General features: G+C 74.1%; 91 protein-coding genes, 1 tRNA gene, 5 pseudogenes and 3 riboswitches. Of the genes and pseudogenes, 52 read left to right on the forward strand and 45 right to left on the reverse strand.

What is annotated here, in order from left to right:
* Positions 1–257 (reverse strand): annotated as a pseudogene (locus ABT014_RS26820) (tetratricopeptide repeat protein); the annotation flags it as partial.
* Between the two features lie 150 nt (positions 258–407).
* Entirely contained in the window at positions 408–1,856 is a 1,449-nt protein-coding gene (locus ABT014_RS26825) for a DUF4331 domain-containing protein (RefSeq protein ID WP_502895104.1), read from the reverse strand.
* Positions 1,857–2,347: 491 nt separating this feature from the next.
* Here ABT014_RS26825 and ABT014_RS26830 point away from each other — a divergent pair, with 491 nt between their 5' ends.
* On the forward strand, positions 2,348–4,144 hold the full coding sequence (locus ABT014_RS26830) for an IPT/TIG domain-containing protein (RefSeq protein ID WP_350641766.1): 1,797 nt from the start codon (positions 2,348–2,350) through the stop codon (positions 4,142–4,144).
* Positions 4,145–4,213: 69 nt separating this feature from the next.
* On the opposite strand, the gene ABT014_RS26835 is transcribed toward ABT014_RS26830, so the two are convergent.
* Positions 4,214–5,200 carry an SDR family NAD(P)-dependent oxidoreductase gene (locus tag ABT014_RS26835; RefSeq protein WP_350641767.1) on the reverse strand — a complete coding sequence of 329 codons (987 nt, stop codon included), beginning with the start codon at positions 5,198–5,200 and terminating at the stop codon, positions 4,214–4,216.
* 207 nt (positions 5,201–5,407) lie between these two features.
* Between ABT014_RS26835 and ABT014_RS26840 the strand changes: the two genes are divergently transcribed.
* Entirely contained in the window at positions 5,408–5,812 is a 405-nt protein-coding gene (locus ABT014_RS26840; protein WP_350641768.1) for a hypothetical protein, read from the forward strand.
* A gap of 32 nt (positions 5,813–5,844) precedes the next feature.
* Here the strand turns inward: ABT014_RS26840 and ABT014_RS26845 are convergent, their stop codons facing one another.
* Positions 5,845–6,126, reverse strand: a complete 282-nt coding sequence (locus ABT014_RS26845; protein ID WP_350641769.1) for a hypothetical protein — start codon at positions 6,124–6,126, stop codon at positions 5,845–5,847.
* A gap of 108 nt (positions 6,127–6,234) precedes the next feature.
* Between ABT014_RS26845 and ABT014_RS26850 the strand changes: the two genes are divergently transcribed.
* Positions 6,235–7,473: a cytochrome P450 gene (locus ABT014_RS26850; RefSeq protein ID WP_350641770.1), complete on the forward strand. Its 1,239-nt coding sequence runs from the start codon at positions 6,235–6,237 to the stop codon at positions 7,471–7,473.
* Between the two features lie 84 nt (positions 7,474–7,557).
* Here ABT014_RS26850 and ABT014_RS26855 read toward each other — a convergent pair whose 3' ends face one another.
* Positions 7,558–7,941: a winged helix-turn-helix transcriptional regulator gene (locus ABT014_RS26855; protein WP_350641771.1), complete on the reverse strand. Its 384-nt coding sequence runs from the start codon at positions 7,939–7,941 to the stop codon at positions 7,558–7,560.
* A gap of 123 nt (positions 7,942–8,064) precedes the next feature.
* Between ABT014_RS26855 and ABT014_RS26860 the strand changes: the two genes are divergently transcribed.
* The 5 genes from ABT014_RS26860 (at position 8,065) to ABT014_RS26880 (ending at position 11,291) form a co-directional block, all read left to right on the forward strand.
* The gene (locus tag ABT014_RS26860) at positions 8,065–8,472 is read left to right on the forward strand and encodes a RidA family protein (protein ID WP_350641772.1); all 408 of its coding nucleotides are present in this window, start codon (positions 8,065–8,067) and stop codon (positions 8,470–8,472) included.
* Positions 8,473–8,628: 156 nt separating this feature from the next.
* The gene (locus ABT014_RS26865; protein ID WP_350641773.1) at positions 8,629–9,468 is read left to right on the forward strand and encodes an alpha/beta fold hydrolase; all 840 of its coding nucleotides are present in this window, start codon (positions 8,629–8,631) and stop codon (positions 9,466–9,468) included.
* 60 nt (positions 9,469–9,528) lie between these two features.
* Positions 9,529–9,969 carry a VOC family protein gene (locus tag ABT014_RS26870; protein WP_350641774.1) on the forward strand — a complete coding sequence of 147 codons (441 nt, stop codon included), beginning with the start codon at positions 9,529–9,531 and terminating at the stop codon, positions 9,967–9,969.
* A gap of 118 nt (positions 9,970–10,087) precedes the next feature.
* A complete protein-coding gene (locus ABT014_RS26875; protein ID WP_350641775.1) occupies positions 10,088–10,414 on the forward strand; it encodes a hypothetical protein in 327 nt (108 codons plus the stop codon).
* Between the two features lie 184 nt (positions 10,415–10,598).
* A complete protein-coding gene (locus ABT014_RS26880) occupies positions 10,599–11,291 on the forward strand; it encodes a scabin-related ADP-ribosyltransferase (protein ID WP_350641776.1) in 693 nt (230 codons plus the stop codon).
* 67 nt (positions 11,292–11,358) lie between these two features.
* On the opposite strand, the gene ABT014_RS26885 is transcribed toward ABT014_RS26880, so the two are convergent.
* Positions 11,359–13,086 carry an amidase gene (locus ABT014_RS26885; RefSeq protein WP_350641777.1) on the reverse strand — a complete coding sequence of 576 codons (1,728 nt, stop codon included), beginning with the start codon at positions 13,084–13,086 and terminating at the stop codon, positions 11,359–11,361.
* A 125-nt stretch (positions 13,087–13,211) separates the two neighbouring features.
* Between ABT014_RS26885 and ABT014_RS26890 the strand changes: the two genes are divergently transcribed.
* Together ABT014_RS26890 and ABT014_RS26895 are read left to right on the forward strand one after the other, a co-directional pair.
* Positions 13,212–13,874, forward strand: coding sequence for a TetR/AcrR family transcriptional regulator (locus ABT014_RS26890; protein WP_350641778.1), 663 nt, complete (start codon positions 13,212–13,214; stop codon positions 13,872–13,874).
* A 161-nt stretch (positions 13,875–14,035) separates the two neighbouring features.
* Positions 14,036–14,109, forward strand: a tRNA-Trp gene (locus ABT014_RS26895).
* A gap of 51 nt (positions 14,110–14,160) precedes the next feature.
* Here ABT014_RS26895 and tsaD read toward each other — a convergent pair.
* Positions 14,161–15,234 (reverse strand): tRNA (adenosine(37)-N6)-threonylcarbamoyltransferase complex transferase subunit TsaD, encoded by a 1,074-nt coding sequence (tsaD, locus tag ABT014_RS26900; protein ID WP_350641779.1) that lies wholly within the window; start codon positions 15,232–15,234, stop codon positions 14,161–14,163.
* Between the two features lie 223 nt (positions 15,235–15,457).
* Between tsaD and ABT014_RS26905 the strand changes: the two genes are divergently transcribed.
* Positions 15,458–15,850: a BlaI/MecI/CopY family transcriptional regulator gene (locus ABT014_RS26905; RefSeq protein ID WP_350641780.1), complete on the forward strand. Its 393-nt coding sequence runs from the start codon at positions 15,458–15,460 to the stop codon at positions 15,848–15,850.
* 3 nt (positions 15,851–15,853) lie between these two features.
* Here the strand turns inward: ABT014_RS26905 and ABT014_RS26910 are convergent, their stop codons facing one another.
* Genes ABT014_RS26910 through ABT014_RS26925 form a run of 4 tightly spaced genes read right to left on the reverse strand, consistent with a single transcriptional unit; the run spans position 15,854 to position 20,776 of the window.
* On the reverse strand, positions 15,854–17,323 hold the full coding sequence (locus tag ABT014_RS26910) for an ABC transporter ATP-binding protein (RefSeq protein WP_350641781.1): 1,470 nt from the start codon (positions 17,321–17,323) through the stop codon (positions 15,854–15,856).
* Positions 17,320–18,216 carry an ABC transporter permease gene (locus ABT014_RS26915; protein ID WP_350641782.1) on the reverse strand — a complete coding sequence of 299 codons (897 nt, stop codon included), beginning with the start codon at positions 18,214–18,216 and terminating at the stop codon, positions 17,320–17,322. Before ABT014_RS26915 ends, ABT014_RS26910 begins: the two co-directional genes overlap by 4 nt.
* Positions 18,213–19,235 carry an ABC transporter permease gene (locus ABT014_RS26920; RefSeq protein WP_502895108.1) on the reverse strand — a complete coding sequence of 341 codons (1,023 nt, stop codon included), beginning with the start codon at positions 19,233–19,235 and terminating at the stop codon, positions 18,213–18,215. Before ABT014_RS26920 ends, ABT014_RS26915 begins: the two co-directional genes overlap by 4 nt.
* Positions 19,220–20,776, reverse strand: a complete 1,557-nt coding sequence (locus ABT014_RS26925) for an ABC transporter substrate-binding protein (protein ID WP_350641783.1) — start codon at positions 20,774–20,776, stop codon at positions 19,220–19,222. Before ABT014_RS26925 ends, ABT014_RS26920 begins: the two co-directional genes overlap by 16 nt.
* A 380-nt stretch (positions 20,777–21,156) precedes the next feature.
* Here ABT014_RS26925 and ABT014_RS26930 point away from each other — a divergent pair, with 380 nt between their 5' ends.
* From ABT014_RS26930 to ABT014_RS26950, 5 genes are all read left to right on the forward strand, one after another.
* Positions 21,157–22,146: a TauD/TfdA family dioxygenase gene (locus tag ABT014_RS26930; protein ID WP_350641784.1), complete on the forward strand. Its 990-nt coding sequence runs from the start codon at positions 21,157–21,159 to the stop codon at positions 22,144–22,146.
* 80 nt (positions 22,147–22,226) lie between these two features.
* The gene (locus tag ABT014_RS26935) at positions 22,227–23,216 is read left to right on the forward strand and encodes an ornithine cyclodeaminase family protein (RefSeq protein ID WP_350641785.1); all 990 of its coding nucleotides are present in this window, start codon (positions 22,227–22,229) and stop codon (positions 23,214–23,216) included.
* Complete coding sequence (locus tag ABT014_RS26940; protein ID WP_350641786.1) at positions 23,207–24,574, forward strand: type III PLP-dependent enzyme domain-containing protein; 1,368 nt, start codon at positions 23,207–23,209, stop codon at positions 24,572–24,574. The genes ABT014_RS26935 and ABT014_RS26940 overlap by 10 nt, the downstream gene beginning before the upstream one ends.
* A gap of 61 nt (positions 24,575–24,635) precedes the next feature.
* On the forward strand, positions 24,636–25,667 hold the full coding sequence (locus tag ABT014_RS26945) for a cysteine synthase family protein (RefSeq protein ID WP_350641787.1): 1,032 nt from the start codon (positions 24,636–24,638) through the stop codon (positions 25,665–25,667).
* A gap of 49 nt (positions 25,668–25,716) precedes the next feature.
* Positions 25,717–27,189: an MATE family efflux transporter gene (locus tag ABT014_RS26950; RefSeq protein WP_350641788.1), complete on the forward strand. Its 1,473-nt coding sequence runs from the start codon at positions 25,717–25,719 to the stop codon at positions 27,187–27,189.
* Between the two features lie 105 nt (positions 27,190–27,294).
* Here ABT014_RS26950 and efeU read toward each other — a convergent pair.
* Positions 27,295–28,130, reverse strand: a pseudogene (efeU, locus tag ABT014_RS26955) (iron uptake transporter permease EfeU).
* Positions 28,131–28,385: 255 nt separating this feature from the next.
* Here efeU and ABT014_RS26960 point away from each other — a divergent pair.
* From ABT014_RS26960 to ABT014_RS26975, 4 genes are all read left to right on the forward strand, one after another.
* Entirely contained in the window at positions 28,386–29,324 is a 939-nt protein-coding gene (locus ABT014_RS26960; protein WP_350641789.1) for an ABC transporter ATP-binding protein, read from the forward strand.
* A complete protein-coding gene (locus ABT014_RS26965; RefSeq protein WP_350641790.1) occupies positions 29,321–30,169 on the forward strand; it encodes an ABC-2 transporter permease in 849 nt (282 codons plus the stop codon). Before ABT014_RS26960 ends, ABT014_RS26965 begins: the two co-directional genes overlap by 4 nt.
* A 180-nt stretch (positions 30,170–30,349) precedes the next feature.
* On the forward strand, positions 30,350–31,645 hold the full coding sequence (locus tag ABT014_RS26970) for a sensor histidine kinase (protein ID WP_502895109.1): 1,296 nt from the start codon (positions 30,350–30,352) through the stop codon (positions 31,643–31,645).
* Positions 31,642–32,319, forward strand: coding sequence for a response regulator (locus tag ABT014_RS26975; protein WP_350641791.1), 678 nt, complete (start codon positions 31,642–31,644; stop codon positions 32,317–32,319). The genes ABT014_RS26970 and ABT014_RS26975 overlap by 4 nt, the downstream gene beginning before the upstream one ends.
* A 54-nt stretch (positions 32,320–32,373) precedes the next feature.
* On the opposite strand, the gene ABT014_RS26980 is transcribed toward ABT014_RS26975, so the two are convergent.
* The 5 genes from ABT014_RS26980 to ABT014_RS27000 all read right to left on the reverse strand — a co-directional run bounded on the left by ABT014_RS26980 (position 32,374) and on the right by ABT014_RS27000 (position 35,885).
* Positions 32,374–32,994, reverse strand: a complete 621-nt coding sequence (locus ABT014_RS26980; RefSeq protein ID WP_350641792.1) for an SMI1/KNR4 family protein — start codon at positions 32,992–32,994, stop codon at positions 32,374–32,376.
* 221 nt (positions 32,995–33,215) lie between these two features.
* Complete coding sequence (locus tag ABT014_RS26985; RefSeq protein ID WP_350641793.1) at positions 33,216–33,839, reverse strand: phosphatase PAP2 family protein; 624 nt, start codon at positions 33,837–33,839, stop codon at positions 33,216–33,218.
* Complete coding sequence (locus ABT014_RS26990) at positions 33,836–34,483, reverse strand: DedA family protein (protein ID WP_350641794.1); 648 nt, start codon at positions 34,481–34,483, stop codon at positions 33,836–33,838. The genes ABT014_RS26985 and ABT014_RS26990 overlap by 4 nt, the downstream gene beginning before the upstream one ends.
* 50 nt (positions 34,484–34,533) lie before the next feature.
* A complete protein-coding gene (locus ABT014_RS26995) occupies positions 34,534–35,253 on the reverse strand; it encodes a COG4705 family protein (RefSeq protein ID WP_350641795.1) in 720 nt (239 codons plus the stop codon).
* A 128-nt stretch (positions 35,254–35,381) separates the two neighbouring features.
* Positions 35,382–35,885 carry a hypothetical protein gene (locus tag ABT014_RS27000; RefSeq protein WP_350641796.1) on the reverse strand — a complete coding sequence of 168 codons (504 nt, stop codon included), beginning with the start codon at positions 35,883–35,885 and terminating at the stop codon, positions 35,382–35,384.
* Between the two features lie 141 nt (positions 35,886–36,026).
* On the opposite strand from ABT014_RS27000, the gene ABT014_RS27005 reads away from it, so the two are divergent.
* Positions 36,027–36,704, forward strand: a complete 678-nt coding sequence (locus ABT014_RS27005; protein WP_350641797.1) for a response regulator transcription factor — start codon at positions 36,027–36,029, stop codon at positions 36,702–36,704.
* Positions 36,697–38,166 (forward strand): sensor histidine kinase, encoded by a 1,470-nt coding sequence (locus tag ABT014_RS27010; RefSeq protein ID WP_350641798.1) that lies wholly within the window; start codon positions 36,697–36,699, stop codon positions 38,164–38,166. The genes ABT014_RS27005 and ABT014_RS27010 overlap by 8 nt, the downstream gene beginning before the upstream one ends.
* A 389-nt stretch (positions 38,167–38,555) precedes the next feature.
* Here the strand turns inward: ABT014_RS27010 and ABT014_RS27015 are convergent, their stop codons facing one another.
* The 6 genes and pseudogenes from ABT014_RS27015 to ABT014_RS27040 all read right to left on the reverse strand — a co-directional run bounded on the left by ABT014_RS27015 (position 38,556) and on the right by ABT014_RS27040 (position 44,354).
* Positions 38,556–39,053, reverse strand: coding sequence for a hypothetical protein (locus tag ABT014_RS27015; protein ID WP_350641852.1), 498 nt, complete (start codon positions 39,051–39,053; stop codon positions 38,556–38,558).
* A gap of 321 nt (positions 39,054–39,374) precedes the next feature.
* Positions 39,375–39,545 (reverse strand): annotated as a pseudogene (locus tag ABT014_RS27020) (RHS repeat-associated core domain-containing protein); the annotation flags it as partial.
* 135 nt (positions 39,546–39,680) lie between these two features.
* The gene (locus ABT014_RS27025) at positions 39,681–41,138 is read right to left on the reverse strand and encodes a carboxylesterase/lipase family protein (protein WP_350641799.1); all 1,458 of its coding nucleotides are present in this window, start codon (positions 41,136–41,138) and stop codon (positions 39,681–39,683) included.
* Positions 41,139–41,237: 99 nt separating this feature from the next.
* A complete protein-coding gene (locus ABT014_RS27030) occupies positions 41,238–42,143 on the reverse strand; it encodes an MBL fold metallo-hydrolase (RefSeq protein ID WP_350641800.1) in 906 nt (301 codons plus the stop codon).
* A 53-nt stretch (positions 42,144–42,196) separates the two neighbouring features.
* The gene (locus tag ABT014_RS27035) at positions 42,197–43,165 is read right to left on the reverse strand and encodes an SMP-30/gluconolactonase/LRE family protein (protein ID WP_350641801.1); all 969 of its coding nucleotides are present in this window, start codon (positions 43,163–43,165) and stop codon (positions 42,197–42,199) included.
* 193 nt (positions 43,166–43,358) lie between these two features.
* The gene (locus ABT014_RS27040) at positions 43,359–44,354 is read right to left on the reverse strand and encodes a helix-turn-helix domain-containing protein (RefSeq protein ID WP_350641802.1); all 996 of its coding nucleotides are present in this window, start codon (positions 44,352–44,354) and stop codon (positions 43,359–43,361) included.
* A 138-nt stretch (positions 44,355–44,492) separates the two neighbouring features.
* Between ABT014_RS27040 and ABT014_RS27045 the strand changes: the two genes are divergently transcribed.
* Complete coding sequence (locus tag ABT014_RS27045) at positions 44,493–45,038, forward strand: SRPBCC family protein (RefSeq protein WP_350641803.1); 546 nt, start codon at positions 44,493–44,495, stop codon at positions 45,036–45,038.
* A gap of 177 nt (positions 45,039–45,215) precedes the next feature.
* Here the strand turns inward: ABT014_RS27045 and ABT014_RS27050 are convergent, their stop codons facing one another.
* Both ABT014_RS27050 and ABT014_RS27055 read right to left on the reverse strand, forming a co-directional pair.
* Positions 45,216–46,049: an SAM-dependent methyltransferase gene (locus tag ABT014_RS27050; protein ID WP_350641804.1), complete on the reverse strand. Its 834-nt coding sequence runs from the start codon at positions 46,047–46,049 to the stop codon at positions 45,216–45,218.
* Positions 46,050–46,702: 653 nt separating this feature from the next.
* Entirely contained in the window at positions 46,703–47,239 is a 537-nt protein-coding gene (locus ABT014_RS27055) for a winged helix-turn-helix transcriptional regulator (protein ID WP_350641805.1), read from the reverse strand.
* Between the two features lie 168 nt (positions 47,240–47,407).
* On the opposite strand from ABT014_RS27055, the gene ABT014_RS27060 reads away from it, so the two are divergent.
* Both ABT014_RS27060 and ABT014_RS27065 read left to right on the forward strand, forming a co-directional pair.
* A complete protein-coding gene (locus tag ABT014_RS27060; RefSeq protein ID WP_350641806.1) occupies positions 47,408–47,767 on the forward strand; it encodes a nuclear transport factor 2-like protein in 360 nt (119 codons plus the stop codon).
* 59 nt (positions 47,768–47,826) lie between these two features.
* Positions 47,827–48,669: an SDR family NAD(P)-dependent oxidoreductase gene (locus ABT014_RS27065; protein ID WP_350641807.1), complete on the forward strand. Its 843-nt coding sequence runs from the start codon at positions 47,827–47,829 to the stop codon at positions 48,667–48,669.
* Between the two features lie 857 nt (positions 48,670–49,526).
* On the opposite strand, the gene ABT014_RS27070 is transcribed toward ABT014_RS27065, so the two are convergent.
* From ABT014_RS27070 to ABT014_RS27080, 3 genes are read right to left on the reverse strand one after another with little or no spacing between them, the layout of a single operon-like run.
* Positions 49,527–49,820, reverse strand: coding sequence for a DUF1330 domain-containing protein (locus tag ABT014_RS27070; RefSeq protein ID WP_350641808.1), 294 nt, complete (start codon positions 49,818–49,820; stop codon positions 49,527–49,529).
* 31 nt (positions 49,821–49,851) lie between these two features.
* Positions 49,852–51,285 carry an MFS transporter gene (locus ABT014_RS27075; RefSeq protein ID WP_350641809.1) on the reverse strand — a complete coding sequence of 478 codons (1,434 nt, stop codon included), beginning with the start codon at positions 51,283–51,285 and terminating at the stop codon, positions 49,852–49,854.
* Positions 51,282–51,740, reverse strand: coding sequence for a MarR family winged helix-turn-helix transcriptional regulator (locus ABT014_RS27080; RefSeq protein ID WP_502895105.1), 459 nt, complete (start codon positions 51,738–51,740; stop codon positions 51,282–51,284). The genes ABT014_RS27075 and ABT014_RS27080 overlap by 4 nt, the downstream gene beginning before the upstream one ends.
* 250 nt (positions 51,741–51,990) lie before the next feature.
* Between ABT014_RS27080 and ABT014_RS27085 the strand changes: the two genes are divergently transcribed.
* On the forward strand, positions 51,991–52,596 hold the full coding sequence (locus ABT014_RS27085) for a hypothetical protein (RefSeq protein WP_350641810.1): 606 nt from the start codon (positions 51,991–51,993) through the stop codon (positions 52,594–52,596).
* A 121-nt stretch (positions 52,597–52,717) separates the two neighbouring features.
* Here the strand turns inward: ABT014_RS27085 and ABT014_RS27090 are convergent, their stop codons facing one another.
* On the reverse strand, positions 52,718–53,641 hold the full coding sequence (locus tag ABT014_RS27090; protein WP_350641811.1) for an NADP-dependent oxidoreductase: 924 nt from the start codon (positions 53,639–53,641) through the stop codon (positions 52,718–52,720).
* 107 nt (positions 53,642–53,748) lie between these two features.
* Entirely contained in the window at positions 53,749–54,144 is a 396-nt protein-coding gene (locus tag ABT014_RS27095) for a MerR family transcriptional regulator (RefSeq protein ID WP_350641812.1), read from the reverse strand.
* A 148-nt stretch (positions 54,145–54,292) separates the two neighbouring features.
* Here ABT014_RS27095 and ABT014_RS27100 point away from each other — a divergent pair.
* Positions 54,293–54,387: pseudogene (locus ABT014_RS27100) on the forward strand.
* Between the two features lie 92 nt (positions 54,388–54,479).
* Here ABT014_RS27100 and ABT014_RS27105 read toward each other — a convergent pair.
* From ABT014_RS27105 to hemA, 4 genes are all read right to left on the reverse strand, one after another.
* Entirely contained in the window at positions 54,480–54,851 is a 372-nt protein-coding gene (locus ABT014_RS27105) for a hypothetical protein (RefSeq protein WP_350641813.1), read from the reverse strand.
* A 246-nt stretch (positions 54,852–55,097) separates the two neighbouring features.
* Positions 55,098–55,592, reverse strand: a complete 495-nt coding sequence (locus ABT014_RS27110; protein ID WP_350641814.1) for a GNAT family N-acetyltransferase — start codon at positions 55,590–55,592, stop codon at positions 55,098–55,100.
* A gap of 414 nt (positions 55,593–56,006) precedes the next feature.
* Entirely contained in the window at positions 56,007–56,711 is a 705-nt protein-coding gene (locus ABT014_RS27115) for an alpha/beta fold hydrolase (RefSeq protein WP_350641815.1), read from the reverse strand.
* 129 nt (positions 56,712–56,840) lie between these two features.
* A complete protein-coding gene (gene hemA / locus ABT014_RS27120; RefSeq protein WP_350641816.1) occupies positions 56,841–58,076 on the reverse strand; it encodes a 5-aminolevulinate synthase in 1,236 nt (411 codons plus the stop codon).
* Positions 58,077–58,401: 325 nt separating this feature from the next.
* Between hemA and ABT014_RS27125 the strand changes: the two genes are divergently transcribed.
* Complete coding sequence (locus tag ABT014_RS27125) at positions 58,402–59,937, forward strand: AMP-binding protein (RefSeq protein WP_350641817.1); 1,536 nt, start codon at positions 58,402–58,404, stop codon at positions 59,935–59,937.
* A 6-nt stretch (positions 59,938–59,943) separates the two neighbouring features.
* Positions 59,944–61,479, forward strand: a complete 1,536-nt coding sequence (locus tag ABT014_RS27130) for a long-chain-fatty-acid--CoA ligase (RefSeq protein WP_350641818.1) — start codon at positions 59,944–59,946, stop codon at positions 61,477–61,479.
* 78 nt (positions 61,480–61,557) lie between these two features.
* On the opposite strand, the gene ABT014_RS27135 is transcribed toward ABT014_RS27130, so the two are convergent.
* The 3 genes from ABT014_RS27135 to aceA all read right to left on the reverse strand — a co-directional run bounded on the left by ABT014_RS27135 (position 61,558) and on the right by aceA (position 65,502).
* Entirely contained in the window at positions 61,558–62,424 is an 867-nt protein-coding gene (locus ABT014_RS27135) for a 3-hydroxybutyryl-CoA dehydrogenase (protein ID WP_350641819.1), read from the reverse strand.
* A gap of 27 nt (positions 62,425–62,451) precedes the next feature.
* Positions 62,452–64,062, reverse strand: a complete 1,611-nt coding sequence (aceB, locus tag ABT014_RS27140; protein ID WP_350641820.1) for a malate synthase A — start codon at positions 64,060–64,062, stop codon at positions 62,452–62,454.
* Positions 64,063–64,209: 147 nt separating this feature from the next.
* A complete protein-coding gene (aceA, locus tag ABT014_RS27145; protein ID WP_350641821.1) occupies positions 64,210–65,502 on the reverse strand; it encodes an isocitrate lyase in 1,293 nt (430 codons plus the stop codon).
* Between the two features lie 374 nt (positions 65,503–65,876).
* On the opposite strand from aceA, the gene ABT014_RS27150 reads away from it, so the two are divergent.
* Positions 65,877–67,292, forward strand: coding sequence for a short-chain fatty acyl-CoA regulator family protein (locus tag ABT014_RS27150; protein WP_350641822.1), 1,416 nt, complete (start codon positions 65,877–65,879; stop codon positions 67,290–67,292).
* Positions 67,293–67,416: 124 nt separating this feature from the next.
* Positions 67,417–68,622, forward strand: coding sequence for a COG4705 family protein (locus ABT014_RS27155; RefSeq protein WP_350641823.1), 1,206 nt, complete (start codon positions 67,417–67,419; stop codon positions 68,620–68,622).
* A gap of 534 nt (positions 68,623–69,156) precedes the next feature.
* On the opposite strand, the gene ABT014_RS27160 is transcribed toward ABT014_RS27155, so the two are convergent.
* From ABT014_RS27160 to ABT014_RS27170, 3 genes are all read right to left on the reverse strand, one after another.
* On the reverse strand, positions 69,157–70,146 hold the full coding sequence (locus ABT014_RS27160) for a rod shape-determining protein (RefSeq protein WP_350641824.1): 990 nt from the start codon (positions 70,144–70,146) through the stop codon (positions 69,157–69,159).
* Positions 70,147–70,224: 78 nt separating this feature from the next.
* Positions 70,225–71,052: a hypothetical protein gene (locus ABT014_RS27165; protein ID WP_350641825.1), complete on the reverse strand. Its 828-nt coding sequence runs from the start codon at positions 71,050–71,052 to the stop codon at positions 70,225–70,227.
* 113 nt (positions 71,053–71,165) lie between these two features.
* Positions 71,166–71,585, reverse strand: coding sequence for a VOC family protein (locus tag ABT014_RS27170; RefSeq protein ID WP_350641826.1), 420 nt, complete (start codon positions 71,583–71,585; stop codon positions 71,166–71,168).
* 155 nt (positions 71,586–71,740) lie between these two features.
* Here ABT014_RS27170 and ABT014_RS27175 point away from each other — a divergent pair, with 155 nt between their 5' ends.
* Together ABT014_RS27175 and ABT014_RS27180 are read left to right on the forward strand one after the other, a co-directional pair.
* The gene (locus tag ABT014_RS27175) at positions 71,741–72,130 is read left to right on the forward strand and encodes a hypothetical protein (RefSeq protein WP_350641827.1); all 390 of its coding nucleotides are present in this window, start codon (positions 71,741–71,743) and stop codon (positions 72,128–72,130) included.
* Between the two features lie 147 nt (positions 72,131–72,277).
* Complete coding sequence (locus tag ABT014_RS27180) at positions 72,278–73,999, forward strand: stealth family protein (protein WP_350641828.1); 1,722 nt, start codon at positions 72,278–72,280, stop codon at positions 73,997–73,999.
* A gap of 18 nt (positions 74,000–74,017) precedes the next feature.
* On the opposite strand, the gene ABT014_RS27185 is transcribed toward ABT014_RS27180, so the two are convergent.
* Genes ABT014_RS27185 through ABT014_RS27195 form a run of 3 tightly spaced genes read right to left on the reverse strand, consistent with a single transcriptional unit; the run spans position 74,018 to position 77,579 of the window.
* A complete protein-coding gene (locus ABT014_RS27185; protein ID WP_350641829.1) occupies positions 74,018–75,142 on the reverse strand; it encodes a bifunctional 2-methylcitrate synthase/citrate synthase in 1,125 nt (374 codons plus the stop codon).
* Between the two features lie 20 nt (positions 75,143–75,162).
* Positions 75,163–76,068 carry a methylisocitrate lyase gene (gene prpB / locus ABT014_RS27190; protein WP_350641830.1) on the reverse strand — a complete coding sequence of 302 codons (906 nt, stop codon included), beginning with the start codon at positions 76,066–76,068 and terminating at the stop codon, positions 75,163–75,165.
* A complete protein-coding gene (locus ABT014_RS27195) occupies positions 76,068–77,579 on the reverse strand; it encodes an MmgE/PrpD family protein (RefSeq protein WP_350641831.1) in 1,512 nt (503 codons plus the stop codon). Before ABT014_RS27195 ends, prpB begins: the two co-directional genes overlap by 1 nt.
* Before the next feature lie 212 nt (positions 77,580–77,791).
* On the opposite strand from ABT014_RS27195, the gene ABT014_RS27200 reads away from it, so the two are divergent.
* The 4 genes from ABT014_RS27200 (at position 77,792) to ABT014_RS27215 (ending at position 82,485) form a co-directional block, all read left to right on the forward strand.
* Positions 77,792–79,225 carry a short-chain fatty acyl-CoA regulator family protein gene (locus ABT014_RS27200; protein ID WP_502895106.1) on the forward strand — a complete coding sequence of 478 codons (1,434 nt, stop codon included), beginning with the start codon at positions 77,792–77,794 and terminating at the stop codon, positions 79,223–79,225.
* 108 nt (positions 79,226–79,333) lie between these two features.
* Positions 79,334–79,454: riboswitch (cobalamin riboswitch) on the forward strand.
* Between the two features lie 98 nt (positions 79,455–79,552).
* Positions 79,553–80,617: a peptidase gene (locus tag ABT014_RS27205; protein WP_350641833.1), complete on the forward strand. Its 1,065-nt coding sequence runs from the start codon at positions 79,553–79,555 to the stop codon at positions 80,615–80,617.
* Positions 80,618–80,645: 28 nt separating this feature from the next.
* Positions 80,646–81,125: an SCO2322-related protein gene (locus ABT014_RS27210; RefSeq protein ID WP_350641834.1), complete on the forward strand. Its 480-nt coding sequence runs from the start codon at positions 80,646–80,648 to the stop codon at positions 81,123–81,125.
* Positions 81,126–81,729: 604 nt separating this feature from the next.
* Positions 81,730–82,485 (forward strand): adenosylcobinamide amidohydrolase, encoded by a 756-nt coding sequence (locus tag ABT014_RS27215; protein ID WP_350641835.1) that lies wholly within the window; start codon positions 81,730–81,732, stop codon positions 82,483–82,485.
* Here ABT014_RS27215 and ABT014_RS27220 read toward each other — a convergent pair.
* Positions 82,473–83,879 (reverse strand): prenyltransferase/squalene oxidase repeat-containing protein, encoded by a 1,407-nt coding sequence (locus tag ABT014_RS27220; protein WP_350641836.1) that lies wholly within the window; start codon positions 83,877–83,879, stop codon positions 82,473–82,475. The two genes, ABT014_RS27215 and ABT014_RS27220, sit on opposite strands and share 13 nt — an antisense overlap.
* Positions 83,880–83,985: 106 nt before the next feature.
* Positions 83,986–84,108, reverse strand: a riboswitch (cobalamin riboswitch).
* Between the two features lie 45 nt (positions 84,109–84,153).
* A riboswitch (cobalamin riboswitch) is annotated at positions 84,154–84,300 on the forward strand.
* A gap of 165 nt (positions 84,301–84,465) precedes the next feature.
* Here ABT014_RS27220 and ABT014_RS27225 point away from each other — a divergent pair.
* From ABT014_RS27225 to ABT014_RS27295, 15 genes are all read left to right on the forward strand, one after another.
* A complete protein-coding gene (locus ABT014_RS27225) occupies positions 84,466–87,324 on the forward strand; it encodes a prenyltransferase/squalene oxidase repeat-containing protein (protein ID WP_350641837.1) in 2,859 nt (952 codons plus the stop codon).
* Positions 87,321–88,364, forward strand: a complete 1,044-nt coding sequence (locus ABT014_RS27230; protein WP_350641838.1) for a hypothetical protein — start codon at positions 87,321–87,323, stop codon at positions 88,362–88,364. Before ABT014_RS27225 ends, ABT014_RS27230 begins: the two co-directional genes overlap by 4 nt.
* A gap of 4 nt (positions 88,365–88,368) precedes the next feature.
* Entirely contained in the window at positions 88,369–89,598 is a 1,230-nt protein-coding gene (locus ABT014_RS27235; RefSeq protein WP_350641839.1) for a CbiQ family ECF transporter T component, read from the forward strand.
* Entirely contained in the window at positions 89,595–91,250 is a 1,656-nt protein-coding gene (locus ABT014_RS27240; RefSeq protein ID WP_350641840.1) for an ABC transporter ATP-binding protein, read from the forward strand. The genes ABT014_RS27235 and ABT014_RS27240 overlap by 4 nt, the downstream gene beginning before the upstream one ends.
* 44 nt (positions 91,251–91,294) lie before the next feature.
* Positions 91,295–92,131, forward strand: coding sequence for an ECF transporter S component (locus ABT014_RS27245; RefSeq protein ID WP_350641854.1), 837 nt, complete (start codon positions 91,295–91,297; stop codon positions 92,129–92,131).
* A gap of 940 nt (positions 92,132–93,071) precedes the next feature.
* The gene (locus tag ABT014_RS27250; protein WP_350641841.1) at positions 93,072–94,127 is read left to right on the forward strand and encodes an ATP-grasp domain-containing protein; all 1,056 of its coding nucleotides are present in this window, start codon (positions 93,072–93,074) and stop codon (positions 94,125–94,127) included.
* The gene (locus ABT014_RS27255) at positions 94,124–95,347 is read left to right on the forward strand and encodes an AMP-binding protein (protein WP_350641842.1); all 1,224 of its coding nucleotides are present in this window, start codon (positions 94,124–94,126) and stop codon (positions 95,345–95,347) included. The genes ABT014_RS27250 and ABT014_RS27255 overlap by 4 nt, the downstream gene beginning before the upstream one ends.
* Positions 95,344–96,666 (forward strand): MFS transporter, encoded by a 1,323-nt coding sequence (locus ABT014_RS27260; RefSeq protein ID WP_350641843.1) that lies wholly within the window; start codon positions 95,344–95,346, stop codon positions 96,664–96,666. The genes ABT014_RS27255 and ABT014_RS27260 overlap by 4 nt, the downstream gene beginning before the upstream one ends.
* Positions 96,663–97,538, forward strand: a complete 876-nt coding sequence (locus tag ABT014_RS27265; protein ID WP_350641844.1) for an SDR family NAD(P)-dependent oxidoreductase — start codon at positions 96,663–96,665, stop codon at positions 97,536–97,538. Before ABT014_RS27260 ends, ABT014_RS27265 begins: the two co-directional genes overlap by 4 nt.
* A gap of 9 nt (positions 97,539–97,547) precedes the next feature.
* Entirely contained in the window at positions 97,548–98,804 is a 1,257-nt protein-coding gene (locus ABT014_RS27270; protein WP_350641845.1) for a phenylacetate--CoA ligase family protein, read from the forward strand.
* Positions 98,805–99,314: 510 nt separating this feature from the next.
* On the forward strand, positions 99,315–101,963 hold the full coding sequence (locus ABT014_RS27275; RefSeq protein WP_350641846.1) for a sensor histidine kinase: 2,649 nt from the start codon (positions 99,315–99,317) through the stop codon (positions 101,961–101,963).
* Positions 101,960–102,397, forward strand: coding sequence for a roadblock/LC7 domain-containing protein (locus ABT014_RS27280; protein WP_350641847.1), 438 nt, complete (start codon positions 101,960–101,962; stop codon positions 102,395–102,397). The genes ABT014_RS27275 and ABT014_RS27280 overlap by 4 nt, the downstream gene beginning before the upstream one ends.
* Positions 102,394–102,813 carry a DUF742 domain-containing protein gene (locus ABT014_RS27285; protein ID WP_502895107.1) on the forward strand — a complete coding sequence of 140 codons (420 nt, stop codon included), beginning with the start codon at positions 102,394–102,396 and terminating at the stop codon, positions 102,811–102,813. Before ABT014_RS27280 ends, ABT014_RS27285 begins: the two co-directional genes overlap by 4 nt.
* Positions 102,814–102,903: 90 nt before the next feature.
* Positions 102,904–103,479: a GTP-binding protein gene (locus ABT014_RS27290; protein WP_350641856.1), complete on the forward strand. Its 576-nt coding sequence runs from the start codon at positions 102,904–102,906 to the stop codon at positions 103,477–103,479.
* Between the two features lie 48 nt (positions 103,480–103,527).
* Positions 103,528–104,661, forward strand: coding sequence for an FAD-dependent monooxygenase (locus tag ABT014_RS27295; RefSeq protein ID WP_350641848.1), 1,134 nt, complete (start codon positions 103,528–103,530; stop codon positions 104,659–104,661).
* A 94-nt stretch (positions 104,662–104,755) separates the two neighbouring features.
* Here ABT014_RS27295 and ABT014_RS27300 read toward each other — a convergent pair.
* Positions 104,756–104,872 (reverse strand): annotated as a pseudogene (locus ABT014_RS27300) (electron transfer flavoprotein subunit alpha/FixB family protein); the annotation flags it as partial.

A 104,872-nucleotide genomic window follows, 5' to 3' on the forward strand; every position in this document is an offset into this window, starting at 1 on the left:
GGGTCGGCGGTGAGCCGCGCCTGCTCGACGTACTCGGCCCCCAGGCGGGACCAGCCGGCGGCGTCCGCCGGGGAGGTGCGCAGTCGCTGCTGGTCGGCGGCGATGGCCCGGCCGAGCGGGCTGCCGTCCGCCCCCGGGCCGGGGGCGGGGTGGGCGGCCTGCGGGACAGGTGCCGGTCCTTCCCGGCCGAGGGCGCCGAACGCGGCCAGGCAGCCGCACAGGGCGGCGGTGGTGAGCAGCAGGGGTAGACGGCGCATGCCGGTCCTTCGGTCGTCCGGGACGGGGCGGGTCGGAGCGGGATGGAGCAGGTCGGAGCGGGATGGAGCAGGTCGGAGCAGGGTCGAGTGGGGCGGGGCCGCGTGGGGCGGCGGGCGGACCCCGGGGGAGCGCGCCCGCCGCCCCGACGGTCAGTTGGCCTGGTTGACGGCCTTGGCGTACGGCAGCGCGACGTACGGGAAGGTGCCGGAGAACGGCCGGTCGGCCTGGTTGACGCCGTCACCGGCGGCCAGGGCGCCGATCAGGTGGCCGGGGGTGGCGCCCTCCATCACCTGGAGCGCGATGTCGACCACGTCGTCGGTCAGCCGGCGGCCGTTGGGGAAGCCCTGGAAGTCGCCGTTCAGGACGCCGAGCCGGTCCGGGTTCGCGGTGACCGGGGTGGACATGTTGAGCCGCAGCTCCTCGGCGGGGACGAAGCAGTTCGGGTCGATGTCCTGGTTCATCAGCTGGGAGTTGAGGTCGACCTGGAAGGGGCCGCCGGTGGCCTTGGCGATACCGGTCAGGAAGATCTCCTGGAGGTCGGTGCGCGGGGTGGCGGGCGCAGGCAGGCCGTAGATCGCCTGGATGAGCTGCGGCACCTCGGGGTTGAGCACCTTGTTGACCACGGCGGGCTGGTTGTGGTCCTCGGACGGCGGAAGGGCGTTGAACGCGTCCTTGAGGCCGGCGGGCACCACCACCTCGTTGACCAGCGGGTTGCCCAGCCGCGAGACCTGCACGTACTTTCCGACCGGCTCCTCCTTGCCGGGGCTGAGCTTCATGGTCTGCTTCTCGGTGCTCGACCAGACGCCGATGACCGGGTTGCGGCCCGCGTCGCCCTTGAACGCCAGCTCGCTCTTGGGGATCTGGATGGAGAGGGTGTTCACGTTGTACCCGGCCAGGGTGTTCTGGCCGGTCTCCGAGAGGTTGCCGCCGTAGAGCAGGTCGAAGACCCGCAGGTCGAGGAAGAACGGGTCGGCGGCCTGGGTCGCCACGGTCCGCCCGCCGTTCGGCAGCTGGACGGTGGCCTGGTTGCGCAGCTGCCCGTAGTTGGGCATGGAGGCCTTGCCGGTGTCGGACGGCGCGGCGGTGCCGTGCTCGACCAGCGTCCTGGGCTTACAGCCCGGGCGCAGCTCCTGGAGCGTGTAGTACTGGCGGAACAGCAGGGTGGGGTCGGTGAGGTTGTTCACCACGCCGTTGTTGTAGAGGAAGGTGTTGGTGCCGCGCAGGTCCTCGGTGTGGAAGGTCCAGCGGTAGGTGATGTCGGGCTTGCCGGTGCCCTGGGAGTCGATGTTGATGTCGTAGTGGGCGCCGTCGGCCCAGGGGTAGAAGTTCGGTCCGCCGTTGGGCTCCTGGAACGGGAGCCAGTTGGCGACCAGGGTGACGGTGTCCTGGGCGTCGGGGCTGGTGAACGCGTACACGTCGGTGTTGTCGACCTGCGGGTCCGCGGCGATCAGCGGGGCCTCGCGGTGGCTGGACGCCGAGCCGACACCCGCGCCGGGGCCGGCCAGCATGCTGCTCGCCAGGGCCAGGCCCAGCACGCCGAGGGTGGCGGCGGTGCGGAGGGTGGACGTCGGTCGGGGGCGTCCGGGCAAACGGTTCATCGTTCTCGCTTCCGGTGGGGCGGCAGAGCGCCCGGGGAGACGTGACCGGCCCTTGACCGGGCCGGTCACGCGAGGGCGACGGACGCCCTCCTCCGCCGTTCGGCACCGCGGACGGGGTGGACTGCGCGGGTCACCCGCGCGGCCCAGCACCGTCACCCGGTCGGCGGGTCGGCGGGTCGGCGGGGTCGGCGGGGTCGGCGGGGTCGGCGGGGTCGGCGGGGTCGGCGGGGTCGGCCAGGGGTCGGGCGTCCGGATCGCGGGCCGCTCACGGCGATCTCGGATGATCGGATTCCGGTTGCGGGTGGCCAGATGCGGTCATCATCTTTCATCTGATGAGCAGTCAAGAATGGCGCGGATACCGTGAATTGACGGCACTCGGACGAGTGGCGGCTGGCTGTGCATCCGGTTGAGGGGTGGCGTACATGGCACTGATTCCCGACGGCAGGGCAGTTCGGCGAGGTCCCCGGCGAAGGCTGAGACGCGGAACGGCGGTGGCGCTGGCCGGCGTGCTGCTGGGGACGGCGGGGGCGGTGCTGCCGGCCGCCGAGGCGCACGCGGAGTCGGCGGCGGGGCTGGTCTACATCGCCAACCTGCGCGGCAATTCGGTCACCGCCTACGATCCGGCGACCGGGACGGTGGCCGCCACCATCCCGGTCGGCGCCTTCCCGGAGGGCGTCGCGGTCTCGCCCGACGGCACGCAGGCGTACGTCGGCAACAACGGCTCCGACTCCGTCTCGGTGATCGACACCGCGACCGACACCGTCACCGCCACCATCGCGGTCGGCCGGCTCCCGGGGCCGGTGACCTTCGCGCCGGACGGGGCGCACGCCTACGTGGGCCGCTTCATCAGCCCCGGCGTCGGTGGCGTGGACGTGATCGACACCGCCTCCCGCACGGTCACCGCCACCGTGCAGGTCGGCAACCAGCCGACCGGGATCGCGCTGACCCCGGACGGCCGGCGCGCCTACGTCGCCAACTTCGTCGGCAGCTCGGTCTCGGTGATCGACACCGCCACCGACACCGTGACCGCCACCATCGCCCGGGCCGACGCCAGGACCCCGAACGGGATCGCGGTCGCCCCCGACGGCGCGCACGTCTACACCGCGAACTTCAACAGCAACAACGTCTCGGTGATCGACACCGCCACCGACACGATCACCGCCGTCGTCCCGGTCGGCGCCGGCCCGGCGAGCGTCGCGCTGTCGCCGGACGGGCACTTCGCTTACGTCGCCGCCGAGAACGGCAACACGGTGACGATCCTGGACACCGGGACCACCACCGTCGTCGCCACCGTGCCGGTCGGGTCCATCCCGACCGCCGTGCTGGCCGACCCGGACGGCGGCGCCGTGTACGTCGCCAACGGCGGCGCCAACACCCTGTCGGTGCTGGACACCGCCACCAACACCGTGACCGCCACCGTGCCCACCGGCAACGTGCCGTTCGGGCTGGCGATGGCCCCCGCGGCCCCCGCCGTCACCGCGCTCGTCCCCGACCACGGACCCACCGCGGGCGGCACCACCATCACCCTGACCGGCCGTCACCTGGCCGCCACCCGGGCCGTCACCATCGGCGGCACGCCGGCGACGAACGTGACCGTGGTCGACAGCACCACCGTCACCGCGACCGTCCCGCCGCACGCCGCCGGCACCGTGGGCGTGACCGTGACCACCGCGGGCCGTACCGTCGAAGCCGGCAGCTACACCTACCAGGACCCGGCTCCCGCCGTCACCGGCGTCGCCCCCGACCACGGCCCGGCCGCCGGCGGCACCACCGTCACCATCACCGGCACCCACCTGACCGGCGCCACCGCCGTCGCCTTCGGCACCACCCCCGCCACGTCCTTCACCGTCCGCAGCGACACGCAGATCACCGCGACCGCCCCCGCCACCAGCACCGCAGGACCGGTCGACGTCACCGTCACCACCCCGGCCGGCACCAGCGCCGCAGGCGCCGTCGACCGCTACGCCTACACCCGGGACACCACCCGGATCACGGCCGACCCGCTGCTGCTCGCCATCGCCCCCGGCCAGCTGACCGTCAACCTCAGACTGTCGGCGACGCTCACCGACACCACCACCGGCCGACCGGTGCCCGGCGCCACCGTCACCTTCGCCGTCGGCGCCACCCCCGTGTGCACCGCCGTCACCGGCGCGGACGGCACCGCCACCTGCACCGGGGCCTGCCCGGTCCTCACCGTCCTGTTGAACCTGGGCTACACCGCCGGCTACGGCGGCGCCCCGAACCTCGACCCCGCCACCGCCCGGGCGGGCCTGATCCGGATCGGCTGACCCCGGCCGCCACCACGAAGGCCGCCACGCCCCGTGGCGGCCTTCCCGGTCAGCGCCGGGCTCCGGGGCCTATCCGACGGTCGCGCCGGGGTCGACCCGGGTCAGCTCGCGGCTCGCCTCCCACAGCCGCGCCGCGGCGGCGGTGTCGGTCAGGTGCGGCCACACCGGCTCGCGCCGCGGTTCGCCGCGCAGGCCGAGGACGCGCGGTCCCCACAGCTGGCCCCCGCGGACGGTCGGATCGAGCACGGCGCGCACCGCGGGCCACGCGCCGGCGTGCTTGCCCTGGAGCAGCAGGGCCGCAGGTGCAGCGCCCAGCCGCGCGCCGGCCCTCCGCACGTGGACCGGCGCTCGCGAGGGCGTGAGCGAGTCCAGCGCGCCGCCGGGATGCACCACCACGCTGCTCACCGTGCTGCCGACGGCCCGCAACCGGCGGTCGAGCTCGATGCCGAAGGTCATCTGCGCCAGCTTGGAACGCCCGTAGCTGCGCTTGGGCCGGTAGTCGTGGCGGCTCTGCAGATCGGCCAGGTCGAGGCGCTCGGACTTCGCCGCGAAGCTGCCCATGGTCACCACCCGGCCCGCCGGGGCGGCCGACAGCAGCGGCATCAGCCACCGGGTCAACGCGAAGTGCCCGAGGTGGTTGGTGGCGAACATGAGCTCGTGGCCGTCCGCCGTCTCCTGCCGCGGCGGGTCGTCCAGCGCCACCCCGGCGTTGTGGACCACCGCGTCGAGGTGGTCCACCCCCAGCGCCCCCACCGCCGCGTCGAGCGACGGGAGGTCGGCGAGATCCAGCCGGACGCTCCGGACCCGCGCTCCGGCGACCCGGGAGCGGATCGACGCGAGGGCGCCGGCGGCCTTCGCGGGGCTCCGGCAGCCCAGGACCACGGTCGCCCCGGTGGCCGCCAGCTGCTCCGCGACGAAGTACCCGATGCCGGCGTTGCCGCCGGTCACCAGGTAGACGCCGGCGTGGGCACGCGGCAGCCGGTGGACGTTCCAGGGCGGCTGAGCGGGAACGGGCGGCGGAGTGGGAACGGGTGGCTGAGCGGGAACGGGCGGCATCGACGGGGCTCCCTCGCTGGTGCGGACGACCGCCGGCCGGCCGCCTCGCCGTCCACGGTGCCGGTGGCCACCCACACCCCGCCCACAGACCACCGGCAGCGCTGCCGGACCGCTGACATCCGACCGACAGCGGCGGCGCCGCCCGCCCGACCCCGCTCCGGATTCCCCGCAGTCGCGGGCGGCGGCGGTCGGGCGTAGACCGGAGGGATGACGGGGTTCGGTGGTGCGGACGGGCCCGGCGCGGGTGGCGAGCCGGAGCTCTGCGACCGGTGCGGCGCGCTCGTACCCGGCCCGGAGCTGGTGGTCCTGCGGGTGCCGGACTCCTCGGCGGTGGCCGGTGACGTCAGCTTCGACGGCGAACGCCTGCTGCGCGCCTGCGGCGAGGCCCACCTGATCGAGCTGGCCGCCGCCTACCAGCGCCGCCCGTTCGTCACAGAGGAACTGTGGTCCGGGCAGATCACCCGGGCGGTGCGGCGACTGGGTCCGCTGGACGACGAGGAGGAGCTGTACGACCGGGTGGTCGCGACGACCGGTCTGAGCGAGGAGCAGCTGATGCGGGCCGCCGCCTGGCAGGAGAGCCACGGCCGTCCGCTCGGGCCGGGGCTGGTCTGAGCCGCCCGGCCCGGACCGGCCCACCGGGTGGATCAGCGGGCGCTCCAGACGGGGCACCGCGGTTCGTGGCGGCGCACGATGGCGAAGCCGCCGCCGGCCAGGGACCGGCGGGTGCGGGTGACCGCGCAGCAGCCGACCCGCGGGGCGGGGAGCGCCTGCTCCGGTCCGGGCGCGACGGACGTGCGCGGCGGCGGTCCGGGCTTGGGCGGCCCGGCGCAGGGGCGCGGCGCGACCCGGACGGGCGAGCCGACGGTCGTGGTGGGCAGGCTGAGGGCGCGGGCCTGGCTGCGGCGGCGGTTGCGGCGATGCGACATGCGGCTCATCTGCCCCCGTTCCGGCGATTCATGAACACCCCGTCCGCGCGGCGGTCACGCCGGAGCGATGTCCGGTTTCCCGGAGCGCGGCGGGGGCAGCCGACAGCCATGCATCGACCCTGTGCCCCGTGGACCGACAGTTCCCTCCCGCTGCTGGCGCAGGGCTACGCCTGGCTGCCGGACCTGCGCCGCCGCAGGCTCGGGCCGGTGGCGCGAGCCCGGTTGGTGGGACGGCCGGTGGCGGCGCTGCACGGACCGGACGCGGTGCGTTTCTTCTACGACGAGCGGCACGTCCGCCGGGCCGGCGCGCTGCCCGAGCCGGCCCGGAGCACGCTCTTCGGCCACGGCGGCGTGCACTCCCTCGACGGGCAGGTCCACCGCTTGCGCAAGGCGATGTTCCTGGGGATCCTCGCCGACCCGGCTGCCGTCCGCTCGCTGGTCGACCACGTCGAGGCGGCCTGGGACGCGGCCGTGCCCGCCTGGGCCGAGCAGCCCCGGGTCGTCCTGCTGGACGCCGCCGCCGAGGTGATCACCGCGGGCGTCTGCCGCTGGGCCGGTGTCGGCCTCGTGCCGGAGGAGGTCGGCCCGGTCGCCCGCGACCTGACGGCCATGGTGGACGGGTTCGCCACCGCGGGCCCGCGTCACTGGCGCGGCCGGCTGGCCCGCCGCCGGCGGGAGGCCTGGCTCGTCGATTTCGTGGAGCGGGCGCGCGCCGGGCAGCAGGTGTTCGCGTCCGGTTCCGCCGCGGAGACGGTGGCCCTGCACCGCGACGCGGACGGCGACCTGCTGGAGCCGCGGGTGGCGGCGGTCGAGCTGCTGAACATCCTGCGCCCCACCGTCGCCGCCTGCTGGTACCTCACCTTCGCCGCCCATGCCCTGCACCGTCGGCCCGAGCTCGGTGCCCGGCTGGCCGAGGGCGGCGCAGCGTTCGCCACCGCGTTCGCCCAGGAGGTCCGCCGCTTCTACCCGTTCGCGCCGTTCGTCGGTGGCCGGGCGGTCCGTGACCTGACCTACCGGGGCGTTCCGATCGCCGAGGGCACGCTCGTCCTGCTCGACCTCTACGGGCAGAACCACGACCCGGCGCTGTGGGGGGACCCGTACGCCTTTCGGCCGGAACGGTTCCTCGACCGCCCGGCCGATCCCGAGGTGCTGATCCCGCAGGGCGGCGGCTCGGCCACCGGCCACCGCTGCCCCGGCGAAGGGGTCGTCCTCGGGATCCTGGAATCGCTCGCGCAACGCCTGGCCCGCCTCGAGTACACCGTCCCGGACCAGGACCTGACCATCCCGCTCGGCCGGATGATCGCCCGGCCCCGCAGCGGCTTCGTCCTGGAGGGCGTCCGCGCCTGACATTGCCTGGCCCCGTCGAGCGCCGACCGCCGGTGAACGGGGTCGCGGCAATGAGCGCCTGACGAGTCGTCAAGTCTGTTGCTGCTACTGGCTGTTGAACCGGTTGCGGGAGGTCTCGATGTGGCCGAGGTACCGGTGGGTCCAGTCGCACAGTCCGTCGATCGTCACCCGTAGGGCCTGGCCCGGCTCGGTGAGGGTGTACTCCACCCGCGGCGGCACGACCGGGTGCACCGTCCGCTCCACCAAGCCGTTGCGCTCCAGCATGCGCAGGTTCTGGGTGAGCATCTTGTGGCTGATGCCCTCGATCCGGTCCCGCAGCTCACCGAAGCGCACAGTCTGCTCCCCGAGGGCCTCGATGATCAGGAGGGCCCACTTGTTGGCGACGTCCGAGAAGATCTCCCGGGCCAGGGAGTCGGCGCGCCGCACGTCCGCCTCGTCGAGCGGGCCGTCGAGCTGCTTGGTCACCATCTGGTACCCCAGTCACCGAAAAGTGCGTTCTTCCATGTCAGCGACCACTCTCCTACGGTTCCTGAGTAACCACAAGAGAGCGACCGCCTCGCGGGACGCCCTCGATGAACAAGGAGCCGCAGCATGCCCATCACCCTGATGAACCCCGACGGCCTGCCGAAGATCGACGCCTACCGGCAGGTGTCCGTCGCGACCGGATCGAAGCTGGTCTTCGTCGCGGGCCAGGTCGCCTGGGACGAGGACGGCGTCACGGTCGGCGAGGGTGACCTCGCCGCCCAGGTCGAACAGTGCTATCTCAACGTCGGCACCGCCCTGGCCGCGGTCGGGGCCACCTTCGAAGACGTGGCGAAGCTGAACCTCCACGTCGTCGGCTGGACCCCCGACATGATGCCGCTGCTCATGGAGGGGATCACCCGGGCCGCCACCAAGCTGGGCGTGACCGCGACCCCTCCGGCCACCATGCTGGGGGTTGCGGCCCTCGACGTACCCGAGCACCTGGTCGAGCTCGAGGCCGTCGCGGTCCTCGCCTGACCTGACCGGCTCGGCCCCCGACGGCGTGGCGCGGTGCGCCCAGGGCCGTCGGGGGCCGAGCCGGTCGCCGGCAGGGTCCCCGCGGCTGTCGGTGGCCCGGCGTAGTGTCGTGCTCGACCGTGAGACAGCCGACCTACGACGCTTCCGGGTGATCCGATGACCACTGTCCGTGCCGGGGGGATCGCCCTGGGCATCGAGTCGTTCGGCGCGGAGGGCGCGCCGCTGATGCTGCTCGTGGGCGGGACGACGATGCTGTCCTGGCCCGACGCGCTGTGCGAGCGGCTCGCCGCCGGCGGGCGCCGGGTGGTGCGCTACGACCTGCGCGACAGCGGGGAGTCGACGACCGAGGATCCGCTGGCGCCCGCCTACACCCTGCGCGACCTCGCCGCCGACGCGGCGGCCCTCGTCGAGGAGCTCGGCGGAGGGCCGGCGCATCTCGCGGGGATCGGCGTGGGCGGGATGGTCGCCCAGGTGGCCGCGCTCGACCGTCCGGAAGCGTTCTCGGCGCTGACCCTGGTCGGCACCCGCGCGGTGGCCCCCGGCCCGGTCGACGACGACCTCCCCGACCACGACGGGGAGACGATGGGCCGGCTGTTCTCGCGTTCCCTGCCCGACTGGGGCGACCGCGAGGCGGTCGCGGACTTCGCCGCGTCCGGTGCGGAGATCCGCGGCGACGACCCGGTCGCCGCCCGCGCGACCGCCGCGCGGATCTGGGACCGCACGCCCGGCACCGGGCCGGCGGTCCAGATGGCCAATCAGATGGGCCTGGTGTTCTCCCGGCTCGACTGCGCACCCCGCTGGCGCGAGCGCCTGTCCGGGATCGGGATCCCCACCCTGGTCGTGCACGGCCGCCGCGACCGGTTCTTCCCCGTCGGCAACGGCGAGGCGCTCGCGCGCGGGATCCCCGGGGCCCGGTTGCTCGTCCTCGACGAGGCCGCGACCTCGCTCCCCGACGCGGCGGCCGGCGCGGTCGCCGAGGCGATGCTCGCGCTGTGACAGCTGGTTCACGGCCTCATCGGCGCCATGGCCGAGGGCCCGGAGACGAAGGAGATCAGGATGGCGATCCAGCGGATGGACAACGTCGGCATCGTCGTGGACGACATGGACGCCGCCGTCGCGTTCTTCGAGGAACTCGGCCTGGAGCTGGAGGGCCGGGCCGAGGTCGAGGGCCGGTTCGCGGACCAGTGCACCGGCCTTGACGGCGTCCACTGCGAGATCGCGATGATGCGGACCCCGGACGGTCACAGCCGGCTGGAGCTGGCCAAGTACCGCAGCCCCGAGGCGATCGACCCCGGAGCACGCAGGCGCCCGCACAACATCCTGGGCACGCACCGGGTGATGTACGCCGTCGACGACCTCGAGGACACGGTGGCCCGGCTGCGCCCGCACGGCGCCGAACTCGTCGGCGAGATCGCCCGGTTCGAGGACAGCTACCTGCTCTGCTACCTCTACGGCCCGGCCGGGATCATCATCGGACTGGCGGAGGAATTGCACTGAACGCCACCGGACGGGTGGTGTACGTACCTCTTTCGAGTGGCTCGGCGATGACGAGGGCCACGGTGGGGAATCGACGCTGCGCCGGATGTACCGGCCTCCGTTCACCGAAGGAATCGTCATGCGTCTTCGTCACACCCTGGCCGCCGCGGCCGGTGCTCTGCTGATCACTGTGTCGGTGCCGAGCTCCGCCTATGCGGCCGACGGCGAGTTCGACTACACGGGGGGCCTCGGCCGGGCCCGTTCGCTCCTCCACCCGCCGAGCGGCGACTGCATCAACGTGCCGGGGGCCACCGACCTCCTCCCGGCCCACGCGCCGAAGAACTTCACCGACGCCACGGCCACGGTCTTCGTCGACTTCGACTGCGACGGCGACGTCTACTACGTGATGAACCCGGGCAAGGTGCTCGGCAATCAGCTCAAGTTCCGTTCGGTCATCTTCTCCTGACCTGGCCGTCGGCCCCGTCCCTCCTGGGGCGGGGCCTTCCCTGTGCTCGACCTCCGGGCCGGTGCCGGGTGGCGGTACGACTTGTTCACCCGTGCGGGTGCAGTCCGCGTATCGGTCATGACACGAACCATCCCGGCCGCCTATAAAGATGCCCGTCCTGTTGATCAACCGATGGGCTGTCGCCATGTTGCGCACCGTTCTGCGAGTCGCCGCCGCCGTCTCGCTCGCCTCCGCCGTCACCGCCGTCGCCGTGCCCCCGGCCACCGCCGCGCCGGTGGTCCCCGCCACCAGGGCGGCCGACGACGACCTCACCTCACCCTGCGGCCCCGTCCGCGACTACCGGGCCTCGGACTGGTGGCGCACCACGACGTTGCCGCAGATCGCCCAGCCGGTCGCGGCCAAGGCGACGCAGGAGAGCTGGCAGTGGCGCAACGACGTCAACACGCTCTGGCGCGGCGACACCCGGGAGAACGTGGAGGACATCTTCCGTGCGGGCTTCGTCCCGCGCGGCGACCAGGTGACCCCGCTCGCCGAGTACATCGTCCAGGGCGGTGGGCAGAACAGCGCGCACCTGAGCACGAGTTGTGAGATGTGGGTGGCGCAGAAGTTCGCCACCTACGGCACCACCAAGACGGGCTGGGTCTACGAGATCTACGCGCCCGGCGGCATCGACGTCAACGCCACCGCCCGGCTCAACAGCTACCAGTCGCCGTACCTGTGGAACAAGGAGATCGACTTCCCCGGCGGGCTGGAGGGCCGCTACCTCAAGGGCGCCTGCAAGTGGCACCTGACCGGTACCGACCCGGACACGAAGGTCAGCAGCTTCGAGAACCTCGGCTGCAAGTCCAACCCCGGCTTCGCGCCCTACGCGGGCTGAGGCGCAGCGCGCCGAGCGCTCGATCGGCCGGCGACGGGGGAGTAGCCCCCGCCGCCGGCCGTCGCACTCAGAGCCGCGGCGTGCGCGACGGCTCCGTGCGCCGGGTGCCGGTCGCCTCGAAGGCCGCGGCGAGGCCCAGCAGCGCGTTGTCCTCGTACGCGCGGCCCGCGAAGGTCAGGCCGACCGGCATGCCGGTGTCGGTCATGGTGCCCATCGGCACGGTCACCGTCGGGATGCCGAGGTGCCGGGGCACCAGGTTGCCGTTCGCGACCCAGACGCCGTTGCGCCAGCCGAGCTCGGCGGACGCCTCGGAGACGTCCATGTCCGCCGGCCCCACGTCGGCGACGGCCGGGAACACCACCGCGTCCAGGCGCAGTTCGTCCATCCACAGCTCCAGGTCGACCCGGCGGGTCTCCTCCAGGCCGCGCAGCCCCTGCTCCAGGTGCGGCATGTCGGTGAAGGAGGCGTACGGGCGCTCGCGCACGAACCGCGGGTACTCGCCGATGGTGTCGTCGAAACCGGCGTAGCGGTCAGGGAGTTCACCCTGCTGCTTGGGCCAGATCCGGTCGCCGTCGACCTCGGCCAGGGTGCCGAGCGCCGGGTCGCCGTTGGCGCGCAGGAAGTCGTCCCACGCCCAGGCGGACAGGTCCTCGATCTCGACCTTCAGGAAGTCCGGGCCGACCAGGCCGCGGGTGAGCAGCGAGGGTGCGCCGGGGCGGTCGGCTTCGTAGTTCGAGACGACGGGGAAGTCGACCTCGACCACCTCGGCGCCGGCCGCCTCCAGGTCGCGCCGCGCGGCCTCCCACAGCGCGAGCACCGAGGGGCGGGTGTCGATCCGGTGGCCGGTCTGACCGCCGATGCCGCCGTCCGGGTTGGTCCCGGCCCCGGGGTCGGCGTTGATGTACATCCGGGGCACGCCGACGCGCTTGCCGGCGAGCGCGGCGCGGGCCGCGGCGGCGTCGGTGGGGGCGAGCGCCGGGTACGAGGCGGGGCGTACCTGCGAGGCTGCGGGCAGCGCTATCCACGGCTGGGCGCGCCACAGGTCGCCGCGGGTGTGCGGGTCGTCGGCCACCACGACGTCGAGCAGTTCGAGCAGGTCGGCCATGGTGCGGGTGTGCGGGACCACGACGTCCATGGTCGGCACCAGCGGCCAGTTGCCGCGCACCGAGATGACGCCGCGGCTGGGGGTGTAGGCGCACAGCGCGTTGTTGGACGCGGGCGCGCGGCCCGAGGACCAGGTCTCTTCGCCGAGGCCGAACGCGCCGAACGAGGCCGCCGTCGCGGTGCCCGAGCCGTTGGACGAGCCGGAGCCGTACGCGCTGGTCAGCCAGTCGGCGCTGTACGGGCTCTCCGCGCGGCCGTACACGCCGCGCTGCATCCCGCCGTTGGCCATCGGCGGCATGTTGGTCAGGCCGATCAGCACCGCTCCGGCCGCGCGCAGCCGCTCGACGGCGAAGGCGTCCTGCTGGGCGACCAGGTGCTCGAAGGCCGGCGAACCGGCCGCGGCCGTCAGCCCCTTCGCGAGGTAGCTGTCCTTCGCGGTGTACGGGATGCCGTCCAGCGGGCCGAGCGTCTCGCCGCGTGCGCGGCGGGCGTCGGAGGCCTCGGCCTCGGCCCGGGCGTCCGGGTTCATCACGACCATCGCGTTGAGCGCGGTGGCGGTGCCTGGCCGGTCGTACGCCTCGATCCGCGCGAGGTAGGCGTCGAGCAGCTGGACCGCGGTGGCCTCGCCCTTCTCCAGCGCCGCGCGCAGGTCGGCGATACAGGTCTCCACAACGTCGAATCCGCGCGTCATGCGGGTACCTCCAGGATGGTCGGGTCGGACGGGCCGCGGCGCGGGGGTCGACCGGGCCTTGCGTCGCACTGACTAGATTTTCAGTCTAGACTACCGATCTAGCACCCTAGAATCGAGATGAGGCCATGCCGACGCCGGAGTCCGATCCCGAGCCGCCCGCCGCCGTCCTGCCCGCCCCGGCCCCGGCCGACCGCAGGCGCCGGCCCAGCGGCGACGAAGCACGGGGGCGGGCGATGCGCGCCGCCATCGGCGCGATCGCCGAGAAGGGCGCCGCCGCCGTCCGGATGTCGGACATCGCCGCACGGGCCGGCATGAGCACCGGCCACATCCTGTACCACTTCGGCAAGAAGGACCGGCTGCTGCTCGAGGTCCTGGTCTGGAGCGAGACGGACCTCGGCCACCGCTACCAGCAGGCCGCGGACCAGGCGGCCTCCCCGAGCGAGAAGCTGGCACTCTTCGTCCGGTACTACCTGCCCCGCCACCAGGGCGACGAGCGCTACGCCCTGTGGACGCAGGTCCTCGCCCAGCGCCACGACGACGCCGGCCGGCACCTCCTCACCACGCTGTCCGACACCTGGGAGGAGCGGTTGGCGGCCGTCGTGCGCGAGGGCCGGGCGGCGGGGGAGTTCGCCGAGGTGGACACCACCGAGTTCGTCATCAGGTCGGTGGCCATGCTCAACGGGCTGTCCGGGGACATCATGTTCGGCCGCTCGCGCTGGCAGCACGACTCCGCCGACGCCTTCGCCCTGACCGCCCTCGAACGCGAACTCCACCCACCCGCCCGGTGACCGCCGGTGCGCCGAGCACCGGGCCTGCCGAAATCCGTTGGCGCCGCTGCGGGGTCGGTTCCTACGATCGTGGCATCAACAAGCGTTGAGCGCTGGGACGCAAGCGGGGCTGTAACCCCTGCTCCTTCGGGATGGCGAGGTTCGATTCCTCGGCGACGCACTGGTCCGTAGCTCAGTTGGCCGGAGCAGCCGTCTCCAAAGCGGCGTGTCGCAGGTTCGAATCCTGCCGGACCAGCAGAATCCGTGGGGATCCGTACGCCGGTCGCCCACGTCGGTACGCGCCCGCTCAGGCGGCCCGGGTCGACGGTCGTGCCACGGGGGTGAGGGCCGCGTACTCCAGGGGGGCGGAGGGGTCGACGGACAGGTCGGCGGGTGCGGGGCGGGCTCCGGCGCGGGCGAGCAGGTCGCCGATGGCGGCGATCATCGCGCCGTTGTCGGTGCACAGGCGCAGCGCCGGGACGCGCAGCGTGATGCCGGCGGCGGCGCAGCGCTGTTCGGTGAGGGCGCGGATGCGGGAGTTGGCGGCGACGCCGCCGACCACGACGAGGGTGTCGATGCCGTGGTCGGTGCAGGCCCGGACCGCCTTGCGGGTCAGGGTGTCCGCGATCGCCTCCTGGAGGGCGGCGGCCGCGTCCGGGACGTGGGGTTCGGTGCCGGCGGCCCGTTGTGCCTCGACCCAGCGGGCGGCGGCGGTCTTGAGGCCGGAGAAGGAGAACGCGTACGGCGGGTCGTTCGGCCCGCTCAGCGGGCGCGGGAGGCGCACCGCGCGCGGGTCGCCGTCGCGCGCGGCGCGGTCGATCGCGGGTCCGCCGGGGTAGGGCAGGTAGAGGATCCGGGCGACCTTGTCGAAGCACTCGCCGGCGGCGTCGTCCAGGGTGTCGCCGAGGTGGACGATCGGGTCGCGGGCGAGGTCGCGGACCAGCAGCAGCGAGGTGTGGCCGCCGGAGACGATCAGCACCACGCAGGGGTCGGGCAGCGGCCCGCCGTCGAGGGTGGCGGCGGCCACGTGGCCGGCGAGGTGGTGCACCCCGTACAGCGGGACGCCCAGGGCGAACGCGTAGCTCTTGGCTGCGGCGACGCCGACCTGCAGCGCGCCGGACAGGCCGGGTCCGGTCGTCACGGCGAGGGCCCCGACGTCGGCGAGGGTGAGTCCGGCCCGCTCCAGCGCCTCGGAGACCACCGGGGCCACGGCGTGCACGTGCGCGCGGGCCGCGATCTCCGGTACCACGCCGCCGTACCGCGCGTGCTCGTCCATGCTCGACGCCACCGCGTGCCCCAGCAGCACGCCGTCCCGTACCAGGCCGGCGCCCGTCTCGTCGCAGGACGATTCGATCCCCAGCACCACCGGTGATTCCGGCATCCGTAGCCCCTAGTCCGCTCATGATGTGCAACTGCGACCATTGTGCAACAAGCTGGGGGTGGGTGTGGTCGCCCCAGGCGGTCACCGCTCAACGGTGCTTTTCGGTACGGCAGTTGCTCCCGGCTGCCGGAGGCGGGCGCGGTGGTGGGGCGTGCCCCGGGGTGGGAGTGCGTGGGCGCCGTAAAATCGGACCCGGATCGGGAGCGGCGGGACGGGGAGACGGATGGCGCGGGACGGTCGGGATGCCAGGCGCCCGCACGGGGAGCTGGTGGCGGACGTGCTGGCGGTGCTGTGGGCGTCCGGCGAGCCGATGACGGCGCAGCAGGTGAAGAGCGCGCTGCACCAGGACCTGGCCCGGACCACCGTGGCGACGATCCTCACCCGCCTGCACGAGAAGGGGACGGTGGAACGTACCCGGCCGGGCCGGTCGTTCGCCTACGCGCCGGTGGCCGACGCCGCCGGTCTGGCGGCCGGCCGGATGCGCCGCGAGCTGGAGCGGGAGCCGCAGCGGGACCTCGTGCTGAAGCGGTTCGTCTCCTCGCTGTCGGCCGACGACGAGGACGTGCTGCGGCGCCTGCTGCTGGAGGCGGAGGACGGGCCGGCGGCCGACCTCTGACGGTCACCGGCCCGCGCCCGGCGCCGTGAGCACGGCCCCGGTGGGGCCCGCCAGGGCGAGGACGGTGTCGGCGTGGGCCGAGACCAGCGGCAGGTCGTGGCTGACCAGCACGACCGCCAGGCCCCGCTCGTCGCGCAGGCGGCGCAGGAGTTCCATGATGCCGTCGGCGGTGGCCGGGTCGAGGGCGGAGGTGACCTCGTCGCAGAGCAGGACGTCCGGTTCGGCGGCCAGGGCGCGGGCGATGGAGACCCGTTGGCGCTGCCCGCCGGAGAGTTGGTGCGGGTGCCGGTCGGCGTGGTCGGCGGTCAGGCCGACGGCGGTGAGCAGTTCGGCGACGCGCTCGGCGCACCGCTCGGCGGGCAGGGCGAAGTGCAGCTTCAGCGGCCGGGTGAGGGTGGCGCCGACGGTGTGGGCGGGGTTGAGCGCGCCGAGCGGGTCCTGGGGGACGAGCTGGATGCGGCGCCGCTGGTCCGTGCTGCGGCGCCGGTAACCGGTGGCCAGCTGTTCGCCGCCGAGGGCGATGGTGCCGGCGTCGGGCCGGTGGAGGCCGGCGAGGGCGCGCAGCAGGGTGGTCTTGCCGCATCCGGACGGGCCGGTGATCCCGGTCAGTGTGCCGGGCCGCACGGTGAGGCCGAGGCCGGTGAACACCGGCCGGCGGGCCCGGCCGGTGCCGACCCGGGCTTCCAGCGCCGTCACTTCGACGAAGGGCGCTGTGCCGACCGCGGCGCCGACCGGTGGGCGGTACGGGGCCGGTGCGGGCGCGCTCGGTCCGGTGGTGGTGGTGCGGTGGGGCCGCAGGGCGAGGGTGTCGTCGGCGCACCGGGCCACGAAGTCGCCGTCGTGGCTGGTGAGGGCGACGGCGATGGAGTCGCGCTCGGCGAGTTCGCGCAGCAGCGCGGCGATGTCGTCGCGCAGCGCGGGGTCGAGACCGGCGGTGGGTTCGTCGAGCAGCAGGACGGCGGGCCGCCGGGCGAGCGCGCGGGCGAGCGCGACGCGGCGCTGCTGCCCGCCGGAGAGGGCTGCGGCGCGCCGCCGTTCGAGGTGCTCGCCGGTCGGCAGGTGGACGGCGCGCAGCAGGTCCGGTACGGAGGTGCGGCGGCGCTGCGGGGCGGTCTCGGTGATGAGTCGCTCCACGCGCATCCGCGGGTTGAGCCCCGAGCCCGGGTCCTGGCCGACGAAGGCCAGTCGGTGGCGGCGCAGCAGGCGCAGCTGGTCGGTGGGTAGGGCGAGGATGTCGTGGCCGAGGACGGTGAGGCTGCCCGCCGCGACCCGGGCGCCGGGGGGCAGGGCGCCGGCGAGGGCGCGCAGCAGGGTGGTCTTGCCGGCGCCGGAGGGCCCGGTGACGGCGGTGATCCGGCCGGGGGTGAGGGTGAGTTCGGCGTCCGTGAGCAGCGGGGTGCCGTGGAGGGTGACGGACAGTCCGGCGGCGTGGGCGGCGGGAGCGGTGGGAGTGGCGGGGGCGGTGGTGCTCACAGCGGGGTCTCCGGGGTGGGCCGGGCGGGGGCGAGGGCTTCGGCGGCGAGGTTGACACTGATCGCGAGCAGGCCGATGGCCAGGCAGGGGGCGCCGACGGCCCAGGGGTTGAGGGTGATCCCGGCGGCGTTCTCGCGGATCATCAACGCCCAGTCGGCTTCCGGTGGTTGGGGGCCCAGTTGGAGGAAGGCGGCGACCGAGACCAGGTAGACGCCCTCGACGAAGCGCAGGCCGAACAGCGCGAGGACGGTCGAGCGCAGGTTGGGCAGGACCTCGCGCACGGTCAGGTGCCAGAGCCCTTCGCCGCCCGCCGCCGCAGCCTCGACGTAGCCGGTGGCGGCGATCGGGGCGGCTGCGGCGGCGACGATCCGGACCGCGTACGGGATGCCGAGCAGGGTGGCGGCGGTGGCGACGGCGAGGCGTCCGCCGCCGGGCCAGGCCAGCGCGATCAGCATGATGGCGAGGACGGACGGCAGCAGGATGGTCAGGTCGGCGGCGCGTTCGATCCAGCGTCCGAGGGCGGGCCGCAGCACGGCGAGGATGCCGGTGGCGGTGGCGACCGCGGTGACGACCAGGGCGATGGCCAGGGCGGTGGCGATCAGCGGCGCGCCGCCGTTCAGCAGGCGGCTGAGCACGTCCCGGCCGAGCTGGTCGCCGCCGAGCGGCGCGTCGCCGCCCGCCCCGGCGTACGGGAAGGTGACCGGGGTGTCGATCGGGTGCGGTGCGAGCAGTGGTCCGGCCAGCGTGAGCGCGACCAGGACGAGGGCGGGGGCGACCAGGAGGGCGGCCGCGGGTGCCCTCCGACGCCGGGCGGCGGGTGCGGTCGGGGCGGGCACGGTCGGGGCGTCGGGCACGGTCGGGTCGGCGGGTGCGGTCGGGGCGTCGGCGGTCATCGGCGCTCGTCTCCGAGGGTGGTGGCGCGGATCAGGTCGGCGGTGAGCAGCAGCAGGCTGATGGCGGCGCCGGCCGCCGCCACCACCCCGGCGATCAGCGGGGTGTCGCGGTCGGTGATGGCGCCGGCCAGGATCGCCCCGATGCCGGGGTAGTTGAAGAGGGTCTCCACCACGACGGTGCCGCCGAGCAGCATGCCCGCCGAGGTGGCGATGCCGACGGCGACGGCGGGCAGCGCGCCGGGCAGCATGTGGTGGCCGAGCACGCGGCGCCGCGGCAGGCCGTCCAGGATCGCGGCCTGGACGTGCGGCAGGCCGGCCTGGTCGGCGAGCGCGCCGCGCACGATCCGGGTGTTCCAGCCGATCTGGGGGATCGCCAGGGAGAGCAGCGGCAGCACGAGCATGGTCCAGGATTCGGGCCGGCCGTCGGCCCCGGTGAGGGTGACGGCGGGCAGCCAGCCGGTCCACCGGGACAGCAGCAGGAGCAGCGCGACGGAGACCACGAACTCCGGGAGCGCGAACGCGGCGGTGGACAAGGCGTCGACGGCGCGGTCGGTGCGCCCGCCCGGGTGCAGGGCGGCCAGGCCGCCGAGCGCGAGGGCGCCGGCGGTGCTCAGGGCGAGTGCGAGGGTGCCGAGCAGGAGGGTGTTGGGGAAGGGGCCGGCCAGGACGTCGGTGACCTGCTGCCCGCGGGCGGTGGTGCCGAGGTCACCGGTGGGCAGCCCGGTCATCCAGTCCAGGAACCGTTCGGCGACCGGGCGGTCGAGGCCGAGCGCGACCCGGCGGGCGACGAGGTCGGCGGCGGTGACACCGCGGTCGGCGGTGGCGCCGGCGGCGTCGCCGGGCAGCAGTTCGACGGCGGCGAAGACGGCGGCGAGCAGCACGACGAGCAGGAGCAGGCGCCGGCCGGCCTGGTGGGCGGCGCGCCGGGCGACCCGGCCCGCACCGGGGAGGATGCGGGCCGGGAGGCCGTGCGGCGCGCGGGCGCCGGCCGGCTGGCGCGCGGTCAACGCGCCAGCCAGGTCTTCTCGAGCTGGACGCGGCCGTAGCCGGGGAGTTCGGGCAGGTCGCGGACGGCCGCGCCGGCCAGGTCGATGCCGTCGGCCATGCCCCACAGCAGGTAGCCGGAGCCGGCGTACTCGATCTCCTGGAGCCGGTGCAGCAGCTTGCCCCGCTCGGCGGCGTCCGGGGTGCCCATCGCCTTGCGGTAGGTCTCGTCGAAGGTCGGCTCGTTCCAGCCGGACTCGTTCTGGCCGGCGTCGGCGAGCATCGTCTTGGAGGCGAAGAAGACGACCGAGTCGTTGGTGCCCCAGTACGTGGTGTAGAGCGTGCCCTTGAGCCAGGTGGCGTCCCAGAAGGTCTTGGAGTCCTGCTTCACCACGTTGATCCGTACGCCGGCCTCGCGGACCTGGGTGGCGAACAGGGTCGCGGACTCGGCGAGGCCGGCGATGTCCTCGGTGGTGAGCAGGTCGTACGTCTTCGCGGTGTCGAAGCCGGCGTCGGCGAGCAGCTGCCGGGCCTTGGCGAGGTCGCGGGTGCGCTGCGGGACGTCCTTGGCGAAGGCCGGGTCGCCGGTGCCGAGGATGTCGTTGGCGATGCTGCCGTAGCCGGAGAGGCCCTGCTCGACCATGGCGGGGCGGTCGACGGCGAGCTTGAGGGCCTCGCGCACCCGCGGGTCGGCGAACGGGCCGTCGGCGGTGCGCATCACGATCGGCATCGCCATGTCGTTGGGGCGGCGGACGATCCGCACGTCACCCCGGGAGCCGGCGGTGCGGGCGGCGACGGCGCCGACGTTGGAGGCGACGTCGATCTGCCCGGCGAGCAGGGCGGCGGCCATCGCCTGCGGGCTCTCGAACAGGCGCACCTCGATGGCGTCCAGGTAGGGCTTGCCGCCGTACCAGGCGTCGTTGCGCACCAGGCGGGCGTTGCCGTCGCGGTACCAGTCGAGCTTGAACGGGCCGGTGCCGGGGGCGCCGGCGATCGCGTCGTCCTTGGTGTCCTTCTTCAGCACGAAGGTGGTCAGCCGGGTGAGCAGCGGCAGGTCGGCGTTGGGGTAGTCGGAGACGAGGACGACGGTCCTGGCGTCCTCGGCGGTGATGCCCTCGGGCTGGATGCCGGGCAGCCGGCTCTTGCCGGACGGGGTGTTGCGCAGGCGCCGGAGCGACCAGACGACGTCCTCGGCGGTGACCGGGGTGCCGTCGTGGAAGGTGGCGCCGTCGGCGAGGGTGAAGCGCCAGGTCCGCAGGTCGTCCGAGGGCTTCCAGGAGGCGGCCAGGCGGGGGGCGGTGTTGGTGGCCTTCCCGGGTGCCGCGAGCGTGTCGTAGAGCAGGCTGATGATCAGGTAGTCGCTCTCGTTGGCCTGGGTGCCGTGCGGGTCGCGGGTGACGGCGGACGCCTTGCCGAGCGCGCCGACCTTCAAGGTGCCGCCCGGGCGCGGCTGCTGGGAGGCTCCGCCGGAGGCCGCGTCCGCGGCCCCGCCCGTACCGCTGCTGCAGGCGGCGAGCACACCGGCCGCCCCCATGCCGGCTCCGGCCCACAGCAGCTGTCGTCTGGTGACGCCCACGTTCGTTCCTCGTTTCGGGTTGCGCTCGGATTGCTTAGGTTTACCTACCCTAAGTTCGCGACACCTCGCAAGCTCCGGCGTGGGGCGCACCGGCCCTTCGTCGTGCGCTCCTGCTGGTCAAATTCCTTGTGAGGGAGCCGAATTGAGCCGATGCGCCGGGTGCGCCACCGGGGCAACCTGACACTACGTAAATGTAGACACTTGCCAGAGTAAGGCTTGCCTTACTTCAAAGTCGTTGTTACGTTTCCTGTCGTCCGGCCGTTCGATCCCGCCCCGGACCGACCCCCCACGCGCAGCTCCCGTCGCCGACCCGCACCGGCGCGGTGATGCCGCGTGCCCGCGCACCGCTCTCCCGACTCCTGTCCCCGGAAGGTCCCGCCGTGCCCACCTGCCCTGCCCCGGTCCGCCGTCTCGACGCCGAAGCCGTCGCGGAACTCACCACCACCGCAGCCAAGTTGCTGGCCTTCCACGGCTCCGCGACCAGCCCCGCGCTGCTGGCCGACCTGCCCGTGATGTGCGCCCAGCTGGGGGAGCCGCTGCGCCGCCGGCTGCGCCCGGTCGACACCGCCGACGGGCTGTTCGTGCTGCGCGGCCTGACCGTCGACGACGCCGCCCTCGGCCCGACCCCCGGCCACTGGTCGACCGTTGCCGACGCCGGCGCGCTCTGGGACGTGGTGCTGCTGCTGGTGTCCACCCTGATGGGCACCCCGATCGCGTGGGACGGCCAGCAGGACGGCCGCTTCGTGCACAACATCGTGCCGTCGCCCGGCCACGAGGGCGAACAGACCGGCGCCTCCAGCTCGGTGCTGCTCACCCCGCACACCGAGGACGCCTTCCACCCCGGCCGCGCCCACCTGCTGCTGCTCTGCTGCATGCGCAACCACGACGCGATCGCCACCACCGCGGCGAGCGTGCGCCTGACCGACCTCCCGGCCGCCGACGTCGAGCAGCTCACCCGGCCGGTGGCGCCGATCCTGCCCGACGACGCCTACGAGCAGGCGCAGAAGTTCGGCGGCCGCCCCGCGCCGGTGCCCACGCTGTTCGACACGCCCGCCGGCCTGACCATGCGGTACGACCCCGCGTACACCCCGCTGGAGCAGGCCGACCCGGCCTGGCGCGCGGCGTACGCACGGCTCGGCGCCGAACTGGCCCGGGTCTCGGTCGCGGTGAGCCTGGAGCCCGGTGACGTGCTGGTCGTCGACAACGACCTCGTCGTGCACGGCCGGGTGCCGTTCCGGGCCCGTTACGACGGCACCGACCGGTGGCTCAAGCGCGCCTCCGTACGGGTCGAGGGCAGGCCCACCCGCCCGCTCGCCGAACACGACGAGCACGGGTACGGGCAGGCAGCCCTCACCGCCTGGACCGCCTGACCGCCTGGGCCGCCCGACCGCCCGGGCCGCCCCCGCCGACCCTCTTTCCGACGCCGCCCCACCACCCCGAGAGGCACACCATGGACCGGGACGACACCACCCTGCGCGTACTGTCCACCAGCGACCTCGCCGGCCTGGACATCACCCTCGCCGACGTCGTCGACACCGTCGAACAGGCCTACCGAACCCTGGCTGCCGGACAGTCCGACAACCCGCGCAAGCTCACCGTCAAGCCCGCCGACGGGCACTCCGTCTCCTACGCGATGCTCGGCCGCGACGGCGTGCGCAACGTCGTCGCCATCAAGACCTCGTACAAGCACGGGCTCGACCTGGGCCGCGAGGAGCAGCACTACTACACGACGCTCACCCTCTACGACGACACCACCGGGCTGCCGGTGGCGATGATGGACTGCGCCCGGATCGGCTCCCTGCGCACCCCGGCCGTCTCCGCGCTGCTGGCCCGCGAGTGCGCCGCGCCCGGCGCGTCGACCGCGCTGGTGATCGGCACCGGCACCCAGGGGCGCCTGGCCCTGCCGTTCCTGCTCAGCACCCTGCCGGGACTGGACCGGCTGCTGCTCTCCGGCACCCACCCCGACGGCATCGCCGCCGTGCGCGCCGAACTCGCCCGGCACTTCCCCGACCGCCGGATCGAGCTGGTCACCGACCTGCGGGCGGCCGCCCGCGACGCCGACGTCGTGGTCGCCACCGCCGGCGGCCACACCACCGCCGCCGTCGAGGCGGACTGGCTGCGCCGCGGCGCCGTCTCGATCCTCGTCGGACACGGCCTCGCCCCCTCCACCCTGCACCGGGCGGACCGGGTGATCGCCACCAGCGAGGCCCAGATGCGGGTCACCGGCACCGACATGGCCGACCCGGACGGCAAGCTCCCGGCGGTGGACCTGGAACTGCCCGTCGTCCTGTCCGGCGTCTCCCGCGCCCGCACCGCCCCCGACCAGCGGATCTTCGCCTACAACAGCGGACTGGTCGTCACCGACATCGCGCTCGGCCACCGCTTCGCCCAACTCGCCGCCGCCCAGGGCCTCGGCACCGAGGTGCCGCTGTGGCGCTGACCCTGCCCGTCCACCCCGATCCGCTCGCCGACCGGATCCACGCCGGCGGCCTGCTGCCCGAACTCGCGCACGGCCTCGGCGGCCCCTTCCACTACCTGCTGCCGGAGCGGTTCGACGCCAACCTCGCCGCGTTCCACGCCGCCCTGGCCGAGGTCGGGGTGGAGGGCCGCGTCCACTACGCGAAGAAGGCCAACAAGGCGTCGGTGTTCATGGACCGCTGCGCAGCGGCCGGCGCCGGCGTGGACGTCGCCTCGCTCGGCGAACTGCAGGACGCCCTCGGCCACGGCGTTCCCGGCGAGGACCTCGTGGTCACCGGCCCGGCCAAGTCTGAGCCGCTGCTGCGGATCGCCGTCCGGCAGGGCGCGCTGATCGCCGTCGACGCCCCCGACGAGCTCGAACGGCTGCTCCACCTCGGCGGCGCCCGCCCCGCCCGGGTCCTGCTGCGCCGGCACCCGCCGGCCCAGCCGCGCAGCCGCTTCGGCCTGGACGACGCCCAGCTGCAGGCGGCGCTGGAGCGCTGCGCCGAGGCCGGCGACCGAGTACGGATGGAGGGCTTCAGCTTCCACCTCTCCGGCTACGCGATCCGCCCGCGCGCCGAGCTGGCCGTCGAACTCGTCGAACTCTGCCTCAAGGCACGGGTGCTGGGCCTGCGGGCGGACCGGATCAGCATCGGTGGCGGCTTCCCCGTCGACTACGTCGGCGCCGAGGACTGGCAGGCCTTCCTCGCCGCGCAGGGCCCCGAGCACTACCACGGCGGGCGGTCCTTCACCGCGGAGGACTTCTACCCGTACCACTCGCCGGTCGCCGGCGCGGACGCGCTGCGCGCGATCCTGGCCACCCGCCCCCGCGGCAGCGGCGCCACCCTCGCCGAACGGCTGCGGCAGGCCGGCGTACTGCTCCTGCTGGAGCCGGGCCGCGCCCTGCTCGACCGGGCCGGGGCCTCGGTGTTCCGCGTGCAGGGCGTCAAGGACCGCGCCGGGTACGGGATCGTCACCGTGGACGGCACCAGCCTGAGCCTGTCCGAGCAGTGGTTCAACAGCGAGTACCTGCCCGACCCGGTCCTGCTGCCCGATCCGCCGGCACCGACCGGGCCCGACCGGCCGGCACCGACCGGGCCCGACCGGCCGTACGCGGCGTGCGTGGGCGGGGCCAGCTGCCTCGACTCCGACCTGCTGACCTGGCGCAGGATCGCCTTCCCCGCCCGGCCCCGCGCCGGTGACCTGCTCGTCTACCCCAACACCGCCGGCTACCAGATGGACTCCAACGAGTCCCCGTTCCACGAACTCCCGCTGCCGCCGAAGGTCGTCCTGGACCACCCGCCCGGCCGCACCCGCCCGCGCTGGCAGCTCGACCGCTGAACCCCCGCCCCTCTGAAGTCCCGCCCGCCCCCCGCCCCGCCGCCCCCTTCGGAGCCCCACCATGACCGACGCCCTGCACCGCCCGCCTGTGGTGAGCCGCGTGTCCGACCTGATCGGCCGCACCCCGCTGTTCGAACTCGCCCGCGCCGACAACGGCGCGCGCCTGCTGCTCAAGCTGGAGATGTTCAACCCGACCGGCAGCGCCAAGATCCGGATGGCCCGCCAGATGGTGCTGGACGCCGAGGCCCGCGGCGAACTGCGCGAAGGCGGCCACCTCATCGAGTCCACCTCCGGCAACACCGGTCTCGGGCTGGCCGTGGTCGCCGCCGAGCGGGGCTACCGCTTCACCGCCGTCGTCGACCACCACGCCGCCGCCGACAAGCTGCGCAGCATGAAGGCGATGGGCGCCGACCTCGTGTACGTGGACGACGGCACCGACGGTGAGGAGTTGCACACCGCCGCCCGCGAGGAGCTGGCCGAGGAGATGGCCCGCGGGCGGGACAACACCGTCTTCACCGAGCAGCACAACAACCCCAGCAACGCGGTGGGTTACCACGCGGTCGGCCGCGAGATCGCCGAGGCGCTCGACCACCGCGTCGACGTCCTGATCGGCGCGGTCGGCACCGGCGGCGGGCTGTGCGGGACGGCCCGCGAGCTGCGGCGGTCGGTGCCCGGCGTCGCCGTCGTCGGCGTCGAACCGAAGGGCTCGATCGCCTTCGGGCCGCCCGCCCACGACTACTACCAGTCCGGCACCGGCACCCCCGAGGGCGCCACCATCGGGCTGCTCGTCGACTACGACCTCATCGACGAAGGCGTCAAGGTCGGCGACGTGGAGGCCTTCGCCACCGCCCGGGTCGTCGCCCGCCGCACCGGGCTGCTGATCGGCGGCTCGGCCGGCGGCGTCGTCCACGAGGCGCTCGACCGGCTCACCCGGCTGCCGCCCGACGCCGTCATGGTCGCCTTCGTCAACGACGGGGGAGAGAAGTACCTTGACACCGTCTTCGACGACGACTGGATGGCCGCCCGCGACCTCCTCGACCCGGCCGTCGAGGCCGCGGTCGACGAGACCCTCGGCAAGCTCCGCCGGCCCTGAATCCCGGAACCGACCCCGGGAACCCCCGACCGAGAAACGTGACCCCGCCATGCAGCAGCTCGCCACCCTCGCGCGCGACAGCCGCGCCCTCGCCGCCCTCGCCGTCCCGCTCGCGCTGACCCAGCTCGCCCAGGTCGCCCTGACCACCACCGACACCGTCATGATGGGCGCCCTCGGCACCGAGGCACTGGCCTCCGGCGGCCTCGCCCTGGTCATCTTCAACCAGCTGCGGACGATGGGGGTCGGGCTCGTCACCTCGGTCGGCAACCAGGTCGCGGCCGCCGCCGCCCGCGCGGAGCGGGCCGCCGCAGCCGACACCCGGGCCGGGGCCGACACCCGGGCCGAGGCGGACGCCCGGGCCGAGGCCGACACCGGGGCCGGCGAGGAGGTACGGGCGCTGGTGCGCGCCGCGATGGCCGTCGCCACCCTCGCCGGGATCGCCGGCGCCGTCCTGATGGTCCTGATCGGCCAGGCCGCCACCCTGCTCGGCCAGGACGCCGCCGTCGCCCACCGCACCCAGGGCATGCTCGCCGCCCTGGCCCCCGGCCTGATCCCCTGCCTGTGGTTCCAGGCGATCCGCCAGTTCACCGTCGGCATGCGCCGCCCGCAGGCCCTGCTGCGGATCACGCTCGCCTCGGTCGCCGTCAACGCCGCCCTCAACTGGGCCTTCATCCACGGCACCTGGGGCTTCCCCGCGCTGGGCCTGACCGGCATCGGCGTCGCCACCAGCAGCGTGTACCTGCTCACCTTCCTCGCCCTGTACGGCTCCGCCCGCCGGGACCCGCTGCTCGCCCCGCTGCTGCGCCCGGACTTCTGGCGGGCCGACCCGCCCACCGTCCGCAGGCTGCTCGGTCTCGGCACGCCGATCGCCGCCACCTACGGCTCCGAGGCGGGGTTCTTCTCCGTCACCGCGCTGCTGGCCGGCAGCTTCGGCGCCGCCGCCCTCGCCGCGCACACCGCCGTCAACCAGCTGATCTACATCGTCTTCCAGGTCGCCGTCGGCCTCTCGCACGCGGCGTCCCTCAACGTCAGCCGGGAACTCGCCCTCGGCGACCTGGCCGCCGCCCGCCGCATCAGGAACACCGCCCTCGCCTGCGGCGCCGCGGTGACCTCGCTGGTCGGCCTCGCCTACCTGGCCGTGCCCGACCTCGTCCTGCGGCCCTACTTCGACCCGGGCTCGGCGGCCGACCTGCCGGGCCTGCGGATCGCCACCGGCCTGCTCGCGGTGGTCGCCGTCCTCCAACTCTTCGACTGCGCGCAGAACATCGGGGTCGGCCTGCTGCGCGGCCTGGACGACACCAGGAGCGGCTTCCGGATCACCCTGATCGGTTACTGGCTGGTCGGGCTCCCCGCCGCCTGGCTCCTCGCCTACCCGCTCGGCGGCGCGACCCGCGGCCTCTGGCTCGGCCTGCTGATCGGCCTCGCCACCACCGCCGTCCTGCTGCTGCGCCGCTACGGGCGCGCCCTGACCGCCCGACAGGACGCGGCCCCGGCCGCGTCCGCCGTACCGGCCGGCGCCTGACCGCCCGCCGGGTCCGGTCGGCCCCGGGGGGAGGGGAAAAGCCGCGGTCCCGCGCTCCGGGGGAAGCGCGGGACCGCGGGGACAAGGGGGCGGGGGCCGATGGCGTCAGGCGGCGGGCCGCTCCGCGGGATCGGTGGCGGCGGTACCGGGCCGGGTGGCGGCCCCGGGCTTGCGCAGGAAGAGCACCAGCACCGGCACCAGGTAGGCCGCCCAGACGATCACCTGGAGCACGGTCGGGTCGGGCTGGAAGTTGAGCACGCCCTTCAGCAGCGTCCCGTACCAGCTGGTCTTCGGGACGGTCGAGCTGATGTCGAAGGCGAGGCTGTGCAGCCCGGGGATCCGGCCGGCCTCCTGGAGGTCGTGGATGCCGTACGCGAGCACGCCCGCCGCGACGACCACGAGCATGGCGCCCGTCCAGGTGAAGAACCGGGCCAGGTTGATCTTCAGCGCGCCGCGGTAGAACAGCCAGCCCAGCACCACGGAGGTGAGCAGCCCGAGGACGGCCCCGACGAGCGGGTTCCAGCCGTCACCGGTGGCCTGGACGGCGGTCCAGATGAACAACGAGGTCTCCAGGCCCTCGCGCCCGACCGCCATGAACGAGGTGACGACCAGCGCGAAGGAGCCCATCGACAGCGCCGCGTCGAGCCGGCCGTGCAGCTCGGACCTGAGGTGACGGGCCGTGCGGCGCATCCAGAAGACCATCCAGGTGACCAGGCCGCGGACAGCACCGACAGGGTCCCGCCGAGCGTCTCCTGCGCCTCGAAGCTGAGCGTCGAGGAGCCGAACTGGAGCAGCGCGCCGAAGGCCGCGCTGAGCCCGACCGCCGCCGCGATGCCCGACCAGACGGGCGCCAGCCGGTCCCGGCGGCCGGTCTTGACCAGGTAGGCGATCAGGATGCAGACGACCAGGCTGGCTTCCAGGCCTTCGCGCAGGCCGATCAGTTAGTTGCCGAACACGGCGCTCTCCGGGGGTGAGAAGGGGGGCCCGAACGCGCCGGGGCAGGTAAGGGGAACCTTAGTTGCCGCTCCGGCTTTCGTCTACTTCGATGTAGACCGTCAAGGGTGCCCGACCGGTACCCCGGTACTACGACCCCAGCGATGATCGGCCCCGGGTACCGCGGATCACGGGGCGGTCGAACCTAGCGTGGGAGGTATCGGCGGCCGGGACGGCCCGGCCCACGAACGTAAGGGTGAGCGATGATCGAGGCGCACCAGCTGACGAAGCGGTACGGGGAGAAGACCGCCGTCGATCGGCTGGACTTCACGGTCCGGCCGGGTACGGTCACCGGATTCCTCGGGCCCAACGGGGCGGGCAAATCCACCACCATGCGGATGGTCGTCGGACTGGACGCGCCGACCGGCGGCTCGGTCCGTGTCAACGGCCGCCGCTACGCCGAGCACGCCGCGCCGCTCCAGGAGGTCGGCGCGCTGCTGGAGGCCAAGTCGATCCACCCGGGCCGCTCGGCCTTCAACCATCTGATGGCCCAGGCCCACACCCACGGCATCCCGCGCGCCCGCGTCGACGAGGTCATCGAACTGACCGGCCTGCAGTCGGTGGCGAAGAAGCGCGCCGGGGCCTTCTCGCTCGGCATGGGCCAGCGGCTCGGCATCGCGGCGGCCCTGCTCGGCGACCCGGCGACCGTCATGCTGGACGAGCCCGTCAACGGCCTCGACCCCGAGGGCGTCCTGTGGATCCGCAACCTGCTCACCTCGCTCGCCGCCGAGGGCCGCACCGTCTTCGTCTCCTCGCACCTGATGAGCGAGGTCGCCCTGGTCGCGGACCACCTGATCATCGTCGGACGGGGCCGGCTGCTGGCCGACACCACCGTCCAGGATCTGGTCCGCCAGGCCGGCGGCGACACCGTCAAGGTGGCCAGCGCCGACCCGTCCGCGCTGCGCGCCCTGCTGGCCGGCCCCGGCGTGGAGATCACCGGCCGGTCCGGCTCCGAGGAACTCCTCGTCACCGGCCGCACCGCCCGCGAGATCGGCCTGACCGCCGCCGAGCACGGCATCGCCCTGTTCGAGCTCGCCACCCGTACGGTCTCCCTGGAGGAGGCGTTCATGGACCTGACCCGGGACGCCGTCGAGTACCACGGCTCCACCACCCGCACCGAGACCCCGAGGAGCGCGGCATGAGCACCGTCGCACCGAGCCGCGCCGCCGCGCCCGCCGACCCCGGCCCGGCGCGCCCCGTCCACCGGGTCACCGCCGCGCGCGTGCTGCGCTCCGAGTGGGCCAAGCTGTGGTCGCTCCGCTCCACCTGGATCACCCTCGGCCTGGCCCTGCTGTTCCTGGTGGCGTTCGGCCTGATCGCCGCCGCCCAGTTCAAGTCCCGGCTCGACTCCGGCCGGCACATGGACCGGGACTTCGCCGACGCCACCACGCTGAGCCTCTCCCTGTTCGGCACCAACTTCGCCCAGCTCGCGCTCGGCGTCCTCGGCGTGCTGATCACCGCCGGCGAGTACTCGACCGGCATGATCCGCTCCACCCTGGCCGCCGTGCCCCGGCGGCTGCCGGTGCTGTGGTCCAAGGCGGCCGTGTACGGGGTGATCGCCCTGCTGCTCGCCACAGCCGGCGTGTTCGCCGCCTTCCTGATCGACACCGGCATCCTCACCGGCACCCCCGCCGCGATGGACCTCTCCAGCGCCGGCGCCCTGCGCGGCCTGCTCGGCGCGGGCCTGTACCTGGCCCTGGTCGGGGTGATCGGGGTCGCCCTGGGCGCGCTGCTGCGCTCGGTGGCCGGCGGCATCTCGGTCCTGGTGGCCTCGCTGATGCTGGTCCCCGGCCTGGTCTCGCTGCTGCCCACCTCCTGGCAGAACCACATCGGCCCGTACCTGCCGAGCCACGCGGGGGAGGCGATGTTCGCCCTCCACCACGACTCGACCACGCTGTCGCCGACCGCCGGACTGGTGGTGTTCCTGCTGTGGACGGTGCTCGCCCTGGCCGGCGCCGCGGTGCGGCTGGTGCGCACCGACGTCTGAGAGACTCCGGTGCGGCGCCCGGTCCTCCGGGTGCCGCACCGTCCCCGTCCTTCCCCGTCCCCCCTCCGCCCCCGAATGCGCCCCGAACGGCAGGTGACGACCGTGAGCCACCTCGACACCCGGCCCCCGGGCCCGTCCGCGCCACCGCCCGCCACGCCGCCCGCCACGCCGCCGGCCGCGCTGTCGCCCGCAGAGCTGTCGGCCTTCCCCGATCCGCTGCCCGCGCACCCGGCCTTCGCCCGGCTGGCCCGGCTGAGCCAGCGCGTCCGGCACGCCGACCGGGCCCACCCGTGGATCCTGGACGCGGCCGTGGTCGCCGTCGTCGTGCTGCTGTTCTGCCTCCCGGACCTGCTGCACGACGAGGTCGAGGGCCCGCGCGAGCACCGGATCCACTTCACCCAGCTGCAGCCCGCCGCGATGCTCGTCCTGCAGGCCGGGCTGGTGCTGCCGCTGCTGTGGCGCCGGCGGAGCCCGACGGCGGCGTTCGCGGCGGTGATGACCGTCTTCGTCGTCCAGTGGTCGCTGGGCGCGGCGCTGCGGGCCGACGTCGCGCTGCTCGTCGCCCTCTACAGCCTGGCCCTGCACGGCAGCCTGCGGCACCTGGCCTGGGCGTGCGCCGCGATGGCCGCCGCGACCGCCCTGGTCGCCGCCGAGGTGTCCTCCGGGCTGCCGGTCGGGGACGCGCTGTTCTTCCTGTTCAGCGCCGCCACCGCGGCCGTCGCCGTCGGCATCGCGGTACGGATCCGGCGCGCCCAGCTGGCCGGGCTGCGCGAGCGCGCGGCCCGGCTGGAGATCGAACGCGACCAGCGCAGCCGGCTCGCCGCCGTCACCGAGCGCACCCGGGTGGCCCGGGAGATGCACGACATCATCGGCCACAACCTGTCCGTGATCGTCACCCTCGCCGACGGCGGCGCGTACGCGGCCGAGGCCCGGCCCGAGCGCGGGCGCGAGGCGCTGCTGCTGATCGGCGACACCAGCCGCCAGGCGCTGGGCGAGCTGCGGCGGATGCTCGGCGTGCTGCGCGACCAGGCGGACGAGAGCGCCGAGTTCACCCCGCAGCCGGGCATCGCCGACGTGGACGGGCTGTGCGCCCGGATCCGCGCGGCCGGCCCCCAGGTGGAGTACACCGCGGCCGGGGACCTGGAGGGCCTGGACCGCGGCGTCCAGCTGATGGCGTACCGGATCGTCCAGGAGTCGCTGACCAACACCCTCAAGCACGCCGGCCCGGACACCCGGGCCCGGGTCACGCTCACCGCGGAGGCCGCCCGGCTGCGGGTGCACGTACGGGACGCCGGCCCGCCCGAGGGCACCACGGCGCCCGCCCGGCCGGAGCGCGAGGGCCACGGACTCGCCGGGATACGGGAGCGCGCCGCCCTGTACGGCGGCACCGTGACGGCGGGCCCCGGCCCGCACGGAGGCTGGACCGTGGAGGCCGTGCTCGACCTCACCCCCGACCCGACAGGCGGCCCGACGTGACCACCGTCCTCATCGTGGACGACCAGCCGCTCCAGCGGTACGGCTTCCGGATGCTGCTGGAGAGCCAGTCCGACACCGAGGTGGTCGGCGAGGCCGCGCACGGCGCCGAGGCCGTCCGGCTCACCGCCGACCTGCGGCCCGACGTCGTGCTGATGGACATCCGGATGCCCGGCATGGACGGCATCCAGGCGACCCGGCAGATCGTCGCCGGCGGCGGCCGCTCGCGCATCCTCGTCCTCACCACCTTCGACCTCGACGAGTACGCGCACGCCGCGCTGCGGGCCGGCGCCAGCGGCTTCCTGCTCAAGGACGCCCGGCCGGAGGAACTCCTCTCCGGCATCCGCGCGGTGGCCGGCGGCGACGCGGTGGTGGCCCCCGCCATCACCCGGCGCCTGCTCGACGCCTACGTCCACCACCTGCCGGCCCGCCCGGCGGGCGCCGCCCCGCTCGACGACAGCCGGCTGAACGCCCTGACCGAGCGCGAGCGGGAGATCCTCGTCGCCGTCGCCCGCGGCTGGAGCAACAGCGAGATCGCCGGCCGCCTGGTCCTGGCGGAGTCGACCGTCAAGACGCACGTCAGCCGGGTGATGGCCAAGATCGGCGCCCGCGACCGGGTCCAGGCGGTCATCTTCGCCTACGACCGCGGCCTGACCCGCCCCAACCCACCCGCCTGACGCCCCGCCGGGATCCTCCTGGCATCCTGAACCTCCGCCGCCCGGCCCGGACCGTCAGGCCCCGTGAGCTTGGGCAGTCGCCCGGGACAGCCAGCGCAGGTACCAGTCACCGAAGTCGACGCGACCGTGTTCGGCCGTGAGCGGCTCGAGGAGTCGGTCGACTCCCCGAAGATCGGTCCACAGCGTGCCACACTCCGGTCCGGTGACGACGAACCAGGTGAAATAGCCGCATCCTTGGTGATTGAGGCAGATCGCCCCGGCCGTCATCGAAGTCTGCAGGCTCTCCCACTCGTCGTCCCAGACCCGGTACGCGGCCCGGTATGCCGAGTGATCGGGGAAGTCCGACCCGACGGGCTCACGGGCGTCCAGCTCGTCCGCCCGGCGAGCGCGTTCGGCCTCGGACGGGAACGGCTGCGCCAAGAGCGTGTTGACGCCGCGACGCCCGCCGCCCTCGTCCCAGTGCCATCCTTGCGCGTCCCGCCGGAGCGGAAAGATCCCGTAGTGCGGGCCGGCCCCGCCCGCGCCCACCTCCAGGAGGAAGCTGCGATAGGCAGCGGGGAAGGACACACCGAGCTCTTCCTCGGCCTGCGCCACCTCGCCCTCGCTGAGCGGCGGATCGAGTGCGAAGCGATGCCCGAAGCCTTGCCGGCGGGCACCGAAGACCTTCTCGGGCAACGGCGCTTCCCCCAGCGCCAAGACCTGCGCCCGCACGCCCGACCAGTTCAACTCCGACCCCATCACCTACGACGCCGACGTTCTGTCGGGCCTTCGGCGATCGTGCCAGTGCCGGTGGAAAGGATCAACGGGGTTCGCGCGTACCAGGTGGCGGACCCCACCCGTGCGGGCCGTGAACGGCGTGGGGGCGCCCCAGGAGCTCGATCGACCGGGCGCCGATGTCAGGCCGTGGTGAGCCAGCGGCCCCGGGTGCCCGTTCGGGCGCGGGTGACCAGGACGTCCGCCCGGGCGGCGGCCGCTCCGAGGCCGTACCCGGCGGCGGCGCCGACCAGGGCACCGAGCGCCACGTCGTGCGGGTAGTGGACGCCGACCAGGATCCGGGACAGGCCCATCGCGACGGCCAGCAGCAGGGCGAGCGCGCCGATCCGGCGGTCGACCTGCCACAGGACGGCGGCGCCGGCGAACACGATGACGGTGTGGTTGCTGGGCAGTGACCAGTCCCCGGCGCCGGGGCAGGCTTCCAAGGTGCGTCCCGCGGCCAGGACCTGGCAGGGCCTCGGCTCGCGCAGGACCGACTTGAGCAGGGTGTCGGCGACGAACACGACCGTCACCACCAGCGGCGCGGCCAGCGCCCGGGCCATCACCGTGCTGTCGGCCGAGCGGGCCCGCCACCAGGCCCAGAGCATCAGGACCGCGAGCAGCCCCAGCCCGTAGGCGGAGAACGCGGCGATCGCCTCCTGCACCGGCACGGGCAGCTGCTGGGCCCAGTGGTCGGCCCGCAGGTACAGGCCGCCGTCCAGCGGGCGGCCGTCCAGGGCGAGCGGGGCCGCCGCCGGCGCGTTCACCGGGTCCTCGCCTGGCGGCGGCTGCGCAGCAGCTCCAGGACGAGCGGCAGCAGCGAGAGGGCGACCACGGCCGCGACGATCGGCAGCAGGTAGTGGTCGACGTTCGGCACGGACGAGCCGAGCGCGTAGCCGGCCAGCACGAGACCGAAGGTCCACACCAGGCCGCCGACGACCTGCCACACGGTGAAGGTGCGCACGCTCACGCCGAGCGCGCCCGCCAGCGGATTGAGCACCGTGCGCACCACCGGCACGAACCGGGCGAGGACCACGGCCTTGCCGTGCCCGTACCGGGTGAGGAGTTCCTCGGCCCGCAGCGCGCCCTCGTGCAGGCGCTTGTTGCGCGAGCGGGCGAGCAGGCTGCGCCCGCCGCGCCGTCCGATCACGAAGCCGACCTGGGCACCCGCGAGCGCGCCGACGGCGGAGGCCGCCAGCACCTGGGCGAGGTCCAGGTGGGGGCCGCTGTGGGTGCCGGTGGTGCACAGCAGGCCGGCGGTGAACAGCAGCGAGTCGCCGGGCAGGAAGAAGCCGACCAGCAGGCCGGTCTCGGCGAACAGGACCACGGCGATGCCCAGCGCGCCGAACGCGCCGAGCAGGGAGCCCGCGTCCAGGGGGTTGACGGCCAGCAGGGCCGATGAGGAGAGCATCGCGGTAGCACCTTTCCTGGGAGGGGGACGGACGGTGGGGACGGCGCCGGTCAGGTGGCAGGCCGGGGCGGGCGGCCCATGGCGGCCGTCAGCCGGAGCACGGCCGCCAGGATCACCACGCCCAGCACGAGGCTCACCGCCCCGGTGCCGAGGTCGAGGCCGCCGCGCTGGTGGCTCACCCCGGCCCAGTCGGCGAAGCAGGCACCGAGCGGGCGGGTCAGCACGTACGCCCACCAGAAGGCGAGGACGGCCGGCAGCCGCAGCAGGCGGTGGCCGAGCGCCGGTACGGCGATCAGGGCGGCGAACAGCAGCCCGGAGGTCAGGTAGCCCCAGCCGAGGGTGGCCGCGGTCAGGTCGCCGACGGCGGTGCCGAGCGCGAAGGTGGCCAGCACCGCCGACCAGTAGAAGATCTCGCGGCGGCCCCCGGAGACGGTCTCGACCGCCAGGGTGCCCTCGCTGCGCCGCCAGAGCAGGAACACCGCCGCCAGCGCGAGGGCGAACACGAGCGCGGACGCGGCGTACGGGACGCCGAGCGCCACGTGCGCGACATCGGCGGCCATGGTGCCGAACACGCTCACCATGACCACCGCCGCCCAGTACACGGCGGGCACGTACCGGCGGGCGCGGGACTGCGCGTACAGCGCCGCCGCGAGCAGCAGGCCGGCCGAGGCGACGGCCGGGACCGGGCCCAGCACCCGGGCCAGGTAGTCGGAGGTGGTCTCGCCCATCCCGGTGGTGAGGATCTTGACCGCCCAGAACGCGGCCGTCACCTGCGGGACCGTGCTCGGCCCGGTGCCGGGACCGCCGGAGCGGCTCGTCCTCGTTCTCGTCGTCGTGGTGTCCACGGTGGCGCTGCTCCCTTCCCCGGGCGCGGCTCGCGCCGCGCCCACCCGATGTCTCAGCCGCCCAGGACCGTGTTGCCGGTGATCGTGTCGCTCGCGCCGTCCACGGTCACCAGGTGGCGGATCCCGTCCGGGCCGACCACCACCGCCTGCCAGGCCCGGCCGCCGCCCTGCTCGCCGACCGGCCGCAGCGACTCGACCTTGCCGCCGGGGACCCCGGAGGAGGCCTTGACCACGGCGTCCGCCGCGTCGGTGGCCGGCAGCGGTGCCGGGGCGGGCACCGGCCCGCGGCCGTCCTCGCCCACCTCCCGGCCGTCCCGGCCCTGGCGGCCGTCCTGGGCGTCGGGGCCCCGGTAGCCGTCCTCGGCCACCGCCTTGCGGTCGTGGCCCTCGCCCTCGTGGTGCGCCGCGACGGCGGCCGCACCCGCGCCCGCCACCAGCACGGCGGCCGCGCCGGCCACCAGCCAGCGCGCCCGGCGGCCACCCGGCAGACCCACCCGCCGCTTCACCGGACCGGTGCCGCCGGTCTCCTGCTGCGGACCACCTATGGACTCGCTCACTGCGCCCACCCCGATCGTGTGGCACGGTCCGGGCGCGGTACCCGGACGATATGGCCAGCATGGCGAGACGATGCTGAAGATCCGCTGAAGACCTGAAGGCACCTTCAGCTTCCCGGCCACGCGACCTGCCACTCTGGGGGCATGCGTGTACTCGTGGTGGAGGACGAACGCCGGCTCGCCCAGGCCCTGCAGCTCGGGCTGACCGCGGAGGGGTTCACCGTCGACCTGGCCCACGACGGCCTCTCCGGCCTCGCCCGGGCCACCGACCACGCCTACGACGTGATCGTGCTGGACATCATGCTGCCCGGCCTGAACGGCTACCGGGTGTGCTCGCGGCTGCGGGCCGCCGGCAGCGACGCCGGGATCCTGATGCTGACCGCCAAGGACGGCGAGTGGGACGAGGCCGAGGCGCTGGACACCGGCGCCGACGACTTCCTGTCCAAGCCGTTCTCGTTCGTCGTGCTGGTCGCCCGGCTGAACGCCCTGGCCCGGCGGATCGGCAGCCGGGCGCCCCGGCGTACCGTCCTCGGCGACCTGGTGGTCGACTCCGCCGCCCGTACCTGCACCCGGGCCGGTACTCCCGTCGCGCTGACCCCGCGCGAGTTCGCGCTCCTCGACCACCTGGCCCGGCGGGCCGGCGAGGCCGTCTCCAAGCGGCAGATCCTCGAGGAGGTCTGGGACAGCGGGCCCAACAGCGACCCCAACACGGTCGAGGTCCACATCAGCGCCCTGCGGCGCAAGATCGACACCCCGTTCGGCCGCGCGGCCGTCCAGACCGTCCGCGGCGCGGGCTACCGGCTGGCGGCCGACGGTGGCTGAGACCGTGGCCGACCAGGACCGCGACGGCAGCCCGGGGGGCGGTCGGCGGCGGGCGGGCGCCGCGCTGCGCCGCCTCACCCGGCACCCTCGGATCGTGCCCCTGCTGGCACGGCTGACACCGCGTTCGGTACGGGCCCGCACCACCCTGGCGGCCTGCGCGAGCCTCGCGATCGTGCTGTTCGTCGCCTCCGCCGGGGTGCTCCTGCTGCTGCGCGTCAACCTCGGCCGTACGGTCGAGGCCGGCGCCCGCGAACAGGCCCAGGCCGTCGCCCGGCTCGCCACCGACGGCCACCTGCCGGCGCAGCTCGCCCTGGACCACGGCACCGACTTCATCCAGGTCACCGACGGCACCGGCCGGGTCGTCGCCGCCAGCCAGAACCTCGCCGGCCACCCGCCCCTCACCGCCGGGCGGGACAACGACGGTCACGACACCTACGATCTCGGCATCCTCGGCGACGAACACCATCAGCATGTCACCACGGTCACCGCCGACACCCCCACCGGCCCCGTCACCATCCGGGTCGGTGCCTCCCTGCACACCGCGGACACCGCCGAGGACCTCACCACCGCCGCGCTCGCCGTCCTCGGGGCGCTGCTGCTGCCCACCGTCGGCCTGCTGACCTGGCGGGCCACCGGCAGGGCGCTGCGGCCCGTCGAGGCGATCCGCGCCGAGGTCGCCGCCATCGGTGACCGCGACCTGGACCGCCGGGTGCCCGAACCGCCGAGCGACGACGAGATCGCCCGGCTCGCCCACACCATGAACGCCATGCTCGACCGGCTGGAGGCGGCCGGCACCAGGCAGCGCCGCTTCATCGCCGACGCCTCGCACGAGCTGCGCAGCCCGCTCACCGTGCTGCGCACCCAGCTGGAGATCGCCGGCACCCATCCCGACCCGGCGGTGCGCGCCGAGCTCGTCGCCGGAGCGCTCCAGGACACCGAACGCCTCCAGACGCTCGCCGGCGACCTGCTGCTGCTCGCCCGGCTCGACACCACCGGCCACGACCGGCCCGACCAGCCGGTCGACCTGACCGGGCTCGTCCGTACGGCCGCGGGGGCCGGCCCGGCGCCCGGGCCCACGGTGGAGCTGCACGCGTCCGAGGGCGTCACCGTCACCGGCAACCCGCTCTGGCTCGGACGGCTGCTCACCAACCTGCTCGACAACGCCCGCCGGCACGCCCGCAGCCGGGTCACCGTCCGGCTGAGCACCGACGCCGCGACCGGCGACGCCGTCCTCGACGTCACCAACGACGGCCCCCGGATCGACCCCGCCGACCGGGAGCGGATCTTCGAACGCTTCACCCGGCTCGACGACGCCCGCAGCCGCGACGACGGCGGCACCGGCCTCGGCCTCCCCATCGCCCGCGACATCGCCGCCCTCCACGGCGGCACCCTCACCGTCGAGGACACCCCGCCCGGCACCACCTTCCGCACCCGCCTACCCACGGCCCCGCCCGCCGGATGAGGGGCCCACCCGCCCGCGACCACGCTGTCGCTCCCGCCGTGATCCACTCAGTACCTGTACCTGCGGTACCGGCACGGCGAGGGGACGGTCGAGCAGCATCCGAGCGAGGACGTCGACACCTGGGACGGCGAGGAGTCGAAGCTCTGGACCAGCTGGGACGACGGAACCAAGGGCGGTCGGATCGAACTCGCCGCGTTCCTCGCCATGGCCGGTCTGCGGCTGGCCCGGGAGGCCGATGTCCACACCGAACCGCCGATCGACCTGAAGGCCTGAGAAGCTGACGACGCCTGGTACCTGGACGCGCGGGCCGGCGGTGTGCTTGGGGAGGCCGCCCCTCCCGGCCACCTCACCGGCCGGTCAGCGGGTCAGGTCGTCGGTGGTCCGGGCTGCTACGCGTTGTCGAGGAGGAAGTCGTAGTAGTCGGTCGGGCCGGTGAGGGCTGCCTGGAAGTACAGGGGTTCGCCGTCGGTGTCGAGGGGCACCTCGTGGCCGGCGGTTCGGGTGAGGCCGAGGGAGAGCCTGGGGACGGTCCAGGAGCTCGGCTCGTCGTGGAGAACGGTCAGGCCGGTCTCCTCCAGCTGCCGCACCAGTTGGAGGGCGGGGGTGCGGAACACGTCGATGCCGCGGTACCGGACCGTGATCTCCTCCGGGCCGGGCCGGGGGATCCACACCTCGGCGGCGCGCAGCGTCCTGGCCTTCTCCAGGTGGAAGACGATCTCGAACTGCGGGTGCAGGGCGGTGACCCGCATCGGGCGGAAGGTGCTGGTGGAGCCCTCGTTGGACACCTTGACCCGGCCGAGGCGGGCGGCGGCGGTCCTGACGTCCTCGGCGGGCATGCCGAGGGGGAAGCCGGTGATTCCGTTCGGCGGATCGAGTTCGATGTCCATGGCGGTCACTTTAGGAGGCAGGTGCGGATCTCCAGCCGTTGTCGGAGAGGTACTTCTGGAAGGACTTGGTGTGGGGCAGCGAGTCGACCATGTCCTTGATGGCGGCGTCGTACTTCGTGCCGTGGATCTTGCGGATCCATCCGGATCGCGGGCCGGGACGTGGTTGCGTTCGCAACTGTTGTTGTCGCTGCCGTCCGTCCAGTTGCTGGGGCGGAGGCTGTAGTGGGATCCGCCCCAGCCGACGGGCTGACGACGCGGGGCCAGGCCCAGTGGGTCGACGAAGAACAGCGGGTTGGGTACGTAGGCGTGCGGGTTGGGGCCACCGTCGAGGCCGAGCGGGTCGCTGCTCAGGTAGCGGCCGGTCGACGGGTCGTAGTACCGGAAGGAGTTGTACTCCATCCCTGACTCGGCGTCGTGGTACTGGCCGGCCCGGCCGAGCGGGCAGGTCACCGCCGGGTCGGGGCCGTCCGGTCGGTGTCCCAGCACCCTCATGGTTCCGGAATCCGAACCTCGTTGGCCCTGTCAGCGACGTAGCGGGCCAGATCGGCCCAGGTGCTCCGCAAAGGTGGTGGAGCGGAGCTGTCCACGCCGGCGGGGCGCCGAACCTCGTTGTCGCCGTCGGCGAGGTCAGTCGGCGCCCAGGCGCTGGACGTGTCCGGGTGACTGTTGGTGGGCGGGCCATCCGGTGGTGCCGGTTTCGGCGAAGCGGATCCACGTCCGGTGGATCGTGCGGGCCAGGTCGGCGGGGGGTGGGGTGGTGCCGAGGAGGGCGTGGGGGCCGTGCAGGGAGGCCAGTGTCAGGCGGTCGAACACGAAGGGCAGTTCCATGACGTGGCTCGCGCCGAGCTGTCCGTCGAGGGCGTCGGAGCGCCACGCGAATTCGTAGCGGTAGGTCCGCCCGGATGCGGCGTCGGCGTGTGCGGTGGCCAGCCGCCGGGTGCCGGCCGTGAACAGGCCGTCGCCGAGGATGAGGGTGCGCAGTTCCGCGGGGCCGGCGTTCGGGTGCCGCACCCGGTAGGCGCGCACGGTGTCGGCCGGGCCGGGGCCGGGGCCGGACCGGAACAGGGCTGCGGTGGTGAGGAGGTCGGCCTCGGTGGTGGCGTCCAGGAGGCCGAGCGGGGCGAGGTAGAGGCTGCCCTCGTCGCGGTTGGAGCCGATCAGGAGGTCGATGCCGGTGTCCAGGGCGGCGAGCGTGTCGGCGGGTTGTCGGCTGGCGACCAGGCTGAACGGGGTGAGGCCGCCCAGCGGGTGGTGGTGGGTGGGGGTTCGCAGATCCAGCCCCGTCAGGCGGGGCAGCAGGTCGACGAGGCGGGCGTCCGGAACGTCCGCCAGGGCCTCGGCCGTGCACCCGGTGCCCAGCTCGTCGCCGACCCGCGTGGTGACGATCCGGGCCTGGTCGGGGGTCAGGGCGCCGGTGCCGGTGCCGCTCTGGACGATGGCCCGCCGCACCAGGCCGGGTGCTGCCGGATCGGAGAGGATCCCGCCGACGATGATGGCGCCGGCGGACTGACCGAAGAGGGTGAGGTTGGCGGGGTCGCCGCCGAACCGCTCGATGTTGTCGCGGATCCAGTGCAGGGCGGCGAGCACGTCGAGCATGCCGCGGTTGTCGGGCGCGTCCGGCAGGTGGAGGAAACCGGGAATTCCGAGCCGGTAGTTGACGGTGACCAGGACCACGCCGTCGCGGGCGAAGGCGGTGCCGTCGTGGAGTGGTGCACGGTTGGAGCCGGCGACGAAGCCTCCGCCGTGGACGAACACCATCACCGAGCGCAGCCCCGGTGCGCCGGGCCTGGGGGTCCAGATGTTGACGGTGAGGTAGTCCTCGCCGCGTTGCCAGCCGGGGCCGAAGTAGGGCGACATGTCCAGCGTGCCGAAGACGTCCCGGGCGGGCTGGGGCGCGGTCGGCCCCGGCCGCGTCGCGTCCCGTACCTCCGTCCAGCCGAGGTGCGGGCGCGGCCCCGCGAAACGCTCACGGCCCAGGGGCGGCGCGGCGTAGGGGATGTCGAAGTAGACGGTTCCGTGGTCCTGGCGGCGGCCGCGGACCGGGCCGTGGGTGGTGGTGATCGGGCTCAGGTCGGCGAGGGTCACCGGGCTTCTCCTTGCTGCCGGTCGTTCCGGCCGGACCGCCGCCCCGGTGGCTCCCGGGGCGGCGGTCCTCCTTCGTGGGGACGGGTACGGAAGCCGGTGTCAGTACCGGGTGAAGGGCGCCCAGCCCTTGATGGCGAATCCGCCCGCGGTGTCCCGGACCTCGAACGCGCTGTGGCCGCTCAGGTGGGCCGGCAGGACGAGCGCCCGGGTGTCGGCGGCCCAGCCGAGCAGCTCGCGGCGGGTGGCGCGGGAGCGCACCGGGTCCTGGCAGAAGCAGCTGTTGTGATCGGGGTGGATCACCTGGAGCGGGGTGTGCACCAGGTCACCGGCGAAGAGGGCCCGCTCGCCGCCGGAGGCCAGCTTGACGACGGACGACCCGGGCGTGTGGCCGGGGGCCTCCTCCAGGCGCAGGTGCGCGTCGATGGTGTGGGACCCTTCCCACAGCTGGACCTGGCCGGCGGCGTGCACCGGGGCGACGCTGTCCTCGAACACGTTCTCGTTGACGCCGCCCGTGATGTCGGGGTTGGCGTCCGGGTCGAAGAACTCGAAGTCGGCCTTGGGCATCAGGTAGGTGGCGTTCGGGAAGGTGGGCACCCAGGCGCCGTCGACCAGGCGGGTGTTCCAGCCGACGTGGTCGACGTGCAGATGGGTGTTGACCACCAGATCGACGTCCTCGGGCCGTACGCCGGCGAGGGCGAGCGTGCCGAGGTAGTCCAGGTCGAGGTGGTCCCACGTGGCGACGGCGGGGCGGGCCTTGTCGTTGCCGACCCCGGTGTCGATCAGGATGGTCCGGCCGCCGCTGCGCAGCAGCCAGGTCTGCATGGCGACGTGGACCATGGTGTCGTCGGCGCCCAGGTGGTCGGGCACCAGCATGGCGCGATGGTCCTGCCACGCCTGTGCGGGCAGGTCGGGGAAGAACTGGTCCGCGGGCATGATCGGACCGTGCATCTCCTCGATGCGGGTGACGGTGACGTCGCCCAGAACGATCTCGTGGGTGTCCTGCATGATGTTTCTCCTACGGTCTACGGGGCGGCGGTGAGGCGGGCGGCGGGGCGGCCCTACTTGGTCAGGTGGGCGATCAGCAGGTTGGGGTCCTTGGCGGTGAGGTACGCGGCGCTCAGCACGTAGACGCTGGTGCCGTGCACGGCGACGGAGGTGGGGTTCTGCAGGCCGTCGGCCCCGCTCAGTACGGTGCGGTGGCTGCCGTCGGACTCGACGAGCGCGACCTGGCCGGAGCCGTTGAGGGCGGCCAGCAGTTGCTCGCCGCGGCCGGTGAAGGCGAAGTCGTCGATCCCCGCCAGCCCGGTGGCCTCGGTCCGGACCCGCCCGGCACGACCGTCGCGCTGGACGGGGATGCGCAGGACGGTGCCCCGGTCGAGGTTGGTGGCCCACACCTCACCGTTGCGGAACTTCAGGCCGTTGGCGCCGAGGAAGCCGGCCGGAGCCAGTTCGGGCGCGGTGGACCAGGCGACGGGCACGCCGCCCCTGGTCGGCACCCGCCAGATCGTGCCCAGCACGGAGTCGGTGATGTACAGGGTGCGGGTGCGCTCGTCGAGGGCGAGGCCGTTGGGCAGGCCGTTCGCCGGGAGCGCGGCGATGCGCTCGGGCCCGCCACCCGGCCGCAGGCGCCACACACCGGTCAGGTCGGACGTGCCGGTCGCGTACAGGAAGTACAGGGTGCCGTCCTGGGCCCGGACGATGCCGGTGGTGAGCGCGAAGCCGAGGACCGGGGTGTGGACGCCGCCGTCCGCGGGAGCGGGCAGGGTGGCCAGGACCCTGGTGCCGCCGCCCGGGGTGACCTTGGCGACCTGCCGGCCGGCCGCGAAGGTGACGTACGCGTCACCTCCGGGTGCCAGGGCGATGTTCTCCGGGGTCCGGCCCTGGGCGAGGTCGAAGTGCACGGAGATCGACGCGCCGCCGAGCGGCGGAGCGTAGGCCGACGCCTGGGCCGGGCCGAGTGCGACACCCGCCACGGTGGCCAGGGCGGCCATCAGGACGGTGGATCGGGCGAGATTCTTCTTGACCATGGTTCCTTCGGTCGTTTTCGGGCGTGCGGAAGCGACATGCCGACGCACACGGGGAAATGGGGGTCCGGCCGGGGCCGACGGGCACACGGCCGCTCCCGGCGGCGGCCGGTCGTCGGCCGCGCCGCGGAGGAGTGGGTGAGATGGGGAGTAACGGGCGGGTGGAGAGGGCTGGTTGCGGCGGCGGCCCGCGAGGTCAGCCGGAGAGCGCAGCGGGGCCGGCCCGGCCCGGGTCCTCCGGTCGCCCGTCCCGCGCGGCGGCCCTGCTCGTGGCCGCGGTGGATCGCCGCGCGGGACGCGATCCGGTGCCGAGGGCCGTGGTGCGGGCGGTGCGGGGGGTGCGGGCGACGGCCTGCGCCAGCAGGGTCACCGCGGCACGGGAGGCCGAGCCTTCCTCCGTGGTGGCCACGACGACGTTGGGCCCCGGGCCGTGGCTCAGGGTCTGCTGGATGACGGTCAGCGTGCCGACCAGCGGGTGCTGCATCTCGTAGGGCGCGACGGTGCACGCCCGGACCCGGTGGTCGGCCCACATCGTGGCGAACTCCGTACTGCGGGAGCTGAGTTCGCCCACCAGGGCGTGCAGCATCGCGTCCTCGGGGTGGCGGCCGGCCACCAGCCGCAGGTTGCCGACCACCGCGGCGGCCTTGCCCGGCCAGTCCGCGTACAGCGCACGGGTGTGGCTGTCGAGGAACACCAGGCGGGCCATGTTGGGAGGCTGCGCAGCACGCTGCGGGGCGTCGAAGTCCAGGTGTCCCGCGAACAGGGCGTGTCCCAGCCGGTTCCACGCCAGCACGTCACTGCGCAGACCGAGCACGATCGCCGGTACGTCCGTGAGGACGTCCAGCAATTGACGTGCCGCCTCGCCCACGCGCTCCGGTGCGGGCCGCCGGGCCCGGCGGCGGGGCCGGTCCCGGTCGACCGCGGCCAGATCGTGCAGGTGGAGGCGCTCCGACTCGTCGAGCCGCAGCGCCCGGGCGATCGCGTCCAGCACCTCCGGTGAGGCGCTCTGCGACTGCCCCTGCTCCAGCCGCGTGTAGTAGGAGGCGCTCACCCCCGCCAGCAGGGCCAGCTCCTCGCGCCGGAGCCCCGGCACCCGCCGGCGCTCGTTGTAGGTGGGCAGGTGGAGGTCCTCGGGACGCAGCTGGGAACGCCGCGCCTGCAAGAACTCCCCGAGCTGCGATGTCCGGTTCATGGTTCCGAGTATCAACCGCCCGCGGCCGGCCAGCCTGCCCCGGCCGGGGATAGGCACGAGCGGGTCTGGTCCGCCGCGCGGCACGGGCGGTCCCATGGACCCGGCCGATCCGGCCGCCCCGTGCACCAGGAGGACACCATGAGCTCTGCCGTCGGCCGACCCGCCCCGTACGCCGTGCCCGAGAGCCTCGACCCGGCGGCCTACACCTTCACCAGACGGGCCTGGGTCGACGCCCCGCCGGCCCGGGTGTACGAACTGGTCGCCGACGTGTCCGCGATCAGCCGCTGGAGCCCCAACGCGACCCGCGCCGACTACGACCCCGGCGCCGGTCCTCGTCCTGGCGCCTGGTTCAGCGGCCACAACCGCAAGGACGGCAGGCAGTGGACCTCCCGCTCCCAAGTCGTACGTGCCGAGCCGGCGAACGCGTTCGGCTTCGTCGTCGGCGGCGCCGAGGACGGCATCGTCGAATGGGACTGGACCTTCCGGCCGCGCGGACGCGGCACGATCGTCCAGCAGTCCTGGCGACTGCTGCGCCTCGACCCGGTCCTCGGCACCACCCACGCCGACCTGGACGCCCTGCGCACCTACATGGCCGACAGCGCGGAGACCACCCTGGCCGCGCTCGCCCAGTGGATAGCCGAGCATCGCGGGCCGGACACGGTGGTACCCGACAGCGACGCGTGACGCGTCGCGGATGTCGACGGCGTCGTCGAGCAGCGCCGCCCGCCCACAGCAACCCTGTGGGCGGGCCGGGGCCGTCGGGCTCCGATCCGGCGGGCACGGGGCGGCCGGCTTCGACCGACCCCATCAGCCGGACGACCTCCCTCGAAACGGCCGGTTTCGCGTGGCCTGTTGCCTGACCTACGGCTTGCGGGCGATGCCGCCGGCGATGGAGCGTTGGGCCGCGTTCAGCTCCTCGAGCTGCGGGCCGTCCGGCCGCCAGTCGGGGCACTGCACCAGGCCTGGGTCGACCATCTCCAGGCCGTTGAAGAGTTCCTGGATCTCGGCCCGGGTGGAGAAGGTGCCGCTGCCCATCATGCTGTGCAGGAACATGTCCTCCATCTTCCGGGCGGCGCCGCTGTATTCGTCCTCCGGGTCCATGAAATGGCTGATCGCCACGTAGGAACCCGACGGCAGTGCGTCGATGTAGGCGCGCATGATGTCCTTGCGGGTACGCGCGTCCTCGGCGGTGTGGTGGTGGAGTGTGCCCATCTGGAGCAGGGCGATCGGCTCGTTCCAGTCGAGGAGGGACTGCACGACTTCGTTGCGCAGCAGCTTCTCCGGCTCGAAGATGTCCTCGGCGAGGAGCGCGGTGTTCTCGTTCTCCTCCAGCAGGGCCCGGCCGTGGGCCAGCACCGTCGGGTCGTTGTCCACGTAGACGACCCGCGAGTCCGGGTTGATCCGCTGCACCATGTGGTGGGTGTTCTCCGCGGTCGGCAGCCCTGAGCCGCAGTCCAGGAACTGGGTGACGCCGGCCTGTTGGGCCAGGAACCGGCAGGCCCGGATCAGGAACCTGCGGTTCTCGACCGCCAGGTCGCGGGCCTCCGGCGCCACCTTCAGCACTCCCTGCATCACCTCGCGGTCCGCCTCGAAGTTGTCCGTGCCGCCCAGGAAGGCGTCGTACACCCTGGCGATGCTCGGCTTCGCCGGGTCGGTGGACGGGGGAGCGGGCTGACCGGGCGTTGCACTGGGCATGGGCACCTCACGAGGGTCCGGACGTACGGGCGGTCCTCGCGCAGAGGGCTGTCCCACTGCGCGGCGAACGGGATCGGTTCGCCTGGACTCTAAGGCGGCGAGAGCGCGCAAGGCCTCGCGGTCACCCGCAAGTGCCGGAAACCCACCCGTTCGTGCGACCTGCAACGGGATCACCACGTCGTCTCGAACGAACTCCTGCGATCGACCGGCGCGTTCACCCGCGCACTTCGGTCGACGGCGGGAAAGGAGGTCACCGAGTGGCACCCGCCGGCCGAGGACCACCGCCGCTGCACCCACCTGGCGGACCGGACGGCGGTGAGGACCCGCCGCGGCCCGGCCACCCGAATCGAGCTCGGCATCCACCTCGCAGGCGCGGACGCGGGTGCTGATCTTCTCGGAGGACACCTTGTCGCGCTCGATGCCGTGCTTGGCGAGTGCGTCGAGCTGGGACCGGAGTTCCTGGGTCAGCGTCGAGCACCGCGCGTACCCGATGCGGATGTCCGCGCTCGGGGTGGCCGTGGCGAGAGCGAGCGGAACCGGGGTGCCGGGGCGCCACGGGTGGCCGGGCCCGCGGTCGACGGGGGTGGGCACGCGCAGGAGCTTGGCGAGCCGGGGCACCTTGGTGAAGCGGCCGGTGTGGTCGGTGCCGACGGCTACGGCGCCGCGCCCGGCTCCGGGGCGGTGCTTCGGGATCGCCGTTGCCGGTCGAGTTCGGTGTAGCGCGCCCGCATCGCCCCGCCTGCCGCCGGCCCGGCGCTGAACACGTACACGTCGCTGTCGTCGAGGCTCTTGCCGGTGCGGGCGTCGACCACGACCGGCTCCGCTTCCTGTCCGGTCTCGGCATCGATGAGGATCATGGACCTCTCCTGCGGGGCCAGGTGCCGGTTTCCCCAGGCGGCCAGGGCGACGATCACGGGGCGCAGGGAGTGCCCGCGCTCGGTGAGGACGTATTCGTGGCGTACCGGGTTGGCCTGGTAGGGGCGCCGTTCCAGCAGGCCGTCTTCGACCAGGGTCTTCAGCCGTGCCGTGAGCATGCTGGTGGAGATGCCCAGGCTCTGCTGGAACTGGTCGAAGCGCGTGTAGCCGTCGAAGGCGTCGTGGAGGATCAGCAGTGTCCACCACTCGCCGACGTGCTGGACCGTCGTCGACAGCGGACACTCGCGGTCCTCCAGCCGGATCCTGCTCGGCATGGAACCCTCCATAGTTACTGCTAAAGTGAAAGTTACTTGCTTCTATTTTAGCAGCTGCCGGAGGTGTGCCCTTCGTGCGGCGGCACGGAACAGCGCCGGACCTTACATCCGGCACCGCGCCGCCGGGCGCCCGGCCTGCCGGCATCCAGCGCACTCTGTGAGGCAGACATGACCGAACGCACCGACCCCGTCCACATCGCCGACCTGCCCGAGGTCGTCACCCGCTACCTGGGGGCCCACGACGCGAAGGACGTCGCCACCGCGGTGGCCTCGCTCGCACCCGAGGCCACCGTCACCGACGACGGCCGCACCTACCGCGACCCGGCCGCCATCCGCAGCTGGCTGGAGCAGACCAGCACCGAGTACACCTACACCACCACTCTCATCGGCGCCGAACGCGACGGTCCCGACCAATACACGGTCGTCCAGCACCTCGAAGGCGACTTCCCCGGCGGCCAGGTCGACCTGCGCTACCGCTTCGCCCTCGACCGGCACCAACGGATCACCCGGCTCGCCATCGCCCCCTGACGGCCCCGGCCCGTCACGAAGTTCGCCGAGCCGCCCACCCCTGGATCCATGAGGAAGAAATGAAGACCTGGTTCATCACCGGCGGCACCCCCGGCGGATTCGGCCCGGCCTACGCCGACATCGCGCTGGAACGAGGCGACAACGTCGCCCTCACAGCCCGCCGCCCGCACCTGCTCGACGACTGGGCCGCCCCGCACGGCGACCGCGTGCTCGTTCTGCCGCTTGACGTCACCGACACACGGCAGATCCATGATGCCGTCCACGCGGCCGAGGAACGCTTCGGAGCAATCGACATCCTGGTCAACAACGCCGGCCGCGGCTGGTACGGCTCCGTCGAGGGCACACCCGACACCGACGTCAGACGGTCCTTCGAACTGAACTTCTTCTCCGTCACCGAGCTCCTGCGCGCAGTCCTCCCGGGCATGCGCGCCCGCGGCACCGGATGGATCATCAACATGTCCTCGGTCGCCGGCCTGCGCAGCGTGCCCGGCTTCGGCTACTACAGCGCCGCGAAGTTCGCCATCGAAGGCCTCACCGAGGCACTGCGGCACGAAGTGGCCCCCTTCGGAATCAACGTCCTGGCCGTCGAACCCGGAGCCTTCCGCACCCGCGCGTACTCCGCCTTCGCCGACGAACCCGTCGCCGAGACCGTCGACGCCTACCTCCCATTCATCGAGTCCGTCCGCACCTCCATGGTCAACCAGGACGGCCGACAGCCCGGCGACCCCCACCGAGGAGTGCGGGCCGTCGTGAACGCGATGGAACAGGACACACCTCCCCGCCGTCTGGTGCTGGGCGCATCCGGCCACGACACCGTCCACGGCCAGCTGGCAGACATGCTCGAAGAACTGCGCACCCACGAGACCGCCTCGCGCGGCGCGGACTTCCCTGCCCTTCCGTAGCCGCGGCAGGGCAGGCCGTACGCCGGCGCATGGCCGGATGTGCTCCGCTCACGTGCCGGCATTCGGTCGTCGTGCTCGAAGTCCTCGACGGCGTCCGGGTCCCGGAAGGGGCGCAGGCTCTGGCCTGGGCCTCGACTCGCCCAGCAGGGACAGGAACGGGCGCACGGTGTTGTAGCGCAGACCGAGCTTCTCGCGCATCGCGGCCTCGGCCGACCCGTCGTCCGTGGGCACCAGGGCCGCCACCGTCGCGACGGTCCCGGCCACCGCCGTGCGCCGCCTCGATCTCCTTCCAATCGACAGCGTCCCCGCAGGTCGGTCCGATGCACGACAGAAGGCGCGACAGCTCGCCGGCGGCGCTTGCTCCTCCGGCTTCGTCGCCGACCCGACGCCTGTCCTGACAACGCGCTCACCCATGCTGTCTTGTTCAAGGCCGCACCCCAAGTGCCGCCCACGACAAGCCGGGCCCTCGTCCGGGGTCTGGCGCAGTGCAGATTTCAATCGTGCTCCGAGCTGCGAGGACTCGACTTGGAGTCCGCCTCAGGATCGGTGACCACCCGAGAGCGGGGGTCTCCTCTCATCGCGACGGGGGGCAGGGCCTGCCCCGAAACCTGGGCCGTGTGCTGAGCGGCACCACACGCAGGCTCCCGTTGGGATCCACAAGATCCGCCGGAACGGCAAACGCTCGGAACCGTTGCCGCGTCCCGGGCACCGCAGCCGGAGCTCGAAGCCCCTGGCGGAGCGACCGCCGGTCCGACCCCACCGTCCAGCCGCCGGGCTGCAGCCGAGCCGGGCCGGCGGGCGGACGTCCCGCCTGCAGCGGACCCGGGCGGGGCGGTGCGGATCCGACCGGACCTCGGTCAGTCGGTGCCTTCGACGATGCGGAAGTCGCGCTCGACGGCGTCGGCGAGGACGACCAGCGCCTCCTGGTAGGCCGCACCCTCGCGCACCGCGACGGCCTGCTCGAAGCTGTCGAACTCGATCAGGATGGTGCGCCCGGCGATCCCGGCGTCGTACGCCGCGACCCGGCCGTCACGGACGAGGACCCGGCCGCCCCCGGCCCTGACGGCCGAAGCGGCCAGCCTGTCGTAGGCAGCCAGCCTCTCGGGGTCCGAAATGGTGCGGTAGACGCTGACCCAGTAGCCCTTGGGCATGGAACCTCCAGTGTTGGGGTGTGCATCCGACTTACGGGTTGGTCCCGGACGAGCGTCGGCGGGCGAGAGCGAGGCTGGTCAGCGCCGTGATCGCCATGGCGCCGACGCCGACCAGCGCCGCGGTGGTGTAGGCATTGTCGTCGGGGAAGAGGCGGCCGGGGCCGGTGCCCGCGGTGAGGATCAGGCCGCCGACGGCGCTGCCCAGGGAGTAACCGATGCTGCGGACCACGTAGTTGAAGCTCATCACGCTCGACGTCTCGCTCTTGGGGGTGACCGCCAGGATGACGCCGGGCATCGCGGCCGAGAAGCCGCCGACGCCGAAGCCGAGCACGCCCATCGCCACGAACAGGTCGACCAGGTCCGACCGGGCCGCCGCGAACAGCGCGAACCCACCGCCGACCACGACGGCGCTGCCGGCCAGCAGCAGCGGGTCCGCGATCCGCGGCCGTACCCGCGGTGTGAGCTTGCCGGCGACGAACCCCAGCACCGAGAACGGGATGAGGACCAGCCCGGCGACGAAGGTCGTCAGCCCGAAGCCGTACCCGGCGCCGTGCGGCGTCTGCGCGTACCGGGTGATGAGCGTGAGCAGGAGGTACATGCCGATCCCGCCGACGAACATGGCGAGGTTCGCCCCGGCGACCGCCGGGTGCCGCACCGCACGCACGTCGACCAGGGGTGTCGTGCTGCGCAGCTCTACGACGATCCAGACGCAGAGCAGCACCACCGCGACGACGGCGAGGCCCGCCGCCACGGCGAGGTGTCGGCTCCACAGATTCCGTTCGCCGGCGAGGAACAGCACCAGGAGCAGTGCCGCGGCCAGGACGACCGCGCCTGCCACGTCCAGGTGGGCGGAACGGCCTTCGGGGGCTTCGGGCATGGCGCGCCAGGCTGTCACGAGGGCGGCGGCGGTGACGACCAGACCCAGGCCGTAGGCGGCCCGTACGCCGCCGAGTTCGGCGAGCAGTGCGGCCAGCGGGTAGCCGACACCGGCCCCGATGATCGAGACGACCGAGATCAGCGCGATCACGGGCGCGCTGCGCTCCTCGGGGAGGTGGTCCCGGGCCACGCCCATCATCAGCGCCGTCAGCCCGAGCCCGACGCCCTGGGCCGCCCGGCCGGCCAGCAGCCACCCGAACGGCAGCGGCAGCACGGTGAGCGCGCTGCCGGCGACGACGACCGCCAGCGTGACGAGGATCGTGGCCCGCCGGTGCGGGCCGGCTCCGAGCCGGCCGAGGACCGGTGTGGCGACGGCACCGCTGAGCAACGCGATGGTCAGCGTCCACTGCGCGCTGCCGAGCGGGACGTGGAACGAGGTCGCCACGCTGGTGATGAGCGGCGTGCCTAGGCTGGCGACCGCCGCCACGACCAGGGCGATGAACATGAGGGCGGGGACCAGCGGCCGCGTCTCGGAACGCGCCTCCGGGACCGCCTTCACCGCGATCCCGTCGACGGGCTGCCCGGTCACTGCTTCGGCCCTTCGCGGTCCTGGCGTTCGAGCTCGGTCAGGTGCTTCAGCGCCGGAAGGGCCGCCACCAGCGCCTCGACCTCCTCGCCGGTCAGCTCGCCGATCAGCCGCTCGAACGCGTGGACGCCCGCCTGGCGCCGCGTCCCGACGTAGGCGGCGCCGGCCTCGGTCAGGCACACCAGCGTGACCCGCTTGTCGGACGCGTCGCCCCGCCGCTCGACCAGCCCGGACTCCTCCATCACCCGGACCAGGGCGGTCATCGCGGGCTGGGTGACGCCCTCGACCGCAGCCAGATCGGTGATCCGCCGCGGACCGGTCCGGTCCAGCGTGGCCAGGGTGGCGGCGGACGTCAGGCTCATGTCCCGGGGTATACGTCTCGCGGCCCGGGTGGCCAGGCCGTAGAGGGCGGCCCCGATGGCGGCGGAGGCGCCGGGAGTGGTGTCGTGACGACTCATGTTCGAAGCATAGCAAGTTTATATTTATCGCCTATGTAAATGGGGTCCGGGCTGTACGGGCTGCGGTCGGCCACGCGGTCCGCCACGGCGAACCCGGTCGGCGGTCCGGTCGGGCCGTTCGGGAGTCGTCGTCCGGATGAGCACTACTGGTCCGTCGTTGGTCCGTCGTTGGGCCGCCGCTCGTCTTCGGGTCCTAGGGTGGCGCTCTCCCGGCGTGGGTCGGGGACGGGACGGACCGGGGGCGGCGCGGGTGCGGAGCAGGATTCTGACGGCCGGGGCCGCGCTGGCGGCGGCGTTGCTGGCGAGCGGCTGCACGGCGTCCGGGACGGGCGTCACGGCCGAGGCGCCCGCGAGCCCCACGACGGGTGCACCGGCCGCCGCGCCGCCGTCCGGCGAACCCGCCACGCTGCCGCCGACCGTGTCACTCGCCCCGGCCGTCAGCGCGCCGCCGCCCGGTGCACCGGCGTCGACCCGCAGGTCCGCACCGGCGCCGAGCACCCCGCCGCCGCCCTTCGCCGCGCCGCACGTCTCGGCGATCCGGGTCGACGGGCCCTGCGGGCTGAACGGCCACACCTACGAGGCCGACTTCGTCATCACCCTGGAAGGCGGCCAGGGGTGGCAGATCAAGCCGCAGTCCGGCCAGCGGGTGCGCCCGGACGGGAAGTCGATGGTCTACCGCTACGGCCTGATGCTGATGGACTGGCCGCCCGCACCCGAGACGCTGATCGACGGCAAGGTCCGGGTGGGCTACCCGCTCGGCGACGACGGCATGCAGGTGACCGCCCTCGCGGACGGCTCGGTGCACGCCGTCGTCGTCCCCGCCGAGCTCCGGGCCACCATCGACTGCACGCCGTAGCGGCAGCCGGGGTCGCCGCGGCAGCCTGTCGGTGCGTCAGACCCGTCAGGACCGGGCCAGGTCGGGCTCAGGGCCGGCCGCGTCCTCCGGGTCGACGGACAGCCGCCGGGCCGGGCGCTTCTCAGGACACCTTGATGACGACCTTGCCCGAGGCGTGACCGTTCTCGACGGCGGCGAGGGCGGCCGGGGCGTCGGAGAGCGGATGGACCGCGGTGATCACGGGTGCGAAGACTCCGTCGAGGGCCAGCCGGGCGGACCGCTCCAGGTTCTCGCGGTCGACGCGACGCTCGACGAATCGCCCACCGAGATCGGGCACGGACATGTCTCCCACCGCGATGACGTTGCGGGGATCCCGGGCCAGCGGGGCGACCGCCCGCAGAGAGGCGCCGCCGACCAGGTCGACGATCCCGTCGAAGCCGCCCGGAACCAGCTCGCGTGCCGCCGCGGCGACGTCCCCGGCGGTGTAGTCGATGAACCGCACCCCGACGGCCTCGGCGTGCTCGCGCTTGGCGGTGCTGCCGGTGCCGAATACCCGCAGCTCGGACCCGACGGCCAGCTGGGCGACGGCGAGGCCCACCCCGCCCCCGACCCCGTTCACCAGGACCGTGGCACCGGCCGGCAGACCGAGCTGGTCGAGCACATCCACCGCGGTGGTCCCGGCCACCGGCAGCGTTGCCGCCACGGTCGTGGACAGGCCCGCCGGGATGCGTGCGGTGTTCGGTGCGGACAGCACCGTCATCTCGGCGTAGGTCCCGCCACCGGTGAGCGCGAAGCCGAAGACCGCGTCGCCCACCTCGAGCCCGCTCACGTCCTCGCCACGGGCGAGGACGGTTCCGGCCGCCTCCATGCCCAGCACCCGGGGAAACGGACGCCCGCCGTCGAACCCGTCGACCAGACCTGAGCGCAGAACGTGGTCGAGGGGATTCACGCCGGCGACGTCGACCCGGATCAGCACCTCACCGCGCCCGGGGACGGGATCGGGACGATCGAAGAACTCCTGCACCTCGGGCCCGCCGTACCTGTGGAAACCCCATGCCTGTCCCATCGTCCTCCGCCTTTCGTACGACCGTCCCGGTGAGTTCCGGGCGCTGTCGCCACCCTCCCCTCTGACATTGATGTGAGGGGCAAGCGGATGAGACGCGGATCACAGCATCAGGACGACCGTGCCACCGCTGCCGGGCCCGGGGACAGTTCCGCCCGGTGCCGGCTGTTGGCCCTGATCACCACGTCGAGTGCATCCCGGGTCCCGATCAGGTGCGCGATCTCGGCGTCGATCCGGTCGCGCTCGCGCATCATCGCCGCGAACGTCTCCTCGGCGATGCCCAGGTCGCCCGGAATGTCCACACACGGCAGCAGGGTCGCGATCACCCGGCTGGACATACCCGCGCCGAACAGCTGCTTGATGAGCGAAACACGCTGGACCGCAGCATCGGAATAGTGCCGCTGCCCCGCCCCGGAGCGTGAGCTGGCCAGCAGGCCCTGCTCCTCGTAGTACCGAAGTGAGCGTGGACTCACGCCCGTGTGCTTGGACAACTCGCCTATCCGCATCCCACGGAGCCTACGCCCGCAGCCTCCCGATTCGGAGCGCAGCAACGGACGGTCGCAGCAACCCCATCAGGCCGGGGTCAGGGCCCGGTCAGTGCGTCAAGGCATGCTGATGGCACGTCGAGGAGCCGCGGTGGGCGGCCCTCGCTCAGGAGAGGTGCCCGGAGCGGTTCATCGGGTGCCTGGCCAGCGATGGCCGAGCAGGGTCCTTCGGGGCCCGCGCAGGTTCGAATCCTGCCCTCTCCGCCTGTGATCCCACGTGGGGCGACGCCCGCCCACCGGAGGGACGCGCCGGTCTCTCTTCCTGACAGTGGTGGTGGCCTCATTCGGACCGGTGCTCAACCGGTCCGGCACGGCACACCGACGTGCGGGTTGCTCCCGTTGACGAGCACGAGGAGCGCGCTCACCACCACGATCCCTGCCAGCATGGCGAGCGTCATCAGCCCGAAGCGCTTCATCGGAGGCTGGTGCCCGGTGGAACGGTGCATCCAGATCGCGCACGCCGAGCCCACGGCCAGCAGGAGAATGGGCGAGCCGAGCAGCAGGAACTGCAGCGTCATCGCATCGCCCATGGCGTGGAAGCCTCCGGTGCAACGTGCCCATCGGCGGCTGATGACGGCAACGGAAGTCCCGGCGCCGAGCAGCGCCAGCAGTACCCCGAGGCACCCGGTGCCGAGGGCGGATCTGTCCTGGCGTTCGTCACTGTTCACGAGTCCTTGCCTCCTGCTCGCCGGGTCCGGATGCTTGGACGCGGGTAGCCGCCGACCGGTTGCTGAGGGAAGGCTTGTGCACCTGCGATCGCCCGTTGGGCTGCTGCCCATGGGCCTGACGGTCGGCCGGCTGTCGGACCCGGGTCGGTGCGGGCTCCGCGCTGTTCATGCAGGGCCCTCACCCAGGACCACCCCAACCTGGCGACCGCGTACTCGCTGCTGCCGGGTGATCTGCCAGGTGGGGCGCTACGGCTGGAGGTCGAGCTGGTACCAGGTGCCCGACTTTCCGCCGAGATCGGTCGGGGCGGCCGGGCCGATCGGGACGAATCCGGCCTTGGTCAAGACTTTTTGGGACGCGGCGTTGCCGTGGGAGGTGGCCGCCCGCAGGGTGTGCAGGCCGTGCCGCTCGGTCGCCGTCCGGCACAACTCCCGGACGGTCGCGGTCGCCAGGCCGCGACCGGTGGCCTGCTCCGCCATCCGGTAGCCGAGGTTGGCGGTGCCGTCCGCCAGGTCGTACAGGTTGAACCTGCCGAGTACCGAGCCGTCCTCGGCGACGAGCACGTAGAAGGCGCAGCTGCCGGCCTCCTGCTCGGCCAGCAAGGCGGTGTACCGGTCGGTGAACCGGTCGAAGAAGTCGTCGCCGCGGTCGGGGACCGACGTGGCGAAGTAGGTGCGGTTCGCCAGCTCGAAGTCCAGGACCGCCGGGGCGTGGCCGGCAGCCAGCCGCTTCAACTCGGGCATGGCCCGACTCTACCGAGTTCGGGCTCCAGGGCCATCCGAGTTTCTGCCGGCGGCAGACAGCCCCGAAGTCGGAGCACACAACGATCTACGGCGGGAGCACTCATCGGTCGAACGGTGCGACGAGCCCGCTGTCCAGCTGTCCCGTCCCCGCCGATCGGCGGGGACGGTCCCACCCACCTGGCAGCCGGCTCCGGGCGTCGCAACGGGGCCCCGACCCCGGGGCGGTTCCGGTCAGGGGCTGAAAGTGACGGCCCGCCGGATCTCGCTCGTGACCGCCCGGGAATTCCGACCGGTGTTCTCGCGGGGAATTCGTAGGGTGCACGTGCCCAGGTCATCGAGGCACTCGTAGCTGGGCGGGTAGCGCTGCGTCAGCAGGTCGGCGTGCTCGGTCAACGGCCGGTCCTGAGGACGCCGTTACTGCGGACCGTGCCAGGCGGTGGTGACGGCGATGATGCTTCGGGCCAAGGCCACCGGCTGCTCCCGGGCGATGAGGTGCCCGGCGCCGTGGACGGGCAGGACCGTGGTGTGCGGGGCCAGCCGCAGCAACTGGTCGATGTCCTCGGCACCGACCGACGATCCGGTGTCGCCGTGGACGAGCAGGACGGGCAGCTCGAGTTCCGCGGTGACCTGCCGTAGCAGCGGCACTTGGGCAAGGATGTCCTCGACGAGTTCCGTGTAGGCGCCGGCCAGGCCGCCGGCGGCGAGGAAGCCGCGGACCCGGGAGGGGACGAGGCACGGTACGACGTCGACCAGCACCAGCCCTGCCACTCGCGCTCGCACAGCCGGATCGGCGAGGGCGGCGACACCGGCGAGTCCGCCCAGCGAGGCGCCGACGACCACGGACCCGGCCGGCTCACCGCACAGCATGGCGGCGACATCGTCCGCGCACGCCGACAGCGTCCGGGCCTGGCCGCCGCTGTCACCGTGGCCCCGCTGGTCGAAGGCCACACAGCGGAGTCCGGCGCCGACGAGGACCTCGCTGACCGGCGCCCACACCTGCCGCCGTTCACCACCGGCGTGCAGCAGGAGGCAGGTTGGTCCGGCGCCGACCTCCTCCCCGCGCAGCACGGCGTCAGGGCGGACGATTCGCCGTGCTCGCGGGACGATCGGGCCCGTCATGAGACCGCCACCTTCATCTCTCTCACCGCGATGTCTCACACCCCCGAAGGGCGTTCCGGGCACTCGGAACGCTACACGGGCCTTCGGGCGCGCCGAAGGCGTGCCGCTACCTCCGGTCCCGGCACCCTGCTACCGCGCGGCCGCCGCCGGGCCCGGGGAGCGTGGCAGGTTCAGTTCGGCCCAGATCCCGTCCAGGGCCGCGACGAACTGCCGTACCTCGTCCGCGCTGTGGACCGCGCCGGGGGCGATCCGGAGGATCTCCTCGCCGGCCCGGACGCTGGGCGCGTTGATCGCCTGCACGTAGCAGCCGTGGCGGTCCAGCAGCAGGTCCGAGGCGCGCTTGCACACCTGCTCCTCGCCGACCAGCACCGAGACGATGTGCGAGCGGTCGGACAGGAACGGGATCCTGCACCCGGTCAGCAGCCGGTGCATCAGCTGTGCGTTCTCCCGCAGCCGGTTGCGCTCCAGGTCCGAGCCGCGCAGGTGGCGGACGGCCGCCAGGCCGCCGGCGACCACCGCCGGCGGGAGTGCGGTGGTGAAGATGAACGGCCGGGACAGGCTGCGCACCACGTCGACCACCGCGCTCGGCCCGGCGATGTAGCCGCCGACCGTGCCGAAACCCTTGGCCAGCGTCCCCATGATCACGGTGAACTCGTCGGCCAGCCCCAGGCCGGCGGCGATGCCCGCGCCCTGCGGCCCGTACATCCCGACCGCGTGCACCTCGTCGAGGAAGGTCATCGCGCCGTAGCGCTTGGCGATGTCCGCGATCTCCGGCAGCGGCGCCAGGTCGCCCGCCATCGAGTACACCGACTCCGTGACGATCAGCTTGGGCCGCTCGGGCGGCGCCGCCGCGATCAGCTCCTCCAGGTGGGTGGTGTCGTTGTGGCGGAAGATCCGTTTCTCGGCCCCGCTGTGCCGCAGCCCGTCGATGATCGAGGCGTGGTTGAGCTGGTCCGAGAAGACCACGCAGTCGGTGAGGTGCGCCGGCAGCACGGACAGGGCGCCGTCGTTCGCCGTGTAGCCGGAGGTGAACAGCAGCGCGTCCTCCTTGCCGTGCAGGTCGGCGAGTTCCTGCTCCAGCAGCACGTGGTAGCTGTTGGTCCCGGCGATGTTGCGCGACCCGCCCGCCCCGGCCCCGAACTCGTCCAGGGCCTCGCGCATCGCGGCCAGCACCGACGGGTGCTCGCCCATCCCCAGGTAGTCGTTGCTGCACCACACCCGGATGTCGCTCTCGACGCCGTTCCGCGCGTTCCGGGCCGCCGGGAAACTCCCGGCCCGCCGCCCGATCTCCAGGAATTCCCGGTGCCCCGCGGTGTGCGCGGATTCCCGGTCCCGGGGCGGGAAGAATGTGCGGTAATGCGTCATGGCGTCAACTCGCTCTCAGGAATCCGGCACGGTACGGGGCCTCGGCCGCACGGGCCGGCGGCCCACCCGGAATTCCCGGCGGCGCGCGGGGCGAAGGCCGGTGCTGTGCCCGGTCACCGCATGTGCGCTGCACACGGCCGGCCCGCTCCGGGCCGTCGACGGGCCCGGATGCTCGACGTGCCGACATCATGTCAGGGCGCCATATCATTTCGATAGCGCGGTCCGTGACATTCCGTCCAGGGACGAACTTGCGGAATTCCGCCCGCATTCCTGACCGCCGCTGATATGCTCGCCGTAATCCAGCAGTCTGCCGATGGGAATCGCCATGCCCACGAACGACACGTACGTCGGCCGGATCCTCCAGGTGCTCGCCGACGACCCGGCCCGCACCGTCCTCACCTGGCAGCACGGCAGCCTCACCGCCGGCGCCTTCACCACCGCCGTGCGCACCGCCGCCGGCGTGCTGCACCGGCACAGCGGCGACCGGGCGCCGGTGGTGGCCATCCTCACCACCACCAACTCCCCGGCGACCCTGCTCCTGCGGTACGCCGCCAACCTGATCGGCGCCACCGCCGTCCACCTGCACACCACCAACGCGGTCGACCCCGAGGACCGGCTGACCAGCGACGCCGAACTCGCCCTGCTGGCCGAGACCGGGGCCACCGTCCTCGCCGTCGACGCCGAACACCTGGCGGCGGCACGCGAGTTGACCGCCCACCTGGCGCAGCCGCCGATCCTGGCGGCGCTCGGCGACCTCGGCCCCGGCGTCCTCGACCTGAGCGCCGGCGCCGACACCGACCCGCCCGAGGTCCCGATCCCGCCCGACCGGGCCGCCGTGATCAGCTGCACCAGCGGCACCACCGGCCGGCCGAAGGGGATCGCGGTCGACTTCCGGACCCGCAACGGCTTCATCACCGCCGGCCTCCAGATGGCCTGGCGCGCGGTCTACCTGGCCACCCTGCCGATGAGCCACTCCAGCGGCGCCACCGCCGACGACTCGCTCGCCTCCGGCGGCTCGGTCGTGCTGCACCAGGGCTTCGACGCGGGCGAGGTGCTGCGCGCCGTGGCCGAGCACCGGATCACCCGGCTGCTGATCTCGCCGCCGCAGCTCTACCGGCTGATGGACCACCCGGAGGCGGCCTCCGCCGATCTGTCCAGCATCTCGATGCTCTGCTACACCGGCGCCCCCGCCTCGCCCGCCCGGCTCGCCGAGGCCGTCGAGCGCTTCGGCGACGTGCTCATCCAGATCTACGGCACCAGCGAGGCCGGGGCGATCGGCATGCTCACCCCGGCCGAGCACCGGGACCCGGACCTGCGCGCCACCGTCGGCCGGGTGCTGGCCGGCGAGGTCCGGATCCGCGACCCGCACGACCACCGCGACCTGCCGACCGGCGAGGCGGGCGAGATCTGCGTCCGCTCCCCGTTCGCGATGCGCGAGTACCTCGGCGACCCCGAGCTGACCGCCCGTACCGTCCGGGACGGCTGGGTGCACACCGGCGACCTCGGCCGGCTCGACGAACGCGGCTACATCCACCTCAGCGGCCGGCTGGCGGACGTGGTGAAGACCAACGGCATCAAGATCCACCCGACCACCGTGGAGCACGCCCTGACCGCCCACCCGGGGGTGCTGCAGGCCGCCGCCTTCGGCGTGCCGGACGCCGATCTGGTCGAGCAGCTGCACGCCGCCGTGGTGCTGCGCGACGGCGCCGCCGCGGCCACCGTCCCCGCCCTGCGCGAGCACCTCGCCGCCGCGCTCTCCCCGCAGCACGTCCCGGCCGTGATCGACGTCCACCCCGAGCTGCCGCTCACCGCGACCGGCAAACCGGACCGGGCCCGGCTGGCCGCGGACGCCCGGAGGTAGCCGCCGATGGCGCTCTCCCTGGCCACCGTGCTCGCCGACTCCGCGCTGCGCCGGCCCGACCACCCGGCGCTCGTCCTCGGCGACGAACGGACCAGCTACCGTGACCTGTGGGCCGGCGCCCGGCGGTACGCGGCCGTGCTGCGCGAGCACGGCATCGGCCCCGGCGACCGGGTCGCCCTGCTGATCCCCAACTCCCGGCACTTCCCGCTCGCCTACTTCGGCGTGCTGGCCCTCGGCGCGGTCGTCGTCCCCGTCGACGCGCTGCTCCGGGCCGAGGAGGTCGCCCACGTGCTGCGCGACGCGCAGCCCGCGGCCCTGATCTGCGCCGCCGCCCTGCTGGCCGAGGGCGGGCCGGCCGCCGGGGAGGTCGGCACCCCCGTCCTGACGGTGGACCAGGAACGCGACGCGGGCCACCCCCGCCTGGACGCCCTCGCGGCCGGGGCCGACCCGATCGCCGGGGCGGTCCCGCGCGAGCCCGGCGACCTCGCGGTGGTGCTGTACACCTCCGGCACCACCGGCCGGTCCAAGGGCGCCATGCTCACCCACCTCAACCTGGTGATGAACACGGCGACCACCATGCTCTCCCCGTTCGACCTGCGCCCGGACGACGTCCTGCTCGGCTGCCTGCCGCTGTTCCACAGCTTCGGCCAGATCTGCGGCATGGCCACCTGCTTCCGGGCCGGCGCCACCCTGGTGCTGATGCCCCGCTTCGACGGGCCGCGCGCGCTGGACCTGATGGTCCGCGAGCGCTGCACGCTGGTGATGGGCGTGCCGACGATGTACCTCGCGCTGCTCGCCGCCGCCCGCAGCGATCCGCGCCGGCCGCCGCTGGACCGGGCGTTCTGCGGCGGCTCGGCCCTGCCGGTGGCGGTGCTGGAGGAGTTCCGGGACACCTTCGGCTGCCCGGTCCACGAAGGCTACGGGCTGACCGAGGCCTCCCCGGTGGTCGCCTACAACCAGCGCGCGTGGCCGCTGCGGCCGGGCACGGTGGGCCGGCCGATCTGGGGGGTCGAGGTCGCCGTCGCCGCACCGGCGGTGGAGGACCGGATCGAGCCGCTGCCGACCGGCGAGGTCGGCGAGGTGGTGGTGCGCGGGCACAACGTGATGGCCGGCTACCTGAACCGGCCGCGGGCGAGCGCCGAGGCGATCGTCGACGGCTGGCTGCGCACCGGCGACCTCGGGGTGCTGGACGCCGAGGGGTACCTGACCATCGTCGACCGGAAGAAGGACGTGGTGCTCCGCGGCGGCTACAACGTCTACCCGCGCGAGGTCGAGGAGGTGCTGACCCGTCACCCGGCCGTCGCCCAGGTCGCGGTGGTCGGCCTCCCGGACGAGGTGCACGGCCAGGAGGTGTGCGCAGTGGTGCTGCCGCAGCCGGGGATCAGTCCGGACCGTGAGCTCGCCGCGGAGATCACCGCCTGGAGCCGGGAGCGGATGGGTGCCTACAAGTACCCGCGCCGGGTCGAGTTCACCGAGGAGTTCCCGCTCGGCCCCGGCGGCAAGGTGCTCAAACGGGAGCTGGTCGCCCGGCTCACCGGCTGAACCCGCCGAGGACCCCGCGTGCACCGGTGCCCCGGCCCTCCGCGACGGAGGCCGGGGCACCGGCGGGTCCGGTCCGGGTCAGCCGGCCCGGTGGGAGTGGAAGCCGCGACCGCTCTTGCGCCCCAGCAGCCCGGCCTCGACCATCCGGGACAGCAGCGGCGGGGGAGCGTAGAGCGGCTCCTTGTACTCCTCGTACATCGACTCGGCGATCGCCTGCACGGTGTCCAGGCCGATCAGGTCGGCCAGCCGGAGCGGGCCCATCGGGTGGGCGCAGCCGTGCACCATGCCGTCGTCGATGTCGGCGGCGGTGGCGTGGCCGGCCTCGGCCATCCGGATCGCCGCCAGCAGGTACGGGATCAGCAGCGCGTTGACCACGAAGCCGGCCCGGTCCCGGGAGCGGATCACGTGCTTGCCGAGCGCCTCCTCGGCGAAGCCCGCCACCCGGTTCAGCACCGTCGGGTCGGTGTGCAGCGAGGAGACCACCTCGACCAGCGGCATGACCGGCGCGGGGTTGAAGAAGTGCAGCCCGAGCACGTGCGAGGCGCGCGAGGTGGCGATGCCCAGCCGGGTGACCGGGATGGCCGAGGTGTTGGTGGCGAGCACGGCCCCGTCGTCCACCAGCACCTTGTCCAGGGTGGCGAGCACCTCGGTCTTCACCCGCTCGTCCTCCACCACCGCCTCGACCACCAGCTGACGGTCGGCCAGCACCTCCAGGTCGTCGGCGAACAGCAGGTGCGCCCACGCGTCCTCGCGTTCGGCGGGGCTCAGCCGGCCGCGGTCGACCGCCCGGTGCAGCGAGCGGTCGATCCGGGCCCGGGCGGCGCGCAGCGCCTCCGGCCCGTGCTCGCAGACCACGGTGTCCAGCCCGGCGCGGGCGAACACCTCGGCGATGCCGGAGCCCATCTGCCCGGCGCCGACCACGGCCACCCTGCGGATCTCGTTCATGGCGCTGTCTCCCTTGCTGGGGTCGGATCAGGCCGCGGTGCGGATGCGGACCAGGTGGCGGGCGTAGGCCTCGGTGGTGAGGAAGGCGGGCAGCTCGGCGCCGAGCGCGGTCTCGGCGAGGACCCGCACCGCGTCGTCGACCAGGCCCGGGTCGGCGCCCTCGGCGAGCAGCGCGGCCCGCTCGGTGTCGATCAGCCGCCGCACCAGGTCCGGGGTGACCAGCGAGCCGCCGGTCAGCCGCGAGCAGTGGTGCTGCCACTGCCACAGCTGGCAGCGGGCGATCTCGGCGGTGGCGACGTCCTCCATCAGGCCGAAGACGGCGACCGCCCCGGCGCCGCCGAGCCAGGCGGTCAGGTAGCGCAGCGCCACCGCCACGTTGGCGCGCACGCCCTCGCCGGTCGGCAGGCCGACCGACATCCGGTGCACGGCGAGCAGGTCGGCGGCGGTCACCTCGACGTCCTCGCGGCCCTGGTCGAGCTGGTTCGGCCGCTCGCCCAGCACCCGGTCGAAGACCTCCCGGCAGGTGCCGACCAGACCGGGGTGGGCCACCCAGGAGCCGTCGAAGCCGTCCCCGGCCTCGCGCTCCTTGTCGAGCCGGACCTTGGCGAGCGCGGCCTCGTTGGCCGCCGGGTCCCGGCTCGGGATGGCGGCGGCCATGCCGCCGATGGCGTGCGCACCGCGCCGGTGGCAGGTGCGCACCAGCAGATCGGTGTAGGCGCGCAGGAACGGCTGCGTCATGGTGACGGTGGCCCGGTCGGGCAGCACGAACCGGGCGCCGTGGCCGGCGAAGTTCTTGATCAGGCTGAACAGGTAGTCCCAGCGGCCCGCGTTCAGCCCCGCCGCGTGCTCGCGCAGCTCGTACAGGATCTCGTCCATCTCGAAGGCCGCGGTGATGGTCTCGATCAGCACGGTCGCCCGGACGGTGCCGTGCGGGATGCCGAGTTCGGCCTGCGCGAAGGTGAAGATCTCGTTCCAGAGCCGGGCCTCGAGGTGGTTCTCCAGCTTGGGGAGGTAGAAGTACGGGCCGCTGCCGCGGTCGATCTGCCGCTGCCCGCAGTGGAACAGGTACAGGCCGAAGTCGACCAGCGCGCCCGCCGCCGGGCGCCCGTCGATCAGCAGGTGGGCCTCGTCCAGGTGCCAGCCGCGCGGACGGACCACGATGGTGGCGGGGGTGTCGCCGATCCGGTAGCGCTTGCCTCCCGGGGTGGTGTCGTCGATCCGGCGCTCGATCGCGTCCAGCAGGTTGAGCTGGCCGGAGATCAGGTTGTGCCAGGTGGGGGCGGTGGCGTCCTCGAAGTCCGCCAGCCACACCTTGGCGCCGGAGTTGAGCGCGTTGACGGCCATCCGGCGCTCCGGCGGGCCGGTGATCTCCACCCGGCGGTCGGCCAGGCCGGGCGCGGTCGGCGCGACCCGCCAGTCGAGGTCCTCCCGGACGGCCCGGGTCTCCGGGCGGAAGTCCAGGGTGCCGGACGCGGCCAGCTCGGCGGCCCGCCGCGCCCGCTCCGCGAGCAGCTCGACGCGCCGCCCGGCGAACGCGTCGTGCAGGCGGACCAGGAAGGTCAGTGCCTCGGGGGTGAGGATCTCCGCGAACCGCGGCTCGGGCTCGCCGAGGATCTCGGTACGGCTGGTCAGGGTCATCCGGCTCTCCAGGGGGATGGGCCCGGGGCCGCGTCTCCCAACGCGGCCCCGGGCGGGACGGCCACCGGGTCCCGTCCCTCAACGGGACCCCCGGCGCAGGTCACGGGCGGACGGCCGGCCGTGGGGGAACCGGCCGTCCGGGCGGGCTCAGTGGAACTGCTCGGCCTCGGTGGAGCCGGTCAGGGCGAGCGTCTCGGCGTTCGGGTTCAGCGCGGTGGAGACCTGGTCGAAGTAGCCGGTGCCGACCTCGCGCTGGTGCTTGACGGCGGTGTACCCGTCCGGGACGGCCGCGAACTCGGCCTCCTGGAGGTCGACGTAGGCCGTCATGCCGCTCTCCGCGTAGCCGCGTGCCAGCTGGTACATCGAGTGGTTGAGCGCGTGGAAACCGGCCAGCGTGATGAACTGGAAGCGGTAGCCCATCGCGCCCAGCTCGCGCTGGAACTTGGCGATCTGGTCGTCGTCCAGCGCCGCCTTCCAGTTGAACGACGGCGAGCAGTTGTAGGCCAGCATCTTGTCCGGGTACTCGGCCTTGACCGCCTCGGCGAACTCCCGGGCCTGCGCCAGGTCCGGGGTGCCGGTCTCCACCCAGAGCAGATCGGCGTACGGGGCGAAGGCCAGCCCGCGGGAGATCACCGGGGCCATCCCCGGCTCCACCCGGTAGAAGCCCTCGGCGGTGCGCTCGCCGGTGCAGAACCGGGCGTCCCGCTCGTCCACGTCGGTGGTCAGCAGGTTGGCGGCCAGCGCGTCGGTCCGGGCCACGATCAGGGTCGGCACGTCGGCGATGTCCGCCGCCAGCCGGGCCGCGTTCAGCGTGCGCACGTGCTGGGCGGTCGGCACCAGCACCTTGCCGCCGAGGTGGCCGCACTTCTTCTCGGACGCGAGCTGGTCCTCGTAGTGGATGCCCGCGGCGCCGGCCGCGATCATGCCCTTGGTGAGCTCGAAGGCGTTCAGCGGCCCGCCGAACCCGGCCTCCGCGTCGGCGACGATCGGCACCAGCCAGTCCGGCCCGGCGTTGCCCTCGGCCGCGTCGATCTCGTCCGCCCGTAGCAGCGCGTTGTTGATCCGGCGCACCACCTGGGGCACCGAGTTGGCCGGGTACAGGCTCTGGTCCGGGTAGGTCTGCCCGGCCTGGTTGGCGTCCGCGGCCACCTGCCAGCCGGACAGGTAGATCGCCTGGAGCCCGGCCTTCACCATCTGCACGGCCTGGCCGCCGGTCAGCGCGCCGAGCGCGTGGATGTAGTCCTGCTCGTGCAGCTGCCGCCAGAGCCGCTCGGCGCCGCGCCGGGCCAGGGTGTGCTCCTCGCGCACCGTGCCGGACAGCCGCACCACGTCCGCGGCCGAGTAGCTGCGCTCGATGCCCGCCCACCGCGGGTCGGACGCCCACCGGGCGGCCAGCTGCGCCGCCTGCTGCTCCTGCTGCTGCCGAACCGACTGCGTCATGATCTGCTCCCGAAAGATGCTCGTTGCGAAGGATGTGAGGCTGATCACTTCGCCGGGTGGAAGTGCGGCCGCAGGGCGCCGGGCCGGCAGCGGCGCTGCCGAGACGTTGTCGCCCACGGCCCCACCGCCCTGGGGTGAAAACCCCTGGTGGAGTGGGCCGTTCGTGGTGCGCCCTGCTGGCCGCAGCGCCGACTCTGGCAGCCTCGGCGGCCGCCGTCACCGGTGGACCGCTGCCAACTTCTGCGAAGCCGATCCTGCGAATCTGCGAAGCCTGCGAAGGTCCGTGCCCGCCCGGCCCGGCTATGCTGCGGCGCACCCGAACGGTCGGCGAGGAACGTCGGCGAGGAACGTCGGTGAGGAACGGAGGCGGCTCGATGGGACGGACCTTCGCGGGCGCACGCCTGCGCCGGCTGCGCGAGGACCGCGGGCTCAGCCAGGCGGCCCTGGCCCGGCTGCTCGAACTCTCGCCCAGCTACCTCAACCAGCTGGAGCACGACGCCCGCCCGCTCACCGTCCCGGTCCTGCTGCGGCTCACCGAGGCCTTCGGCGTCGACGCCGGCTACTTCGCCCCGCCCGACACCGCCCGGCTCGCCGCCGAACTGCGCGACTCGCTCGGCGAGGAGCTCGCCGCCGGCCGGCTCACCCCCGGAGACCTGGACGACCTCGCCACCCGGCTGCCCGCGGTGGCCCGGGTGCTGATGGACCTGGGCCGCAGCCGCCGGGCCGTTGCCGAACAGCTCGCCGTCCTGGCCGGCGACCGTGGCCCGGCGCTCGACACCGCCCGCACCCCGCACGAGCAGGTCCGCGAGTTCTTCTACCGGCGCCGCAACTACGTCGACGAACTCGACCTGGCAGCCGAGGAGTTGGCGGCCGCCATCGGACTGCGGCGGGGCGAGGTCAGGACGGTGCTGGCCGAGCGACTGGCCTCCGCGCACGGGGTCCGGCTGGCCGGCGGGGGAGAGCGGCTGCACGCGTACGATCCGGGCGCCCGGGTGCTGCGGCTGTCGGACCGGCTGCGGCCGGGCCAGCAGGCGTTCCGGATGGCCACCCAGCTCGCCTACCTGGAGCACGACGCGCTGCTCGGCGAACTCGCCGCCCAGGACAGCCCGGTGGGGAGCACCGCCTGGTCGCTCACCCGGATCGGCCTGGCCAACTACTTCGCCGCCGCGCTGGTCCTGCCGTACCGGTCCTTCCACGCCGAGGCGGAGACCGCCCGCTACGACATCGAGCACCTCGCCGACCACTTCGGGGTCGGCTACGAGACCGTCTGCCACCGCCTGAGCACCCTCCAGCGGCCCCGGCTGCGCGGCGTCCCGTTCTCCTTCGTCCGGGTCGACCGGGCGGGCAACGTCTCCAAGCGCCAGTCCGCCACCGACTTCCACTTCTCCCGCACCGGCGGCACCTGCCCGCTCTGGAACGTCTACGAGGCCTTCGCCGCCCCCGGCCGGGTGCACGTCCAGGTCGCCGCGATGCCCGACGGGCGCCGCTACCTGTGGACCGCCCGCGCGGTCACCCGCTCACCCGGCGGTTGGGGACGGCCCGGCAAGACCTTCGCCATCGGCCTCGGCTGCGAACTGCGGCACGCCGCACGGCTGGTGTACTCCGCCGGCCTCGACCTCGCGGACGAAGCCGCCGCCACCCCGATCGGCCTCGGCTGCAAGGTCTGCGAACGTCCCGCCTGCCCCCAGCGCGCCGCCCCGGCCCTCGGCCACCCCCTGGCGGTCGACGAGCACACCAGCACGTTCATCCCCTACCCGATCCGGCCCGGGACCGGCGCCGACCGCGACTGAACCGGGCGCGCGGCGGGGGCGGGCGGCATGTGCGGTGTTCAGCTTCCCTTCAGGTCCGTCGTGCGAGCCTCGCGCCATGACAACCGCCACCCATCGGCCTGCGGCGACGTCCGACGGCCGCCGCATGCTGAACAAGGTCCCCGAGATCACCGCCTGGTTCTGGGTGATCAAGATCCTGTGCACGACGGTCGGCGAGAGCTTCGCCGACTGGATCAACCTGACGCTCGGCGTCGGCCTGGTCGCCACCGCCCTGATCTTCACCGCCGTCCTGGGCGGCGTCCTGGCCTGGCAGCTCAGCCGGACGCGCTACATCCCGTTCGTCTACTGGCTCACCGTCGTGGTGCTGAGCGTGACCGGCACCCTCTACACCGACCTCCTCACCGACAGCCAGGGCGTTCCGCTCGCTGTGAGCAGCGGCGTGTTCGCCGTCGCCCTCGCCGTCGTCTTCGGGGTCTGGTACGCCCGCGAGCGGACCCTGTCGATCCACAGCATCGTCACCCGCCCCCGCGAACTCTTCTACTGGCTCGCCATCCTGGTCACCTTCGCCCTCGGCACCGCGACCGGCGACTGGACCCTGGAGCTGACCGGCTGGACCCCGGACGTCTCGGTGCTGCTGCCGCTCGGGTTGATCGCGGCGATCGTCCTCGGGTGGCGTCTGGGAGCCGACGCGGTGCTCTCCTTCTGGCTGGCCTACATCCTCACCCGCCCGCTCGGTGCCAACCTCGGGGACTGGCTCGGCTCGCCCGCCGACGAGGGCGGCCTCGGCCTCGGTACCGCGGTGACCAGTGTCGTCTTCCTGGCCGCCATCCTCGGCACGGTGGTGTACCTGGCGCGCACCCGGTGTGACGTCATCGAGGGCCACGACCCGGCCGCCGCCCCGGGCGCCGGGAACGCCGTACGCGCGCGGATCATGCTCGGGTACTTCGTCCTGGTGGCGGCCGTGACCGCGGCGATCCTGGTCCGGGCGCACCAGCAACCGCACGCTGCTGCGGCCGCCGAGCCGGACGCTCCCGCACCCGCGACCGCCTCGCTCAGCCCGCAGCAGGCGACCTCGCCGTTCCCGGCCGCCGACATCGCCAGGTTCCGCACCATCACGGCCGACACCCTCGCGAAGCTCGACGCGGGCGACCAGGCGGCCGCCACCGCCCGGGTGACCGACCTCGAAACGGCGTGGGACGACGCCCAGCCGACCCTCGAACCGAAGGACCGGAAGGCCTGGACCTTCCTGGACGGGAAGATCGACCACGTCCTGACGGCCCTGCGCGCCAAGCACCCGGACCGGACCGCGGAGGTCGAGGCGCTCAACACCCTCCTCGCCTCGCTCGGTTGAGCACCGGCCCCGCCGTCCGTGGTGGTCGTCCTCGACGACGAGCACGCGGTAATGGGTCACCGAGGGACGAACAGCGCGGCGGACGCCCACGGGGCCGGTGATCCGGCCGAGGACGAGCACGGGCAGGCGCACCGCAGCGGCTGTCGCGTCCAGGTGGCCGCCGCTGCGGGCGCCGTGCGGTGCCGCGTCGCGGCCGTCGGGGCGGGGAGCGGCCCCGTGCCGCGAGCCGCCCGCCCGGCGGGCCCGGCGGCCCGTCGGGTTTCGATGCCGGTCGGAACCGGGCAGGTGGAAACGTCCATGTCGCCCTCCGGATGCCGTCGACGACCGTGGTGCCGGTCGAGGGATCGGACGGCCGCAGGCACCGGACCCCGGGCAACCCACCGCCGTCGTGTCCTCCACGCTAGCCGCGGCGCAGGCGCGGACCGTGGTACCGGGGGAGCAACCTGCGCGACCGCCCGGCACCACGGTCTTACGCCGAACGGAGCGACCGGGACAGGAGGCGCCCGGCCCGGTGACCGCGTCCGCCCGGGGGCGCTACCCCTTGGCGGGGGGCGGTCGGCGGCGGGGCGGCAGGAGGCGGTCCATGAGGGCGAGGAGCTCCGGCGGGGGTGGGGTGGCCGGGCGGGGTGGGGGGTCGGGGAGCAGGCGGGCCACTCCGTTCAGGAGTACCTCGGGGTGGTGGGATCCGGACCTCGGCTCGGCCGCCCGGTGTGCGGGGAGTCCGGTGAGGCCGGCCAGGTGGGTGTCCGCTCCCGGTGGGTGGGTGCCGGTCAGCAGGAGGCCGCCGGCCCGCGCCTGCCGTACCGCTTCTGACGGCGCGTCGCGCAGTACCCGCGCCACCAGGTCCGCCACCTGCCGGTAGGCGGGGGCCAGCACGGCGTGCAGCTCGGCCGCCCCCAGCGTGACCGTGCCCGATGGCAGGGGCCCGGTCCTGCCCTCGACGATCGGTGAGCCGTGGACGGCCCCGCGGCGGGGTGCCGGCGGCGCGAACGCGCCGTCGTGGACGACGGCGGCCCACGCCTCGTGGAGGCCGGTGTCGAGCCGGTGCTCCGCCCGCAGGTGTTCGATCACCCGGTCGGCCAGTCCCCGCGCGCCACCGGCCACGAAGTCCCCGGCGACCGCCGCACGTGCGGCGACGAGACCGACCGAGGTCCGGACCGCGTCCTGGTGCACCACCACGCACGCGGCCGGCTCCGGGTCCGGCGCGGCCCCGAGCAGGGCGGCCACCGTCTCGTCCAGCACCGTGAGCGTCGCCGCCGGCCACTGCTCCCGTACCGTGTCCGCCACCGGCCCGACCGCCGGGTGGTCCGTGCCACCGGGAGCCACCAGGACCACCGACCCGATCGGTGCCGACAGCCACGGCCGGTTCGCCAGGCCGACCGTCAGCAGCTCCACGGCCAGGGTCGCGTCCGTCGCCGTGCCCGGGTTCCGGGCCAGCTCCAGCACCAGCCGTGAGTACCGGGCGTCGCGCCCGATCACCTTCAGCCGGATCTCGTCCAGCGCCCACCAGAGCACGTCCGCCACCCCGCCCCGTCGTCGTGTCCGGCGATCGTAGCGGCAGGGTGGCGGACGGCTGAGCCGCGAGCCGCGGGGCCCGAGGGGTCAGGCGGTGGCGATCTTGGCCCGGAACTGCGAGTAGTCGATCACGTTGTCGGCCGGCGGGGCCTGGACGGTGATGGGCTTGTCGAAGTCGCTGAAGCTCATCTCGCCCGGGTCGGTGCCCTCGTGGGTGACCTTCACCAGGTACGGCTTGCCCTCGGTCGCCACGTGGGCGGTGGTCCGGGAGCCGTCGTCGTCGGTGCTGATCACGGTGAACGTCCTGACCTCGCCGACGGTGGCGGCGGCCCCCTTGATGGCGCCGTCGTCGGTGTCGTCGTTCTCGGTCATCGACTTGATCATGTCGCACATGTCCGACAGCTCCGCGAGCTCCGGGTCGTCCTTGGCGCCGGTCAGGTAGCGGCCCTTGAACAGCTCGGCCGCCGCCGCCCCGGCCTTCGCGTCTCCCTTCTGCCCGACGATGGCCTTCCAGAACGCGGCGTCGGGCTTGAGGTAGCTGGAGCCGCCGGTGTGGATGATCTCGATCAGGCCCATGCCCGCCACGCCGATCGTGCCTTGGCAGTTGCCCTTGGTGTCGGTCGCCAGGTCGAGGGTCATCTTCTGACCCTCCACCATCAGGTTGCCGCTCACCTTCACCGAGGAGAGCGAGGCCATCGCGGCCTGCGCCTGCTTCTCGATCTCGGCGGCGGTCAGCTTGTCGGTGTCCAGGTGCGGGCCCTTGGAAGCCGAGACGGACGCCGAGGCCGAAACGGAGACGGACGGCGCCGCGGCCTCCGCGGAGCCGGCCGGTGCCTTGGCCGGGCCGCACCCGCTCGCCCCCGCCGCCAGGGCGCAGCAGACGACGACGGTGGCGGCAAGACGCTTCGACAGCATGGAATTCCTTCTTCATCGAGCAGATCGAACAGATCGAGCAGGACAGCAGCGGCCAGTATGGGGCCGGACGGGCGAGGCGTGCCGAGAGTTTTCCGGCGGCCGGGGCAGGGGGCTCAGAGCACCAGGTCGTCGTGTTCGTCGAAGATCCAGCCGTCCCCGCACAACACCTCGAAGAGATGGCCGTCGGGGTCGGTGAAGTACCCGGTGTGGCCCCAGGCGTTCGGGCCGGCCGGGCGGGTGACGGTGGCGCCCAGCTCGGCGGCCTCGGCCATGACCCGGTACACCTCGTCGGCGCTGCGGGCCACGTACGCCAGCGCGAAGCCGGCGAAGCCGCCGGGCCCCCGGTCGGGCAGCCCGGCGTCGGCCGCGAAGGCGGCCCGGGACTGGAACGCGACCGCCACCCCGCCCAGTTCGAACAGGGCGAACTCCTCGGACCCCGCGGTGGAGCGCCGCCACCCCAGCGCCTGGTAGAAGGCCACCGAGGCGGCGACGTCGCGCACCCCGAGCAGGATCAGATTGAGTCGTTGCCGCATGTCAGCCTCCTGGAACCGGTGCCCGGCGGGTCATCCTGTCACCGCCCACCGACACCGCCGGTGGCCTGCTGAGCGCCCGCCCGGGTGCCGGTACTCACGGGCGGGTGAGTACCCGGGCTCTGCCCCGGGTGGGTGCGGCGCGGGACGGTGGGGGCATGTCTCGGAAATCGCTCGACCTCGTCCCCACCGTGTTCCTGGTCCTCGCCCCGGTCGTGGCGTGGGCGGCCTGGCTGGGCTGGGACCAGCATCAGGACGTGCACGCCGACGGTTCGGTGAGCGGCCCGTACGAAGCCTGGCAGGTGGTCGGGCTGGTGCTGACCCTGCTGGTCCCGGTCTGCTGGGCCGCCTCCCGGGGCCGGGCCACCGCGGCCGTGCTGGGGACCACCGCGGGCCTGACCGTCGCCGCCGGCTACGACTGGTCCGACGACGCCAGCGGGCTGTACCTGGTCGGCGCCGCCCTGGTGGCGGTGGCCGCCCTGCTGTCGACCCTCGCCGTCTGCGCGGTGGTCTCGGCCGTGCGCGGGCGGCCGCGCCCGGGCGCTTGAGGCCCACCCCCGGCGTTGGGTCTTCGGTAATCCTCAGTTTGCGTGCGGCTTCTCCCAGGTCCGGCTCATCCGGGCGTGCGAGGCTCGGTCGGTCCGCGGCCGTGCCGCGGTGGCCGCCCGTCGACTCGTCCCCCGGAGTCCCGTTCCGTGTCCGTTCGCCACGCCGTGCCCCCCGTTCTCCGGCGACCGCTCGCCGCCCTGCTGGGCCGGTGGTCCGGCGGGCGGCGGGCCGGGCCGGCCGTCGCGGTCGTGCCGGTGGCGCCGCCGGATCCGCTGTGGGTCCGCGAGGAGCAGCTGCGCGCGCGGCTGCCCGGCATCGTCCGGTACGGGGAGCGGCTGGCCGCGCAGCGCGGCGACCTCCTCCCGGGCGGGTGCCGGGACGAGAACCTGGCCGAGGTCGCGGACGTGCTCGGGGCGGCGGGGATCGGCCACGGGATCGTGCCCGACGGTCGGGCGCGGCACCGGCTGGCGATCGCGCCCGGCGACCGCGCGGCCGTGCTGGCGGCGCTGGCCGGTGCGCTGCGCGGCCAGGTGGTGTACGCGGAGCTGCTGGAGCACGGCCGGGGCCTGGGCACCGTACTGGCCGAGCAGCTGGTCGCGGCGGTGGCCGCGGTCGAGGCGGCGCCGGAGGGACCGGAACCCGAACCCGCGGAGGTGCCGGACCGGGTGAAGGGCGTCCGGGTGTACCGGCCCGGCCTGGTCGGGACGGTGCTGCACGGGCCCGAGTACGGCTGCGACGTGGAGTTCTGGGACTCGGCCGCGCCCTCCCCGGGCGCGATCGCGGCGATCGACAGCACCCCGTACGGCTGGTGGGTGCCCTCGCTGGAGGCCACCGCCACCACCCGGATCGCCGGCCGCAGCTACCCCGTGGTGGAGGCCTTCACGGGTGCCTTCCCGGACGACGTGGACTTCCCGGTGGACGCGGTGATCACCTGGGTCGACGACACCGACCCGCACTGGCGCCGGCGCCGCGCCGAGGCGTGCGAGCAACTGGCCGGCGGGGCCGCGCTGGTGGACACCGGCGACCAGCGCTACCGCAACCGCGACGAGCTGCGCTACCTGCTGCGCTCGATCGCCGCCCACACCCCCTGGATCCGCCACGTCCACCTGGTCACCGACGACCAGGTGCCGCACTGGCTGGACACCGACCGCCCGGGCCTGACGGTCGTGCCGCACCGCGAGCTGTTCGCCGGCACCGGCGCGCCGCCGGTCTTCAACTCGCACGCCATCGAGACCAGGCTGCACCGCATCCCGGGCCTGGCGGAGCACTTCCTCTACCTGAACGACGACATGCTGATCGGCCGCCCGCTCGCCCCGCAGGCCTTCTTCCTGGGCAACGGCCTGCCCCGGTTCTTCCCCGGCAGCCGGGTCATCCCGCCCGGTGACCGGCTGCCCGGCGGCGCCGATCCCGCGGAGTCCGTCTACGTCGCCGCGCAGATCAACACCCGTGCCACGCTGGCCGCCGCGGTCGGCCGGACCTACCCCGGCACGCTCAAGCACGCCCCCTACCCGCTGCGTCGCAGCGTGCTGGCCAAGGCCTGCGAGCGGTTCGCCGCCGAGCTCGCCGCGACCACCCGATCCCCGTTCCGTGCGGCGACCGACCTCGCGCCGATCACGCTGGCCACCCACTTCGCGCACGCCACCGGCCGCGCGGTCGAAGGGCAGCTGGTGGACGGCTACTTCGTCACCGACAGCGCGGAGGACCTGGCCCGGCTGCCGGACCTGCACCGGGCCCGGTGGGCCGACGTGTTCTGCCTCGCCGACGGCGGCCGGGAGGACGTCCCGGCCGCCGACCAGCAGCACGCCATCGCCGCGTTCCTGCGGGAGTACTTCCCGGTGCCCTCCCCGTTCGAGCGCCGCCCGGCCTGACCGCCGGCCGTACCGGAGTTACGCCCCGGCCGGGACCGGGCGCTGACCCGGCCCGTCGTACGAGGCGAGCGGGCGGATCAGGGCGTTGTGGGCGAGCTGTTCGGTGATGTGGGCGGTCCAGCCGGTGATCCGGCTCAGCACGAAGATGGGTGTGAACACGGGGGTGTCGAAGCCCATCAGGTGGTACGCCAGCCCGGCCGGGTAGTCGAGATTCGGGTGGATGCCCTTGCGCTCCAGCATCGCCTCGCGCAACGCCGCGTGCAGGGCGGCCAGCCGGGCGGTCCGCGGGTCGCGGCTCGCGGCGACCAGGCCGTCGAGGGCCTCCTGCATGATCGGGACCCGGGAGTCGCCGTGCTTGTAGACGCGGTGCCCGAACCCCATGATCTTCCGTTTCGAGGCGAGCGCCTCGTCGAGCCAGTCGGCGGCGCGGGCCGGGTCGCCGATCTCCTCCAGCATGTGCATCACGGCCTCGTTGGCGCCACCGTGCAGCGGGCCCTTGAGCGCACCGATCGCCGCGGTGACGGCGCTGTAGAGGTCGGAGAGCGTGGAGGTGACGACGCGGGCGGTGAAGGTCGAGGCGTTGAAGCTGTGTTCGGCGTACAGCACCAGGGAGATCTCGAAGCAGCGCACCACCTCGGGGGCCGGCACGGCGCCGAAGCGCAGGTGGAAGAAGTTCTCCGCGTAGCCGAGGTCCGGATCCGGTGCGACGGGGGCGAGGCCACGCCGGCGGCGCTGGTCGGCCGCGACCACGGTGGGCAGCCTGGCCAGCAGGGTGAGCGACTTGACGAGGGTGGGCGCGGTGCGGCCGTCGTCCTCGGTCGGATCCTCGGCGCCGATGAAGCTGACGGCGGTGCGCAGCACGTCCATCGGGTGGCAGGTCTCGGGGAGCTTGGCGAGCAGCTCGGCGGTGGTGCGGTCGAGCGGGCGCAGGGCGCGCTCACGGGCCCGGAACTCGCGCAGCTGCGCCCGGTCGGGGAGTTCGCCGTGCCACAGCAGGTGGGCGACCTCCTCGAAGGAGCGGTGGGCGGCCAGGTCCTGCACGGGGTAGCCGCGGTAGGTCAGGGAGTTGGTCTCCTGGATCACGGTGGAGATCTCCGTGGTGTCGACGACGACACCGGCGAGTCCGCGGTGGATCTCGGTCATGGTGGTGGGCCTCCGGTGGGTCAGTTCCCGGGTGGGAGGGTGAAGTCGAAGACGGCCGAGTCGAAGGCCGCGTAGTCCTGGTAGCCGAGCAGTTCGTACAGCCGGGAGCGGGTCTGCATGCGGGGCAGCAGGGCTGCCTGGGTGCCCTCCGCGGCGATGGTGCGCAGGCCGTCCTCGACCGCGCCCATGGCCAGGCGCAGCAGGGTGACGGGGTAGAGCGCGATGTCGTAGCCGAGGTCCTGGAGGGTGCGGGCGTCCAGCAGCGGGGTCTTGCCGAACTCGGTCATGTTGGCGAGCAGCGGGACGTCGACCGCCTTCCGGAAGGCCTCGAACTCGGCCTCGCCGTCGAGGGCTTCGGGGAAGACGGCGTCGGCGCCGGCATCGACGTAGGCCTTGGCCCGGTCGATCGCGGCGGCGAGACCTTCGACCGCGCGGGCGTCGGTGCGGGCCATCAGCAGGAAGTCGGGGTCGCGCCGGGCGTCGACGGCGGCCCGCAGCCGGCGGGCCATCTCCTCGCGGGGGACCACCGCCTTGCCGTCCAGGTGGCCGCAGCGCTTGGGGTTGACCTGGTCCTCCAGGTGCAGGCCGGCCAGGCCCGCGTCCTCCATCAGCTGGACGGTGCGGGCGGCGTTCATCGGCTCGCCGAAGCCGGTGTCCGCGTCGATCAGGACCGGCAGGTCGGTGGCGCGGGTGGTCTGCTGGGCGCGGGCGGCGACCTCGGTCGCGGTGGTGAGGCCGATGTCGGGCAGGCCGAGGTCGGCGGCGAGCACGGCGCCGGACAGGTACGCGGCCTCGAAGCCGGTGTCCTGGATGAGCCGGGCGGTGAGCGGATTGAGGGCTCCCGGCATCGTCAACAGCCGTCCGGTGGCCAGCCGTTCGCGCAGGGCGCGGCGGCGCTGTGCGGGGGTGGTGCGGGTGTGCAGCATCAGAACAGTCCCTTCGGCAGCGTCTCGTCGTACGCCCGGACGGCCTCGGTGTCGACCGCGGGGAAGAGCCCGTCCAGGTCGGTGGTCCGCAGCTCGGCGAGGCCGGCGGCAGCCACAAGGAAGCGGTCCTGCGCGGTAGCGGTGACGATGCCCTCGGCGAGGGTGCGGAACTTGCCCTCGTAGGCGGCCCGGTCGAAGGGACGGGCGCCCGCCGGATGCGCGTCGGCGACGCCGAGTTCGTCCTCGACCACCGAGCCGTCGTCCAGGGTGATGACCACGCGGCCGCCGAAGGCGCGGTGCTCCGGGTCGGGGTCGTGGTACCGGCGGGTCCACTCCGGGTCCTCGACCGTGGTGATCTTCCGCCAGAGCGCGACGGTCTCCGGGCGCCGGGCCCGCTCGGGGGCGTAGGAGCGTTCGTGGTGCCAGCCGCCGTCCTCCAGGGCGACGGCGAGGATGTAGGGGATCGAGTGGTCGAGGGTCTCCCGGCTGGCGGCGGGGTCGTACTTCTGCGGGTCGCCCGCGCCGGAACCGATGACGTGGTGGGTGTGGTGGCTGGTGTGCAGCACCACCGAGCGCACCCGGTCGAGCGGGCCGGCCTTCTCGCGCAGGCGCCGGGCCAGGTCGATGATCGCCTGGGCCTGGTACTCGGCGGAGTGCTCCTTGGTGTAGGTGTCCAGGATCGCCCGACGCGGCTCGCCGGCCTCCGGCAGCAGCACGGTGTAGTCGGACCGCGGGCCGTCGAGCATCCACGCGAGGAAGCCGTCCTCGCCCTCGTAGATCGGCGACGGGGACGTCTCGCCGCGCATCGCCCGGTCCACCGCCTCGATCGCGACCTTCCCGGCGAACGCGGGCGCGTACGCCTTCCAGCTGGAGATCTCCCCCTTGCGGGACTGCCGGGTCGCGGTGGTGGTGTGCACGGCCTGCTGGACGGCCTGGTAGATCGTCTCCGTCGGCAGCCGCAGCAGCGCGCCGAGCCCGCACGCGGTGGCCGCGCTCAGGTGCGCGACGTGGTCGATCCGGTGGGCGTGCAGGCAGATGCCCTTCACCAGGGCGACGTGCACCTCGTACGCGGCGACGATGCCGCGCAGCAGGTCGGCGCCGGTGCGCCCGGTGTGCTGGGCGACGGCCAGCAGCGGCGGGACGTTGTCCCCGGGGTGGGAGTAGTCGGCGGCCAGGAAGGCGTCGTGGAAGTCGAGTTCGCGCACCGCCGTACCGTTCGCCCAGGCCGCCCACTCGGGGGAGACCCGCAGCTGCGGCGCGGCGCCGAACACCGAGGCGCCGGGGGAACCGGCGTGCGCCAGCGCCTGCGCGCGGGCCACCGCCACCGGGCGCCGCCGCAGCGAGGCGACCGCGACGGCGGCGTTGTCGATCACCCGGTTGGCCGCCATCACGGCGACCTCCGGCTCGGGCCGTCCGGTGCCGGATGCCACGGTGGCCAGCTTCCACGCCAGCTGCTCCTCGCGGGGCAGTGCCTGCGCGCTCGGACTGACCCGTACCTGATGCTCGATCACCGGACTCCTCGACGGCTCGGCCCCACCGGGCCACCGGGCTCGACCCGGGCCCCGGACGGGGGTTCGCAGCTCAGCATTCCCCCGCCCGGGGCCCGCGTCGAGCACGCCAAGCTGCGAAATCCGTCCAGGTCAGAGCTGTGGAACTGCGGATTCTGCGAAATCTGCGGATGCTAACTTTGCAGCGCCGCGCACCGCCGACGACGAGGAGGACCGTGCCCACCACCCCCGGGCAGAAGCTCTACGCCCACGCCCGACTGCGCCGGCTGCGGCGCGAGCACGGCCTCAGCCAGGTGGAGCTGGCCCGCCGGCTCGGCATCTCCACCAGCTACCTCAACCAGCTGGAGCACAGCCAGCGCCCGCTGACCGCCCCCGTGCTGCTGCGCATCTCCGAAGTGCTCGGCGCCGAACCGGAGTTCTTCTCCGGCACCGGCGAGGGCCGGCTCACCGCCGACCTGCGGGCCGCCCTCGCGGACGAGGCCGGCGGCGAGCACCTGCCCGCCGAGGAACTCGCCGACGTGGTCCGCGACCACCCGGCGGTGGCCCGCGCGCTGGTCGCCGTGCACCGCCGCTACCGCGACGCGGTCGAGCGCGCCGTCACCCTCGCCGGGCCGGGGGAGTCCGCCGGCCTGCCCGCCGAACCCCACGACGAGGTCCGGGACTTCTTCTACGAGCACCACAACCACATCGCCGAACTCGACGCCGCCGCCGAACGCGACGCCGCCGAACTCGGTCACCCGCCGGGCAGATCGGCCGACGCCCTGGAGCGGCTGCTCGCCGACCGGTACGGCGTCCGGGTGCTCACCGCCGAGCCGCCCGGCCACAGCACCGGGGACGTCCGCCGCTACGACCCGGCGGCCCGGCTGCTGCACCTGTCGCCCTGGCTGACCGACGGCCGCCGCGCCTTCCAACTCGCCACCCAGCTGGCCGTCCTCGCCCACGGCCCGCTGCTGGACCGGCTCGCCGCCGCCCCCTCGCTCGGCTCCCCGGCCGCCGCCGCGCTGGCCAGGATCGGGCTCGCCCACTACTACGCCGGCGCGCTGCTGATGCCGTACGCCGCCTTCCACGCCGCCGCCGAGGAGCTGCGCTACGACGTCGAGCTGCTCCAGGCCCGGTTCGGCGTCGGCTTCGAGACGGTCTGCCACCGGCTGAGCACCCTCCAGCGGCCCGGACTGCGCGGGGTCCCGTTCTCCTTCCTCCGGGTGGACCGGGCCGGCAACATCTCCAAACGCCAGTCCGCCACCGACTTTCACTTCTCCCGCCTCGGCGGCACCTGCCCGCTCTGGACGGTCTACGAGGCCTTCGCCGCACCCGGCCGGATCCTCACCCAGGTCGCCGAAATGCCGGACGGCAAAAGGTACTTCTGGGCCGCCACCACGGTCACCCGGGGCGGGCGCGGGCACCGAGCCCCGCGCACCACCTTCGCCGTCGCGCTCGGCTGCGAACTGCGCCACGCCCACCGGCTGGTCTACTCCGAGGGGATCGCCCTCGACGACCCGCACGCCGCCACCCCGATCGGCCTCGGCTGCCGGATCTGCGAACGCCAGGACTGCGTCCAGCGCGCCCGCCCACCCGCCGGCGGCCCGCTGCTGATCGACGAGAACCGGCGCACCACCGTGCCCTACCCCGTGCTGCGGCAGCCGCGCTGAGCGCCCCACAGGGGCCCGAGGGTCGGTCGTCGACGACCGACCCGCGGCCCGCGGGATGTGACGTACGCGCCATTGACCCGGCCTTTCGCCCGTCGCCATGATGAGCCGTCATGCAGTGACTCCGCAGCTGGGGGAAGTCCGGTCCGAATCCGGCGCTGACCCGCAACGGTAGGCCTGCCGACGGCAGTCGGCGGCGAGCCCGAACACCCGGCGGCGGAGGTGTGTCCCCTCCTCCCGTCGTGGTCTGCGGGCCGGAGCTCCGAGGGCTGCCCGGCCGCGCGCCGGCACCCCGCGGCGCCCGCGCGTCCAGGCCCGGAAAGGCCTCCCATGCCAGCGCTCCGCCGCTCCCTCGGCCTGCTCGCGATACCCGCCGTCGCCCTCGCGACCGTGCTCCCCGCGGCCACCGCCGCCCAGGCCGCCCCTGCAGCCTCCACCACCGTCCGCCCCGACGCCGCCGCGGCCGGCTGGCTGGCGCGCCAACTGGTGGACGGCGACCACTTCGAGAGCGTCTTCGACGGCACCGCCTACCCCGACCAGGGTCTCACCGTCGACGCCGTGCTGGCCTTCGCCGCCTCGCACAGCTCCGACCAGGCCGCCGCCCGCGCCACCACCTGGCTGGCGAAGCCCGAGATCATCAGCGGCTACCTCGGCGACGGCACCACCGAGGCCTACGCCGGCGCCACCGCCAAGCTGCTGCTCGCCGCCGAGGTCCGCGGCGAGAACCCGGCCACCTTCGGCGGCGTCGACCTCCCCGCCCGGCTCCGCTCGCTCCAGGCACCGAACGGCCGGTTCTCCGACCGCTCGCAGTGGGGCGACTACAGCAACGCCTTCGGCCAGTCGCTCGCCCTCATCGCGCTCCAGCGCACCCACGCCGGCGCCCCGGCCGCCGCGGTCGACTTCCTGGTCTCCGCCCAGTGCGCCGACGGCGGCTTCCCGATCTCCTTCGGCCAGCCCACCTGCACCGGCGACCCGGACGCCACCGCACTCGCCGTCCAGGCGCTCACCGCCACCGGACGCCCGGCCAAGGCCGCCGCCGGCCTCGGCTGGCTGACCGCCCACCAGAACGCCGACGGCGGCTTCGCGGCCGCCCGCGCCACCGGCTCCAACGCCAACAGCACCGGCCTGGCCACCGAGGCGCTGCTCTCCTCCGGGCGGCTCGGCGCGGGCCTCAAGGGCTGGAGCCGGCTGGTCAAGTTCCAGCAGGGCTGCGCCACCGACCCGGCCGTCCGCGGCGCGATCGCCTACGACGCCACCGGCTTCAACACCGGCAACGGCGCCCGCGCCACCGCCCAGGCCGTCCTGGGCCTGGCCGGCACCCCGCTGGCCGCTCTCTCCGCGCACGGCGCCCGGCCCGCCGCGCCCGTGCTCGCCTGCGCAGCGACCACCCGCTGAACATCCTGAACCCGCAAGGAGCTCCCCGATGACCGACACCCTCGCCCCCGCCCGCCCGGCCCGCCGGACCTTCGGCTCGATCGCCGCCGCGGCCGCGCTCACCGCCGGCCTGCTCGGCTTCTCCGCCGCCCAGGCCCCGCAGGCGCACGCCGCCGCCTGCACCGGCACCACCGGCGTCACCGTGGTGGTCGACTTCACCGCCGTCGGCGGCGGCATCCAGACCGGCTGCGCCCCGGGCGACCCGGCCACCGGCCTGGCCGCGCTCACCGGCGCCGGCTTCTCCTGGGCCTTCCACCCGCGCTTCCCCGGTTTCGTCTGCAAGATCAACTCGCTGCCGACCACCTGCACCAACCCGACCGGCAGCGCCTACTGGTCGTACTGGCACGCCCAGCACGGCGGCGCCTGGTCCTACAGCAGCCTCGGCGCCGGCAGCTACAACCCGGCCCCCGGCGACGTCGAGGGCTGGGCCTTCGGCGCCGGCACCCAGCCGGGCATCACGGCCCCCTGACACCGGGCGGACGGCCGGGGGTGAACGGGCCTCCGGCCGTGCGGCGTCGCTGTCGCGTGTGGCCCCGACGAGTGGTCCGCCGGGGGCGCGGTTGCGTGCCCCGATGAGCGGTCCTCCGGGGGTGCCCCGACGAGCGGCACTTCAGGGGCGCGGGGAACTGCGCGGTCCGGGAGGTACGGCGGGGTGTTTCCCGGTTCGCGCAGTTCCCCGCGCCCCTGGTGGGGTGGAGTTGACCGTCAGCGTTCGGCTGCGGGCCGGTGTCTCCCGGTTCGCGCAGTTCCCCGCGCCCCTGGGGGTGGGGTGGGGGTGGTCGTCGGGGTTCGGGTGCGGCGGGGTGGGCTTCCGGTTCGTGCAGTTCCTCGCGCCCCTGGGGGTGTGCCGCCTGTGGAAGGGGGCGTCAGGTTGTCACGTAGCAGCCTGCGATCCATCGGAACCTGTTCATCGGAATATTGTCCCCCTCGGTGCGATGCAGGGGCGGAACAGCGCCGCCCCTTGTGGGCATGATCCGCCGTCGGCCCGGCGCTCGGTAGGGTCGGGTGGGCCCGATCCCTGGGCGGTCCGAGTCGAAGGTGGAGCGTTTCGTGGAACTGATGCGGCGGGCCGCGTGCTGATCGAGCGGGCGTGCCGCCCCGAGGACGGGGCCTGCCGGCACCTGCTGGTGTGGCGGGCCGGTCCGGGCTGGCGGATGGTCAGCAGTGCGGTGCTCGGCGGTGGGCTGGGCGACCGGGAGTGGGTGGTCAACGCGCAGGTCAGGGCCGGGTACGGCCGGATGGATCCGGATCGCCACCTGGCCGAGCTGGCCGCCGCGCAGGGGCTGGCCGGGCCGGGGGCGGGCCTGATGACCGCCGCCGAGGTGGACCGGATGACCTGGGCGTGCGACGGCGGCGCCGCCGCCGTGGTGACCGCCGGCGTCGGGGTGCCCGCCTGGGCCGCCGCGCCGGAACCCGGGAGCGAGCCGACGAAGGCGCCCCCGCAGCGGCCCGCCTTCGTCCCGGGCACCGTGAACATCCTGGTCGCCGTACCCGCCGCGTTGTCCGACGCCGGCCTGGTGAACCTGCTGGCCACCGCCACCGAGGCGAAGGTGCAGGCGCTGCTGGACGCCGGCTACGACTGCTCGGGGACGCCGTCGGACGCGGTCTGCGTCGCCGTCCGGCAGGCCCGCCCGGGCGAGGACGCGGAACCGTTCGGCGGTCCGCGCTCGCCCTGGGGTGCGCGGGTCGCCCGCGCCGTGCACGCCGCGGTGCGCGCCGGAGCGGAGGCGGACCGCGCGCGCCGGGCCCGGGGTCCGGTGCCCGACCATGCGCGGTCCCGGCCGGAGTGCTGCCGCACCGACCTGCTGCCGCTCGGTCAGCTGCCGTAGCGCAGCGAGACGGTGTCGCCGACGTTGACCACGGTGGCCCGGGTCGCGGCGGTGGCGGCGGCGTTGTCCAGGCTCGCCTTCCAGGTGGAACCGCCGCTGTTGGCGGTGCCGTTGAGCGCCGTGACGGTGCCGCCGCCGGTGGACGGGGTGACCGAGGTGACGCAGCCGCTCGGGGTCGCGGTGGCGGCGGCGTCGAGGACGGCGCCCAGCGTGGTGGTGCCACCGGTCGGGGTGAGGGTGACGGCGCAGACCTTCAGCCCGGCGGTGCCGGTGCCGTTGTCGACGACCAGGGCGACCCGGGTCGCGGTGCCCGCCGTGAAGGCGGTGGTGGCGACCCAGGTGGGCGCACCGGCGGTGGTGGGGGCGGGCGGGGCGGCGGTGAAGCCGGCGCCCGTGACGGCGCGCAGCCCGTCGACCGAGGCGTAGGGGGAGGGGGAGGTGTCGGTGGGCAGGTACTTGAAGCCACCGGCGGGCTTGAACTGCTGGGCGATCAGGAAGTCGATCGGCGTCCTGCCGCTGCCGCTGGTGAAGTCGGCGCCCTGCGGGTTGATCCCGCAGGCGTTCAGCCCGGAGACCGCCCAGCCGTTGGAGTCGGTGTTGGCGCCGAACATGGAGTTGAAGGCGCCGGAGGAGATCAGCTTGCCCTTGAGGAAGTTCTTGGCGGCGACGATCGCGGCGTCGGTGCCGGGGACGCCGCTGCTGCACAGCGAGGCCATCGCGGCGCCGGTCATGTCGATGTCGCTGCCCTGGGCGAGCGCGGTCGGGTTCCCGGCGGCCTTGCCGTAGTTCCAGCCGCCGTCGTTGTGCTGGTTGGCCCGGACGGCCGTCACGGTGGCGTCGATCAGTGCCTGCGGGACGCGCTGGGTGCCGCCCTGGGTACGGGCCCCGCCGAGGGCGAGCAAGCCGAAGACGGTGCCGTTGAAGTTGGCGGACGGGCCGTAGTAGCCGGGCTCGGCGGTCTGCCAGTACGCGGCGAGGTCGGCGATCAGGTTGCGGCCGGGGCCGACCCGGGCCGGGTCGATGCCGGCGGCGTAGGCGTTGAGGGTGGCGCGCTCGTAGTCGGTGACCACGGGGGAGGCGCTCGGCCAGGTGGTGGCGGCGAGCTGGTTGCGGTACACGGTACGGGCGTTCTTGCTGGTGTCGCCGCCGGGGGCGACGTCGACCGCGGCGGTGCCGGCCGCGGCCAGCGCGCTGAACGCCCACTCGTTCGAGAGGCCGCCTCCGGTGACGTAGCTGCCGTCGGCGGCCTGCAGCGACTTCAGGTAGGTCACGCCGGTGCTCTTGGAGGTGGCGATCTGCGCGGGGGAGGCGGTGGCGCCGGCGGGCACGGCGGACAGCAGCAGGGCGCCGGCCGCCAGCGCGACGACGGTGGCGGAGGAGTGGCGGAGGGGCACGGTCGGGCTCCTTGGGTGGTGGGCGCCGACCGGTCCCGCGCGGGCGGTCCGATCGAGGGCCGCGCGCCGCCGGGGGCCGCCGCCCGGGTCGCGTGGGCTGGCTTTCGCTCGTGGTGCGCGCCGGGTGGGCATTCGGGCTCGGAGCGTCGATCCGCCCCACACCGCTGCGCGTCAGCCCTGGATTCGCACCAGGTTCCCCCACTCGGCCACCCGGGACGCTATCGCAGGTCGGGCCCGCTCACGAGGTGTCGAAGGCGACATGACGCCTCGTTGACGCCCCGCTGCGCCGCGTGGTCTGATGAACCGGTTTTCACCCTTGGCAGTCAGGGGAAGCCGGTCCAAGTCCGGCGCTGACCCGCAACCGTGGACCCGCAACTCGTGGCGGGTGAGCCGGAATGCCTGCGCCGAGGAGCAAGTCAGCAACACGTGCGTCGTCGCGGACTACGGCGCGGTCTGACCCGGGCGCCCTCCCCTGATGCCCGGTCGGCTGCGCCGTCGTGCTCCGCCTCGACCGACCAGGGAGTCGCCGGTGAGGGTCAGCAGCAGTCGTACGAGTCCGGGCAGCAGAGGGCGCACGCTGGCGTCCGTGCTGCTCGCCAGTGCCATCGCGGTCAGCGCGGGCGGCACGGTGCTGCTCGGCCACCCCAGCAGGGCCGCCGCCGACCCGATCGAGGAGTGCACCGCCACCACCGGCGCCGTGGTCGCCGTCGACTTCGGCCACTGGGGCGGCAGCGTGGTCCGCGGCTGCGACGCCCACCCCACCACCGGGATGAACCTGCTGCACAACGCCGGGTTCACCACCACCGGCACCGAGCACGACGGCCCCGCCTTCATCTGCCGCCTCGGCAGCAGCACCTTCGGCAACGGAACCCAGTACCCGACCGCCGCCGAGGAGCCCTGCGTCAACACCCCGCAGGCGACGGCGTACTGGTCGTACTGGATCGCCGAGCCAGGCCAGGACACCTGGTCCTACAGCCAGTTCGGCGCCGGCACGCAGAAGCCGAAGCCGGGCGAGGTCGAGGCCTGGGTGTACGGCGGCACCGACGTCGGCGGCAGCAGCGGCGCGCCCGCGTTCACCCCGGACTCGGTCCGGGCGAAGAACCCGGCCAGCCCCTCACCGTCCACCTCCACCTCCGCCTCCGCGTCGACCTCCGCGTCGGCGTCGGCCTCCACGAGCCCGACCGTCGCGCCGCCCGCCACCGGTGACCCCGCCGCCGCGGCGGCCTGGCTGGCCGGCCGGCTGGTCGACGGCGACCACATGGAGAACTGGGCCTTCGAGGGCCCCGACCTGCCCCGGACCTCGCTGACCGCGATCGCGCTCGCCGCGGCCGGCACCCAGGACCCGGCCCTGCGCAAGGTCGTCGCCTTCCTGGAGGCGCACACCGACGCCTTCCTGCTCCCCGACGGACCGGCCGGCAAGCCGGACGCCCGGGCGGCCGCGCTGCTCGGGCTGGTCGCCGAGAGCACCGGCCGCAACCCGCGCGCGTTCGGCGGCCGCGACCTGCTCGCCGCGCTCACCGACCACGTGTGCACCGCTGCCGGGGAGGACGGGAAGTGCACCGCCGCCGGCGACTTCCTCGGCGCCGCCTCGCCCTGGGTCCAGGCCCTTGGCGTGATCGCCCTGCTGCGCGGCGAGGTCACCCCGCCCGCCGCCACCCTCGCCCGCTTCGAGGCGCTGCGGTGCGCCGACGGCGGGATCGCCGGCGCGATGATCGTGCCCGGCGAGAACTGCGAGTCGGACCCGTCCACCACCGCGCTCACCGTCCTGGCCCTGCGCAAGGCCGGCAGCGCCGACCCGACCGCGCAGAACGCGGCCGACCAGCTCGCCGCGAGCCAGCAGGCCGACGGCTCGTACCTGCCGTACATCGGCGCCTCGGGCGGCGACACCGCCGGCACCGCCGGTGCGGCCCAGGGCCTGAAGGCCGCGGGCCGGGCCACCGAGCAGGCGGCGGCCAAGGCCTGGCTGGCGGCCCGGCAGAACAAGGACGGCGGCTTCGGGCCGGACCGGTGGACCACCGACTCGGACCCGGCCGCCACCGAGCAGGCGATCCTCGCCCTCACCGGCACCGATCCGGTCAGCGTCACCCGTGACCTCGGCGGCACCACCCCGCAGCCGAGCCGCACCCCCGACCTGGCCAAGGGCAGCAGCTACCTGACCGCCCCGGCCAACCTGATCGACGGTCACTACTACGAGGCCTTCCCGACCTTCGCCGACTTCGGCCTCACCATCGACGGCGCCTTCGCGCTCGCCGCCGCCGGCACGGACGACGCCGCCCTGCGCAAGATCGTCGACTTCCTCGACCAGCAGGGCAAGGACGCCAACGACCGTACGGTCAACGACTGGACCGGCGTCGGCACCGAGTACGCCGGCGGCGGCTCGATCGGCAAGGAGGCGCTGCTCGCCGAGGTGGTCGGCCGCGACCCGCACGCCTTCGGCGGCCACGACCTGATCGCGGCGCTGGCCCAGGCCGTCTGCGCGCACGCCGACCTCGACAACGGCTGCGCGGAGGCGGGGAACTACCTCTGGGCGACCTCGGTGTTCTCGCAGTCCCTCGGGGTGATGGCGCAGCTGCGCGCGGGCGACGCCGAGCACGCCGCCGCGCCGATCGCCTTCCTGAAGAGCCTTCAGACGGCGAACGGTTCCTGGCCGAGCCTCATCCCGGCCGCCGGCGACTCCGACGTGGACAGCACCGCGATGGCCGTGATGGCCCTCTCGCTCGTCCCCGGCGACGAGGCGGCCGCGGCGGTCGACAAGGGCCTCGCCTGGCTCGCCGCCCAGCAGGTGGCCGACGGCGGCTTCCCCGGTGCGGCCGGCGACTCGGTCAACTCGGCCGCGCTGGCGATCCAGGGCATGTCCCTGCGGTCGAGCACCTACGCCGGGCAGATCGCCAAGGCGGTCGAGTTCCTGGCCGGCCAGCAGAACGCCGATGGCGGCTTCAACGTCGCGTCCAGCGGTCAGCAGGGTTCCGACGTCCGCGCCTCCACCCAGGCGCTCGGCGGGGTCACCGGTGTCTCGTTCGGGACGCTGCGGCGCGACCTCGGCACCGGCACGCCGGACCCGACCGGATCCCCGTCCGCGTCCGCTTCGTCGTCCCCGTCCACCTCCGCCTCGCCGTCGCCGTCCGCGTCGGCCTCCGCCTCTGCCTCGGCCTCCGTGAGCCCGAGCGGCAGCGGTACGGGCTCCGCCTCGCCGGCCCCGGCCTCCTCCTCCGCGACCGCCGGCCAGGGCACCGGCCCCGGGACGGGCGCGGCCCCCGAGCCGTCCGACACCCGCACCCTGAGCGGTACCGGCGACTCGGCCGGCGAGACGGCGGACGGCCTGGCCTGGACCGGTACCGACGCGCTCGGCCTGGTGATCCCCGCGCTGCTGCTGACCGCGGCCGGTGGTGGGGTCCTGATCGCCACCCGCCGCCGGACGGCGTCCGCCGCCGGGCGGCACCGGTGAGCCGCCGCCCGCGCCGACCGGGCCCCGCGGGCCGCCTGGCCCGCGGGCTCGCCGCCGCCGGGGTGACCCTGGTGTCGGCCCTCGGCGGCATCGGTACGGCGGCGGCTGCCCCGCTGCCGATCGAGCAGTGCACCACCACCTCCGGCGTCGTGCTGGCCGTCGACCTCGGCCACTGGGGCGGCCCGCTGCTGCGCTCCTGCGGCACCACGCCCACCACCGGGTACGCCCTGCTCAACCAGGGCGGTTGGAAGACCACCGGCACCGGGCACGACGGTCCGGCGTTCATCTGCCGGATCGGCTACAGCGGGTACCAGGGCGGCAAGCAGTACCCGACGCCCGATCAGGAGAAGTGCGTGCTGACCCCGCCGGCCACGTCGTACTGGTCGTACTGGCACGCCGATCCGGGCCAGAACACCTGGTCCTACAGCCAGCTCGGCGCGATGAGCTACCAGCCCAAGCCCGGCAGCGTCGACCTGTGGATCTTCGGCGGTACCAACATCGAGGGCACCGAGGGCAAGCCGACCTTCTCGCCCGACACCGTCCGCGCGCACAACACGGCGCCCGGCGGCGGCTCCGGCCAGAGCACCCCGCCCAAGCCGCCCACCACGCCCCCGCCCCCGGGCGGCGGCTCCGGCGGTGCCAACGGAGGCACCACCAACGGCAGCACCAGCGGCGGTACCGCCGCCGGCACGAACGGCGGCGCCAAGCCGCCGGCCGCCGGCACCGCCCCCCAGCCGGGCACCTCCGCGGGCGGTACCACCCCGACCGACCCCACCGCGAACGGGAGCGCCCCCGCGTCACCCGAGGCCACCGGCTCGCCGTCCGCCGCCCCCTCCGCAGACCCTTCCGCCGCGCCGTCCCCGACCGACCCGTCGGCCGCACCGGGCGGCGGGACGAAGGTGGTGGACGCGGCCCCGGCCGCCGACGCGCCGCAGTCGACCGGCTCCGTCGTGCCCGTCGTGGTCGGCGCCGCCATCGTGGTGGCCCTCGGCGCCGCCACCGCGGTCGCCGCCGTGCGTCGCCGCCGACAGGCCGAGTGATCCGGTGACCAGGCTCGACACGTACACCCCGGCCGCCCCCGGGGCGCGCCGGGGCGGCCGGCGGGTGCCGCGCGACCTGCACCCGTTCGCCTGGTGGATCTGGGCGCTGGCCCTGGCCACCGCGGCCAGCCGGACCACCAATCCGCTGCTGCTGTTCCTGGTGCTGGCGGTGCTCGGCCACGTGGTGACCACCCGCCGCACCGAGGCGCCGTGGGCCCGCGGCTTCAAGTACTACCTGTGGCTCGCGCTGACCGTGGTGGCGATCCGGGTGGCCTTCCGGTGCGTTTTCGCGACCGGCATCACCCCGCACGACCACCTGATCTTCTCGCTGCCGCACATCCCGACCCCGGCCTGGTACGCGGGGATCCGGATCGGCGGGCCGGTCTCGCTGGAGGCCACCCTGTCGGCGGCCACCGACGGCCTGCGGCTGGCCTGCCTGCTGTGCTGCATCGGCGCGGCCAACACCCTCGCCAACCCCAAGCGCGCCCTGCGGGTGCTGCCCGGCGCGCTGTACGAACTCGGCGTCGCCGTCACGGTCTCCGTCAGCGTCGCGCCGCAACTGGTGCAGAGCGTCCAGCGGGTGGTGCGGGCCCGGCGGCTGCGGGCGGGCCGGAGCAAGGGCATCCGGGCGCTGCGCAGCATCGTCGTCCCGGTCCTGGAGGACGCGCTGGAGCGCTCGCTGCACCTGGCCGCCGCGATGGATTCGCGCGGCTACGGCCGTTCCGGCGCCGCCACCCGCGGCTCCCGCCGGGCCACCGGCGCGCTGATGCTGCTCGGCATGGGCGGCCTGTGCGCCGGCGTGTACGGGCTGCTCGACGGCACCGCGCCGGCCGCGCTCGGCCTGCCCGCGCTGGTGGCCGGCTCGGCGCTGTGCGCCGGTGGGCTGGCGCTCGGCGGGCGCCGGGTGCGGCGCACCACCTATCGGCCGGACCCGTGGCGGGCCGCCGAGTGGGGGGTGGCGGGCTGCGGGGTGGCCGTGGCGGTACTGCTCTCGGTCAGCGTGGGGTACTCCGCGACCGACCTCAACCCGTCCCTCTACCCGCTGAGTTGGCCGGCCCTGCCGGTCGTGCCGGTGCTGGCCGTGCTGCTGGCCGGCGCCGCCGGGGTGATCTCCCCACCGCCCGGCCGCGCCCCGGCGCCCGCCGGGGCCGCCCGCACAGCCACCGGCGCAAGCAAGAGCACCGGCACCGGCAAGAGAACCAGCACCAGCCCCCGCACCGAGGTGACCGAGTGATCCGCTTCGACCAGGTCAGCGTGGTGTACGACGGCGACGACGCCCCCGTGCTGCGCGACGTCGACCTCCACATCCCCGAGGGTGAACTCTGCCTGGTGGTCGGTCGGACCGGCGCCGGCAAGTCCACCCTGCTGGGCGCGGTCAACGGCCTGGTGCCGCACTTCACCGGTGGCACCCTGCACGGCCGGGTGACGGTCGACGGGCGCGACACCGCCGACCACCCGCCGCGCGAACTGGCCGACGTGGTGGGCGTGGTGGGCCAGGATCCGCTGGCCGGCTTCGTCACCGACACGGTGGAGGAGGAACTCGCCTACGCGATGGAGCAGTTGGCCGTCCCGCCGGAGGTGATGCGCAAGCGGGTGGAGGAGACCCTCGACCTGCTCGGCCTCGCCGACCTGCGCCACCGCGCCCTGCACGAGCTCTCCGGCGGCCAGCAGCAGCGGGTGGCGATCGGCTCGGTGCTCACCGCGCACCCCAGGATCCTGGTCCTGGACGAGCCCACCTCCGCGCTCGACCCGACCGCGGCCGAGGAGGTGCTGGCGGCCGTCACCCGCCTGGTGCACGACCTCGGCGTCACCGTGCTGCTCGCCGAGCACCGGCTGGAGCGGGTCGTCCAGTACGCCGACCGGGTCGCCCACCTGCCCGGCGACGGCACGGTCCGGTACGGGCCGCCCGCCGAGATCTTCGCCGACACCGCGATCGCCCCGCCCGTGGTCGACCTCGGCCGGCTGGCCGGATGGCGCCCGCTCCCGCTCTCGGTCCGCGACGCCCGCCGGGCCGCCGCCCCGCTGCGCGAGCGGCTGGCCGGGCACCCCGTCCCGCCGCCGCGCCGCGAGCAGCCGGACGGCGCGCCGGTGCTGTCCGCGCAGCGGGTCGTGGTCCGCCACGGCCAGGTGGTCGCCGTCCGGGAGGTGGACCTCGAGCTGCGGGCCGGCCAGGTCACCGCGCTGATGGGGCGCAACGGCTCCGGCAAGTCCTCGCTGCTCTGGGCGCTGCAGGGTTCGGGCCCGCGGCAGGGCGGCACCGTCAAGGTCGCGTGGGCGGACGGCCGGGCGGCGACCGACCCGAAGCGGGTGCCCGCGGCCGAGGCCCGCCGGCTGGTCGGCCTGGTCCCGCAGACCCCGACCGACCTGCTGTACCTGGAGTCGGTCGCCGAGGAGCTGGCCCAGGCCGACCTGGACGCGGGCCCGCAGGAGAAGGCGGGCGCCCGTCGCACGGCCCGGGAGGTGCTGGACCGGCTCGCCCCCGGCATCGCCGGCGACAGCCACCCCCGGGACCTCTCCGAGGGGCAGAAGCTCGCCCTGGTGCTGGCGATCCAGCTGGCCGCCGCCCCGCAGGTGGTGCTGCTGGACGAGCCCACCCGCGGACTGGACTACCCCGGGAAGGAGGCCCTGATCGCGATCGTCGACCAGCTGGCCGCCGAGGGCCGCACGGTGGTCGTCTGCACCCACGACGTGGAGTTCGCCGCCGCGGCGGCCGACCGGGTGGTGGTGATGGCCGAGGGGGAGGTGGTCGCCGACGGGCCGACCGCCGAGGTGATCGTCGCCTCGCCGACCTTCGCCCCGCAGACCGCCAAGATCCTCGCCCCGCTGCCGTACCTGACGGTCGGCCAGGTGGGACGGGCGCTCGCGACCGTGGAGGCGGCCCGGTGAGCGCCGCCCGGGTCGCCGTCCGGATCCCGCTGCGGGCCCGGCTGATGGTGGCGCTCGCCGCCTTCATCGGCCTGACCGCGTTCACCTGGCCGTTCGTGGTGGCGCCGGGGAGGTTCGGCTCCAACTACGCCCCGCCGCTGATCTTCGGGGCGCTGCTGGTGCTGGTGCTTGCCGTGGTGATCGCCGAGATCTCGGCCGGCGGCATCGACGCCAAGGCGCTGGCCATGCTCGGGGTGCTCTCCGCCGTCAACGCGGGCCTGCGCCCGCTCGGCGCCGGCACGGCTGGGGTGGAGACCGTTTTCTTCATCCTGGTGCTGGCCGGGCGGGTGTTCGGTCCCGGCTTCGGGTTCACCCTGGGCTGCACCTCGCTGTTCGCCTCCGCGATCATCACCGGCGGGGTCGGCCCCTGGATGCCGTACCAGATGTTCGGCTGCGCCTTCGTGGGCCTCCTCGCCGGACTGCTGCCGCGGCTGCGCGGGCGGGCCGAGGTGGTGATGCTCGCCGGGTACGGCGCGGTGTCCGGGTACCTCTTCGGTTTCCTGCTCAACCTCTCGTTCTGGCCGTTCTCGATCGACCCGAACAGCTCGATCGCCTACCTGCCCGGCCTGCCCTTCACCGAGCAGTGGCACCGCTACCTGCTGTTCGACCTGACCACCTCGCTCGGCTGGGACACCGGACGTGCCGTCACCACCGGCCTGTGCGTGCTGCTGGTCGGCCCGGCGGTGCTCACCGTCTTCCGCCGGGCCGCCCGCCGGGCCAACTTCGAGGCGCCGGTGCGCTTCGCCGGGCCCGCCGGGGAGCCCCCGCGCGCCGCGGGGACCACGGGCGCCACGACGCCCGCCCAGGGCGTTCCCGTGCCGAGGACGGCCGCCGCCGAATAGGGCCGTCCGGGCCGTCCGGGGGCATTCCAGCCGGCGCCCGGACGGCCCCGGGCATGCGCATTCCCGAACCGTTCCGAATTCCCCGCCCTCGCCTACGGCGGGGAATTCGGTGCGCCCGCGCGCCATGTGCGTCCGGTACACCCGGGTGGTCGCCGGGCCCGGCATCCGGGCGTCGGCCCGGATCGGTTCGGATCGCCCCGGCGACGGCATTGTTTCGTCGGGTACACGCCACCTCGCCAGGTCGGCGGTGATCTGTCCGCGGTGCGCCGCCGCGAGGCCCGGCCCGCTCCGTCCCGACCAGGCCGGGAGCCGGTGCCACCGAGCCGGTGTCCGGCCCCGGGTGCCCGGCTCGTCCGAACGCGGAACGGCCCGTCCCGCCGACGGAATTCCGCCCTTCCGATTCATCGATCCGGTACGCAGGAACGCCGCCGGGCGGATGCCGGAGCAGGTCCGTCGGCCGCGCCATTTCCGGCGCCCCCTCGCACCCGCCCGCGCTCCCCGGGCCGTCCGGGGGCGGCGGCCCCCACCGCGGCCCGGTGCTCCGATTCGGTTCCGTGCACGGCGATCTGATGAATCATCATGCGAATTCCGGAGCATTGACACGGCCCGGTGCCGTTGCGAGAGTTGGCCCCGTCCGGAGCGTGCCGGTGCGACACAGCCGGCCTGCCGTCCGGCCACGCACCCGAGCCATGGTGGAGAGCCGAGACCGGATGAGTCCTGACAGCGAGCCGACGAGCCGGTCCCGTCCCGGGGCCGGGCGCACCCGTGGCCCCGGCCACCGGCGCGCCGCGCTCCGGTTCGCCGGGCCGGCGGATCCGTACGGCGGGTGACCGCCGCGCCGCCCGGACCGGGCGGCCGCCGCGGAGTCTTGCGGCCGGGGCACCACGCGTGCCGACCGGCCTTCGACCGCTTCCCTGTGAGGATCACGATGAGCATACCCATGACGCGCGAACCCACCGACCCCACGGAATCGCAGGCCGGCCCGCTGCGCCGGATGTGCTGGATCTTCCCCGACCGGGAGTCGAGCCGGGCGACCGCGATGTGGCAGGACTTCTTCTGGAACCTCTACGCGGAGGTCGCCGAGAGCCTGGGGATGACCTGGACCAGGCACGCGCCCGACGCGGTGACGGTGGACGCCACCGTGCCCGGCCGCCCCCGGGTGTACGTGGACGACGAGCCGGTCACCCCGCAGGACACGCTGTTCGTGACCGCGCTCTACTCGCTGCCGTACCAGTCGATGGACATCTTCAACCAGTTCGCGCTGTACGCGGTGCTCGAACAGAGCGGCTTCTACCTGCCGTTCCCGCCGCAGGTCTCGCTCATCGGCAACGACAAGATGGCCACCCTGCTCCACCTGCACGACTCCCCGGTCCCGGTGATCCCCTCGATCCGGATCGGCACCGGACGCGACATCGGCAAGCACCTGTACGAGGTGGCCCTCGGCAACCTCACCTACCCGGCGGTGGTCAAGCCGGCCGGCTGGTGCGGCGGCGGCGGGATCAACCTGGCCCGCAACGCCGAGGAGATCCGCGGCCTGGCCAGCCTGGCGCAGGGCGGCGACACCACCCTGGTCGTCCAGCCGTACCTGGGGGACGGCACCATCGACTACCGGGTCTACGTGGTCGACGGCAAGCCGTACGCCCTGATGAAGCGCACCCCGCTGCCGGGCTCCCCGGTGGCCAACGCCAGCCGCGGCGGCCTGATGGAGTTCCCGCCGGTGCCGGCCGAACTCGCCGCCGCCACCGCGTACTTCGCCGAGCGGTTCCCGATCCCGTTCTTCTGCGTGGACTTCCTCTTCGACGGCGAGCGGTTCTGGTTCTCCGAACTCGAACCGGACGGGGTGATCGCCCCGGACTACGACGACCCGCAGCGCCTGCTCCAGCGCGACATCACCCGGGCCCGCTTCGTCGCCTACCGCGACGCCCACGCCAAGTGGCTGGCCGACGGCCGGGCCGGCCTGCCGGTCACCGGCGGGACGACGGGGGTCGCGAGATGACCCGATTCTCCCTCCCCCCGGAGGCCGCCGAGCCCCAACTGTCCGCCGCCCGGCGGTCGCTGGAGCTGCTGCGGACCGTACCGGAGCTCGCCCCGCGCTACGCCGGCCACAGCGCGCCGAGCACCCTGGCGGAGCTGGCCGCGCTGCCGCCGCTGAGGAAGGACGACCTCAACGTGGCCCTGGCCCACCTGGAGCCCAGGGCGGAGCACGGCGCCACCTGGCTGTTCCAGAGCGGCGGCAGCACCGGCGCCCCCAAGCTGGGCTACGCGCCGACCGGCTTCTACATGGACGGCGTGCACGCGCACTGGCAGCCGTTGGACCGCGACGACGTCTTCGTCAACGCCTGGGGCGCCGGCCGGATGTGGGGCGCGCACTTCCTGGTCGCCGCGCTGGCCGACCTCGCGGGCTGCCGGGTCCTCGCGCTCGGCTCGGTCGCCCGGGACGAGTGCGCCGACTGGCTGGCGTTCTTCGCCGACCGCGAGGTGACGGCGATCGGCGGCACCCCGAGCGTGCTGCGGATGTGGTTCGCCGAGGCGCGGGCCGCCGGCCGGACGCTGCCGGCGCTGCGCAAGGTGCTCTGGCTGGGCGAGGCCTGGCAGCCGCAGCTGGCCGAGGACATGGCCGTGGTCGCCCCGCGGGCCCGCCGCTGGGGGATGTTCGGCAGCACCGAGACCTGGGTGGTCGGCACCAACACCCCCGACTGCGCGGCCGACACCTTCCACCCGCTGCCGCAGCAGCTGGTGCACGTCGGCGAGGACGAACTGCTGGACTTCACCGCCCTCGACCCGCGGATGCTCAACCCCGTGCTGCGCTACCGCACCGGCGACGCCGGCCGGCTGGTGGCCTGCCCGTGCGGCCGGCCGGGCCGGGCGATGCAGGTGCTGGGCCGGCGCGACAGCGTGGTGCAGGTGCGGGGCCTCGGGCTGCACGTGGCCGAGGTGCTCGCGGCCGCGGAGCGGACGGCGGGCGTGTCCCGGGCCCAGGTGCTGATCACCGAGAACGGCGGCCGGGCCACCGGGGTCGACGTCCTGCTGCTGACCGACCGCGCCGCCGCCGTGGACACCGAACGGCTGCGCAAGGAGCTGCTGTCCGCGACCTTCACCCTCAGCACCGCCTTCCAGCACGACCCGCAGGCCGTCCGGGTGCGCGCGGTGGACGCGCTGGTCAGCAACGGCCGCACCGGCAAGACCGCCGACTTCGTGGTCCGGGAGGAGGTGTGAGGCCGCGCCGCCCGGCCGCGCTGGGGCGCGGCTTCGACCTGTTCTGGGCGGGCCAGACGGTGAGCACGGTCGGCGACCGGGTGACCGTCTTCGTGGTGCCGACCCTGATGATCTTCGTGCTGCACGCGAGCGCCCTCCAGGTGGGCGTCGTGGCGATGGCCCAGTACCTGGGCATCCCGCTGCTCGGCCCGGTGGCCGGCGTGCTGGTCGACCGGTGGGACAAGCGCCGCACGATGCTGACCTGCGACCTGGTCCGGCTGGTGGCGGTCGCGGTGATCCCGCTCGCGTACTGGCAGGGCTGGCTCTCCACGCCGCTGCTGGTCGGGTGCGTGGCGGTGATCAGCGGCGCGACCATCTTCTTCAACGTCGGCTACCTGGTCGCCGTCCCGGCCGTGGTGGAGGAGCAGCACCTGGTCCGCGCCTACGCCCGGCTGGAGGGCAGCGGCTCGGTCTCCGAGGTGGCCGGGCCGTCGATCGCGGCCGGCCTGTACAGCGCGCTCGGCGTGGCGGCCCTGCTGGTGGACGCGGCCAGCTACCTGGTCTCGGCGGCCTGCTTCCGTTCCATGCGGCCCTGGGGCGAGCGGACGGTGGTGGCCGGTACGGTCCGGGAGCGGCTGACGGCCGGGTTCCGGCTGAACTGGGCCGACCCGGTGCTGCGGCGGGTGGTCGTCGCCGCGGTGACGCTGAACTCCGGGGGCCCGGTCTTCGTCACGGTGTTGCCGGTGCTCGCCTACCGGGGGCTCGGCCTGTCGGTCGGCTCGTTCGGCGCAGCCATGTCGGTTGCGGCGGTGGGTGCCCTGGCCGGCGCCGTCGTGGCCCCCCGGATCAGCGAACGGCTGGGCACCGGGCGGACGTTCGCCTGGGCGCTGCTGCTGCACTGCCTGGTGGGCCTCGGCGTGCTGGCCGCGCCCGCGCTGCCGGCCGCGCCGGTGATCGCCGTGACGATGGGCTGCTACGGCTTCTTCATGTCCTGCATCAACGTGTGCAGCGCGCCCACCCGGCAGTCCCGGATGCCCGCCCAGCACCAGGGCGTGATGCACGCCGCGTTCCGGACGGTCACCTGGGGGGTGATCCCGCTCGCCGCCCTGGCCGGCGGACTGGGCGTCACGCTGCTCACCGGCCCGCTGGGCATCCTGGACGCGGCCCGGACGGTGATGGCGGCCGGCACCCTGCTGGCGGCCTGCTCCTTCCTGGCCGCGGTACGGATCCAGCCGCTGCTGGACCTGGCGAAGGCCGACCCGGCCCCGGAGCCCGAGCCGGCTGCGGGCGACGGCCCCGCCGAGGGCACCGAACCGGCGCTCGCGGACCGTACGTCATGACGCCGGAGCACGGGATCGTGCTGATCACCGGCTGCTCCTCCGGCATCGGCCTGGCCACCGCCGTCGCCGCCGCCCGGGCCGGGTTCACCACGGTCGCGACCGTACGGGAACCGGGCCGGGCCGGCGCGCTGCGCGCGGCGGCGGAGCACGCCGGGGTGCCGCTCGACCTGCGCCGCCTCGACGTGACCGACCCCGGCTCCGTCGCGGCCTGCCTCGACGGGGTGCGGCACGACTACGGGCGGCTGGACGCGGTGGTCAACAACGCCGGCGTCTCCAACTCCGACCCGACCCTGGAGATGTCCACGGCGGCCGCGCTGCGGGCCAACCTCGAGGTGAACTTCTTCGGCGTGGTCGAGGTCAGCCGGGCCGCCATGCCGCTGCTGCGGGCCGGCGGGGGACGCCTGATCACCATCGGCAGCGTGCACGGGGTGGTCGGCCAGCCCTTCAACGAGGCGTACTGCGCGGCCAAGTTCGCGGTGGAGGGCTTCATGGAGAGCCTGGCACCGGTGGCCGGCGCGCACGGCGTCACGGTGTCGCTGGTGGTGCCCGGCTTCGTCTCCGACACCTCGTTCGGGGTCTTCCCGGACATCAACCGCGCGAGCGTCCAGGCCGCCTGCGGCCCGTACGGGACCACCTTCGCCGACTACCTGGAGTGGGTCGGCGGCGCGGGCTGGGAGAGCGCCGGGCAGCTCGCGCACGAGGTGGCCGAGGTGGTGGTGGGGACGCTGCGCGCCGAGCGCCCGGCCTTCCGGGTGCCCACCAACCGCTGGGCCGCCGAGTACCTGGACCGCAAGCTGGCCGACCGGGACGGTTCGACCGTGCAGCGGCTCGCCCGTACCTGGATCGGACGGCCCGAAGCCGCCGAGGAGTAGGAGACAGCAGTGCCCGCGAAATCGCTTCAGGAACTGGTCGACCACGCCCGGATCCACTCGCCGTTCTACGCCGACGCCTACCGCGACGTGCCGCGGACGGTCTCGCACGTCACCGAGCTCCCGATCATCGACCAGGCGGCCTTCTGGGCCGCGAACGTCTGGCCGGACAACCGGCTGCTGACCGGCCCGCTGACCGACGCCGGCGTCTACAAGACCGGGGGCACCACCGGCGCCCCGAAGCTCTCGCCGTGGTCGCGCACCGAGCACGCCGACTCGGTGACCGCCTTCGGCGAAGGCATGGTGCGCGCCGGGCTCAAACCCGGGCACCGGGTGGCCAACCTGTTCTGCGCCGGTGAGCTGTACGGCGGGTTCCTCTACATCGAGAACGCGCTGCACCACGCCCCCGTGGACAACGTCCGGCTGCCGGTCGGCGGCGCGGCCTCCGAGGACTACATCGCCGACCTGATCGCCACCTTCGGCGTTCAGGTGCTGGCGGGCGAGCCGATGAAGCTCAGCGCGGTCGCCGAGCGGCTGGTCCAGCGCGGGGAGGCGGCCGACTCGGTGGAACTGCTGCTGTTCGGCGGCGACCTGCTCTTCGCCGACCTGCGGCCGATCCTGTCGCGCGCCTTCCCGAAGGCCGCCGTCTCCTCGGTCGGCTACGCCTCGGTGGACGCCGGGCTGGTCGGCCGGCCGGTGCCGGGCGACGACGTCCGGGTGCACGAGGAGTTCCCGAACCGCACCCTGGTGGAGCTGGTCGACGACGTCACCGGCGAGCCGATCACCTCCCCGGGCGTGCCCGGGCGGGTGCTGGTGACCAACCTGTTCCGTACCCTGATGCCGATCATCCGCTACCCGGCGGGTGACCGCGCGGAGTGGGTGGACGCCGGGTGCCGGCAGTTCCGGATCCTCGGCCGCTCGGTCGAGGGGGCCCGGGTCGGCACGGTGGCGATGCCCACCGAGGACATCCGCGCCGTGCTGATCGCCGCCGACCCCGGGCGGCACATCGCCGGCATGCAGATGGTGCAGCGCCGCTGGGACGGCCGGGACGGTCTGATCCTGCGTCTGGGGTACACCGAGCAGCCCCCCGAGGGGCTCGGCGAGCAGCTGGTCGAGGCCGTGTACCGGGCCCGTCCGCTCTACCCGGCGGAGGTGGCGGCCGGCGCGATCCACGACCTGGTGGTCGAGTGGGTGCCGCGCTCCGAGCTGGCCACCAACCCGCGCACCGGCAAGCTCCAGCAGGTGCTGGACGAGCGGCCGCCCGCCTGACCCGGCACCGGCCGCGAACCGGCCGCCGCCCGGCCCCCGGAGGCCGCGCGGCGGCCGTCGGTGTGTGTACGGCGAGTGACCGCCGGGTGCCGGGCCGGCCGGGGCAGGCCGGCCCCCGGGCCCACGTCCGAGCGGCCCGGGGGCCGGGTGGCGCCGGCCCCGGGTGACCGTGCTGACCAGCGGGGAAGCCTCGGCGGCCGGTCCGTCCGGGGTGCCCGGGCAGGGCGCGGCGCCGGGTGTCGGGGGCACCGGACCGGCCTGCGTCCCTTGTGTAACGGCGCGTGAACTATCCGCCGAGGTTTCGTGGTTGATATGCAATATGACTAATATCCACCCGTCAATGTTCTTACCAGACACGGTCATCCCGTCACGGGGACCGCCGTCTCCAAGGAGAATGCCCTGCGCGCGCGTGCGTCTCGGCGGATCGCCCCAACGAAGCAGGGGGCGGTGGTCGAGTCGTCGGCTCCCACGGCACCCCGAAGGACTCCCCGGCCCCGCCGCCGCTCCCGGATGTCCCTGCGCTCCGCCCTGCTGATCCTGGCCGTCGTGCCGGGTCTCGCCCTCGCCGCGCTCTGGGCGGCGACCACCGGCGAGACCTTCGTCAGCTTCCAGCGGATGGCAGCCCAGGGACAGCTGGCCCAGCAGGCCGGCCAGCCGTCCAACATCGTGTACTACAACCTCCAGGAGGAGCGCCGGCTCAGCGCCGAGGCGATCGCCCGCCCCGGCAGCGTCGCCGACCAACTGCGCGACCAGCGCCGCAAGACCGACGAGGCGATCGCCACCTTCGAGAAGCTGTCCGGGGTCACCGCCTCCGACGCGCCCGCCGAGGTGCGCGACGCGGTCCTCCAGGCCCGGCAGGCGATGGGCCGCCTCGACGCCCAGCGCGCCGCGGTGGACGAGGGCGGCGGCCCGGCCGACCGGCAGGCGACCGTCTACCGCTACTACACCGACCTGATCGCGGTCGACCTGCGGCTGTTCACCGCCCTCAGCCACGTCGACGACGGCAAGGTCACCACCATCTCCCAGCCGCTGATCGGGCTGTTCTGGACCAAGGAGATGATCTCCCGCTCGGACGCCCTGCTGGCCCGCGGCTGGCCCGCCGGGAAGCTCTCCGTCCAGGACTACCAGCAGGTCCAGCAGGCCGTGAACGAGCAGCCGTTCCGCTACGGCACGGAGGTCGCCCCCTACCTGTCGCCCGCCGAGACGGCGATGTGGGAGGAGATCGTCAGGAGCCCGGCCTGGCAGGCCAAGACCGAGGTCGAGCAGGCCCTGCTGCGGCCCACCGCCGCCGACCCGGCCGGGAACGTGGCCCTCGCGCCCAACCAGCAGAAGTGGCGCCAGGCGATGGACCAGCTGACGCCCAAGCTGGTCACCCTGATGGAGTCCAGGACCAGCAGCGTGGTCGACGTCGGCCTCGGCTCGATCAAGCACCTGCTGCTGACCGTGGTGCTCACCAGCGTGATCGGCCTGTTCGCGGTGGTCGCGGTGATCGTCACCACCTGGCGGCTGACCCGCTCGATGCGCCGCCGGATCACCGAACTCCAGGAACGCGCGGAGGAGTTGGAACGCAGCCTGCCCGAGGTGGTGGAACGGCTCGCCCAGGGCGAGCAGATCGACGCCGCCGCCGAGGCCGCCGCCATCGAGGACGGCCCGCAGGCCGCCGCCGGTGACGAGCTCTCCCGGCTCGGCGCGGCCCTCAACCTCGCCCGCGCCAGCGCGATCTCCGCCGCCGTGCGCCAGGCCGACCAGCACCGCGGCTTCGAGAAGCTGCTCCAGCGGATCGCCCGCCGCACCCAGCTGCTGATCGGCCAGCAGCTGCGCAAGCTGGACGAGCTGGAGCGCCGGCACGAGGACCCCGAGGTGCTGGAGGGCCTGTTCGACCTCGACCACCTCACCGCCCGGCTGCGCCGCTACGAGGAGAACCTGGTGATCCTCGCCGGCGGCACCCCGCACCGGCGCTGGCGCAAGCCCGTCCCGCTGCTGGACGTGCTGCGCGCCGCCCAGGGCGAGGTGCAGGACTACGCCCGGGTGGTGCTGGACCTCGACGGCAGCCCCTGGCTGTCGGAGCGCGCGGTCGGCCCGGTCGCGCACATCGTGGCCGAACTGGTCGAGAACGCGCTCAGCTTCTCGCCGCCGCCCACCCCCGTCGAGGTCCGGGCCGGCACCGTCGGCCGGGGCCTGGCGATCGAGGTCGAGGACCGCGGCCTCGGCATGGACGAGGACCAACTGGCCGCCGCCAACGAGCTGATGAGCCGCCCGCCGCGGCTGGACGTGCTCGCGCACACCGAGGACATCCGGCTCGGCTTCCACGTGGTCGCCCGGCTGGCCGCCCAGCACGGCCTGCGGGTCGAGTTCCGGCCCTCGGCCTTCGGCGGCACCCGGGCGATCCTGCTGCTCCCGGACGCCCTGCTGGTCGCGCCGCCCGGGCTGCGCCCGGTGCCGGACGCCACGCCCTCCGACGCACTGCCCACCCGCTCGCGCGGCGAGGCACTGGCCCGGGCGACCACCCCCGAGCTCCCGCCGGGGCGCTCCGGCCAGGAGCCCCGCCGCCCGGTCGCCGAACTGCCGTACGCCGGACAGCCCCCGTACGGCGAGCGGTCCGAGCCGGGCGAGCCGTACGCCGCGCTCGCGCCCTTCCCCACGGCCGCCCCCTTCCCGGTGGCCGAACCGTTCCCGCCGGCCGAGCCCTTCGTGCCCGCAGACCCGTACGCCCCGGCCGAACCGTTCCCGCCGGCCGAGCCCTTCGTGCCCGCAGACCCGTACGCCCCTGGTGACCCGTACGCCCCGGCCGACCCGTACACCGCGGCCGAGCCCGCCCCGGTGGGCAACCCGTACGCCCCCGGTGACCCGTACGCCCCGGCCGAGCCGCAGGGGTGGCAGGAGCCCGAGCCGCAGGGTGAACCGCCGCTGCCGCGCCGGGTCCGCCAGGCCAGCCTGGTGGACGAGCTGCGGCTCACCCCCGAACAGCCGAGGACCCGCCCGAGGCCGCCCCGCTGGGACGAGAACCCGATGCTCCGCCCGGCCCCCCGCCGGGCCGGCGCGGCCATCGGCGCGTTCCAGCGGCGGTCCAGGGCCGCCCGGGAGAATCCGGGCGCCTTCGAGGGCCCGGACGCCCCGGGCCAGGAAATCCCCAACCCTACGACGGAAGACCGGTCATGACGCGCACCACCGCCACCCACCAGGATCTCGACTGGCTGCTCGACGGCCTCGTGGACTCGGTGCCCGGGACCAGAAACGCCGTCCTGCTCTCCGACGACGGCCTGGTGGTCAGCCACTCCCGGTCCATCGACCGCGCGGACGCGGAACGGCTGGCGGCGGTCGCCACCGGCCAGCAGAGCCTGGCCCGCGGCGTCGGCCAGCTCTTCGACGGCGGCCCCGTGCACCAGGTGATCGTGGAGCTGGCCGAGATCTGGCTGTTCGTCATCACGGCGGGCCAGGGCACCCACCTGGCGGTGACCGCCTCCCAGGAGGTGGACGCCGAGCTGATGTCGCTGGCCATGCACAAGCTGGTGCAGCAGGTCGGCCAGAAGCTCAGCACCCCGGTCCGCGGCGAGTTCGACGCCTTCGGCGCCCGCGGCGGTGGTCTGGGGTGACCCCGCCGCCGCACTGGTACGAGGAGCCGGAGGCCGAGGACGACGCGGCGGACTCGATGGTCCGCCCGTACACCGTGACCCGGGGCCGCACGGCCCCGGAGCGGGACGACTTCAGCCTGATCACCGTGCTGACCACGGCCCGGGACCGGAGCGGCGGGACCCAGGCGGCGGCCCGGCCCGGCCCGCGCGGGCTCCAGCCGGAGCACCGGGTGGTGCTGGAGCGCTGCCGGCGCTCCGCCGCGCTGGCCGAGGTCGCGGCGGAGCTGCGGCTGCCGGTCTCGCTGGCCAAGATCCTGGTGGCCGACCTGGTCGACCAGGGCCTGCTGCTGGCGCGGGCACCCCTCGCGGTCGCGGTCGGCGGACGCTCCGACCTCGGGCTGCTCAGCGCCGTGCGCGAGGGCCTCAGACGGCTCTGACCGGCCGCTGCCGGCGCCGCCCCACCCCATGCCCGCCCACCGACCGGCCGCCGTCTCCCGCGCGGCCGGGGGAGACACCCTGTGAGTGAGATGACAGACAGCCAGGCGGCCCAGGCCGCCGTGAAGATCCTGATCGCGGGCGGCTTCGGGGTGGGCAAGACCACCATGGTCGGCGCGGTCAGCGAGGTCGCCCCGCTGCGCACCGAGGAGTACCTGACCCGGGCCAGCGAGGGCGTCGACGACCTGGCGGGGATCGACCGCAAGGACACCACCACGGTCGCGCTGGACTTCGGCCGGATCACGGTCAGCCCCGAGCTGGTGGTCTACCTGTTCGGCACCCCGGGCCAGGAGCGGTTCTGGTTCATGTGGAACGACCTGGTCAACGGCGCGCTCGGCGGGGTGGTGATCGCGGACACCCGGCGGCTGGAGAGCAGCTTCGCCTCGATCGACTTCTTCGAGAGCCGGGGCATCCCGTTCGTGGTCGCGATCAACTGCTTCCACGGCGTCAACACCCGTACGGCGCAGGAGATCAGGGCCGCGCTCGACCTGGACCCGCACATCCCGCTGCTGGTCGGCGACGTCCGCGAGCGGACCTTCGGCCGGGACGCGCTGCTCGCGCTGGTCGACCACCTGATGGCCCTGCCCGAGCCCGCCCCGGTCGGCTGACCCACGCTTCCGTCCCCGCCCGCCCTTCGACCTCCGGAGACACCTGACATGGCAACCCCCCTGCGCGTCCTGATCCACGGCGGCGGCATCGGCGGCCTGACGCTCGCCACCGCGCTCGCCCGGTGCGGCCACCGGGTCCGCGTCGCCGAGCTGCGCGGCGAGCTGGACGCCCTCGGCGTCGGCATCATCCAGCCGTCCAACGCGCTGCACGTGATGCGCGAGATCGGCGTGCTGGACGCCTGCCTGACGGCCGGCTTCGGCTGGGACACCCTGACCATCTGCGACCCGGTCGGCAACACCCTCGCCAAGATCCCGCAGCCCCGGATGGACGAGGCACCGGCCAGCCTCGGCATCCCGCGCCCGGCGCTGGCCGCCGTGCTCGGCGCGGCCGCCACCGCCGCCGGGGCCGAGCTCACCTTCGGCACCACCGTCACCGAACTCGCCGACGACGGCGACGGGGTGGACGTCACCCTCGCCGACGGCAGCACCGGGCGCTGGGACCTGGTGGTCGGCTTCGACGGCATCGGCTCCCCGCTGCGCAAGCGGCTGTACGGCGGGCGGTTCGCCCCCGAGTACACCGGGTTCGCCAACTGGCGGGTGACCGTGCCCCGGCAGCCCGAGGTGCAGGGCGTGCTGATGAGCACCGGTGACCGCACCGCCAAGGCGCTGCTGACCCCGATCACCGAGGAACTGATGTACCTGGGTGCGGTGTTCGCCGAGGCCGAGGACTTCCGGCCGGACCCGGAGCGCGCCCACGAGCAGCTGGCCGAGCGGCTCGCCGCCTTCGGCGGACCGGTCGCCGAGGCGCTCACCGAGGTCACCGACCCGGCCGCGGTGGTGTATTCGCGGATCTCCCAGGTCACCGTCGAGGAGCCCTGGCACGTGGGCCGGGTGGTGCTGGCCGGTGACGCCGCGCACGCCTCCACCCCGCACCTGGCCCAGGGCGCGGCGATGGCCGTCGAGGACGCGCTGGTGCTGGCCCGGTCGTTGGAGGAGGAGGAGAACGTCCCGGCCGCGCTCGCCGCCTGGGAGGCCCGCCGCCGCCCCCGCGCGATGTGGGTGCAGAACCTCTCCCGGGCCGTGCTCAAGCAGGAGACCGGCACCCCCACCACCCCGGAGGAGGACGAGCTGCTGAAGATCGGCATCCCCGGCGCCGCGCACGTCCTGGTCCAGCCCTACTGACGCCGCTCCCGGCCCGTCGCGGCCGGGACGCCCGAAGGCCCCCGTCCGGCCGGACGGGGGCCTTCGGGCGTGCTGCCCGTACGGGACCGGACGCTCAGCCCTTGCGGGCCTTGGTGTCGTCGGTGAGTTGGGGGAGGACGGTGAAGAGGTCTCCGACGACGCCGTAGTCGACGAGTTCGAAGATGGGGGCTTCGGGGTCCTTGTTGACGGC

Origin of the sequence: Kitasatospora sp. NPDC094015 (genome assembly GCF_040304075.1) — a bacterium.
Classification (GTDB): domain Bacteria; phylum Actinomycetota; class Actinomycetes; order Streptomycetales; family Streptomycetaceae; genus Kitasatospora.

What these genes read in the sequence shown, in the direction of transcription:
- ABT014_RS27060 (WP_350641806.1), top strand. Translation starts at nt 47,408, where the DNA reads ATGACCGAACGCACCGACCCCGTCCACATCGCCGACCTGCCCGAGGTC.
- ABT014_RS27250 (WP_350641841.1), top strand. Translation starts at nt 93,072, where the DNA reads ATGACGCGCGAACCCACCGACCCCACGGAATCGCAGGCCGGCCCGCTG.
- ABT014_RS27090 (WP_350641811.1), bottom strand. Translation starts at nt 53,641, where the DNA reads ATGGGACAGGCATGGGGTTTCCACAGGTACGGCGGGCCCGAGGTGCAG.
- ABT014_RS26825 (WP_502895104.1), bottom strand. Translation starts at nt 1,856, where the DNA reads ATGAACCGTTTGCCCGGACGCCCCCGACCGACGTCCACCCTCCGCACC.
- ABT014_RS27150 (WP_350641822.1), top strand. Translation starts at nt 65,877, where the DNA reads ATGGGACGGACCTTCGCGGGCGCACGCCTGCGCCGGCTGCGCGAGGAC.
- aceA (WP_350641821.1), bottom strand. Translation starts at nt 65,502, where the DNA reads ATGACGCAGTCGGTTCGGCAGCAGCAGGAGCAGCAGGCGGCGCAGCTG.
- ABT014_RS27165 (WP_350641825.1), bottom strand. Translation starts at nt 71,052, where the DNA reads ATGCTGTCGAAGCGTCTTGCCGCCACCGTCGTCGTCTGCTGCGCCCTG.
- ABT014_RS27155 (WP_350641823.1), top strand. Translation starts at nt 67,417, where the DNA reads ATGCTGAACAAGGTCCCCGAGATCACCGCCTGGTTCTGGGTGATCAAG.
- ABT014_RS27245 (WP_350641854.1), top strand. Translation starts at nt 91,295, where the DNA reads ATGGTGGCGCTCGCCGCCTTCATCGGCCTGACCGCGTTCACCTGGCCG.
- ABT014_RS26965 (WP_350641790.1), top strand. Translation starts at nt 29,321, where the DNA reads ATGAGCACCGTCGCACCGAGCCGCGCCGCCGCGCCCGCCGACCCCGGC.
- ABT014_RS26990 (WP_350641794.1), bottom strand. Translation starts at nt 34,483, where the DNA reads ATGCTCTCCTCATCGGCCCTGCTGGCCGTCAACCCCCTGGACGCGGGC.
- prpB (WP_350641830.1), bottom strand. Translation starts at nt 76,068, where the DNA reads ATGCTGCACACCCGCACCACCCCCGCACAGCGCCGCCGCGCCCTGCGC.
- ABT014_RS27210 (WP_350641834.1), top strand. Translation starts at nt 80,646, where the DNA reads ATGACCGACACCCTCGCCCCCGCCCGCCCGGCCCGCCGGACCTTCGGC.
- ABT014_RS26855 (WP_350641771.1), bottom strand. Translation starts at nt 7,941, where the DNA reads ATGGTGACCAAGCAGCTCGACGGCCCGCTCGACGAGGCGGACGTGCGG.
- ABT014_RS27275 (WP_350641846.1), top strand. Translation starts at nt 99,315, where the DNA reads ATGTCCCTGCGCTCCGCCCTGCTGATCCTGGCCGTCGTGCCGGGTCTC.
- ABT014_RS26840 (WP_350641768.1), top strand. Translation starts at nt 5,408, where the DNA reads ATGACGGGGTTCGGTGGTGCGGACGGGCCCGGCGCGGGTGGCGAGCCG.
- ABT014_RS27185 (WP_350641829.1), bottom strand. Translation starts at nt 75,142, where the DNA reads ATGACCGAGATCCACCGCGGACTCGCCGGTGTCGTCGTCGACACCACG.
- ABT014_RS27205 (WP_350641833.1), top strand. Translation starts at nt 79,553, where the DNA reads ATGCCAGCGCTCCGCCGCTCCCTCGGCCTGCTCGCGATACCCGCCGTC.
- ABT014_RS27055 (WP_350641805.1), bottom strand. Translation starts at nt 47,239, where the DNA reads ATGCCGAGCAGGATCCGGCTGGAGGACCGCGAGTGTCCGCTGTCGACG.
- ABT014_RS27005 (WP_350641797.1), top strand. Translation starts at nt 36,027, where the DNA reads ATGCGTGTACTCGTGGTGGAGGACGAACGCCGGCTCGCCCAGGCCCTG.
- ABT014_RS26880 (WP_350641776.1), top strand. Translation starts at nt 10,599, where the DNA reads ATGTTGCGCACCGTTCTGCGAGTCGCCGCCGCCGTCTCGCTCGCCTCC.
- ABT014_RS27280 (WP_350641847.1), top strand. Translation starts at nt 101,960, where the DNA reads ATGACGCGCACCACCGCCACCCACCAGGATCTCGACTGGCTGCTCGAC.
- ABT014_RS27015 (WP_350641852.1), bottom strand. Translation starts at nt 39,053, where the DNA reads ATGGACATCGAACTCGATCCGCCGAACGGAATCACCGGCTTCCCCCTC.
- ABT014_RS27035 (WP_350641801.1), bottom strand. Translation starts at nt 43,165, where the DNA reads ATGGTCAAGAAGAATCTCGCCCGATCCACCGTCCTGATGGCCGCCCTG.
- ABT014_RS26945 (WP_350641787.1), top strand. Translation starts at nt 24,636, where the DNA reads ATGACCGACGCCCTGCACCGCCCGCCTGTGGTGAGCCGCGTGTCCGAC.
- ABT014_RS27050 (WP_350641804.1), bottom strand. Translation starts at nt 46,049, where the DNA reads ATGCCCAGTGCAACGCCCGGTCAGCCCGCTCCCCCGTCCACCGACCCG.
- ABT014_RS27265 (WP_350641844.1), top strand. Translation starts at nt 96,663, where the DNA reads ATGACGCCGGAGCACGGGATCGTGCTGATCACCGGCTGCTCCTCCGGC.
- ABT014_RS27115 (WP_350641815.1), bottom strand. Translation starts at nt 56,711, where the DNA reads ATGACGGGCCCGATCGTCCCGCGAGCACGGCGAATCGTCCGCCCTGAC.
- ABT014_RS27040 (WP_350641802.1), bottom strand. Translation starts at nt 44,354, where the DNA reads ATGAACCGGACATCGCAGCTCGGGGAGTTCTTGCAGGCGCGGCGTTCC.
- ABT014_RS27130 (WP_350641818.1), top strand. Translation starts at nt 59,944, where the DNA reads ATGGCGCTCTCCCTGGCCACCGTGCTCGCCGACTCCGCGCTGCGCCGG.
- ABT014_RS26835 (WP_350641767.1), bottom strand. Translation starts at nt 5,200, where the DNA reads ATGCCGCCCGTTCCCGCTCAGCCACCCGTTCCCACTCCGCCGCCCGTT.
- ABT014_RS27125 (WP_350641817.1), top strand. Translation starts at nt 58,402, where the DNA reads ATGCCCACGAACGACACGTACGTCGGCCGGATCCTCCAGGTGCTCGCC.
- ABT014_RS26875 (WP_350641775.1), top strand. Translation starts at nt 10,088, where the DNA reads ATGCGTCTTCGTCACACCCTGGCCGCCGCGGCCGGTGCTCTGCTGATC.
- ABT014_RS27080 (WP_502895105.1), bottom strand. Translation starts at nt 51,740, where the DNA reads ATGAGTCGTCACGACACCACTCCCGGCGCCTCCGCCGCCATCGGGGCC.
- tsaD (WP_350641779.1), bottom strand. Translation starts at nt 15,234, where the DNA reads ATGCCGGAATCACCGGTGGTGCTGGGGATCGAATCGTCCTGCGACGAG.
- ABT014_RS27030 (WP_350641800.1), bottom strand. Translation starts at nt 42,143, where the DNA reads ATGCAGGACACCCACGAGATCGTTCTGGGCGACGTCACCGTCACCCGC.
- ABT014_RS26865 (WP_350641773.1), top strand. Translation starts at nt 8,629, where the DNA reads ATGACCACTGTCCGTGCCGGGGGGATCGCCCTGGGCATCGAGTCGTTC.
- hemA (WP_350641816.1), bottom strand. Translation starts at nt 58,076, where the DNA reads ATGACGCATTACCGCACATTCTTCCCGCCCCGGGACCGGGAATCCGCG.
- ABT014_RS26885 (WP_350641777.1), bottom strand. Translation starts at nt 13,086, where the DNA reads ATGACGCGCGGATTCGACGTTGTGGAGACCTGTATCGCCGACCTGCGC.
- ABT014_RS27290 (WP_350641856.1), top strand. Translation starts at nt 102,904, where the DNA reads ATGACAGACAGCCAGGCGGCCCAGGCCGCCGTGAAGATCCTGATCGCG.
- ABT014_RS26905 (WP_350641780.1), top strand. Translation starts at nt 15,458, where the DNA reads ATGGCGCGGGACGGTCGGGATGCCAGGCGCCCGCACGGGGAGCTGGTG.
- ABT014_RS27255 (WP_350641842.1), top strand. Translation starts at nt 94,124, where the DNA reads ATGACCCGATTCTCCCTCCCCCCGGAGGCCGCCGAGCCCCAACTGTCC.
- ABT014_RS27295 (WP_350641848.1), top strand. Translation starts at nt 103,528, where the DNA reads ATGGCAACCCCCCTGCGCGTCCTGATCCACGGCGGCGGCATCGGCGGC.
- aceB (WP_350641820.1), bottom strand. Translation starts at nt 64,062, where the DNA reads ATGACCCTGACCAGCCGTACCGAGATCCTCGGCGAGCCCGAGCCGCGG.
- ABT014_RS27170 (WP_350641826.1), bottom strand. Translation starts at nt 71,585, where the DNA reads ATGCGGCAACGACTCAATCTGATCCTGCTCGGGGTGCGCGACGTCGCC.
- ABT014_RS27095 (WP_350641812.1), bottom strand. Translation starts at nt 54,144, where the DNA reads ATGCGGATAGGCGAGTTGTCCAAGCACACGGGCGTGAGTCCACGCTCA.
- ABT014_RS26870 (WP_350641774.1), top strand. Translation starts at nt 9,529, where the DNA reads ATGGCGATCCAGCGGATGGACAACGTCGGCATCGTCGTGGACGACATG.
- ABT014_RS26915 (WP_350641782.1), bottom strand. Translation starts at nt 18,216, where the DNA reads ATGACCGCCGACGCCCCGACCGCACCCGCCGACCCGACCGTGCCCGAC.
- ABT014_RS27045 (WP_350641803.1), top strand. Translation starts at nt 44,493, where the DNA reads ATGAGCTCTGCCGTCGGCCGACCCGCCCCGTACGCCGTGCCCGAGAGC.
- ABT014_RS26845 (WP_350641769.1), bottom strand. Translation starts at nt 6,126, where the DNA reads ATGTCGCATCGCCGCAACCGCCGCCGCAGCCAGGCCCGCGCCCTCAGC.
- ABT014_RS26935 (WP_350641785.1), top strand. Translation starts at nt 22,227, where the DNA reads ATGGACCGGGACGACACCACCCTGCGCGTACTGTCCACCAGCGACCTC.
- ABT014_RS27175 (WP_350641827.1), top strand. Translation starts at nt 71,741, where the DNA reads ATGTCTCGGAAATCGCTCGACCTCGTCCCCACCGTGTTCCTGGTCCTC.
- ABT014_RS26960 (WP_350641789.1), top strand. Translation starts at nt 28,386, where the DNA reads ATGATCGAGGCGCACCAGCTGACGAAGCGGTACGGGGAGAAGACCGCC.
- ABT014_RS27110 (WP_350641814.1), bottom strand. Translation starts at nt 55,592, where the DNA reads ATGCCCGAGTTGAAGCGGCTGGCTGCCGGCCACGCCCCGGCGGTCCTG.
- ABT014_RS26950 (WP_350641788.1), top strand. Translation starts at nt 25,717, where the DNA reads ATGCAGCAGCTCGCCACCCTCGCGCGCGACAGCCGCGCCCTCGCCGCC.
- ABT014_RS27070 (WP_350641808.1), bottom strand. Translation starts at nt 49,820, where the DNA reads ATGCCCAAGGGCTACTGGGTCAGCGTCTACCGCACCATTTCGGACCCC.
- ABT014_RS26890 (WP_350641778.1), top strand. Translation starts at nt 13,212, where the DNA reads ATGCCGACGCCGGAGTCCGATCCCGAGCCGCCCGCCGCCGTCCTGCCC.
- ABT014_RS26860 (WP_350641772.1), top strand. Translation starts at nt 8,065, where the DNA reads ATGCCCATCACCCTGATGAACCCCGACGGCCTGCCGAAGATCGACGCC.
- ABT014_RS26850 (WP_350641770.1), top strand. Translation starts at nt 6,235, where the DNA reads ATGCATCGACCCTGTGCCCCGTGGACCGACAGTTCCCTCCCGCTGCTG.
- ABT014_RS27065 (WP_350641807.1), top strand. Translation starts at nt 47,827, where the DNA reads ATGAAGACCTGGTTCATCACCGGCGGCACCCCCGGCGGATTCGGCCCG.
- ABT014_RS27135 (WP_350641819.1), bottom strand. Translation starts at nt 62,424, where the DNA reads ATGAACGAGATCCGCAGGGTGGCCGTGGTCGGCGCCGGGCAGATGGGC.